At 67.2% G+C, this 101,574-nt stretch carries 77 protein-coding genes and 1 tRNA gene; 42 read left to right on the top strand and 36 right to left on the bottom strand.

The genetic code is table 11. The features are described 5' to 3' along the window. Nucleotides 1–109: 109 nt before the first annotated feature. The 9 genes from coaD to ASE78_RS01995 all read right to left on the bottom strand — a co-directional run bounded on the left by coaD (nucleotide 110) and on the right by ASE78_RS01995 (nucleotide 8,230). Nucleotides 110–613 carry a pantetheine-phosphate adenylyltransferase gene (gene coaD / locus ASE78_RS02035; protein ID WP_082466946.1) on the bottom strand — a complete coding sequence of 168 codons (504 nt, stop codon included), beginning with the start codon at nucleotides 611–613 and terminating at the stop codon, nucleotides 110–112. Continuing rightward, a complete protein-coding gene (locus ASE78_RS02030) occupies nucleotides 610–1,515 on the bottom strand; it encodes a polyprenyl synthetase family protein (protein WP_056492542.1) in 906 nt (301 codons plus the stop codon). Before ASE78_RS02030 ends, coaD begins: the two co-directional genes overlap by 4 nt. Beyond that, nucleotides 1,515–1,757: an exodeoxyribonuclease VII small subunit gene (locus tag ASE78_RS02025; protein ID WP_055756734.1), complete on the bottom strand. Its 243-nt coding sequence runs from the start codon at nucleotides 1,755–1,757 to the stop codon at nucleotides 1,515–1,517. The genes ASE78_RS02030 and ASE78_RS02025 overlap by 1 nt, the downstream gene beginning before the upstream one ends. 79 nt (nucleotides 1,758–1,836) lie before the next feature. Continuing rightward, nucleotides 1,837–2,055, bottom strand: coding sequence for a hypothetical protein (locus tag ASE78_RS02020; RefSeq protein WP_055756732.1), 219 nt, complete (start codon nucleotides 2,053–2,055; stop codon nucleotides 1,837–1,839). A gap of 22 nt (nucleotides 2,056–2,077) precedes the next feature. Beyond that, nucleotides 2,078–2,281, bottom strand: coding sequence for a hypothetical protein (locus ASE78_RS02015; RefSeq protein WP_230772144.1), 204 nt, complete (start codon nucleotides 2,279–2,281; stop codon nucleotides 2,078–2,080). Between the two features lie 221 nt (nucleotides 2,282–2,502). Beyond that, on the bottom strand, nucleotides 2,503–2,928 hold the full coding sequence (locus tag ASE78_RS02010; protein WP_055756728.1) for a hypothetical protein: 426 nt from the start codon (nucleotides 2,926–2,928) through the stop codon (nucleotides 2,503–2,505). 76 nt (nucleotides 2,929–3,004) lie between these two features. After that, nucleotides 3,005–3,523 (bottom strand): DNA-deoxyinosine glycosylase, encoded by a 519-nt coding sequence (locus tag ASE78_RS02005; RefSeq protein ID WP_056492539.1) that lies wholly within the window; start codon nucleotides 3,521–3,523, stop codon nucleotides 3,005–3,007. Next, nucleotides 3,481–4,650, bottom strand: a complete 1,170-nt coding sequence (locus ASE78_RS02000) for an NAD(P)/FAD-dependent oxidoreductase (RefSeq protein WP_056492536.1) — start codon at nucleotides 4,648–4,650, stop codon at nucleotides 3,481–3,483. The genes ASE78_RS02005 and ASE78_RS02000 overlap by 43 nt, the downstream gene beginning before the upstream one ends. A gap of 190 nt (nucleotides 4,651–4,840) precedes the next feature. After that, entirely contained in the window at nucleotides 4,841–8,230 is a 3,390-nt protein-coding gene (locus ASE78_RS01995; protein WP_056492533.1) for a TonB-dependent receptor, read from the bottom strand. Between the two features lie 219 nt (nucleotides 8,231–8,449). Between ASE78_RS01995 and ASE78_RS01990 the strand changes: the two genes are divergently transcribed. The 3 genes from ASE78_RS01990 to ASE78_RS01980 are packed head-to-tail and all read left to right on the top strand — an operon-like array spanning nucleotide 8,450 to nucleotide 12,911. Continuing rightward, a complete protein-coding gene (locus tag ASE78_RS01990; RefSeq protein ID WP_056492530.1) occupies nucleotides 8,450–9,940 on the top strand; it encodes a tryptophan halogenase family protein in 1,491 nt (496 codons plus the stop codon). After that, on the top strand, nucleotides 9,937–11,409 hold the full coding sequence (locus tag ASE78_RS01985; protein ID WP_056492527.1) for a tryptophan 7-halogenase: 1,473 nt from the start codon (nucleotides 9,937–9,939) through the stop codon (nucleotides 11,407–11,409). Before ASE78_RS01990 ends, ASE78_RS01985 begins: the two co-directional genes overlap by 4 nt. Then, nucleotides 11,406–12,911, top strand: coding sequence for a tryptophan halogenase family protein (locus ASE78_RS01980; RefSeq protein ID WP_056492524.1), 1,506 nt, complete (start codon nucleotides 11,406–11,408; stop codon nucleotides 12,909–12,911). Before ASE78_RS01985 ends, ASE78_RS01980 begins: the two co-directional genes overlap by 4 nt. An 87-nt stretch (nucleotides 12,912–12,998) precedes the next feature. On the opposite strand, the gene ASE78_RS01975 is transcribed toward ASE78_RS01980, so the two are convergent. After that, nucleotides 12,999–15,398, bottom strand: a complete 2,400-nt coding sequence (locus ASE78_RS01975) for a glycoside hydrolase family 3 N-terminal domain-containing protein (protein WP_056492521.1) — start codon at nucleotides 15,396–15,398, stop codon at nucleotides 12,999–13,001. A gap of 157 nt (nucleotides 15,399–15,555) precedes the next feature. Between ASE78_RS01975 and ASE78_RS01970 the strand changes: the two genes are divergently transcribed. From ASE78_RS01970 to ASE78_RS01945, 6 genes are all read left to right on the top strand, one after another. Beyond that, nucleotides 15,556–16,671 carry a LacI family DNA-binding transcriptional regulator gene (locus ASE78_RS01970; RefSeq protein WP_056492518.1) on the top strand — a complete coding sequence of 372 codons (1,116 nt, stop codon included), beginning with the start codon at nucleotides 15,556–15,558 and terminating at the stop codon, nucleotides 16,669–16,671. An 82-nt stretch (nucleotides 16,672–16,753) separates the two neighbouring features. Then, nucleotides 16,754–18,160, top strand: a complete 1,407-nt coding sequence (locus ASE78_RS01965) for a sugar porter family MFS transporter (protein ID WP_055757365.1) — start codon at nucleotides 16,754–16,756, stop codon at nucleotides 18,158–18,160. Nucleotides 18,161–18,233: 73 nt separating this feature from the next. Then, nucleotides 18,234–20,027, top strand: a complete 1,794-nt coding sequence (locus ASE78_RS01960) for an IlvD/Edd family dehydratase (RefSeq protein WP_414886713.1) — start codon at nucleotides 18,234–18,236, stop codon at nucleotides 20,025–20,027. Between the two features lie 12 nt (nucleotides 20,028–20,039). Beyond that, nucleotides 20,040–21,179, top strand: a complete 1,140-nt coding sequence (locus tag ASE78_RS01955; protein ID WP_056492512.1) for a fumarylacetoacetate hydrolase family protein — start codon at nucleotides 20,040–20,042, stop codon at nucleotides 21,177–21,179. 23 nt (nucleotides 21,180–21,202) lie between these two features. Next, nucleotides 21,203–21,997, top strand: a complete 795-nt coding sequence (locus ASE78_RS01950; protein WP_056492509.1) for an SDR family NAD(P)-dependent oxidoreductase — start codon at nucleotides 21,203–21,205, stop codon at nucleotides 21,995–21,997. A 1-nt stretch (nucleotide 21,998) separates the two neighbouring features. Beyond that, entirely contained in the window at nucleotides 21,999–22,889 is an 891-nt protein-coding gene (locus ASE78_RS01945) for an SMP-30/gluconolactonase/LRE family protein (protein ID WP_056492506.1), read from the top strand. Between the two features lie 21 nt (nucleotides 22,890–22,910). Here ASE78_RS01945 and ASE78_RS01940 read toward each other — a convergent pair whose 3' ends face one another. Next, nucleotides 22,911–23,279, bottom strand: a complete 369-nt coding sequence (locus ASE78_RS01940; protein ID WP_056492503.1) for a MerC domain-containing protein — start codon at nucleotides 23,277–23,279, stop codon at nucleotides 22,911–22,913. Between the two features lie 157 nt (nucleotides 23,280–23,436). Further along, nucleotides 23,437–24,459, bottom strand: coding sequence for a LacI family DNA-binding transcriptional regulator (locus ASE78_RS01935; RefSeq protein WP_056492500.1), 1,023 nt, complete (start codon nucleotides 24,457–24,459; stop codon nucleotides 23,437–23,439). 176 nt (nucleotides 24,460–24,635) lie between these two features. Here ASE78_RS01935 and ASE78_RS01930 point away from each other — a divergent pair, with 176 nt between their 5' ends. The 6 genes from ASE78_RS01930 to ASE78_RS01905 are packed head-to-tail and all read left to right on the top strand — an operon-like array spanning nucleotide 24,636 to nucleotide 35,932. Further along, nucleotides 24,636–27,383 (top strand): TonB-dependent receptor, encoded by a 2,748-nt coding sequence (locus ASE78_RS01930; protein WP_056492498.1) that lies wholly within the window; start codon nucleotides 24,636–24,638, stop codon nucleotides 27,381–27,383. Between the two features lie 56 nt (nucleotides 27,384–27,439). Next, nucleotides 27,440–28,957 (top strand): tryptophan halogenase family protein, encoded by a 1,518-nt coding sequence (locus tag ASE78_RS01925; protein WP_056492496.1) that lies wholly within the window; start codon nucleotides 27,440–27,442, stop codon nucleotides 28,955–28,957. Next, a complete protein-coding gene (locus ASE78_RS01920) occupies nucleotides 28,954–30,741 on the top strand; it encodes an alpha-amylase family glycosyl hydrolase (RefSeq protein ID WP_056492493.1) in 1,788 nt (595 codons plus the stop codon). The genes ASE78_RS01925 and ASE78_RS01920 overlap by 4 nt, the downstream gene beginning before the upstream one ends. Continuing rightward, on the top strand, nucleotides 30,738–32,360 hold the full coding sequence (locus ASE78_RS01915; RefSeq protein WP_056492490.1) for an alpha-amylase family glycosyl hydrolase: 1,623 nt from the start codon (nucleotides 30,738–30,740) through the stop codon (nucleotides 32,358–32,360). Before ASE78_RS01920 ends, ASE78_RS01915 begins: the two co-directional genes overlap by 4 nt. A 25-nt stretch (nucleotides 32,361–32,385) precedes the next feature. Further along, nucleotides 32,386–34,431 (top strand): glycoside hydrolase family 97 protein, encoded by a 2,046-nt coding sequence (locus tag ASE78_RS01910; protein ID WP_082466957.1) that lies wholly within the window; start codon nucleotides 32,386–32,388, stop codon nucleotides 34,429–34,431. A gap of 4 nt (nucleotides 34,432–34,435) precedes the next feature. Beyond that, a complete protein-coding gene (locus tag ASE78_RS01905) occupies nucleotides 34,436–35,932 on the top strand; it encodes an MFS transporter (protein WP_056492484.1) in 1,497 nt (498 codons plus the stop codon). Nucleotides 35,933–36,092: 160 nt separating this feature from the next. Here ASE78_RS01905 and glgX read toward each other — a convergent pair whose 3' ends face one another. The 12 genes from glgX to ASE78_RS01845 form a co-directional block, all read right to left on the bottom strand. Further along, a complete protein-coding gene (glgX, locus tag ASE78_RS01900) occupies nucleotides 36,093–37,841 on the bottom strand; it encodes a glycogen debranching protein GlgX (protein WP_056492480.1) in 1,749 nt (582 codons plus the stop codon). 17 nt (nucleotides 37,842–37,858) lie between these two features. Next, complete coding sequence (gene glgA, locus ASE78_RS01895) at nucleotides 37,859–39,271, bottom strand: glycogen synthase GlgA (protein ID WP_056492477.1); 1,413 nt, start codon at nucleotides 39,269–39,271, stop codon at nucleotides 37,859–37,861. 8 nt (nucleotides 39,272–39,279) lie between these two features. Next, entirely contained in the window at nucleotides 39,280–40,533 is a 1,254-nt protein-coding gene (gene glgC, locus ASE78_RS01890) for a glucose-1-phosphate adenylyltransferase (protein ID WP_082448372.1), read from the bottom strand. Nucleotides 40,534–40,546: 13 nt separating this feature from the next. Further along, on the bottom strand, nucleotides 40,547–42,697 hold the full coding sequence (gene glgB / locus ASE78_RS01885; RefSeq protein ID WP_056492473.1) for a 1,4-alpha-glucan branching protein GlgB: 2,151 nt from the start codon (nucleotides 42,695–42,697) through the stop codon (nucleotides 40,547–40,549). After that, on the bottom strand, nucleotides 42,694–45,123 hold the full coding sequence (locus ASE78_RS01880) for a glycogen/starch/alpha-glucan phosphorylase (RefSeq protein WP_082466945.1): 2,430 nt from the start codon (nucleotides 45,121–45,123) through the stop codon (nucleotides 42,694–42,696). Before ASE78_RS01880 ends, glgB begins: the two co-directional genes overlap by 4 nt. A gap of 182 nt (nucleotides 45,124–45,305) precedes the next feature. After that, complete coding sequence (locus tag ASE78_RS01875) at nucleotides 45,306–45,917, bottom strand: LutC/YkgG family protein (protein WP_056492470.1); 612 nt, start codon at nucleotides 45,915–45,917, stop codon at nucleotides 45,306–45,308. Then, complete coding sequence (locus tag ASE78_RS01870) at nucleotides 45,914–47,308, bottom strand: lactate utilization protein B (RefSeq protein WP_056492467.1); 1,395 nt, start codon at nucleotides 47,306–47,308, stop codon at nucleotides 45,914–45,916. The genes ASE78_RS01875 and ASE78_RS01870 overlap by 4 nt, the downstream gene beginning before the upstream one ends. Further along, nucleotides 47,305–48,060 carry a (Fe-S)-binding protein gene (locus tag ASE78_RS01865; protein ID WP_056492464.1) on the bottom strand — a complete coding sequence of 252 codons (756 nt, stop codon included), beginning with the start codon at nucleotides 48,058–48,060 and terminating at the stop codon, nucleotides 47,305–47,307. Before ASE78_RS01865 ends, ASE78_RS01870 begins: the two co-directional genes overlap by 4 nt. Beyond that, nucleotides 48,057–49,007 carry an alpha/beta hydrolase gene (locus ASE78_RS01860; protein ID WP_056492461.1) on the bottom strand — a complete coding sequence of 317 codons (951 nt, stop codon included), beginning with the start codon at nucleotides 49,005–49,007 and terminating at the stop codon, nucleotides 48,057–48,059. Before ASE78_RS01860 ends, ASE78_RS01865 begins: the two co-directional genes overlap by 4 nt. Beyond that, the gene (locus tag ASE78_RS01855) at nucleotides 48,998–49,777 is read right to left on the bottom strand and encodes a rhamnogalacturonan acetylesterase (protein WP_056492459.1); all 780 of its coding nucleotides are present in this window, start codon (nucleotides 49,775–49,777) and stop codon (nucleotides 48,998–49,000) included. The genes ASE78_RS01860 and ASE78_RS01855 overlap by 10 nt, the downstream gene beginning before the upstream one ends. After that, on the bottom strand, nucleotides 49,774–50,538 hold the full coding sequence (locus ASE78_RS01850) for an SDR family NAD(P)-dependent oxidoreductase (RefSeq protein ID WP_056492852.1): 765 nt from the start codon (nucleotides 50,536–50,538) through the stop codon (nucleotides 49,774–49,776). Before ASE78_RS01850 ends, ASE78_RS01855 begins: the two co-directional genes overlap by 4 nt. Nucleotides 50,539–50,551: 13 nt before the next feature. Then, the gene (locus ASE78_RS01845; protein ID WP_056492456.1) at nucleotides 50,552–51,406 is read right to left on the bottom strand and encodes an IclR family transcriptional regulator; all 855 of its coding nucleotides are present in this window, start codon (nucleotides 51,404–51,406) and stop codon (nucleotides 50,552–50,554) included. Between the two features lie 194 nt (nucleotides 51,407–51,600). Here ASE78_RS01845 and rhmD point away from each other — a divergent pair, with 194 nt between their 5' ends. The 6 genes from rhmD (at nucleotide 51,601) to ASE78_RS01815 (ending at nucleotide 57,411) form a co-directional block, all read left to right on the top strand. After that, nucleotides 51,601–52,791, top strand: coding sequence for an L-rhamnonate dehydratase (gene rhmD / locus ASE78_RS01840; protein WP_056492453.1), 1,191 nt, complete (start codon nucleotides 51,601–51,603; stop codon nucleotides 52,789–52,791). Between the two features lie 10 nt (nucleotides 52,792–52,801). Continuing rightward, entirely contained in the window at nucleotides 52,802–53,656 is an 855-nt protein-coding gene (locus ASE78_RS01835; RefSeq protein WP_056492450.1) for a fumarylacetoacetate hydrolase family protein, read from the top strand. Beyond that, on the top strand, nucleotides 53,653–54,405 hold the full coding sequence (locus ASE78_RS01830; RefSeq protein WP_055756662.1) for an SDR family NAD(P)-dependent oxidoreductase: 753 nt from the start codon (nucleotides 53,653–53,655) through the stop codon (nucleotides 54,403–54,405). Before ASE78_RS01835 ends, ASE78_RS01830 begins: the two co-directional genes overlap by 4 nt. A gap of 118 nt (nucleotides 54,406–54,523) precedes the next feature. After that, complete coding sequence (locus ASE78_RS01825; protein ID WP_056492448.1) at nucleotides 54,524–55,423, top strand: amidohydrolase family protein; 900 nt, start codon at nucleotides 54,524–54,526, stop codon at nucleotides 55,421–55,423. Then, on the top strand, nucleotides 55,420–56,478 hold the full coding sequence (gene rhaT, locus ASE78_RS01820; protein WP_055756658.1) for an L-rhamnose/proton symporter RhaT: 1,059 nt from the start codon (nucleotides 55,420–55,422) through the stop codon (nucleotides 56,476–56,478). Before ASE78_RS01825 ends, rhaT begins: the two co-directional genes overlap by 4 nt. Before the next feature lie 6 nt (nucleotides 56,479–56,484). Further along, nucleotides 56,485–57,411, top strand: a complete 927-nt coding sequence (locus ASE78_RS01815; RefSeq protein WP_082466956.1) for a putative molybdenum carrier protein — start codon at nucleotides 56,485–56,487, stop codon at nucleotides 57,409–57,411. A gap of 2 nt (nucleotides 57,412–57,413) precedes the next feature. Here the strand turns inward: ASE78_RS01815 and ASE78_RS01810 are convergent, their stop codons facing one another. Together ASE78_RS01810 and ASE78_RS01805 are read right to left on the bottom strand one after the other, a co-directional pair. Next, the gene (locus tag ASE78_RS01810) at nucleotides 57,414–58,367 is read right to left on the bottom strand and encodes a family 43 glycosylhydrolase (protein WP_056492443.1); all 954 of its coding nucleotides are present in this window, start codon (nucleotides 58,365–58,367) and stop codon (nucleotides 57,414–57,416) included. Further along, nucleotides 58,364–59,938: an MFS transporter gene (locus tag ASE78_RS01805; RefSeq protein WP_082466944.1), complete on the bottom strand. Its 1,575-nt coding sequence runs from the start codon at nucleotides 59,936–59,938 to the stop codon at nucleotides 58,364–58,366. The genes ASE78_RS01810 and ASE78_RS01805 overlap by 4 nt, the downstream gene beginning before the upstream one ends. A gap of 118 nt (nucleotides 59,939–60,056) precedes the next feature. Here ASE78_RS01805 and ASE78_RS01800 point away from each other — a divergent pair, with 118 nt between their 5' ends. Beyond that, complete coding sequence (locus tag ASE78_RS01800; RefSeq protein ID WP_056492850.1) at nucleotides 60,057–61,382, top strand: oligogalacturonate lyase family protein; 1,326 nt, start codon at nucleotides 60,057–60,059, stop codon at nucleotides 61,380–61,382. A 54-nt stretch (nucleotides 61,383–61,436) separates the two neighbouring features. On the opposite strand, the gene ASE78_RS01795 is transcribed toward ASE78_RS01800, so the two are convergent. The 7 genes from ASE78_RS01795 to ASE78_RS01765 all read right to left on the bottom strand — a co-directional run bounded on the left by ASE78_RS01795 (nucleotide 61,437) and on the right by ASE78_RS01765 (nucleotide 73,045). After that, nucleotides 61,437–63,797, bottom strand: a complete 2,361-nt coding sequence (locus ASE78_RS01795; RefSeq protein WP_056492440.1) for a glycosyl hydrolase 115 family protein — start codon at nucleotides 63,795–63,797, stop codon at nucleotides 61,437–61,439. Then, on the bottom strand, nucleotides 63,797–64,909 hold the full coding sequence (locus ASE78_RS01790; RefSeq protein ID WP_056492437.1) for a glycoside hydrolase family 105 protein: 1,113 nt from the start codon (nucleotides 64,907–64,909) through the stop codon (nucleotides 63,797–63,799). The genes ASE78_RS01795 and ASE78_RS01790 overlap by 1 nt, the downstream gene beginning before the upstream one ends. Before the next feature lie 192 nt (nucleotides 64,910–65,101). Further along, nucleotides 65,102–68,098 carry a beta-galactosidase gene (locus ASE78_RS01785; protein WP_321163071.1) on the bottom strand — a complete coding sequence of 999 codons (2,997 nt, stop codon included), beginning with the start codon at nucleotides 68,096–68,098 and terminating at the stop codon, nucleotides 65,102–65,104. Between the two features lie 5 nt (nucleotides 68,099–68,103). Then, complete coding sequence (locus ASE78_RS01780) at nucleotides 68,104–68,442, bottom strand: L-rhamnose mutarotase (protein ID WP_414886712.1); 339 nt, start codon at nucleotides 68,440–68,442, stop codon at nucleotides 68,104–68,106. Nucleotides 68,443–68,487: 45 nt separating this feature from the next. Continuing rightward, a complete protein-coding gene (locus tag ASE78_RS01775; RefSeq protein WP_056492433.1) occupies nucleotides 68,488–69,960 on the bottom strand; it encodes a glycoside hydrolase family 28 protein in 1,473 nt (490 codons plus the stop codon). A 14-nt stretch (nucleotides 69,961–69,974) separates the two neighbouring features. After that, the gene (locus ASE78_RS01770) at nucleotides 69,975–71,174 is read right to left on the bottom strand and encodes a rhamnogalacturonan acetylesterase (RefSeq protein ID WP_056492430.1); all 1,200 of its coding nucleotides are present in this window, start codon (nucleotides 71,172–71,174) and stop codon (nucleotides 69,975–69,977) included. After that, nucleotides 71,171–73,045, bottom strand: coding sequence for a rhamnogalacturonan lyase (locus ASE78_RS01765; protein WP_162236448.1), 1,875 nt, complete (start codon nucleotides 73,043–73,045; stop codon nucleotides 71,171–71,173). Before ASE78_RS01765 ends, ASE78_RS01770 begins: the two co-directional genes overlap by 4 nt. Nucleotides 73,046–73,218: 173 nt before the next feature. Between ASE78_RS01765 and ASE78_RS01760 the strand changes: the two genes are divergently transcribed. From ASE78_RS01760 to trxB, 8 genes are all read left to right on the top strand, one after another. Then, nucleotides 73,219–76,449, top strand: coding sequence for a TonB-dependent receptor (locus ASE78_RS01760; RefSeq protein WP_056492427.1), 3,231 nt, complete (start codon nucleotides 73,219–73,221; stop codon nucleotides 76,447–76,449). Nucleotides 76,450–76,547: 98 nt separating this feature from the next. Then, nucleotides 76,548–77,171 carry a DUF6250 domain-containing protein gene (locus ASE78_RS01755; protein WP_056492424.1) on the top strand — a complete coding sequence of 208 codons (624 nt, stop codon included), beginning with the start codon at nucleotides 76,548–76,550 and terminating at the stop codon, nucleotides 77,169–77,171. Nucleotides 77,172–77,188: 17 nt separating this feature from the next. Beyond that, nucleotides 77,189–79,888, top strand: a complete 2,700-nt coding sequence (locus ASE78_RS01750; protein WP_056492421.1) for a hypothetical protein — start codon at nucleotides 77,189–77,191, stop codon at nucleotides 79,886–79,888. A 234-nt stretch (nucleotides 79,889–80,122) separates the two neighbouring features. Continuing rightward, nucleotides 80,123–81,967, top strand: coding sequence for a potassium transporter Kup (locus tag ASE78_RS01745; RefSeq protein ID WP_230772179.1), 1,845 nt, complete (start codon nucleotides 80,123–80,125; stop codon nucleotides 81,965–81,967). Further along, a complete protein-coding gene (locus ASE78_RS01740) occupies nucleotides 81,964–82,476 on the top strand; it encodes a 2'-5' RNA ligase family protein (protein ID WP_056492417.1) in 513 nt (170 codons plus the stop codon). Before ASE78_RS01745 ends, ASE78_RS01740 begins: the two co-directional genes overlap by 4 nt. 52 nt (nucleotides 82,477–82,528) lie before the next feature. Beyond that, nucleotides 82,529–82,605 (top strand) — tRNA-Met (locus ASE78_RS01735). Between the two features lie 154 nt (nucleotides 82,606–82,759). Continuing rightward, nucleotides 82,760–82,894: a hypothetical protein gene (locus ASE78_RS19750; RefSeq protein ID WP_268795683.1), complete on the top strand. Its 135-nt coding sequence runs from the start codon at nucleotides 82,760–82,762 to the stop codon at nucleotides 82,892–82,894. 103 nt (nucleotides 82,895–82,997) lie between these two features. Next, nucleotides 82,998–83,969, top strand: a complete 972-nt coding sequence (gene trxB / locus ASE78_RS01730; RefSeq protein WP_235514843.1) for a thioredoxin-disulfide reductase — start codon at nucleotides 82,998–83,000, stop codon at nucleotides 83,967–83,969. A 49-nt stretch (nucleotides 83,970–84,018) separates the two neighbouring features. On the opposite strand, the gene ASE78_RS01725 is transcribed toward trxB, so the two are convergent. The 3 genes from ASE78_RS01725 to ASE78_RS01715 are packed head-to-tail and all read right to left on the bottom strand — an operon-like array spanning nucleotide 84,019 to nucleotide 85,720. Continuing rightward, on the bottom strand, nucleotides 84,019–84,795 hold the full coding sequence (locus ASE78_RS01725) for a hydrolase 1, exosortase A system-associated (RefSeq protein WP_056492414.1): 777 nt from the start codon (nucleotides 84,793–84,795) through the stop codon (nucleotides 84,019–84,021). Next, nucleotides 84,780–85,451: a hypothetical protein gene (locus ASE78_RS01720; protein ID WP_056492410.1), complete on the bottom strand. Its 672-nt coding sequence runs from the start codon at nucleotides 85,449–85,451 to the stop codon at nucleotides 84,780–84,782. The genes ASE78_RS01725 and ASE78_RS01720 overlap by 16 nt, the downstream gene beginning before the upstream one ends. Further along, nucleotides 85,448–85,720 (bottom strand): acyl carrier protein, encoded by a 273-nt coding sequence (locus ASE78_RS01715; protein ID WP_055756552.1) that lies wholly within the window; start codon nucleotides 85,718–85,720, stop codon nucleotides 85,448–85,450. Before ASE78_RS01715 ends, ASE78_RS01720 begins: the two co-directional genes overlap by 4 nt. A 116-nt stretch (nucleotides 85,721–85,836) precedes the next feature. Between ASE78_RS01715 and ASE78_RS01710 the strand changes: the two genes are divergently transcribed. The 12 genes from ASE78_RS01710 to ASE78_RS01655 all read left to right on the top strand — a co-directional run bounded on the left by ASE78_RS01710 (nucleotide 85,837) and on the right by ASE78_RS01655 (nucleotide 101,330). Continuing rightward, nucleotides 85,837–87,345, top strand: coding sequence for an AMP-binding protein (locus ASE78_RS01710; RefSeq protein WP_056492407.1), 1,509 nt, complete (start codon nucleotides 85,837–85,839; stop codon nucleotides 87,343–87,345). Continuing rightward, nucleotides 87,342–88,562, top strand: coding sequence for a pyridoxal-dependent decarboxylase, exosortase A system-associated (locus ASE78_RS01705; RefSeq protein ID WP_056492401.1), 1,221 nt, complete (start codon nucleotides 87,342–87,344; stop codon nucleotides 88,560–88,562). Before ASE78_RS01710 ends, ASE78_RS01705 begins: the two co-directional genes overlap by 4 nt. Nucleotides 88,563–88,705: 143 nt before the next feature. Then, a complete protein-coding gene (locus tag ASE78_RS01700) occupies nucleotides 88,706–89,338 on the top strand; it encodes an XrtA/PEP-CTERM system exopolysaccharide export protein (protein WP_230769810.1) in 633 nt (210 codons plus the stop codon). 1 nt (nucleotide 89,339) lies between these two features. Continuing rightward, the gene (locus tag ASE78_RS01695; RefSeq protein WP_056492394.1) at nucleotides 89,340–90,863 is read left to right on the top strand and encodes an XrtA system polysaccharide chain length determinant; all 1,524 of its coding nucleotides are present in this window, start codon (nucleotides 89,340–89,342) and stop codon (nucleotides 90,861–90,863) included. A 14-nt stretch (nucleotides 90,864–90,877) separates the two neighbouring features. Next, a complete protein-coding gene (locus tag ASE78_RS01690) occupies nucleotides 90,878–91,780 on the top strand; it encodes an AAA family ATPase (protein ID WP_056492391.1) in 903 nt (300 codons plus the stop codon). Further along, nucleotides 91,777–93,384, top strand: a complete 1,608-nt coding sequence (locus ASE78_RS01685) for a hypothetical protein (protein ID WP_056492388.1) — start codon at nucleotides 91,777–91,779, stop codon at nucleotides 93,382–93,384. Before ASE78_RS01690 ends, ASE78_RS01685 begins: the two co-directional genes overlap by 4 nt. A gap of 38 nt (nucleotides 93,385–93,422) precedes the next feature. After that, nucleotides 93,423–94,823, top strand: a complete 1,401-nt coding sequence (locus ASE78_RS01680) for an ExeA family protein (RefSeq protein WP_056492385.1) — start codon at nucleotides 93,423–93,425, stop codon at nucleotides 94,821–94,823. A 5-nt stretch (nucleotides 94,824–94,828) separates the two neighbouring features. After that, on the top strand, nucleotides 94,829–95,668 hold the full coding sequence (locus tag ASE78_RS01675; protein WP_056492382.1) for an XrtA system polysaccharide deacetylase: 840 nt from the start codon (nucleotides 94,829–94,831) through the stop codon (nucleotides 95,666–95,668). After that, nucleotides 95,665–96,738, top strand: a complete 1,074-nt coding sequence (locus tag ASE78_RS01670) for a FemAB family XrtA/PEP-CTERM system-associated protein (protein ID WP_162236447.1) — start codon at nucleotides 95,665–95,667, stop codon at nucleotides 96,736–96,738. The genes ASE78_RS01675 and ASE78_RS01670 overlap by 4 nt, the downstream gene beginning before the upstream one ends. Further along, a complete protein-coding gene (locus ASE78_RS01665) occupies nucleotides 96,735–97,919 on the top strand; it encodes a TIGR03087 family PEP-CTERM/XrtA system glycosyltransferase (RefSeq protein WP_056492380.1) in 1,185 nt (394 codons plus the stop codon). Before ASE78_RS01670 ends, ASE78_RS01665 begins: the two co-directional genes overlap by 4 nt. After that, entirely contained in the window at nucleotides 97,916–99,442 is a 1,527-nt protein-coding gene (gene xrtA, locus ASE78_RS01660; protein ID WP_056492377.1) for an exosortase A, read from the top strand. The genes ASE78_RS01665 and xrtA overlap by 4 nt, the downstream gene beginning before the upstream one ends. Nucleotide 99,443: 1 nt before the next feature. Then, a complete protein-coding gene (locus ASE78_RS01655; RefSeq protein WP_056492374.1) occupies nucleotides 99,444–101,330 on the top strand; it encodes an XrtA/PEP-CTERM system amidotransferase in 1,887 nt (628 codons plus the stop codon). Nucleotides 101,331–101,574 lie beyond the last annotated feature (244 nt).

Below are 101,574 nucleotides of genomic sequence, written 5' to 3'. Positions count from 1 at the left end.
ACAAGGGAGGGGTCGGGGGTGGGTCGGCCGGTTGTGGCGCGCTTACCCTCCCTCGCAGGCCTACCCACCCCCAACCCCTCCCTTGTCAGGGAGGGAAGGCGCCCAGCCTTCAGGCGTCGCCCTTGCGGCCCAATTTCTCGACGCGCGCCGCCACTTCATCGCGGACGGTCGGCGACACGAAACGGTCGATCGCCCCGCCGTACATCGCGATTTCCTTCACCAGCCGCGACGCGATCGGTTGTAGCGAGACGTCGGCCATCAGGAAGACCGTTTCGATCCGGTCGTTCAACTGCTGGTTCATGCCCGCCATCTGATATTCATACTCGAAATCGGCGACGGCGCGCAGGCCCCGCACGATCACGCTCGCCCCCTGCCGTTCGGCGAAGGTCATCAACAGCGCGTCGAACGCCACGACCGCGATGTCGCCGCCGACATCCGCTACCTCGCGCTCGACCATCGTCAGGCGTTCGGGCAGGGTGAACATCGGCGATTTGGAAGGATTGGTCGTCACGCCGATCACCAGTCGGTCGACAAGCTTCGCCCCGCGCCGGATGATGTCCATATGCCCGCGGGTGATCGGATCGAAGGTGCCGGGATAGACGCCGATCCTCACCGGTCGCGCTCCAGCACGTAGCGGGCGATGGCGCGCAGCAGATCGGCCTCATGGCCATAGTCGCGCAGATGTTCGATCGATTGTTCGACCAGCCGCCGCGCCTGTTCGCGCGCGCGGGGCAGGCCGAGCAGCGAGAGGAAGGTTTCCTTGCCCGCCTCGCCATCCTTGCGCAGCGCCTTGCCGACCGAATGTTCGTCCCCTTCGACGTCGAGGATATCGTCGGCGATCTGGAAGGCGAGGCCGATGTCGCGGGCATAGCCGCGCAGGCCGGTACGCTGGTCGGCGGGCAGGCGGCCGAGGATCGCACCTGCCTCGACGGAACAGGCGATCAGCGCGCCGGTCTTCATCGCCTGCAACCGGGTAACGGTGTTCAGGTCGAAATTGGTGTCCTCCGCCTTCAGGTCCATCGCCTGACCGCCCGCCATCCCCGACGGGCCGGAGGCGCAGGCGAGGTCGGCGATCAGCTCGACGCGGACGCGCGGATCGGGATGGGTCGCTTCCTCCGCCAGAATCTCGAACGCCAGCGCATGGAGGCAGTCGCCGGCGAGGATCGCGGTCGCCTCGTCGAATGCCTTATGGACCGTCGGCTTGCCGCGCCGCATGTCGTCGTCGTCCATCGCCGGCAGGTCGTCGTGGACGAGGCTGTAGACATGGATGCACTCGATCGCGAGCGCGGCGCGGGCGGCACGCGCTCGTTCGACGCCGAACAGCCGGGCGGTGGCGAACACAAGCAGCGGGCGCAGCCGCTTGCCGCCGCCGATCGCGGCGTGGCGCATCGCGCGGTACAGATCGGCGCGCGGGTCCTGCGGCACGGGGAGCAGCGCGTCGAACTGGCGGTCCATCTCCGCCGACACTTCGCGGAGCGCGGCGGCGAGCGACACCGGTGGGGCGATCGTCGCCATTATTGCGCGTCGAACGGCTGGGTGGTGGCGCGTCCTTCGGCGTCGACGCGGATCGCCTCGATCCGGGCCTGCGCCGCATCGAGCCGCGCGGCGCATTGCGCGCGCAGCAGGTCGCCGCGCGCATAGAGGTCGATCGCGGTCTGGAGGTCTTCCTGACCCGTCTCCAGCCGGCTGACGATCCCTTCGAGTTCGCGCAGCGCATCTTCAAAGGACAGGGCGGAGACTTCGGCTTCTTCGGACATGCGCGATGCTATGGGCTAAGCGGCGGGGCGATTGCAACCGGGGAGGTTGGGCAAATCCGCAGCCGGCGCCGACCGACCCTTACGACCCGGTCGGACCACCGTCGCGCCGCGTCCGCTCGGCGGCGGCCTGATGCAGTTGATCGACGATCGCGCGGTTCGTCGCCGCGCCCGCCAGATCCTGCGCCAGCGTGCCATATCCCTCGCGGCGCAGCGCCTGACGGATATGGTTCACCGAGATGAAATCACCCGACGCGGCGAGTTCGAGCGCGCGCGTCAGCGCCGGGGTGTCGCGGGTCATGGCTGTCGCTCGCGGTCGCGGTTCAGCCGTTTCGGACCCAAGGGGTGCGGACGACCTTGCCGGTCAGCAGCTTCTTGCCGAACGCCTTGCGCATCGTGTCCGCGCCCTCGCCGTTCAGCATCACGACATGGGTTCCACCGGTATGCAGCGTTTCGATCGCGCTGATCGCGGCACCATGTTTGCCGCACAGCGCAACCACATCGGCCTGCGCGATGCTGACGTTCATCGCCCGCGACGCCGATGTTCCGGCGGCGGAACCATATCGCCAATTGTCCTGCATGTATTTCCTGACGCATCGTTCGAGGTTGGCGGACCATTCCGGGCCACGCGAAAGGAAAAGACCGGCCGGTGCCGGCAGTAGCACCGCCCTTTGGCAAGGGCGGGATGTAGATCGTATATAGGTACGCCGCCGTTACAAACCAGACTGACGCGAAATTATTGGATGCGTCAGCGGAGGTGGCCGATGATCCGTAGTCCTTCCGGTGTTCGCACAATCGGCAATTGCCTGCCCAATGTCGTCAGCGCGGTGTCGACGGCATCAATATCCTGGGACTGACGGGCAGCAGCGACGCCGTCGACACGCGGGAAAATCGCAACAGCCGGGACCTCGATCCATTCGATCGTGATCAGCGGAAACGGACCGAACTCGAAACTGTCGACGGAGCCATGCGGCGCGTGAAGCCACGGCAGGCCCATCGATCGAATATCGTCGCTGTCGGTAAATTTAATCCGGATTTGTTGTAACGCGGGACGAGCCTCATCAAGCACCGTCAAGACTGCGCGCCATCTGCTGTTCGACATCAACGATGCCGCATAATCGCGCCGCGCCAGCAGGCGATCTCGGCGCAGATCGTCGGACAGGTCCGGTGCCATAGGCGGTTGTGCGATGTAGGCAGATCGATTGCAATCGAGGATGGAACGTCAACGGTCTATACGGGGCAGTCGCAAATCAAAGATGGGCAGCAACAGCATCCCACGCCACCTGCTTCGCCGCCACGCCCACGGTATGCAGCGGGCTGCTCGACGGCAGTTGCAGTGTCGCGATGTTACCCACCAGCGCGCGACCATGTTTCCATGCCGTTCCGCCATTGAACGCGACTAGCCGCAGGTCGGGCAGCGTCGCGATCAGCGCCGCGACGTCGTTCGCCGCCGCGTCGCGGATCGCGGCATCGCTACTGCCGGGGCGGGTGGCGCTGGCGACCACGTCCCACAGGCCGATGCCCCTGCCAAGCAGGGCCGCCAGCCGTGCGTCATAAGGCAAGGTGGTCAGGTCGACGCCGGCCACCGGCGACAGCAGCCGCCAGAACTGGTTCTGCGGGTGGGCGTAATAGCGTGCAGCCTTGAGTGACGCATCGCCGGGCAGGCTGCCGAGGATCAGCACGCGCGTGGTCGGTGCGACCACCGGCGGGAACGATGCCTTGCGGCTCACACCGCCTGTCCCGCCGCCCAGCCGCTCGACCATGCCCATTGGAAATTATAGCCGCCAAGCCAGCCGGTCACGTCGACCGCTTCGCCGATCGCATACAGGCCGGGCAGGTGCTTCGCCGCCATCGTCTTCTGGTTCAGCGCGTCGGTGGCGATGCCGCCGACCGTGACTTCGGCCTTGGCGAACCCTTCGGTGCCGTTGGGGAGGAACTGCCACCCCGACAGGCGGCGCTCGATCTCGCTGAGCGTCGCATCGCGCAGGTTGGCCATTTCGGACGGCGCGTCGATCCGCGCCGCCAGCGCTTCGGCCAGCCGGTCGGGGAGCGCCGCGCCCAGCACCGAGCGCAGCCCCGCGCGGGGCCGCGCGCGCTTGGCGGCGAGCAGCCAGCCCGGCGACTGATCGGGCACGAAGTCGATCGTCACCGGCTGGCGATGCCGCCAGTAGGACGAGGCTTGCAGGATCGCCGGGCCGGACAGGCCGCGATGGGTGAACAGCGCCGCCTCGCGAAAGCCGGGACCGTCGCCACGCGCCACGACCGTTGCCGCTACCCCCGACAGTTCGCGGAACAGCGCTTCCTCGCCAGGCAGGGTCAGCGGCACCAGCGCCGGGCGCGGCTCGACGATCTTCAGGCCGAAGCGGCGGCCGACGTCATAGGCGAAGCCGGTCGCGCCGAGCTTGGGGATCGATGGCCCGCCGGTCGCGATCACCAGTGACGGCGCGGTGGCGTGGCGATCGCCGAACGCGACGGTGAACTGCCCGTCGGCATGGGTCACGTCGCGGATCGCGCTGCCCAGCGCGATCTCGGCACCCGCCGCTTCGTGCAGCAGCATCGCCACGATCTGTCGCGCCGATCCGTCGCAGAACAACTGGCCGAGCGTCTTTTCATGCCACGCGATGCCATGGGTATCGACCAGTGCGATAAAGTCCTGCGCGGTGTAGCGACCGAGCGCCGACCGCGCGAAACGCGGATTGGCCGAGACATAGCGGTCCCAGCTCGTGTCGACATTGGTGAAGTTGCAGCGCCCGCCGCCCGAAATGACGATCTTGCGCCCGGGTTCGGGAGCATGGTCGATCACCAGCACGCGCCGTCCGCGCCGCGCCGCGATACCGGCGCAGAACAGCCCCGCGCCACCTGCGCCGAGGATGATGACATCATGGGTTTGCGCCATCGCGCGCCCATCGCACGATCCGCGCCGAAAAGCGAACGCCGCCGGGAGGGGGTCCCGGCGGCGTCGCAGAATGTTCTCTTAATCAGAAGCGTCGCCCCAGCGAAGGCTGGGGCCTCCAGCGGCTCCTGCTGTACGCTACCAAAGGGAGATCCCAGCCTTCGCTGGGATGACGCCTGGTTCAAACAGACGCTTAGAAGTTCATGCGCGCGACGATCGAATAGCGACGGTCGTTGACGTACCACTGGCGCGGCACGCGGCGGATCGCCTGGTTCTGGTCGACCACTGCCGCTTCGGTGACGGTCATCGAGTTGGTGAGGTTCACCCCCTGGACACCGATGCGGAACTGCGGCGTCACCTGGACGAAGGCCGATGCGTCCATCTGGCCATAGGCGCGCTGGAAGATCGGATCGAACGGGGTGATGACGTCGCGCAGCGTCAGCAGATAATCCGAGCGCCAGTTGTACGACGCACGCAGCGACAGCGGACCCACGTCGATGAACGGCGTGACGTTGAACTGGTGCTTCGAGAGCCCCTGTAGCGGGAAATTGTTGCCGGTGATCGTCGGCTGCTGCCCCGCCGCGACGGCGGGGTCGGTCGCCGAGAGCGTCGCCTGCGGCACGCCCGAGCTGCTGATGAACGTATAGTTCGCCTGAAGCCCCAGACCCTTCAGGAAGCCCGGCAGGAAGTCATAGGTCTGCTGATAGCCGACCTCGACCCCGCGAATATGACCGACGTCGTCCGAATTGACCGGGGTGGTCACGATCGCCTCGAACGTCTGGCCGTTGTTCGTGAACGACGTGCGCTGGGTATCGTTGGTCAGCACGTTGGTCAGCCGCTTGTAGAAGCCCGACACGGTGATCGATCCGACGCGCGAGAAATACCATTCGCCGGTCAGGTCGAAGCTGTCGGCCTCGGTCGGGAGCAGATACGGGTTGCCGGCGTTGAACTGGCCGAGCACCTGCACCTGATTGGCCGGGATCGACCCGTCGGCGTTGACGACGATCGGGATCTGTTGCCCCGCGCCGTTGACCCGCGCCTGGGTGGTGAGCGCCACGACATAATAGTTGCGCACCAGACCCGGCGAGGGCGGGGCGACCCCCTTGGTATAGGCGCCGCGGAACTGGATGCCGTTACCCACTTCCAGCTTCACGTTCAGGCTGGGCAGCCAATAGTCATAGGTGATGTCGACGTTGTTGGCGACGGTCGCGCCGTTCAGGAAGCTGCGATAGCTCGTCTGTTGCGCGCCGGTGAGCGCGCAGAACGGCGACAGCGATGCCCCGGCCACGCCGGTCACGACCTGCTGGACCTGCGTCGCGCACTGGGCGGTCGTCGGCAGCGAGGTCACGGTCGGGAACGACTGGAACCCCTGGCTGATGCGCTGGGTGTTGGTGTAGCGGACGCCGACGTTGCCGTTCAGCTTCCACCCGTTGCCGAATTCGGTGTCGAAGCGCGCCATGACATAGCCGGCCCGGTTGCGTTCGGTCTGCGGGTTGATTTCGCCGGGCAGATAGGTCGATCCCGGGATCACGTCGCAGCGTTCGGACAGCGGGTTCCAGCCGCCGTTGACGGTGCGGCCGTTGCCGTTGGCGCAGGTGATCCGTGCCTGCCATTCCTGGTTGATGCGCGACGCATAGGCGCGATACTCGGCCACATTGGCGGCGGTCATGCCCGAATAGAACAGCCGGCCCGGCCCGAACGGGCTGGCGGTGCGGCCCTGCAGGAAATTGTCGAACAACACGGGCTGATAGCCCTGCGGCGGGGTGCCGCCGTTGGTCGTCGGGCTGCCGTCGACATTGTCGCTCAGCCATACCGGACCGCCGTTGCCCCATTGTTCGGACAACACGCCCCAGTTGTAGGCCGAGAAGCGCGCCTCGGTTTCGCGCTGCGCGAAGCGGCCGCCGGCGCGGATCGCGCGCAGGAACCCGGTTTCGGGGAAGCTGTATTCAAGGTCGAGGCGGACCGCATCCGAATTGCCGGTCGATTCCTCGCGGTGGTCCATCGCCGAGCGATAGAAGCTGTTGTACGGATCGAGATAGCTCTGCCGGCCGGGACCGAAATAGCCCGAATAGGTGCTGGCAGCGCCCGGCGTACCGGTGCAGATGCCGTTGCAGTTCTGCGGCGACAGGAACTGCACGTCGGGGATCTTGCTCCCGTTCATGCGGATCTGCGCGTCCTGATAGGTCGAGGTCCACAGGCCGTTGTCATCGATCTTGCTCGATGAATCGACGTGCTGATAATCGAGGTTCAGGCCCAGCCGGCTGGTGACGTCCCACTTGAAGTTGAACGAATAGTCGCTGGTGACGATCTTCGAGACCTGCTGGCGCGAGATGTTGTTCGACTGGAGGCCATATTCGGGGGTGCGGCGGTCGCCCGCCGTGTTCTGGTCGGCGCGCCAGCCGGTCGGGCCGGTGATGATGCCGTTTTCAAACAGGCCGCTGTCGTCGAAGTTCAGCGTGGTGCCGGTGCGTGCGCGCGAATCGCCGTTGGCGGTGACGTTGTCGGTCGCGATCTCGACGGTGCGCTCATCCCATGTCTGGCGCGCGTCGGAGCGCAGGAACTGCGCGGTCGCCTCCATCGATCCGTCGTTCGAGCGCCACTGGGCGGCCGCCGAATAGCCATAGCGTTCGCGGTTGAAGTCCTGGCTGCCGGCGACGGCGCCGCGCGGGAACAGGCCGCTGCCCTGCCGCGTCGCGCCGGTGAAGGGCACCACATCGGTGCGCGTGCCGTTGCTGTAGAGCGGACGCACGCGGAACGACGAGATGCCGAGACGGTCGGCGCGGGTGTAGAGCTGCGAATAGCTGATCGAGCCGAGCAGGCCGAATTCGCCGATCCCGGTTTCCCAGCGGTTGCTGACCAGCGCCGAGAGCGACGGCGCGCCCTTCTTGGCGAACTCGCCATAGTTCATCTCGGCATTGGCCGAGAGGAGCAGACCCTTCTGGTCGAACGGTTTGCGCGTGCGCAGGTTGACCACGCCAGCGATGCCGCCTTCGATACGGTCGGCCGAGGGCGACTTGAACACGTCGACGCCGCCCAGCAGTTCCGAGGGCACGTCGGAGAAGCTGAGGCCACCCGAATTGCCCGCCGAAAAGGCGTCGCGGCCGTTAAATTCGGAGCGGACATAGGTGAGGCCGCGCACGACCACGCCCGATCCCTCGACCGAGAAGTGGTCGGGATCGACGCCGGCGGCGAAACGGTTGATCGACACGCCGGGAATACGCTGGAGCGTTTCGGTGACCGAGCGGTCGGGCAGCGCGCCGATGTCCTCGGCGGTGACCGAATCGACGATCACGTCCGAATTGCGCTTGATCCCCTGCGCGCTCGACAGCGACTGGCGAAAGCCGGTGACGACGATGTCGGGACCGGCCGCCGGGTCGGTTTCTTCCTGGACATTGTCGGTGTTGCTGGGGCCGGGCTTGGTACCGGGCGTGTTTGTCGATTGTTCGACGTCCCCGGCGGCGGTCTGCGCCAGCGCGGGAAGCGCGGTGCCGGCAAGGCACAAGGCGGCGAGCGATGCGCCCGCCTTCAACGAAATGGCAATCGACCGGCCGAACGCGGCCGACGTGGAATTGCGGTAGAGCATCCCCCGAAACCTCCCCTGTTGTTAGCGCTATCATGTCGACGCGCCATCTGGTTGACCGGGATGTACTGTCGATTGCCCCATGAAATCAATGGCGGAATTCGGGGGCTTTGCGACTCAGGCGACTGCCATAGACCAAAGTATGATAGGCCGTGCTTCCGATGAACGGGCAAGATAGGGCCGAAAATGTTGCGAGCGCTAACATCGCACGGTGGAGAGGATATGCAGGCCCCGCTCATTCGGCGGATCGTGATCGTCGGCGGTGGCACCGCCGGCTGGATGACCGCTGCCGCGCTGTCGGCGAAACTGGGAAGCGGTGTCGCGATCACCCTGATCGAATCCGAGGCGATCGGAACGGTCGGGGTGGGCGAGGCGACGGTGCCGCACATCCGCCATTTCAACGCGGCACTCGGCATCGACGAAGCCGATTTTCTCAGCCGGACTAACGCGACCTTCAAACTCGGCATCGAGTTTCGCGACTGGGGCCGGATCGGCGACAGCTATATCCATCCCTTCGGCGCCTATGGCGCGCCGATCGATGGTGTGGATTTCCACCAGCACTGGGTGCGGTTGCACAAGGCGGGGCGGGCAGCCCCGTTCGAGGCGTTCTCGCTGCCGATCCGTGCGGCGCGTGCCGATCGCTTCGCCCATCCCGACCCCGATCCGCACTCGCTGCTGTCGACCTATTCCTATGCCTATCAGTTCGATGCCGGGCTGTACGGCCGCTATCTGCGCGCGTTCGCCGAGGCGCGCGGCGTGATGCGTCAGGAAGGGCGGGTGGTCGATGTCGCGTTGCGGGACGACGGTTTCGTCGAATCGGTCCGGCTGGATGACGGCCGGACGGTCGGCGGCGACTTGTTCGTCGACTGTTCGGGATTTCGCGGGCTGCTGATCGAACAGGCGCTGCACGCCGGCTATGACGAATGGACCCGGTGGCTGCCGTGCGACCGGGCGATCGCCATGCCCTGCGCCACGACCGGGCCGATCTCCCCCTATACCCGCGCCACCGCGCTGTCGGCCGGCTGGGCGTGGCGCATTCCACTCCAGCACCGCGTCGGCAACGGCCATGTCTATTCGAGCGGGTTCATCGATGATGATGCCGCGCTGACGGCGTTGCTGGCGGGGCTGGACGGACCGCCGATCGCCGAGCCCAACCGGTTGCGCTTCACCACCGGGCGCAGGCGGCGGCAATGGATCGGCAATACCGTCGCGATCGGGCTGTCCGCCGGCTTCCTCGAACCGCTCGAATCGACCTCGATCCATCTGATCCAGTTGGCGATCGGCCGGCTGCTCGACCTGTTGCCGCAAGGGGACTGGGACCCGCGCGACGCCGCCGAGTTCGACCGGCTGATGGCGCGCGAATATGACCGGGTGCGCGACTTCCTGATCCTGCATTACCACGCGACCGAGCGCGACGATTCGCCCTTCTGGAATCATTGCAGGACGATGGACGTGCCCGACAGTCTGGCGACGCAACTGGCACTTTTCCGGGAACGTGGCGTCGTTGCCCCCTATGCCGACGGCATGTTTCTCGAACCGAGCTGGCTGGCGGTCTATCTCGGGCAGCGGGTGGTGCCGCATCGCGTCGATCCGCGCGTGCTGACGACCGGGGAGGGGGAGGCCGCCGCGCTGCTGGCCGCGATGGCGTCGCGCTATGGCGCAGCGGCCGACGGGTTGCCGGGTCATGCGGCGGCACTGGGGCTGGCGGCATGAGCGGTCCGCGATCGATCGTGATCGTCGGCAATGGTCTGGGCGCGGCGCTCGCGGCGGCGATGCTCGCGCTGCGGACGAAAGACAGCGCGCGCATCATGGTCTTGCCCGGCGGGGCCGACGCCCATGGGCTGGGGCCGGTCGGAGCGACGATCGCGACGCGGCCGGCGTTCCGCGCGGTGCTGGCCGAACTGGGGCTGGCGGAGGACGCGGTGCTGGCCGCGACCGGCGGCGCCTTCTCGCTGGGGCAGGCGTTCAGCGGGTGGCGCGGTGCCGCCCATGGCTGGATGTTGCCGCACGGCGATATTGGCGCGTCGATCGGATCAGTGGCGTTCCATCATCTGCTGCATCGCTGGCGGAGCGAGGGACACCGCGCCACCCCGGCCGACTTCGCCATCGCCGCCGTTGCCGCCCAGTCCGACCGCTTCGCCCGGTCCGACGACGATCCCGCATCGCCGCTGTCGGCGCTCGACCATGGGCTGACGTTCGACAGCGACCGGCTGGCGACGCTGTTCCGGCGACAGGCGCTGGCGCTGGGCGTGCGGTTCGATACCGTCCCGGTTGCCGAGGTCGAACGACAGGAGCGAACCCGCCTGCGGCTGAACGACGGGCGGATCGTGACCGGCGACCTGTTCGTCGACCTGACCGGCGCACAGGCGCTGCTCGCCGCCGGCCATGGCTGGCACGACTGGCGGCGCTGGTTCCCCTGTGACCGGGCGCTGGTCGGCGTCGCGCGCGATCCGCAACCGCCGATGCCGTTTACCCATGGCGGGGCCACCGCCACCGGCTGGCGATCGAGCGTCGCGATCGATGGCGCGCGGGGCGACGTGCTGTTCGTGGCGAGCGCTTTCGGTTCACGCGATGCCGCCGCGCGCGACCTTGCGCTGCCGGTGCTTGACGAGATGCCGGTGCGCGCCGGGCGGTGCGAGCGTTTCTGGGACGGCGACGTCGTTGCGATGGGTGCGGCGGCGGCGGGGATCGATCCGCTCCACCCGGTCGCGCTCGACCTGCTGGCGGCCGGTGTCGAACGGCTGCTGGCGCTGTTTCCCGAACGGGCGCACGAACCGCTGCTCGCCGCCGAATATGACCGCCGGATGGGAGCGATGGTCGAGCGGACCCGCGATTTCGCGCTGATGCACTATGCGCTGGCCGATCGCCCCGAACCGATGTGGCGGGCGGTAGCGGATGCGCCGTTGCCCGACGGCGCGGCATGGAAGCTCGACCAGTATCGCAGTCGCGGGCGGATCAGCCGGCTGGACGACGAACGCTTCGGCGATGGCGAATGGGCGATGTTGTTCGACGCGAACGGCGTGGTCGCCGAGCGGCGCGACGCGCTGACCGATCATCTGCCGCCCGAGCGGCTGGAGCGACATTTCGCGCGACTGCGCGAGGCGATCGTGCATAGCGTCCGTGCCATGCCGACGCATGGCACGGCACTGCGCGCGATCCATGACCGGAGACAGGCTTCGTGAACGACCAGGCGATCCGCAGCATCGTCATCGTCGGCGGCGGCACCGCCGGCTGGATGGCGGCTTCCACCTTCGCGCGGCTGCTGGGGCCGGACTATTGCGAGATCCACCTCGTCGAATCCGATGCGATCGGCACGGTCGGGGTGGGGGAGGCGACCATCCCGCAGATGGCGACGTTCAACCGGATGCTGGGCATCGACGAGAACGAGTTCCTGCGCGAGACGAAAGGCACCTTCAAGCTCGGCATCGAATTCGTCGACTGGACGCGGATCGGCCACCGCTATTTCCATCCGTTCGGCAGCTACGGCGTCAACATGAACGGCATCTCGTTCCACGCCTATTGGCTGCGGCTCCACGCATTGGGCGAGGTGCCGGCGATCGAGCCATGGTCGTTGCAGGCCATGGCGAGCGCCGACGCCAAATTCATGCGCGCGATCGATGCGGGCAATTCGCCGCTCAGCGACATTCCCTATGCCTTCCATTTCGATGCCGGCCTCTATGCGCGCTACCTGCGTCGCTATGCCGAGGCGCGCGGCGTGGTGCGCCACGAAGGGAAGATCGAGCGGGTCGAACTGCGCCCCGAGAACGGCTTCATCGACGCGGTCGTGCTGGACGACGATCGCCGGATCGAGGGCGACCTGTTCATCGACTGCTCGGGGTTTCGCGGGCTGTTGATCGACCAGACGCTGGGGGCGGGGTTCGTCGACTGGTCGCACTGGCTGCCGTGCGACCGGGCGGTCGCGGTGCCGTGCGCGGGGGGCGAGAGGCTCGATCCGTTCACCCGGTCGACCGCGCGGGCAGCGGGGTGGCAATGGCGCATCCCGCTGCAACACCGCATCGGCAACGGCCATGTGTTCAGCAGCGCGCATATGAGCGACGACGAGGCGACGGCGATCCTGCTCGCCAACCTCGACGGCGAACCGCTGGCCGATCCGCGCTTCGTGCCGTTCCGCACCGGCCACCGCGATCGGGTGTGGATCAAAAACTGCGTCGCGATCGGGCTGTCGTCGGGGTTCCTCGAACCGCTCGAATCGACCAGCATCTGGCTGATCCAGTCGGGGCTGTCGCGGCTGATGGCGATGTTCCCCGACCGCCGCTGCGATCCGGCGGAGGTGGCGCGCTACAACCGCATCCTCGCCACCGAATATGCCGAGATCCGCGACTTCCTGATCCTGCATTATCACGCGACCGAACGGGATGATTCGGCGTTCTGGAACCATTGCCGGACGATGGACATCCCCGAACGGCTGGCCGAAAAGATGCGCGTGTTCCAGAGCCGGGGCCGCACGTTCCGCGAGAATGAGGAACTGTTCAACGACACAAGCTGGTTCGCGGTGATGCAGGGCCAGGGGCTGCGGACGAACGGCCACGATCCGATCGCCGACACGCTGACGCTCGACGAGACGCGCGAACGGCTGCGCCATATCCGCGAGGCGATCGCGGCATCGGCGGCGTATATGCCGACGCACCGGGAGTTCATTCGCGCGAACTGCCAAGCGGGATAGCTGCTCCCNCCGGCCTGCGAGGGAACGGATCGCCCTCCACCAACCGACCCACCCCCGACCCCTCCCTTTCAGGGAGGGGAGGAAGGTTTACCGCACCGTCAGCGTCGTGGCCTTCAGGCTGGTCGAGCTGTTGCCCGCGCTGATGGTGAAGGTGCCGGGTTCGACCACACGCTGCATCGTGACGTTCCACAGCGACAGGTCGGCTGGCTTGATGTCGAACGTCACCGTCCGACGTTCGCCGGGTTTCAGCGTCACCCGCTGGAAATGCTTCAACTCCAGCACCGGCCGCGTCACGCTCGCCTCGTCGTCGTGGATATAGAGCTGGACCACCTCGTCGCCCGCGCGCGCGCCGGTGTTGGCGACGTCGACCGCCACCTGCACGCTCTCGCCCGACCCGATCACCGGCTTGGCGAGACGCGGTGCGCCGACGTCGAAGCGGGTGTAGGACAGGCCGTAACCGAACGGATAGAGCGGGGCGGTGCTGTCGAACAGGTATCCGCGCCGCGACGTCGGCTTGTGGTTGTAGAAGATCGGCAACTGCCCCTCGCTGCGCGGGACCGATACCGGCAGCTTGCCGCCGGGATTGGCGCGGCCGAGCACGATGTCTGCCACGGCGTTGCCGGTCTCCTGCCCCAGATACCAGCCTTCGAGAATCGCCGGTGCGGTCGCGTCGATGTAGGTCGCCGCCAGCGGTCCGCCGTTCAGCAGCACGACCACCACCGGCTTGCCGGTGGCGAACAGCCGCCGCGCCAGTTCGTTCTGCGATCCGATCAGGTCGAGCTTCTGCCGGTCGCCGAGATGCGCGTCGGCCCATGCCTCGCGGCTCAACTGTTCGTTCTGGCCCAGCACCAGCAGGATCGTGTCGGCCGCTGCCGCCTTGGCCACCGCTTCCTCGATCAGCGGCGCGTTCTCGGCTTCGGGGACGAGGTCGACCTTGTCGGCGGCCCATTGCCGGCTGCGGGTCAGGCGGACGCCTTCGGCATAGTCGACCGCAAAGCGGCCGGCGGCGGCCTTCTGCATGCCCTCCAGCACGCTGACGACATGGCGCGGCACGTCCGAATAGCCGCCGATCGGGGTGTCGCGGGCATGGGTGCCGACGACCAGCATCTTGCCCACCTTCGCCGGATCGAGCGGCAACAGGTTGTTCCGGTTCTTCAGCAGTACCATCGAGCGTACCGCCGCCTCGCGCGCCAGTGCGATCGAGTCCGGCGTCGCGGTCTTCGCATCGGCGGTGCGCGCGTCGACATAGGGATTTTCGAACAACCCCATCTGGAACTTCATCGTCAGGATACGGCGGACGGCGGTGTCGACCTGCGCCTGCGGCACCTGCCCCGACTTCACCATCGCCGCCAGCGTCGACCAGCCATCGGCATCGGGCAGTTCCATGTCGACCCCGGCGTCGAGCGCGCGGCGGCCGGCGGCGGCCATGTCGGTGCCGTACAGCTTGTGCCGGGTGTTCAGTTCCTTGATCGCGAAATAGTCGCTGACCACCGATCCCCTATAGCCCCATTCGCCGCGCAGCACGTCGCCCAGCAGCCATTTGTTCGCATGGCTGGGGATGCCGTCGATCTCGTTGTACGACGCCATCACCGCCTGCACCGGCAGTTCCCTGACCGCGCGTTCGAACGGCGGGAAGAAATTCTCGCGCAGCGTGCGTTCGGAGATATTGGCTGGGCCGACGTTGGTGCCGTTCTCGGGCTGGCCGTGGCCGGTCATGTGTTTGAGCGTCACCATGACCTTGGTGGGGCCAAGCGGCAGCGTGGTCCCTTGGAACCCCTTGATCGCCGCCAGCCCCATTTCGGACACGAGATGCGGGTCCTCGCCGTACGTTTCCTCGATCCGGCCCCAGCGCGGATCGCGCGCGACGTCGACGACGGGGGCGAGCGCGAGGTTGGCACCGCGCGCGCGCATCTCGCGCGCGGCCACGCCGAACACCCGTTCGACCAGCGCCGGGTCCCACGACGAGGCGAGCGCGATCGATTGCGGAAAGCTGGTCGCGTCACGCGCGACATAGCCGTGCAGCGCCTCTTCGTGCAGGATGAGCGGGATGCCGAGCCGGGTCCGCTCGACCGCCCAGCGCTGCGCGGCGTTGGTGTAGTCGGCGGTTTCGCGTGCCGTCCGGTTCACCTGATTGGCGGCGACCCCGGCGGCGTTGTTGCCGGCGGTGACGCCGCGCTTGTCGGAGGGGCGGGTGATCTGGCCGACGCCGTCGGGGAAAACCCGGCTGGCCTTGGCGGGATCGAAATCGCCCGCCGCGTTCTGGATGTCGCCCTTCTTTTCCCAGATGCCGATCATCTGCGCGACCTTTTCCTCCAGCGTCATCCGCGCCAGCAGGTCCTCGACCCGCACGTCGACCGGTTGTGAGGCGTCCTTGTAGCGTGGGCGTTCGCTCTGCGCTGCGCGCGGCTGGGCGATCAGGGGAACAGCGGCGGTGGTGGTAAGCAGGCAGGCGAGCGCCAGAGCGACAGGCGCGGTGCGAAGGGGCATCAACTCTCTCCCGGATCATTTCGGCGCGCGGCGTTGGTGCCGCGTCTATTGGTAGCGCTATCAACTATCTGCGCCACAACAGGGCGTCAACCGATGCCGCGATTGCAATCGGCGGCGGCAAGTCATACGCCTGACTGGGAAGGAGCCACAGCCGACCATGGACAAGCCGAGCCGCCGCAGTCGTGGGAGCGTTACCGTACAGGATGTGGCACGGGCGGCGGGCGTGTCGGCGATGACCGTGTCGCGCGTGGTCAACGGCGGCGTGAACGTCCGCGAATCGACCCGCGAGGCGGTCAACGAAGCGATCGAGCGGCTGAACTATTGGCCGAACAGCGCGGCGCGCAGTCTGGCGGCGGGCGATGCGACGCAGATCGGGCTGCTCTATGCCAACCCGTCGCTCGCCTATCTGTCGAACTTCCTGATCGGCGCGCTGGAAGGCGCGCGCAAGGTCGGCTGTCACCTCGTCCTCGAACCCTGCGAGGGCGAGAGTGCCGAGGCGCAGGCGGAGGCGACGCGGCGTTTCGCCTCGACGGCGGTGCAGGGGGTCATCCTGCCGCCGCCGCTGTCCGATTCGGCGCCAGTGCAGGCCGAACTCGACGCGGCGGGCATCCCGTCGGTCGCGGTGGCGATCGGCGTGGCGCAGCCGGGGCGGCTGGCGGTACGGATCGACGATTTCGCGGCGGCCAAGGCGATGACGCGGCACCTGCTCGATCAAGGGCATCGCCGGATCGGCTTCATTCGCGGCAATCCCAACAACGGCGCCAGCGGCGAACGCTGGCGCGGCTTCGTCGCGGCGATCGAGGCGGCGGGGCTCGATCTTGCCGACATGCCGGTCGAGCAGGGCTATTTCACCTTCCGTTCGGGAATGGTCGCGGGCGAGCGGCTGATCGACCGGCCGGATCGTCCGCAGGCGATCTTCGCCAGCAACGACGACATGGCGGCGGCGGTCATCAGCGTCGCGCACCGGCGCGGGCTGCACGTTCCCGACGATCTCAGCATCGTCGGGTTCGACGACACCTCGCTCGCGACCACGACCTGGCCAGAGATCACGACGGTGCGCCAGCCGATCGCGGCGATGGCCGAGGCGGCGGTCGAACTGCTGCTCGCCCGCATCCGCGACCAGCGCGCCGGCCAGTCGCGCGTCGCCGAGGAACGCATCCTCGACCATGAACTGATCGTGCGCGAGTCCGCCGGCCCCGCGCCGGTCCCACAGGCCGACGTCGTGCCGCCCAAACGGCGGGTCGTCGCAAAGCGGATCGCCGCTGCGCGCTGACGCTTGCATTTGTCGGAATAATTCGCCACCGTTACCGCTAACACGCTGTCTTGAGCAGCGGTGATGCAGGGAGTGGATGGGGATGGTGCAGGCGAGCGGGGAGCGCGTGAATATCGCGCTCGTCATCGCGATCGTCGCGGTGGCGACGATCGGGGGGCTGTTGTTCGGCTATGACAGCGGTGCGGTCAACGGGACGCAGGAAGGGCTGAAATCGGCGTTCAACCTGACCGAGAACGGCCTTGGCCTGACCGTCGGGTCGCTGCTGGTCGGGTGTTTCGTGGGTGCGTTCCTTGCGGGCAAGCTGGCCGACACGATGGGCCGCCGCAAGGTGATGATGCTCTCGGCGATCCTGTTCCTGATCGGCGCGATCATCCAGGGGTTCAGCCACGTCCAGATGGTGTTCATCGTCGCGCGCTTCATGGGCGGCATGGCGGTCGGCGCGGCATCGGTCCTCTCGCCCGCCTATATCTCCGAAGTCGCCCCCGCCAACATCCGCGGGCGGATGACGACGATCCAGCAGATCATGATTATCACCGGCCTGACCGCCGCGTTCGTCGTGAACTATTATCTGGCGCAGGCCGCCGGATCGTCGACCGGCATCTGGTGGGGCGGCTATGAGGCGTGGCGCTGGATGTACTGGATGCAGGCGATCCCGGCGGCCGTGTTCCTCGTCGCGCTGACCTTCATTCCCGAAAGCCCGCGTTTTCTGGTGCAGAAGGGCCGGCTGGACGAGGCGCGGATCGTGCTGACCCGTCTGTTCGGCCCGGCATCGGCGCAGCACAAGCTGGGCGAGATCGCGGCGAGCTTCGACAAGGATCACCGTCCGCGTCTGTCGGACATCAAGGACGCGAAGGGCGGCATCCGCCCGATCGTGTGGGCCGGGCTGTTGCTGGCGGTGTTCCAGCAGTTGGTCGGCATCAACGTGATCTTCTATTACGGCGCGACGCTGTGGCAGCTCGCCGGCTTCACCGAGGACCAGTCGCTCCAGATCAACATCGTGTCGGGCCTCGTCTCGATCGCGGCGTGCTTCGTCACGGTCGGGCTGGTCGACAGGATCGGGCGCAAGCCGCTGCTGCTGATCGGGTCGGCGGGCATGGCGGTGACGCTGTTCGCGCTCGTCTATTGCTTCCACAACGGCACGCTGGACGCGGCGGGCAAGCTGCAATTGTCGGCGGGCCTCGGCACCACCGCGCTGATCGCCGCCAACCTGTATGTCGTGTTCTTCAACGTGAGCTGGGGCCCGATCATGTGGGTGATGCTCGGCGAGATGTTCCCGAACCAGATCCGCGGATCGGCGCTGGCGGTGTGCGGTTTCGCGCAGTGGTTCGCGAACTTCGTCATCACCTGGACCTTCCCGGTCATGGCGGCGGGGCTGGGCCTCACCATCACCTACGGCTTCTACGCCACCTTCGCCGCGATCAGCTTCTTCCTCGTCCTGCGCTTCATTCAGGAGACGAACGGCAAGGAACTGGAGGAAATGCGCGGCTGACGGCTCGGACCCGACCCCGTCGCTAGTGTAAACTTTGTAAACTTTGGCCCCGCTGCGGCGGGGCCACCTTCTGATGCGAGTAGCCCACATGACCCGCACTCCCGCCCGTCCGTTCCGATCGCGCGAATGGTTCGCCGCACCCGGTCGGCTCGACATGGCCGCGCTCTATCTCGAACGGTTCATGAACTATGGCATCACGCCCAAGGAACTGACGAGCGGGCGGCCGATCATCGGCATCGCCCAGTCGGGATCGGACCTGACGCCGTGCAACCGCATCCACCTGGAGACGGTCAAGCGGGTGAAGGCGGGGATCGAGGCGGCGGGCGGCATTCCGATGGAATTCCCGACGCACCCGATCTTCGAGAACTGCCGCCGGCCGACCGCCGCGATCGATCGCAACCTCGCCTATCTGGGGCTGGTTGAAATCCTCAACGGCTATCCGATCGACGCGGTCGTGCTGACCACCGGGTGCGACAAAACCACGCCGTCGGCGATCATGGCCGCCTCGACGGTCGATATTCCGGCGATCGTGCTGTCGGGCGGGCCGATGCTCGATGGGTGGCACGACGGCGAACTGGTCGGATCGGGCACGGTCATCTGGCGGTCGCGGCGCAAGATGGCGGCGGGCGAGATGACCGAGGAGGAATTCCTCGAAGCCGCCACCGCGTCGGCACCGTCGGCGGGGCATTGCAACACCATGGGCACCGCATCGACGATGAACGCCATCGCCGAGGGGCTGGGCATGTCGTTGCCGGGGTGCGCCGCCATCCCTGCGCCGTACCGCGAACGCGGGCAGATCGCCTATGAAACCGGCCGCCGCATCGTCGAGATGGCGTATGACGACCTGCGCCCGTCGAAAATCCTGACGCGCCAGTCGTTCCTGAACGCCATCGCGCTCATCACCGCGATCGGTGGATCGTCGAATGCCCACCCGCACCTGCACGCGATGGCGCGCCATGCCGACATTGAGCTGAACCCGTCCGACTGGATGGACTATGGCTATGATCTGCCGCTGCTGGTCGACGTGCAGCCTGCCGGGCGCTTCCTCGGCGAACGGTTCCACCGTGCCGGCGGCGTGCCGGCGGTGCTGTCCGAACTGATCGCGGCGGGGAAGGTCGACGGCAGCGTCGCGACCGTGACCGGCCGGACGCTGGGAGAGAACGTCGCGCACCGACCCGTCACCGACCGCGAAGTCATCCGCCCCTATGACCAGCCACTCAAGGAACAGGCAGGGTTCCTCGTCCTGTCGGGCAATCTGTTCGACGTGGCGATCATGAAGACGAGCGTGATCGGCCCCGATTTCCGCGAACGCTATCTGTCGCGTCCCGGCCACGAAGGCTGTTTCGAGGGCCGCGCGATCGTGTTCGACGGGTCGGACGATTATCACCACCGGATCGACGATCCGGCGCTCGACATCGACGAGAACTGCATCCTCGTTATTCGCGGCGCGGGCGTGATCGGCTGGCCCGGCTCTGCCGAAGTCACCAACATGCAGCCGCCCGCAGCCCTCCTGCAACGCGGAATCCAGAGCCTGCCGACGATCGGCGACGGGCGGCAATCGGGCACGTCGGACAGTCCGTCGATCCTCAACGCCTCGCCCGAAAGCGCGGTCGGCGGGGGCCTCGCGTGGCTGCGCACCGGGGATACGATCCGCATCGATTTGAACCACGGCCGCTGCGACATGCTGGTCGAGGCGGACGAGATCGAACGCCGCAAGGCCGACGGTATTCCGCCGGTTCCGCCGAGCCAGACGCCGTGGGAGGAAATCTACCGCGAGAAGGTCGGCCAACTGGGCGAAGGCGGCGTGTTCGACCTCGCGCTCAACTATCGCCGGACGTCGGAAACGACACCGCGCCACAACCACTGAGGAAGCACGACCATGAAGACCGAACATGCCGCGCGGATGCTGCCGGCCGATCATGACCAGGCGCTGCTCGTCGGGCGGATGCAACTGGCCGACGGACCGACCCCGGTCGTCGTGAAGCAGGGTAAGGTGATCGACGTGTCGGCGCACGCCGCGACCGTCGCCGACCTGCTCGAGCGCAGCGACGTCGCGTCGCTCGACGGTCCGGTGGTGTGCGACACGGCGGCGCTGGCCGACCCGGCCGGCGAGCATCCGCCGATCCTGTCGCCGATCGACCTGCAGTGCGTGAAGGCGGCGGGCGTCACCTTCGCCGTCTCCGCGCTGGAGCGGGTGATCGAGGAACGCGCGCGCGGCGATGCTGATGCCGCGCAGGGCATCCGTGGCGAGCTGGAAGCGCGCATCGGCGGCGGCATCCGCTCGGTAAAGCCGGGATCGGCCGAGGCGGCCGAACTGAAGGCCGCGCTGATCGAGGCGGGCATGTGGTCGCAATATCTGGAGGTCGCGATCGGCCCCGATGCGGAGGTGTTCACCAAGGCACCGGTGCTCTCGACGATCGGCTGGGGCGGGGACGTCGGCATCCGGTCGGATTCGTCGTGGAACAACCCCGAGCCGGAAATCGTGATCGTCGCCACCAGCGACGGCAGGTCGGTCGGCGCGACGCTGGGCAACGACGTCAACCTGCGCGATTTCGAGGGGCGTTCGGCGCTGCTGCTCGGCAAGGCGAAGGACAACAACGCCTCGACCGGCATCGGCCCGTTCATCCGCCTGTTCGACGGCGACTTCACGATGGACACGGTGCGCGACGCGGTGGTCGACCTGCGTATCGACGGTCCCGAGGGCTATGTCCTGACCGGTGCCAGCACGATGCGCGAGATCAGCCGCGATCCCGAGGATCTGGTGCGCCAGGCGCTGTCCGAGCATCAATATCCCGACGGTTTCGTCCTGTTCCTCGGCACGTTGTTCGCGCCGGTGCAGGACCGCGACGAGCCGGGTCGCGGCTTCACCCACAAGCCAGGCGACGTGGTGCGGATTTCCACGCCGTCGCTCGGCGAACTGGTCAATACCGTCACCACGTCGAAGGCGGCCGCGCCGTGGGGCTTCGGCATCCGCGACCTGATGCGCAATCTCGCGCGCCGTGGCCTGATCGCCGCCTGACCCCCTCTTTGCTGGAAACTTCCATGTCGCCTGACGATTTCGCCTACCCGATCGCGCCCGAAGCCCGCGCGTCCTTTCCCTCGCTTGGCGGCAAGCGCGTGCTCATCACCGGCGGCGGATCGGGGATCGGGGCAGGCGTGGTCGAAGGCTTCGTGCGGCAGGGCGCGCATGTCACCTTCTTCGACATCGCCGAGGAGGATTCGCGCGCGCTGATCGCCGACCTCGCCGGGGCCGGGCCGACTCCGGCGTTCAAGCGCGTCGACCTGACCGATCTTGCCGCGCTCAAGACCGCGATCGCCGAGGCGATTGCCGAGGGCGGCGAATTCGACGTGCTGGTCAACAACGCCGCCAGCGACGATCGCCACACGATCGAACAGGTCGACGAGGCCTATTGGGACAACCGGATGGGCGTGAACCTGCGCCACCTGTTCTTCGCGGCGCAGGCGGTGATCCCCGGCATGAAGGCCAAGGGTGCGGGCGTGATCGTCAACATGGGGTCGATCAGTTGGCACCTCGCGCTGGAGGAACTGACGCTGTACCAGACCGCGAAGGCGGCGATCGAGGGGCTGACCCGGTCGTTCGCGCGCGAGCTGGGCGGCGACGGCATCCGTTCGGTCTGCGTCATTCCCGGCAACGTCCGCACCCCGCGCCAGCTCAAATGGTACACGCCCGAGGGTGAGGCGGAGATCGTCAAGGCGCAATGCCTGAACGGCCGGCTGGTCGCCGGGGACATTGCGGCGATGATCCTGTTCCTTGCGTCGGACGATGCCCGGCTGATAACCGGGCACAGTTTCTTCGTGGATGCAGGATGGCGATAGGATGAGCAAGGTACAGCGCAGCGAACCGGTCAGCGTCTGGGATCTGCATGCCCCGCTGCTCGAAGGGCCGATCTGGGTCGATCGTGACGCGGCGCTGTGGTTCGGCTGCATCAAGACGCCGCGCGTCCACCGGTTCGATCCGGCAAGCGGCGAACGGCGGAGCTGGGCCGCGCCGGCGCAGTGCGGTTTCGTCCTGCCGTCGGTCGACGGCAAGTTCATCGCCGGATTGCAGACCGGGCTGCACCGCTTCGATCCGGTAACGGGCGGGTTCGAGCTGCTGGTCGATCCCGAACCCTCGCTGCCGACCAACCGGCTGAACGACGCGACGGTCGACCGGTTCGGCCGGCTGTGGTTCGGCACGATGGACGATGGCGAGAGCGCCGCGACCGGGGCGATCTATCGCCTCGGCGCCGATGGCAAGGCGGTCGCATCCACGCCGAAGGTCTCGATCACCAACGGTCCGGCGGTGTGCCCCGATGGCCGGACGCTATATCACGTCGATACGCTGGGCGGCATCGTCTATGCCTGCACCATCGCCGACGACGGGTCGCTGACCGATCGCCGGGTGTTCGTGACGATCCCGAACGAGGAAGGCTATCCCGACGGTCCGTGCGTCGATGCGGAGGGCTGCGTCTGGATCGGCCTCTACGCCGGGTGGGGCATCCGTCGCTATTCGCCCAAGGGCGAGTTGCTCGAGACGATCGCCATGCCGGTCGACGCGATCACCAAGGTCGCGTTCGGCGGGCCGGATCGCAAGACCGTGTTCGCGACGACCGCCAACAAGCATCACAACGCCGATCAGGCGGCGGCGCAACCGTTGGCGGGCAATCTGTTCAGCTTCACGGTCGATGTGCCGGGCGTGGCCGGGACCGAGATTTCGGTCGGTATCTGAGGCGACACGCTGCGGACCCGATCAGGCGGTCCGCAGCCCGCGCCAGTTGCCGACATGCGCCATCGCCAGCGCGAGGCTGCCGGCGACGGTGCAGGCGGTTTCGATCGCCGGCGTGCTGGCGAGCGCCACGCCACCGGCCAGCGCCGCCAGCCCGACCGTGCCGAGTGCTACGGGCACGATCCGGCCATGCGCACGGTAGCCGCCGACCAGCGCGACGCCGCTGACGGGCAGGGCGGTGAGCAGCAGCACGACATGCACCCCCTCGCCGACCGGCAGGACGCTGGCGAGTGCGGGCAGCAGCGCGATCAGGATCGGCAGGCCGATGCAGTGGAGGAGGCACAGCAACGAGGTGCCGACCGCGACACGGTCGAGAAACGGGCGATGGTTCATGTCGGCGTAAATGATACTTTGTATCATTGTGCGCAAGGGGCCTGAGCGGGATCGACGTTCACGCTCCCATCGTCACCTTGGAACAAGTCCGGGGTGACGATGCGGATGGCCTTTTCGGTCAAGAACAAAACCGGGAATAGCTGACGATCGATCGGCTCTAGCTCGATTTGCGGACGACCAGATCAGGGCGCAGCAGCACCGGTTCGGTTTCGCGCCGGGCGACGCGGCGGATGAGCATGTCGACCAGCAGTTCGCCCGCCCGCGCATAATCCTGGCGGATGGTGGTCAGCGGCGGCTGGGCAAGGCTGGCGGCGGGAATGTCGTCGAAGCCGACGATCGCGACGTCGCCCGGCACGGTGCGCCCCGCTTCGCCCAGCGCGCGGACCGCGCCCAGCGCGATCATGTCCGACGCGGCGAAGATCGCATCGAAGGCGATGTCGCGTGCGATCAGCCGTCGGGCCCCGTCATAGCCCGATGCCTCGCTCGACAGCGCATCCACCTGAAGCCCGGGATCGACCGCCAGTCCCGCCTCGCGCAGCGCCGAGGCCAGCCCCCGGTAGCGATCGCGCGATTCGGGATACTGGCTCGACGCATCGCCGAGGAAGGCGATCCGCCGGCGGCCCCGCGCCAGCAGATGCGCGCCGGCATCGCGCCCGCCGGCGATATTGTCGCAGCCGACCACGCTGCCCGGATGCGCCGGATCGGGCGATCCCCAGCGGACGAAATGCGTCCCCTGCGCCACCAACTGGTCGAGCCGTCGCGAATAATCGTCGAAGTCGCCATATCCGAGCAGGATCAGCCCGTCGGCCTTGCGGCTGTCCTCGTAATCGACATGCCAGTCGGCCGACAATTGCTGGAACGAGGTCAGCAGATCATAGCCGCGCGCGCCGCAGGTATGCAGGATCGACCCCAGCATCGACAGGAAGAACGGGTTGATCCGCGATCCGTCCGGTGCCGGATCGTCGAAGAACAGCAGCGCCAGCGTCGAGGTGCTGCCACGTCGGAGCGCCGAGGCGTTCTTGTCGACCTTGTAGTTCAACTGGCGCGCGATCGCCTCGATCCGCAGGCGGGTGGCGGCGCTGACCGACCGGTCGCCGCGCAGCGCCCGGCTGACCGTCGGTTGCGACACCCCGGCCAGCGCGGCGATATCGAACGAGGTCGGCTTGTCGCCCACCGCCATGAAGCATCCTCTCCCGTATCCCGGCCCCGTCTACCCCCGGTTCGCCCCGAGCGGAAGCGTGGATTGAATACGTATGTCATCCGCTTCCCTTTGATGGCCTGAGGTTTCAAAGGACGGGTACGGACGAACCGGACGAAAGAGCCGGGGAATCAGGCGATCATGGAGGGGAAGTAAAGATGCGGTATTCGTCGCAAGCGCCGGCGTACGCCAGGCTGGCACGCAACGTCAGCCGGGGCGCGTTGATCGCCGGTGCATGGTTCGGCGCGACGGCTGCCTTCGCGCAGACCGCGACGACCACCCCCAACCCCGATACGACGCAGACCGACGCGACCGACGAAGGCGCCGACATCGTCGTCACCGGCTTCCGCGCCAGCCTCGAGAATGCCGTCGCCGAAAAGAAGAACCGCGACATCGTCGTCGAATCGATCTCGGCGGAGGACATCGGCAAGCTGCCCGATGCATCGATCGCCGAATCGATCGCCCGCCTGCCGGGTTTGACCTCGCAGCGCGTCTCGGGCCGTTCGAATGCGATCTCGATCCGCGGTTTCGCGCCCGACTTTTCGACCACGCTGCTCAACGGCCGCGAACAGACCTCGACCGGGGACAATCGCGCGGTCGAATACGACCAGTATCCCGCCGAAATCATGAGCCAGGTGCTGGTCTACAAGACCGGTCAGGCGAACCTCGTCGGGCAGGGGCTGTCGGGCACGGTCGACCTGCGCACCGTCCGGCCGCTGGAATATGGCCGCCGCGCGATCTCGATCGGCGGGCGCGGCACCTATGCCGATATGGGCGCGCTGAACGAAGGATCGCGCGACAAGGGCTACCGCGTCTCGGGCACCTATATCGACCAGTTCGCCGACGAGACGATCGGCATCGCGCTGTCGGGCAATTATCTCGACGAGCCGTACCAGATCCAGGAGTTCAACGCCTGGGGCTATGCCGGTTTCAACGGGCAGGGCGTGATCGGCGGATCGAAGTCCTATGTCACCTCGACCCGGCTCAAGCGCCTCGGCCTGTCGGGTACGCTGCAGTACAAGCCGGTGCCGAACCTGACCGTGACGCTCGACGGCTTCTTTTCGGACTTCAACGACGACCAGTTGAAGCGCGGCATCGAACTGCCGCTGGGCTATGGTCAGGACTTCAACCAGGCCGACAAGCCCAACGGCGTGAAGCTGACCAACACGACCGCCAACAGCGACGGGTTCGTCACCGCCGGCACGTTCGGCAATGTCGAGGGCGTGGTGCGCAACGATGCGTTCGAGCGCAAGGCCAAGCTCTATTCGTTCGGCTACAACATGGCATGGCGCGGCGACGACGGCTGGAACGCGACGCTCGACGCCAGCTATTCCAAGACCGACCGCGAGGAGATCATCCTCGAAAGCTATGCCGGCACCGGCTATGGCCAGAATGTCGGCGCGAAGGACACGATCCGCTTCACCAGCGGCGAAACCGGCACCCGGTTCCAGCCGACGCTGAACTATTCCGATCCCAACCTGATCCTGCTCACCGATCCGCTCGGCTGGGGCGGCAGCAATCTGCAGGCGGGCTATTTCAACGACCGCGTGGTCAAGGATCGCATCGCCCAGTACCGTTTCGAGGTCGAAAAGGAACTCGACGGCTTCTTCGGCGCGGTGAAGGCCGGCCTCAACTACACCGATCGCGACAAGTCGCTGAGCCCGAACGAATCCCTGCTGGTGTTGGCTGGCGGGCAGCGCCAGTTGGGCCTGCCCGACCAGTATCGCAAGGAATCAACCAGCCTCGATTATCTGGGGCTGGGGCCGATGCTCAGCTATGATCCGCGCGACCTGCTCGGTGGCGGCATCTATTCGCTCAGCCGCAACATCAGCCCCGACGTCGCCGCCAAGGCGTTTCGCATCGCCGAGGACCTGATGACGATGTACGCCCAGGCGGACATCGATCAGGAGATCGGCGCGTCGCAACTGACCGGCAATCTCGGCGTGCAGGCGGTGGCGACCGAACAGAAGTCCTCGGGCCTCGTCGCGGCCAACGGCGCGCTGCTGCCGACCATTCGCGGGACGGATTACTGGGACGTGTTGCCGAGCATCAACCTGTCGCTGCGGACGCCGGGCGACTGGGTATTCCGCGCCGGTGCTGCGCGGCAGGTGCAGCGCCCCCGGCTCGATGACATGCGCGTGTCGCAGGGCTATGGCTATAACGTGGCCGAACGGATCATCACCGGCGGTGGCGGCAACCCCTATCTCCGCCCGATCCGGTCGAACTCGTTCGACTTGACGGTCGAGAAATATTTCGGCCGCGCGGGCTACATCGCGGTGCAGGGCTTTTACAAGGACCTGAAATCATTCGTCTATAACCAGACGATCCCGTTCGACTTCGGCGGGTTCCCGACGCCGACCGGTACGCCCGCCGGAACGCCCACGCTCGGCCGGTCCGACGTGCCGATCAACGGTGAGGGTGGCAGCATCTATGGCGTCGAACTGGCGACCACCCTGCCGCTCGGCACGATCATCGGCGCGCTCGACGGCTTTGGCGTGACCGGTGGCGGATCGTGGACCAAGACCCAGATCCGGCCGACCCCGACCAGCGCGGCGGAGGACATCCCCGGCTATTCGAAGTGGGTCATCAACGGCACCGCCTATTTCGAGAAATGGGGGTTCAGCGCGCGCGGATCGGCGCGGTATCGCTCGACCTTCGTCGGCGAACTGTCGGGCTTCGGCGGCAATCGCCAGCGTCGCCGGGCACTCGATGAGACGATCCTCGACGCGCAGATCGGCTATGACTTCCAGAAGGGCACCGCGCTCGAAGGATTGTCGGTGTTCGTGCAGGGCCAGAACCTGACCAACGAACGCTTCGCCACCGCCGATCCGTCCTACGATCTCGCGATCATCGACTATCAGACCTATGGCCGGCGTTTCCTTGCCGGGGCATCCTTCCGGTTCTGATCGATCGCCCCGCGCGTCCGGACAAGCGGGCGGGGCAATCACCAAGGGAGGCGGCGATGACGATCGGGCAACAGGCGATAGCAACGGTCGCGATCGTCGGCGGCGGATCGGCCGGCTGGATGACGGCGGCGGCGCTCGCCCGCTTCCTGCCCCCGGGGGTCGAGGTGACGCTGATCGAGTCCGACGCGATCGGCACGGTCGGGGTGGGTGAGGCGACGATCCCGCAACTGCGGCTCTTCAACCAGAATATCGGCATCGACGAGGATGATTTCGTCGCCCGGACCGGCGGCAGCTTCAAGCTCGGCATCGAATTCGCCGGATGGAACGGGGAGGGCAGCCGCTATCTCCATGCGTTCGGTACGATCGGGCGTGCGCTCGGGCTGGTGCCGTTCCATCATTACTGGCTGGCCGCCGGCGGCGCGGGCGATCCGGCATCGCTGTGGCGGCACAGCGCCTGCGCCGCCGCTGCGCAGGCCGGTCGCTTCGGGCGTGATCCCGGCAGCGCGCAGGCACCGAGCGGGTTGGCCTGGGCCTATCATTTCGATGCGGCGCGCTATGCCACCTATCTGCGCGATCTGGCCGAACGCGGCGGCGTCACCCGGGTCGAGGGGCGGGTGGTCGATGTCGCGCTGTCGGGCGGCGATACGATCGCCGCCGTCACGCTGGCCGATGGACGGCGGATCGCCGCCGATTTCTTTATCGATTGTTCGGGGTTCGCCGCGCTGCTGATCGGGCGGATGCCGGGCAGCGCGTGGGACGACTGGTCGTCGCTGTTGCCGTGCGACCGCGCGCTGGCGGTGCCGTGCGCCGCGACCGCGCCGATCACCCCCTATACCCGCGCCACCGCGCGTGCGGCGGGATGGCAATGGCGCATTCCGCTCCAAGGCAGGACCGGCAACGGGCTGGTCTATGCCAGTGACTATCTGTCCGACGACGCGGCGCTGGCGACGTTGCTCGGCAGTCTCGACGGCACGGCGTCGGGCGATCCCCGGCCGTTGCGCTTCACGACGGGGCGCAGGCGGTTGCCGTGGATCGGCAATTGCGTCGCGCTGGGGCTGGCGGCGGGGTTTCTCGAACCGCTCGAGTCGACCTCGATCCATCTCGTCCAGTCGGGCATCGCCCGGTTGCTGGCGCTGTGGCCGTCCGCGCCGCCACGCGCTGCCGATATTGCTGCATTCAATCGCCAGTCGGAGCGCGAATGGATCGCGGTGCGCGATTTCCTGATCGCCCATTATGTGCTGAACGGCCGCGACGAGCCGTTCTGGCGCGACCGGCGGGCGACGCCGCTGCCCGACAGCCTTGCCGAGCGGATCGAGCTGTTCCGCGGATCAGGCCGCATCCTGCGCGACGAGCATGAACTGTTCGCCGAGGTGGCGTGGCTGCAGTTGCTGATCGGGCAGGGGGTGGTGCCGGAAGGCCATCATCCGCTTGTCCGTTCGCTGCCGGCGGCAAGACTGCCCGAATTCCTGTCGCTGTCCGCCGCGCATGTCGAGGCGATCGTTGCCCGCATGGCGACCCATGACGAGTTCCTCCGCGCCCATTGTCCGGCGGCGCAAACGAAGGTTGCCGCATGATCCGAACCCTGTTCCTGTCCCTGCTGGCCGGTGTGGCCGCGCTTCCCGCCACCGCGCAGGACGTGCGCCAGCGACTTCCCGAAGACGAGGTGATCTATTTCGTTCTGCCCGACCGGTTCGAGAACGGCGACCGCGCGAACGATCGCGGCGGGCTGACCGGCGACCGGCTGGTCACGGGCTATGACCCGACGGCGAAGGGTTTCTATCACGGCGGCGACCTGAAAGGGCTGACCGCGCGCCTGCCCTATATCAAGGGACTGGGCGCGACCGCGATCTGGGTCGGCCCCATTTTCAGGAACAAACCGGTGCAGGGCGGCCCCGGTCAGGAGTCGGCGGGCTATCACGGATACTGGGTGACGGACTTCACCCGCGTCGACCCGCATCTCGGCACCGATGCCGATTTCAAGACGCTGGTCGATACCGCGCATGCGATGGGCATGAAGGTCTATATGGACATCATCGCCAACCACACCGCCGACGTGATCCAGTATCGCGAATGCGTGGGCAAGACCGAATGCGTCTATCGCAGCCGGGCCGATTATCCCTATGCCGCCAGGGGCAAAAATCGTGGCTTTGCCGGGGACGGCGTCCAGACGGTGGAGAATTTCGCTAAGCTGACCGATCCGTCTTTTGCCTATACCCCGTTCGTCCCGGCGGGCGAACGGTCGGTCAAGGTGCCGGCGTGGCTGAACGACGTGATGCTGTATCATAATCGCGGCGACACGACCTATCGCAACGAAAGCTCGACCATGGGCGATTTCGTCGGGCTGGACGATCTGATGACCGAACATCCGCGCGTGGTGGCGGGGATGATCGACATCTTCGGCGGATGGATCGACCGGTTCGGCATCGACGGTTTCCGCATCGATACCGCGCGGCACGTCAACCCCGAATTCTGGCAGGCGTTCGTGCCCGCGATCCAGGCCCGCGCGGCGGCGCGCGACATTCCGAACTTCCACATCTTTGGCGAAGTATCGCGCCATTCGGTCGATTCGGGGTCGCTGGCACAGCATACGGTGGTCGACCGGTTCCCGGCGGTCCTCGACTTCGCGTTCCGGGAAGCGGTGGTGCAGACCGTTGCGGGCACCATGGGCACCGATGCGTTCGAGACGCTGTTCGCCGGTGATCCGCTTTATGCCAAGGGATTCGACACCGCGCGCCAGTTGCCAACCTTCACTGGCAACCATGACGACGGCCGGTTCGCCATGGTGGTTCGCAAGGCGTTTCCGCAGGCGGGTGACGCCGAAATCCTGTCGCGCGTGATGCTGTCCAACGCGATGCTGCTGAGCTTGCGTGGCGTGCCGACCATCTATTCGGGCGACGAACAGGGTTTCGTCGGCGACGGCAACGATCAGGACGCGCGCGAGGACATGTTCGCGTCGCAGGTCGCGTCGTACAATGACAACAAGCTGGTCGGGACCAGCGCGACCACCGCCACGACGAACTTCACGCCCGGTCATCCGCTGTATCGCCAGATCGCCGCACTCGCGAAGCTGCGGACGTCGACCCCGGCGCTGACTCGCGGACGGCAGTTGTTGCGTGCGCGCGAGGAAAAGGCGGGGCTGCTCGCGATCTCGCGGTTCGATCCGACGAGCGGCGGCGAAGTGCTGCTGGTGTTCAACACGTCGGACGCGCCGATCACCCGCAACGTACAGATCGATACCGCTTCCACCCGGTTTCGGGCATTAGCGGGCGAATGCGGCAACGTGACCGCGCCCGGCGCGATCCGCCTGACCCTTCCCGCCCTTGGCTATGCGGTATGTGCCGCGGAGACTGACAAATGACCGACGCCGCCCGATCGATCCTGCCCGAACCGGCCGCCGCCCGCCCATGGTGGCATGGCGCAACCATCTACCAGGTATATCCACGCAGTTTCGCCGACAGCAATGGCGACGGGATCGGCGATCTCGCCGGGATCACTGCGCATCTTGACCACGTGGCGTCGCTCGGCGTCGATGCGATCTGGCTGTCGCCGTTCTTCACCTCGCCGATGAAGGACTTCGGCTATGACGTTGCGAATTATTGCGATGTCGATCCGATCTTCGGCACGCTGGCCGATTTCGACGCGCTGATCGCACGTGCCCATACGCTCGGCCTGCGGATCATCATCGATCAGGTGTGGTCGCACACCAGCGACGAACATCCGTGGTTCGTCGAGAGCCGGTCGAGCCGGACCAATTCCAAGGCCGACTGGTATGTCTGGGCCGATGCCAAGCCCGACGGTTCGCCGCCGAGCAACTGGCAGTCGGTGTTCGGTGGCCCGGCATGGACATGGGATGCGCGGCGCGGCCAATATTATCTTCACAATTTCCTGAAGGAACAGCCGCAACTTCATGGTCATAATGGAGATTTGCAGGAAGCGCTGCTCGACATCGCGCGCTTCTGGCTGGATCGCGGGGTCGATGGCTTCCGGCTCGATGCGATCAACTTCGCGATGCACGACCCGGAATTGCGCGACAATCCGCCGATGCCCAGCAACGGCAAGACCCGCACCCGCCCGTTTGATTTCCAGCGCAAGCTCTACAACCAGAGCCATCCCGACATCCCGGCGTTCCTGCAACGGGTGCGCGCCGTGCTCGACGGCTATGACGGCGACCGTTTCACCGTGGCCGAGATCGGCGGCGACGATGCCGAGCGCGAGATGAAGCTGTTCTGCGGCGGCGGCGACAAGCTCAACACCGCCTATGGCTTCGACTTCCTCTATGCGCCGGGCTTTACCCCGCGCGTGATGCGCGACGCGCTCGATAGCTGGGGCGAAGGCGATCCGTGGCCGAGCTGGGCATTCGAGAACCACGACGCGCCGCGCGCCGTCTCGCGCTGGATGCCGCAGGGCGCCGATCCGGCGGCGTTCGGGCGGTTGAAGATGCTGCTGCTCGCCTGCCTGCGCGGCAATATCTTCCTTTATAACGGTGAGGAACTGGGGCTGCCGCAGGTCGACATCGCGTTCGAGGATCTGCAGGATCCCGAGGCGATCGCCAACTGGCCGCTCACCCTGTCGCGCGACGGCGCGCGCACGCCGATGCCTTGGGCCGCCGATGCCGAGAATTTGGGCTTCGGCACGGGCAAGCCATGGCTGCCGACCGGCGAGGCGCATCGTCCGCTGGCGGTCGACGCGCAGGAGGGCGATCCGCAGTCGCTGCTCCACTTCACCCGCCGGGTGATCGCGCTGCGCAACGCCCATCCGGCACTGCGATCGGGGGCGATGACGATCACCGAAGCGTCGGATGCGATCCTCACCTTCGAGCGCGCGCTCGACGGCGAACGGGTCCGGTGCAGCTTCAACCTTACCAATGCGGTGCAGCCGTTCGCCCCCGAACCGGCGGCGCGCATCCTCGAAACGCTGGGCGAGGTCGGCGACGACGCGCTCGGCCCCTATGCGGCGCGTGTCGCGCTGCTGTCCTGACATACGGAGCGATTTGGTCATGCGGATGATGAAACTGGCGCTGGGACTGGTGGGCATGACCGCCTTCGCCTCGCCCGCCTTTGCCGAAGTGGTGGCGCGCGCCGCCTCGCCCGACGGGTCGCTGACGGTAGCGATCAGCCTCGATAATGAAGGGCGGCCGAGCTATTCGGTCGCCAAGGGCGGCAAGCCGGTGCTGAACGATAGCCGGCTGGGTTTCCTATTCACCGACGCGCCGAAGATCGAGCGCGGGCTGGTGCTGGCGAATACCAGGCGCGACCGGTCGGATGCGACGTGGACCCAGCCGTTCGGCGAGTGGAAGACCATCCGCGACAACCACACCGAACTGACGGTGACGTTCCGTGAGGCGAAGAACCTCAAGCGTGAGATGGCGGTGACGTTCCGCCTGTTCGACGACGGCGTCGGCTTTCGCTATACCCTGCCCAAACAGGCGAACCTCACCACCGCCAACATCGCCGACGAACTGACGCAGTTCGCCTTCGCCGAACCGGGCACCGCATGGTGGAAGCCGGCGTTCGAGTGGAATCGCGAGGAATATCTCTACAACAAGACCCCGCTCGACGCGGTCGGCACCGCGCAGACGGTGATGACGGTCAAGCTGGCGAGCGGTCGCCATGTCGCGATCCACGAAGCCGCGCTCACTGACTATTCGGCGATGAACCTCGCCCGCGCCGAGGGGACGACGTTCCGCGCGGCGCTGACCCCCGGATCGAATGGTCCGAAGGTCACGCGCGCCGCCGGCTTCTCGACGCCGTGGCGCACCATCGCCATCGCCGACGATGCCGCCGGCCTGTACGCGGCCAGCCGGATCGGGCTGAACCTGAACGAGCCGAACAAGCTTGGCGATACCGCGTCGTGGATTCAGCCGGGCAAGTTCGTCGGCGTGTGGTGGAACATGATAAAGGGCGACTGGAGCTGGGCGCGGGGGCCGAAGCACGGTGCGACCACCGCCAACGTCCGCCGCTATATCGACTTCGCCGCTGCCAACGGCATTGCCGGCGTGCTGGTCGAAGGGTGGAATATCGGCTGGGACGGCGACTGGCTGGGCAACGGCAACGACATGAACTTCAGCCAGCCGACCGAAGATTTCGACGCGGCGGGCCTTGCCGCCTATGCCCGGTCGAAGGGTGTACGGCTGATCGGTCATCACGAAACCGGCGGATCGGTCAGCCATTACGACGCACAGCTCGACAGCGCGTTCAAATGGGCGGCCGATCATGGCGAACGGGTGGTCAAGACCGGCTATGTCACCGACGCCGGCCAGATCGAGCGGGTCGATGCCGATGGATCGAAGCATCGCGAATGGCACGAGGGCCAGTGGATGGTGAATCACCATCAGCGCGTGCTGGATGCCGCCGCGCGCTACCGCGTGTCGATCGACAGCCACGAGCCGGTCAAGGACACCGGGCTGCGTCGTACCTATCCCAACTGGATGAGCCGCGAGGGCGGGCGCGGCATGGAATATAACGCATGGGAAGGCGGCAAGAACTCGCCCGAGCATGAGGCGAACATGGTGTTCACCCAGTTTCTGGGCGGGCCGATGGACTTCACGCCGGGCGTGCTGAGCCTGACCGGCAGCAACGGCAGCGCGATCAAATCCACGATCGCCAAGCAACTGGCGCTGTATGTCGTACTCTATTCGCCGGTAGTAATGGCCGCCGACACGCCGGAGAATTACGCGCGCTACCCGGCCGCGTTCAAGTTCATCCGCGACGTGCCGACCGACTGGTCCGACACCCGCGTGCTGAACGGCGAGGTCGGCGATTATGCGACGATCGCGCGCAAGGCGGCGGGCAGCAACGACTGGTATCTGGGCGCGGTCGGCGACGAGGAAGCGCGCAGTTCGACGGTGACGCTCGACTTCCTCGACGCGGGCAAGACCTATACCGCCGAAATCTATCGCGACGGACCCGGCGCCGATTACCGTACCGACGCCCGCCATTCGATCACGATCGAACAGCGGCAGGTCCGCAAGGGCGACACGCTGACGATCGCGCTGGCCCCCGGCGGCGGCGAGGCGATCCGCTTCGTGGCGCCGGGCAAGCGCAGGTAAGGCAATGCACACCCGCCCCACGCTCGGCTTCGCCAAGCTCTGGAACATCTCGTTCGGCTTCTTCGGCATCCAGATCGGCTTCGCGTTGCAGAATGCGAACGCCAGCCGCATCTTCCAGTCGCTCGGCACGCCGCTCGACCAGTTGGGGCTGATGTGGATCGCAGCACCCTTGACCGGGTTGCTGGTCCAGCCGCTGATCGGTCATTATTCGGACCGGACGTGGGGGCCGCTGGGGCGCAGGCGGCCCTATTTCCTCGTCGGCGCGATCCTGTGTACCTGCGCGCTGTTCTTCATGCCCAATTCGCCGTCGATCCTTGCGGCGGCGATCACGCTGTGGATTCTCGACGCCTCGCTCAACGTGTCGATGGAGCCGTTCCGCGCCTTCGTCGGCGACATGCTGCCCTCGAAGCAGCGGCCGGCGGGCTATGCGTTCCAGACATGGTTCATCGGTGCCGGCGCGGTCGTCGCCAGTATCGCGCCGTTCGTGCTGGAAAACGTCTTCGGCGTCAGCAACAGCGCGCCGGCAGGACAGGTGCCCGATGCGGTCCGCTATGGCTTCTACTTCGGCGGAACCATGTTGCTGCTGGCGGTGCTGTGGACCGTCGTGACGGTCCGCGAATACAGCCCGGCGGAACTGGCGGCGTTCGGCGAGGCGTCGAGCGCGGTCGAGGCGAACGAACCGCCGGCGATGCCGCGTCATGGCCTGTGGTGGATCGTCGGCGGTGGCGTCGTCGCGCTGCTGATCGCATGGGCCGAGCGTGGCGGTGCGCTCGACAGCGGGCGTGAAGCCTATTTCGTCGCGGGCGGCGTGGCGCTCTATGGCGTGGCGCAACTGGTGTCCGCCGCTCTGATCCGGGGCGGGCGCGGCGATAATGTGCTCAGCCATATCGTCGGCGACCTCATCACCATGCCCGATACGATGCGGCGGCTGGCATGGGTGCAGTTCTTTACGTGGGGCGCGCTGATCCTGCTGTGGGTCTACACCACGCCGGTCGTCGCGCAGCAGGTGTGGGGAACGATCGATCCGGCGGCGGACGGCTATAATCAGGCGGGAAGCTGGGTCGGCGTGCTGTTCGCGATCTATTCGGGCGTCGCGGCGCTGGCGGCGTTCGCGCTGCCGGTGCTGGCCAAGGCGATCGGCGCGGCGCGAACCCATCTGCTGTGTCTCGCGATCGGGGCGGCGGCGTTCGTCGGCATTTTCGCGACGCACGATCGGCTGGGGATGATCGTGCCGATGATCGGCATCGGAATCGCGTGGGCATCGGTGCTGACCATGCCCTATGTCCTGCTCGCCGATGCGCTGCCGCAGCGCAAGCTGGGCGTCTATATGGGCATCTTCAACTTCTTCATTGTGCTGCCGCAGTTGATCGTCGCCACGGTGATGGGCGGTGTCATCAAGACATGGTTCCCGGGGCAGCCGGCCTATACGATGCTCATCGCGGCGGCGGTGATGGCGTTGGCGGCGGTGGCGATGCTGCGGGTTCGGGTGCAGGCGAAGTAGAAGGTTGGTTCGCGCGGAGGCGCGGAGGCGCAGAGGGGTTGCGGCTCACGATCGTGTCGCGCCGAATGGCGCTGTCTCTCGACGCCGCGTAGCAGGAAGAGACGCTGCCGCGTCCGAACCTTCTCCGCGCCTCCGCGCCTCCGCGTGAACCAGCCTTCTTCTACTCGAGCATGACCCGCCGCGCCGAACGATCGACCCGAACCACCGCCCCGTCCAGATGCAGCTCGAAACCGGGACAGTCATAAGCTTCCCAAGCTTCTGCCGTCATCGCCCGCCCATCGAGCGTCCGCCATTCCGCGACATCGGGCACCGTGCGGTCGACCACCGCCGGCCGTGCCCGTCGCCATGCCGCGCAGTCCGCCACGAACGCCTCCAGCGCCGTGTCGCGTCCGGCCCAGTCGACCCAGGAAATCGCATTGTCCTGCGCATAGCCGTTGTTGTTGCCGCGCTGCGTCCGGCCGAACTCGTCGCCGGCGGTCAACTGGATATGCCCGCGCGTCGCGAACAACGTCGCCAGCAGCGCGCGCAGATCGGCGTCGCGTGCCGCCCGCACCGAAGGTTCGTCGCTCGGGCCCTCGACGCCGTGGTTCCACGACAGGTTCTCGCCATGCCCGTCGCGATTGTTCTCGCCATTGGCATGGTTGTGCCGATCGACATGCGACACGAGGTCGGCGAGCGTGAACCCGTCATGCGCCGCAAGGAAATTGACGCTGCGGGTCGGCGATCCGAAGATGTCGCTCGACCCCATCAGCCGCGTCGCCAATGCCCCCGCGCCGCCATCGCCGCGCCAGAAGCGGCGCACGTCGTCGCGGTAGCGATCGTTCCATTCCAGCCAGTCGGACGGGAAATTGCCGAGCTGATAGCCGCCCGGCCCGATGTCCCATGGCTCGGCGATCATCTGCCGCACGGCCAGCAGCGGATCGGCGGCGATCGCGGCAAAGATCGGCGCCTGCGCGTTGAATCCGGGCGAGCGGGCGATGATCGGGGCCAGATCGAACCGGAACCCGTCGACGCCGGCACACGCGAAGTGCCGCAGCGACGCGACGATCAGGTCGCGCACCCCCGCATCGCCGGCGTCGAGCGTATTGCCGGTGCCGGTATCGTTGATGAGCCTGCCATCCGGCGCATGGGCATAGCTGCGATTGTCCAGCCCGCGCAGCGACAGGACCGGTCCTTCTGCGTCGCTCTCGCCGGTGTGATTGAACACGAGGTCGAGGATCACCGCGATCCCCGCATCGTGCAGCGCGGTGATGGTGTCACGCAGTTCGGCGATGCCGCCGGGGGCCAGCCCCGGATCGATCGCCATCGGCACGACCGAGTTGTAGCCCCACGCATTGGTCAGCCCGAGCGGGGCCAGATGCCGCTCGTCGATCCACGCGACGATCGGCATCAGCTCGATCGCGGTGACGCCGATCCGCCGCAGATGCGCGACGATCGCCGGATGGGCGAGCGCGGCGATCGTCCCGCGCTGCGGTTCGGGAATGTCGGGGTGCAGCATCGTGAAGCCGCGCACGTTGACTTCGTAGATCAGCCCCGCCGGATCGATCGCCACCGGATCGGGAATCGCGGCGGGCAGGGGGGACGGCACGATCGCACGCGGCACCAGATGCCCCGTCCCCGCACCAAAACCGGCAAGCGCCGCATCCCACCGGAACCGGCGATCGAGTTCGACCGCATAGGGATCGACCAGCAGCTTGGCCGGATCATGCCACAGTCCGCGATCGGGTGCCCATTCGCCTTCGACGCGATAGCCATAGCGCTGCCCCGGCCCGACGCCCGGCACCTCGACCACGAACCAGTCGCCCTCGCGCCGCATCGCGACGCGGCGTTCGTCGTCGCCGTCGAACAAGCACAGCCACACCGCATCGGCCCGCCGCGCGCGCACCGCGAAGGCGGTGCCGCCGGGCATCGGACTTGCGCCGGGGATCACGCCGCGATCAGGCTGCGATAGAGTGCGGCATAGCGCGCGCCGCTGCGAGTCCAACTGAAGTCGGCGCGCATGCCCTGCCGCTGCATCGCGCTCCACAGTGACGGCTGGCGATACAGGTCGATCGTCCGGCGCAGCGCGTGGACCATGCCATCGACACTGACGTCGGCGAACTGCACGCCGGTGGCGACGCCCGCCGCGATCGCCGCTTCGTTGGCGTCGATCACCGTATCGGCGAGGCCACCGGTTCGCGCCACCACCGGCACGCAGCCATAGGCGAGGCCGTAGAGTTGCGTCAGTCCGCACGGCTCGAACCGCGACGGGATCAGGATCGCGTCGCCGCCACCCTGCAAGAGATGCGACAGCGCCTCGTCATAGCCGATCCGCACCCCGATCGCGCCGGGATGCCGCCGGGCGGCGTCGAGAAACGCGGCTTCGAGCGCGGCGTCGCCCGATCCGAGCAGCGCCAGCCGTCCGCCAAGGCCGACCAGCGTGTCGAGCGTGTCGGCAAGTACGTCCATGCCCTTCTGCCACGTCAGCCGGCTGACCACGACGAAGATCGGGCCATCGCCCCGCGCCAGATCGAACGTCGCCTCAAGCGCACGCTTGTTGGCGCGACGGCGGGCAAGGGTACGGGCGGAATAGGGTGCAGGCAGCGCCGTGTCGGCGTGTGGCGACCACACCGCCGGATCGATGCCGTTGACGATGCCGCTCACCCGGTCGCGCCGGACCTCGATCAGTCCTTCCAGCCCCATGCCGAACGCGGGCCTGCGGATTTCCTCGGCATAGCTCGGCGACACGGTGGTGATCGCCGAGGCGGAAGCCAGCCCGGCTTTCAGCAACCCGACCCCGCCATAATATTCGACGCCGTCGAGCGCGAACGCCGCGTCGGGCAAGCCGAGGTCGGCGAAGACCGTCGCGTCATAACGCCCCTGAAACGCGATATTGTGGATGGTGACGACGCTCGGCACCGCGCTGTCGTCATAGCGCAGATAGGCCGGGGTCAGCGCCGCCTGCCAGTCATGCGCGTGTACCAGATCGAAGTCGCCGGCGATGTCCGCCGCCGCGCGCGATAAAGCCGCGAACCGCCGCCAATTGTCCGTCCAGTCGCGTCCGGTCGCATCGGCGTAGGGGCCGCCATCGCGTGCGAACAGCGTCGGCGCGTCGAGCACCAGCAAGGGATGCCCGTCGATCGTGCCACCCAGCAGCCGAGCCGGCTCACCCAGCAGATCGTCCCATGTCCGCACGACCTTAGCGGTCGCCGCCTTCATGACCGCCGGATAGCCGGGCAGCAACGTCACCGTCTCGATCCCGTGCGGGGCAAGCGCGGCGGGCAGGGCGCCGACGACATCGGCAAGGCCGCCGGTCTTGACCAGCGGATAGGCTTCGGACGCAACCGACAGAACGCGCATCGACCGCCCTACAGCCGGTCGATCATCGGCTGGGTGATAAGGCACACCCCGCGTTCGGTCCGGCGGAAACGATGGGCGTCCATCACCGGATCCTCGCCGATCACCAGTCCGTCGGGGATCGTCACCCCGGCGTCGACCACGCATTTGGTGAGCCGCGCGCCACGCCCGATCCGCGTCATCGGCAGCACCACCGATTCGTCGATACTGGCGAAGCTGTGCGCGCGTACCCCGGTGCTGAGCAGGCTGCGATGCACGCTGGCACCCGACACGATGCAGTCGCCCGCGATCAGACTCGACACCGCGCTGCCGCGCCGCCCGTCGAGGTCATGGACGAACTTGGCGGGCGGGGTGATTTCCGAATAGGTCCATAGCGGCCAGCTCCGGTCGTACAGGTCGAGCTGCGGCACCACGTCGGTCAGATCGATGTTGGCTTCCCAATAGGCATCGACCGTGCCCACGTCGCGCCAGTAGGACCCCGGCTCGTCGGCCGAGCGGACGCAGGAGGCGGAGAAGCGATGCGCCTGCGCATGGCCATGGCGGACCAGCCACGGGATCAGGTCCTTGCCGAAATCGCGCGACGATCCTTCCTCATCGGCGTCGCGGCGCAACTGTTCGAACAGCAATTCGGTGCGGAACACATAGATGCCGAGGCTGGCGAGCGCCATGTCGGGATTGTCGGGCATCGCCGGCGGATCGGCGGGTTTCTCGACGAAATCGATGATCCGGTCGGTGCCGTCGACGTGCATCACGCCGAAGCCGGACGCCTCCATCCGCGGCACTTCCATACAGGCGACCGTGACGTCGGCCCCCGTATCGCAGTGCTGCTGGAGCATCAGCTCGTAATCCATCTTGTAGATGTGATCGCCCGCCAGGATCACCATATATTCGGGGCGATAGCTCTGGATGATGTCGATGTTCTGATAGACGGCGTCGGCGGTGCCCTCATACCACTGGAACTCGCTGATCCGCTGGCTGGCGGGCAGGATGTCGAAGCTTTCGTTGCGTTCGGGGCGCAGGAAGTTCCAGCCGCGTTGCAGGTGGCGGATCAGGCTGTGCGCCTTGTACTGTGTCGCCACGCCGATGCGGCGGATGCCCGAATTGATCGCGTTCGAGAGCGCGAAATCGATGATCCGGCTCTTGCCGCCGAAATAGACCGCCGGCTTCGCGCGCGTATCGGTCATCTCGAACAAGCGGCTGCCACGTCCGCCGGCCAGCACATAGGCCATGGCATCGCGTGCCAATGGTTGCCCCCTACGCTCCATACATCCTCCCCGTTTATCGTTCTAGTTGAAACCACATCGTCGCGAGCGGCGGCAGCGTCAGCACGACGCCCCCGTCCGCAGCCTCGACAACGCCCAGATTGCCCAGTCCGCTCCCGCCATAGGCGGACGCATCGCTGTTCAGGATTTCGCGCCAGCGCCCGTTCGCCGACACCGGTACGCGGTAGCCGTGACGTGGCACCGGCGTCATGTTGGCGACGACCAGCACCGGCGGCTCGCCGGGCGCACGGCGCTCCCATGCGAACACCGATTGCGCGGCATCGTCGACCACCGCCCAGTGGAACCCGTCGCCCTCGCAATCGCGCGCATGCAGCGCGAGCGTATCGCGGTAGCGATGGTTGAGATCGCGCACCAGCAACGACACGCCGGCATGGGCCGGCGCTTCGAGCAACTCCCAGTCGAGCGCGCGTTCCTCCGACCATTCGCGCGCCTGCGCGAACTCCTGTCCCATGAACAGCAGCTTCTTGCCGGGATAGCCCCACATCAACGCATAATAGGCGCGCAGATTGGCGAATTTCTGCCATTCGTCGCCCGCCATCTTGGTCAGCAGCGACCCCTTGCCATGGACGACCTCGTCATGGCTGAGCGGCAGGACGAAATTCTCGGCAAAGGCATAGGTCAGGCCGAAGGTGATGTCGTTGTGATGGTGCTGCCGGTGGACCGGTTCGCGCGCCATGTACGACAGCGTGTCGTGCATGAAGCCCATGTTCCATTTGAACCCGAAGCCCAGGCCCCCTTCATGCGCCGGACGGCTGACGCCGGGCCACGACGTCGATTCCTCGGCGACGGTGAACACGCCGGGATGCTCGCGGTAGATCGCGCGGTTGGTGGCGCGCAGAAAGTCGACCGCTTCCCAATTCTCGCGCCCGCCATCGGGGTTGGGGATCCATTCGCCCGGCTCGCGCGAATAGTCGCGGTAGAGCATCGAGGCGACCGCATCGACGCGCAGGCCATCGACATGATAATGTTCGGCCCAGAACAGCGCGTTGTTGACGAGGAACTGCGACACTTCGCGCCGCCCGAAATTATAGATCGCGGTCTGCCAGTCGGGGTGGAAGCCCAGCCGCGGGTCTTCATGTTCGTAGAGCGCGGTCCCGTCGAACTGGGCGAGGCCATGCGCGTCGACCGGGAAATGCGCCGGCACCCAGTCGAGCAGCACGCCGATCCCCGCCTTGTGCGCGCCGTCGACGAAACGCGCGAACCCCGCCGGATCGCCGAAGCGGGCGGAGGGGGCATAAAGGCCGGTCGTCTGATAGCCCCATGACGGATCATAGGGATGCTCGCTGATCGGCAGAAATTCGATATGGGTGAAGCCCATCGCGACGACATAGGGGATCAGCCGGTCGGCCATCCGGTCCCAATGCAGGAAGCCGCCATCGTCCTCGCGCTGCCAGCTTCCGGCATGGACCTCGTAGATCGAGATCGGCACCCGGCGCGGATCGATCGACGCCCAATGCGCGCGGTGCGCCGCATCGTGCCAGTCGTGATCGATCGGCGCGGCGGTGCGCGACGCGGTGGCGGGGCGCAATTCGCTGGCGAAGGCGAACGGATCGGCTTTCAGCGGCAGCAACTGCCCGTCCGGCCCCCGGATAGCGAATTTATACGCCTGTCCCGGTCCGACGTCGGGCAGGAAGATTTCCCACACCCCCACGTCGCCGCGCCGGCGCATCGGGTGGCGCTTCGCGTCCCACCCGTTCCAGTCGCCGACGACGCTCACCACCTGCGCATTGGGGGCCCAGACGGCGAAGTGCATGCCATCGGCGCCTTCGTGGCGGATCGGATGCGCGCCGAGCTTGTCGTGAAGGCGCAGGTGCGTCCCCTCGGCGATCAGGAAATCGTCGGTCGGCCCCAGTACGGGTCCGAAGCTGTACGGGTCCTTCACCCACCATTCGCCGCCGCCGCCGCGCGCGTAATACCACAAGGGCCGGGGCGGGCCGGCAACGATCCCCTCGACGATGCCGTCGCCGACCGGCTTCAACTCGCCGAGCACAGTGCCCGACAGGTCGTGCGCGAGGACCTTCTGTGCGCCGGGCAGCCATGCGCGCACGAAGGTGCCGGCCGGGCCGGCATGCGGCCCCAACAGGGCGAACGGATCGGCTTGCCTGCCTTCAAGGAGCGCGGCGATCGCGTCCGCCGGAGGCGTCACATCACGCCCCAGATGTCGCGGGCATATTCGCCGATCGTGCGGTCGGATGAGAACCAGCCGACGCCGGCCACATTGCGGATCGCGCTGGCATTCCACCCGGCACGGTCCTGCCAGCGCCGGTCGACGTCGCGCTGCGCGGCGGCATAGCTGTCGAAGTCGGCGGCGCACAGGAACCAGTCGCTGTTCTCGATCCCCTCGATCAGCCCGACATAGCGGGTCGGATCGTCATGGCTGAATACCCCGCCCTTGATCGCCGCCAGCGCCTGCGCCAGTTCGGGCGAGGCGGCGATCGCCTCGCGCGGGTCGTATCCGGCGGCGCGCTTCGCCGCGACCTCGTCGGCGGTCATGCCGAAGATGATGATGTCCTCTGCGCCGACATGGTCGCGGATTTCGACGTTCGCCCCGTCCAGGGTGCCGATGGTCAGCGCGCCGTTCAGCGCCAGCTTCATGTTGCCGGTGCCCGATGCCTCCATCCCCGCCGTGCTGATCTGTTCGGACAGGTCGGCCGCCGGCATGATCTTCTCCGCCAGCGACACATTGTAGTTGGGGATGAACGCGACGCGCAGCAGGTTGCCGACCGCCGGATCGGCGTTCACCCGCCGCGCGACGTCGCCCGCCAGTTTGATGATCTGCTTGGCGTTGTGATAGCTCGGCGCCGCCTTGCCGGCGAACAGCTTCACGCGCGGGGTCCAGTCGCGTTCGGGATGGCTGCGGATCTGGTCGTACAGCGCCACCGTCTCGAGGATGTTCAGCAACTGGCGCTTGTATTCGTGGATGCGCTTCACCTGCACGTCGAACATCGCCTGCGGATCGAGCCGGACGCCCATCGTCTCGCGCAGGTGCTGCGCCAGCCGCGCCTTGTTCGCGCGCTTCACGCTCTCGAACTTCTCACGGAACGCGGTGTCGTCGGCGAAGGGGCGCAGGTCGGCCAGTTTCGCCGCATCGTCGAGGAAGCCGTCGCCGATCGCCTCGCGGATCAATGCGGTGAGCGCGGGGTTGCTCTCGAACAGCCAGCGCCGGGGCGTGATGCCGTTGGTCTTGTTGTTGATCCGCGTGGGATACAGCCGGTGAAGATCGGCGAAGACCGTCTGCTTCATCAGGTCGGTATGCAACGCCGCCACGCCATTGACGCTGTGGCTGCCGACGAACGCGAGGTTGGCCATCCGCACCCGCCGCTCGCCGCCCTCGTCGATCAGGCTGATCGACGAGATCGCGCCATCGTCGATCCCCTGCGCGCGGGCTTCGCGCAGCACCTTCGCGTTGATCGCGTAGACGATCTGCATGTGCCGGGGCAGCAGCCGCTCGAAGAGGGGGAGGGGCCAGCTTTCCAGCGCCTCGGGCAGCAGCGTGTGGTTGGTATAGCCGAACGTCGCCTTGGTGATCGTCCATGCCTCGTCCAGATCGAGCGCGTGTTCGTCGATCAGCAGCCGCATCAGTTCGGCGACCGACACCGCCGGATGCGTGTCGTTCAACTGGATCGCCGCCTTGTCCGCCAGCGTGCGGATGTCGCCGGAATATTGGACGTGGCGGCGCACGATGTCCTGGATCGAGGCGGAGGAGAAGAAATACTCCTGCCGCAGCCGCAGCTCCTGTCCGGCCGGGGTCGCATCGGCGGGATAGAGGACGCGGACCAGCGTTTCGGCACGCACCTGTCCGGCCAGCGCGCCTTCATGGTCGCCGGCGTTGAACCGGTCGAGCCGGATCGGGTCGTAGGCGCGCGCGGTCCACAGCCGCAGCGTGTTCACCCGCGCCCCGCGCCAGCCGATCACCGGTGTGTCGACTGCCATCGCCTCGACCATCTCGGCCGGGTGCCAGTGGACCGCGCCATTCTCGTCGCCCGTCACTTCGCCGCCGAAGCCGACCGGATAGGCGCTCTCGCGCCGCTCGAACTCCCACGGATTGCCGTGGCGCAGCCACGTTTCGGGCAGTTCGACCTGCCAGCCATTGTCGATCCGCTGGCGGAACATGCCGTTCACATAGCGGATGCCATAGCCATAGGCGGGCAGGTCGAGCGTCGCGAGGCTTTCCATGAAGCACGCCGCCAGCCGGCCCAGACCACCGTTGCCGAGCGCGGCATCGGGTTCCTCGTCCTCCAGCGTCGACAGGTCGACGCCGAGCGACGCCAGCGCCACGCGCACCTCGTCGCTGCGCGACAGGTTGGCGATCGCATCGCGCAGCAGCCGCCCGATCAGGAATTCGAGGCTGAGATAATAGACCCGCTTCGCGCCATCGGCATGCGCCTGTTTGCTCGACGTCATCCAGCGTTCGATCACGTCGTTGCGGACGGTCAGGATCGTGGCGGCCAGCCAGTCATGCGGCAGCGCGGCCTGCGCGTCCTTGCCGATCCGGTGGATCAGCGTGTCGAGAATGGCGTCGGCGAGCGGTGGCGTGGGCGAAGCGACGGCGGCAAGGGCAGGCTGGGTCACGCGGGCTCCTGAATCGGACAAGACGACAGTATCGATTGCGAAACGCTTGTCACGCGCAATACGTATGCGTGATGACGCTCGTTCCGACCGCAGAACAAAATATGCGGCGGTGCAACGATATTGGCGGTTTTCAGCCGATCGTAATGCTATCCGGCGTCGTCGGGCCGCACCCCTGCCGTCGACTATCCGACCAGCACGACATGCAGGAACCGTGGCCCATGCGCGCCGCGGACATATTGCCCTTCAATATCGGTCGTCCCCGACACGCCCGTCACCCAGTAATGCGCGCGGTGCCCGGCCAGATCGGCGGGAATATCCTCCAGCCGGTCGACCAGCGTGTCGGCCGCCAGCACGACGATGTGGTGCAGCGTCAGGAAGTTGGGCAGCATCGGTGCATCGGGCGCGGTTTCGAACACCAGCGACCCGCTTTCGGCAGCGCCCGCCTTCGCCACCGCCAGCGCCGCCGGCTGATCGGGCAGCGCGGCATCGGTGATCGCGAAGCCCGACCAGTCGAGCCCGAGCACCGCCGGATCGGGCGGCAGGTAGAGCGCCGGCGCGAGGCCGGCCTCGCCCAGATAGCGCCCGACCGCCGCCGGCAGCGCGTCCAACGCCTCGATCCGCTCGATCGTCGCCGACACGCTCGGTGCCGCCAGCCGGCCGGCGAATCGTTCGGCGAGCGTGCCCGCCGGTTCGGGTGGCCGCTCATTGCCTCGCACCAGCGCCGCCGCCTGTTCGGCGAGGTCCGCCGGCACCGCGCGGTGCAGCTTGCCGAGGATCGCGTCGCGCGCGCTCATCGCCGCTTGCCCTTGGCATATTGCGCCATGAACGTGCCGCCCTCCGGTGCCGGCATGTCGCGGTGCGCGGTCCACGCCCCGGCCAGCGGCAGTCTGGCGATCCAGCCGCGCTTCGCCAGCAACCGCATCGACCGCACCGCCGCCGCGCTCGCCAGCCGGTAGAGCCTGGGCCGCAGCACCAGCCGCCGCCACCAGCCCAGCCCCTGCCGCATCGTCACCGGCTCCAGCCCCTCGCGCCAGCTCTTCTCGCGCCAGCCGCGCAACAGGGTGGGGAGGGGGATGTTGACCGGGCACACTTCCTGACACCGTCCGTTCATCGTGCAGGCATGCGCCAGATCGCGGTTGGCCGACAGCCCGTCGAGCGCCGGGGTCAGCACCGCGCCCATCGGCCCGGGATAGGTGCCGCCATAGGCATGGCCGCCGACCTGCCGGAACACGACGCAGTGGTTCATGCACGCCCCGCAACGGATGCAGCGCAGCATGTCTTTCAGCGCCGCATCGTCGCGCATCGCGCTGCGGCCATTGTCGACCAGCACGATGTGCATTTCCGCCGGCCCGTCGCGGTCGCCGGCGCGCTTTGGCCCGGTATAGAAGGTCGTATATTGGGTCAGCGCCGCACCGGTCGCCGATCGCGCCAGCATCCTGAGCATATGGATCGCATGCGGCATCGATGGCACCAGCTTTTCGATCCCCGCCGTCACGATATGGACGCGCGGCGGCACGATCGACAGTTCGGCATTGCCTTCGTTGGTGACGGTGCAGATGCTGCCGCTATCGGCGATCAGGAAGTTCGCGCCCGAGATACCGACATCGGCCCCCAGCATGCCCACGCGCAGATGTCGCCTCGCGCTCTCCGCCATCGCGGCGATGCTTTCCTCGATATGCGGATCGGCATGTTTCGCGCGGAACAGCTCGGACACCTGCTCGCGGGTCTTGTGCATCGCCGGCCAGACGATGTGCGATGGCCGCTCGCCCGCCAACTGAATGATATGTTCGGCCAGATCGGTTTCGATCCGCTCGATTCCCGCCTCCGCCAGCGCGTGGGGCAGGCCGATCTCCTCGCCCAACATCGATTTCGACCGCGCGACCGATTTCGCCCCCGCCTTGCGGCACAGATCGATGACGATCTTGGCGGCCTCGTCGGCGGTCTGCGCCCAATGGACCTGCGCGCCCGCCGCAATCGCATTCGCCTCGAACTGTTCCAGATAATGGCCGAGGTTGGCGATCGTGTGATCCTTGATCGCCGCCGCCCGCGCCCGCGCATCCTCGAACGCCGGAAACGCTGCCACCGCCGCCGCGCGCTTGGCCTCGGCGGTGCCGGCGGTGCGTTCGACCGCGATCTTCAGGATCGGATCGGCCAGCGCCAGCTCGACCCGTTGTCCAAAGCTCATCGCGTTTCCCCGATCGCCGGGCCATCGCCCATGCCCGCCAGCACCTCGACGGTGTGGAACGCGCGCACCCCGCTGCCGCGCCGGTGCAGCTTGCCCGCCATGTTCATCAGGCAGCCGAGATCGCCCGCCAGCAGCAGCGCCGCGCCGCTGTCCTCGATCGCCTGTGCTTTTTCCTCGACCACCGCGTTCGAGATGGCGGGATATTTCACGCAGAAAGTGCCGCCGAACCCGCAGCAGGTTTCCGCGCCTTTCAGCGTCACCTGCTCCAGCCCGGCGACCGCGCCGAGCAGGGCGCGCGGCTGACGCTTGACGCCCAGTTCGCGCAAGCCGGAACAACTGTCGTGATAGGCCGCGCTCGTCGCAAGCGCGACGCCGGCGGGCCGCCAGCCCTGTGCGTCGAGGAACGACAGGATTTCATGCGTTTTGGCCGACACTGCTTCCGCCCGCGCCAACCATGCCGGATCGTCGGCGAACAATTCGGGATAATGGGCCTTGATCGTGCCGCCGCATGATCCGCTCGGCACGACGATCGTGTCGTACGGTTCGAGCGTGGCGATCGTCGCCCTGGCGATTTCGACCGCGCCTGCCCGGTCGCCCGAATTGAACGCCGGCTGCCCGCAACAGGTCTGCCCCTGTGGTACGACGACGTCGAACCCGGCTTCTTCCAGCACCTTGATGCTGGCGAAGCCGATCGATGGCCGCATCGCATCGACCAGACAGGTGACGAACAGGGCGACGGTCGGTCGGGTCACAGGCCGTGCCGCTTCGCCCAGGCGAAGAACAACCGCGTCCAAGGTGCCGGTTGTCCGTCGATCGTGACGCCAAAGCCATGGCCGCCGATTTCGGGCAGATAGGCTTCGGCCGGCACCTTCGCCCGGCGCAGCGCGGCGAGCAGCGCGAGACCGTTGTCGACCGACACGACCCGGTCATCGATCGCATGGGCGATGAACGTCGGCGGGCTCGCCGCCGTGATCCGCGCGTCGGTGCGGTAACGCAGCGCGACATCGGGCGCGGGGGTCTCGCCCAGCAACTGGTCCTGCGATCCCCGGTGGGTGCCCGGCACCCCCATCAGCGCGACCGGATAGAGCAGCCCCGCCGCGCGCACGCCCAGCGGCTGGGCATCGGCGGCATCGACCGCGCGGTACGTCTCGTCACCGCGATACGCCAGCATCGCCGCCAGATGCCCGCCGGCGGAAAAGCCCATCACCCCGATCCGGTCGATCGCGACGCCATTGGCCTTCGCCTCGGCCTTGACGAGCCGCAGCGCGCGCTGCGCGTCCTGCAACGGTGCATCGGGTCCCGCCGCCCACGGATCGCCCGGCAGGCGATATTTGAGCAGATAGGCGTGATAGCCCTGATCGGCGAAGAATTGCAGCAGCGCCCGGCCGCCATTGCCGATCGCGACGCGCAGATAGCCGCCGCCGGGGATCAACAGGATCGCCGCGCCATTGGGTTTGGCCGGGGCGACATGCGCCATCGTCGGCGTGGTGACGTGGAGGAAGGCGGTGTCGTCCTTCGGACCGGTCGGTGAACGCGGGATTTCCTGCTCGACCTCGGTCACTTTCTCGCCGCCGGGTGCCTTGCCCGGCCAGATCGGACGATAGGTCAGGGGGGCAGGAGCCTGCGCCGGCAGCGCGGCGGCAAGCCCCAGCGCCACCGTACCGCCCAGCAGCGTCCGCCGTGCGAGGATCACCGACATGCCGTGCTTCCCAGCGGCGTCGTCCGCGTCAGGTTGGGGCGATCCTTCGCCACCTTCGCCGCCACCGGCAGCCCGGTACGCGCCAGATCGGCGGCGATCAGCTCGGCGATGCCGCGTGCGCCCAGTTCGCTGAAATGCGTGTCGTCGGCGATGCCGTCCTTGAACCCCGGCCAGCGTCCCGCCGGATAATGGAGGAACAACGCCTTCGACGGCTCGATCCCCTTGCCGTCGACCCAGCCGCGCGACGACGCTTCGAGGTCGATCAACTGCGTGCCCGTCGTCGCGGCGATGTCGCGCACCACCGCAGACCATGGGGCGAAGTCCGCCTTGGTCCTGCCGTCCGGCCCGAACGAGCGCCGCGTCACTGGCGTGATGAGGATCGGCGTCGCCCCGCGCCCCTTCGTCTCCCACACCATCCGCAGCAGGTTGTCGCGATACAGCGTCGCCGCCGGAGCATAGCGTTCGGGCTTGTTCTGGCTGGCGTCGTTGTGGCCGAACTGGATCAGCACCACGTCGCCCGCTTTCATATCGGCCATGATTTTGTCCCATCGCCCCTCGGCGATGAAGCTCTTGGTCGAACGGCCACCCATCGCCCGGTTCTCGACGCGGACGTCGCCGGTGAGGCCGCACGGCAGCATCTGCCCCCAGCCGGTCTGCGGATAGCGATCCTGCTTGTAGGTCTGCGCGGTCGAATCCCCGGCGATGAAGATCGTCTCGGCGGTGGCCGGCGCGGCGGCCAGCAGCGCGAGGGCGAGTGCGAGCGGCCTCACTGGAGGTTCACGAACATGCCGCCGTCGACCAGCAGCGCAGCACCGGTGACATAGGCCGCCATGTCGGAGGCGAGGAACACGATCGGCCCGACCATGTCCTCCGGTTGCCCCAGCCGCCCGAGCGGCACGCGGCTTTCCATATATTTGCGCTTGCCCTCGTCGGCGAGGTCGTCCTTGTTGATCTCGGTAAGGATCGTGCCGGGCAGCACCGAATTGCAGCGGATGCCGTGCCGCCCGAGCGCAATGGCGGTCGACTGCATCAGCGAATGGACCCCCGCCTTGGTCGGGGTATAATGCGTCTGATATTCGCCGCCGACCAGCGCCGAGATCGACGAGACGGCGACGATCGCGCCGCCTTCGCCCTGCTCGACCATCGCCCGCGCTGCCGCCTGGCACATGTAATAGGCGCCGTGCAGGTTGACGCGCAGCGTCCGCTCCAGCGTTTCCGCGGGCATTTCGAGGAAGCTGTGGAACGGGCAGATGCCCGCGTTCGATACCATCACGTCGACCCGACCGAACTCGGCCACCGCCTTCGCGACGAAATCGGTCGCGGTCGCGGCCTCGGCCACGTCGCCCTTGATCGCGAGGCCGCGCTGTCCGGTCGCCTCGATCGCGGCGATACAGGCATCGGCGTCGGCATCGCGACTATGATAGTTGATGACGACGTTCGCGCCAGCTTGCGCCGCGCCGATCGCCGCCGCGCGACCGATGCCGGTCGACGCCCCCGTCACCAATACCGTCTTGCCTTCCAACAGCTTCATCATGCTCTCCACATCATTTCCGGCGTCGCTTCTGCAACGCCTGGGTTTCGGGGGACCAGCCGAGATCGCGACTGATCCGCTCGGCGGTGCCGCGCACCTCGACGCTCAGCGTCGCCATGCGGGCATCGTCCATATATTGCGCGGCGCTCGACACGCTGATCGCGCCCGCGATCCGCCCCGACGCATCGCGCACGGGGGCGGCGACGCAGCGGATCAGATCCTCGTTCTCTTCAAGGTCATACGCATGGCCGCTGGCGACATAGCCGCGCATCCGCTCCAACCACACCGCGAAGTCGGGGCGGCGCATGCCCGGCGGATGTTCCGCCTCGAACACCCGGGTCCAGTGCGCCTCGTCGTCGTCGAGCAGCAGAGCCTTGCCCAGACCGGTCGAGGTCAGCGGCTGGCGATCGCCGATCCGGCTGGAGATGTCGACCCGCCGCCGCCCCGGTATCTTGTCGAGATACAGCGCCAGATTATCGTCCAGCCGCCCGAAATGGACGGTATCCTCGCTCTGCGCCGCCAGTTCCTCGATCCGCGGCCGGGCGATCTGCACGATGTCGGCCTGTCCCTGCGCCAGAAAGCCGAGCTGCAACAGCTTCGGCCCCAACAGATAGCCCTCACGCGGCAGGAAGGTCAGGAAACCCCGGTCGATCAACGCATTGGCAAGGCGATGCGTCGTCGAGCGCGTCAGCCCCATGCGCTGCGACAGTTCGGCCAGCTTCACCGGCCCGTCGATCACCTGATCGAGCAGGTCGAGCCCACGCACCAGCGTCTGGCTGCCTTGCGTCTTGTTCTCCGGCCTAGCCCCCGTTTCCAGCGGAACGGCGGCGTCGGACGGCGATTCTTCGTTTGACGGGTTCTGTCTCATCTAGTAGCATCCTATCCCATAAAGTGAGAAAGTAAACCAGCCGGAGCGGATGTTTCGCGGCACTCGCCGCAAAAAGGGTTCCAACTATTCGACCATATGCCGACATCGTACCACATGATGGTACGGCTTGGCGTGTGGTTTTCCAGTTCAGTCGGCGGCGGGCAAGTGCGCGCGCCCAAGGATAAGGTGTGGCAATGAAGGCGGCGCTTCCCAGGATCAAACACGTCCGCGCGTTCACCGTGCGTGGCGGCGGTGCGGATTATCACGACCAGCAGGGCTATCACTGGATCGACGATCACATCGCGACGCCGATGAGCCGCTATCCCGAATATCGCCAGTCGCGGCAGAGCTTCGGCATCAACGTGCTCGGCACGCTGATCGTCGAGATCGAGGCGGAGGACGGCACGATCGGCTTCGCGGTCACGACCGGCGGCGAACCCGCCTGCTTCATCGTGGAAAAGCATCTCGCCCGCTTCCTCGAAGGCCGCAGCCCGACCGAGTATGAGAAGATCTGGGACCAGATGTACTTCTCGACCCAATATTACGGGCGCAAGGGACTGGTGGTGAACGCCATTTCCGGCGTCGATCTCGCGCTGTGGGACCTGCTCGGCAAGCTGCGCGACGAGCCGGTGTACCAAATGCTGGGCGGCGCGGTGCGCGACGAGCTGCAATTCTACGCCACCGGCGCGCGGCCCGATTTGGCCAAGGAAATGGGCTTCATCGGCGGCAAGATGCCGCTGCACCACGGCCCCGCCGAGGGCGTCGAGGGGCTCAAGAAGAATATCGCCGAACTGGCCGAGATGCGCGCGCGCGTCGGCCCGGACTTCTGGCTGATGTGGGATTGCTGGATGGCGCTCGACGTCGACTATGCCACCCGCCTCGCCCATGCCGCGCACGAACACGGCCTGAAGTGGATCGAGGAGGCGATCAGCCCCGACGATTACTGGGGCTATGCCGAGTTGAAGCGCAATGCGCCCAAGGGAATGCTGGTGACGACCGGCGAGCATGAGGCGACCCGCTGGGGCTTCCGCATGCTGCTGGAGATGGACTGTTGCGACATCATCCAGCCCGATGTGGGCTGGTGCGGCGGCGTGACCGAACTGCTCAAGATCAGCGCGCTGGCCGATGCGCGCGGCAAGCTGGTCGTGCCGCATGGATCGTCGGTCTACAGCTATCATTTCGTCGTCACGCGGCATAATTCGCCGTTCGCCGAATATCTGATGATGGCGCCGGAAGCCGACCATGTGCAGCCGATGTTCCACCCGCAGTTGATCGGCGAACCCATCCCCGAAAACGGCCGGATGCGGACCAGCAATCTCGACGCGCCCGGCTTCGGGGTCGAACTGAACCGCGACCTGCCGATGCACCGCCCCTTCGAGCACTGAGAGACAGCCCATGAAATTCTGCCGCTACGGAACCCAGGGTAACGAGAAGCCTGGCGTCGTCGATAACGACGGCAACATCCGCGACCTGTCGGGCGTGGTGTCCGACATCACCGTCGATGCCATCGCCGGGCTGGACGTCGACATCGACAGCCTGCCCGTCGTCGACGGAACGCCGCGCTACGGCGTGCCGGTGAAGGGCATCGGCAAGATCGTCGCGATCGGGCTGAACTATGCCGATCATGCCGCCGAATCGAACCTGCCGGTGCCGGCCGAACCGATGATGTTCATGAAGGCGCTGTCGTCACTGACCGGCCCGAACGACGAAGTGATGATCCCACGCGATTCGACCCACACCGACTGGGAGGTCGAGCTGGCGGTCGTGATCGGCAAGACCGCGCGCTATGTGTCGAAGGAAGACGCGCTGGGCCACGTCGCCGGCTTCGCCATCGCCAACGACGTGTCGGAACGCTTCAACCAGAAGCAGCGCGGCAGCCAGTGGTCGAAGGGCAAGGGCCACGACAGCTTCTGTCCCGTCGGCCCGTGGCTGGTGACGCCGGACGAGGTCGGCGACCACCAGGACCTCGCCATGTTCCTCGACGTGAACGGTGAGCGGATGCAGACCGGCAACACCAAGACGATGATCTTCGACGTCGCCGAACTGATTGCCTACGTCAGCGAATATATCACGCTGTATCCAGGCGACCTGATGATTACCGGCACGCCGCCGGGCGTGGGCGAGGGCAAGAAGCCGAACGCCATCTATCTGAAGGCGGGCGACACGATGAAGCTCGGCATCGCAGGGCTTGGCGAACAGAACCAGCAGGTCGTCGAATGGCGCAACCTTGGCGACGCGGTGCTCGGATGACCATCTACGAAGGGCGCTTCGCCGGCCGCACCGCCGTCGTCACCGGCGGAGCCTCCGGCCTCGGCCGGGCGACCGCCAGGCGCATCGTCGCGGAGGGCGGACAGGTCGCGCTATGGGACCTGAACGAAGCCGCGCTGGCGCAGGCGAAAGAGGATGTCGGCGCGACCCACGTCGTGGCACTCGACATTTCGGACGCCGCTGCGGTGGCGCGGGCCGCGACCGACAGCCATGCCGCGCTCGGCGGCCGGATCGACGTGCTCGTCTGTTCGGCCGGGATCACCGGGGCGACCGTCCCGTTGCACGAATTTCCGATCGATAGCTGGCTGCACGTCGTCAACGTCAATCTGAACGGGCTGTTCTACTGCAACCGCGCGGTCGTGCCGCTGATGCTGGCGGGCGGCTATGGCCGGATCGTCAACGTCGCTTCGGTGGCGGGCAAGGAAGGCAATCCCAATGCCAGCGCCTATTCGGCGACCAAGGCGGGGGTGATCGGCCTCACCAAGTCGCTTGGCAAGGAACTGGCGGGCAAGGGCGTCATCGCCAACGCGCTGACCCCGGCGACGTTCGAAAGCCCGATCCTCGCGCAATTGCCGCAGAGCCAAGTCGATTACATGCGCTCGAAAATCCCGATGGGGCGGCTGGGCGAAGTCGACGAAAGCGCGGCGATGGTCTGTTTCATGGCCAGCGAGGAATGCAGCTTCACCACCGCCTCGACCTTCGACACCTCGGGCGGACGGACGACGTTCTGACGACCGACCGTACCTCCGCGCAGGCGGGGGTCCAGCGCCAAGCCGAACAACGGCTGGCGATCGTTACCCTGGACCCCCGCCTGCGCGGGGGTACGGGATGCAAAGGAGAGCGAACGCCATGGCCGGGCTGCCCTTCATCGATGCCCATGTCCATCTGTGGGACCTCGATCATCTCCGCTATCCGTGGCTGACGCCGCCGTTCGCCGACGATGGCCCCAACGGCTCGGTCGAACCGATCGCGCGCACCTATCTCCTCGACGATTACCGTGCAGATGCGGGTGCATGGGACGTGCGCGGCATCGTCCATGTCGATGCCGGTGCTGAGGCGAGCGCAGCGCTCGACGAGACTCGCTGGTTGCAGGGAATGGCAGATACGGCGGGAATGCCGAATGCGATCGTCGCCTTCGCCGACCTTTCGCACCCCGACGTCGACAGGTTGCTGGCCGCCCACGCCGCGCATGCCAACGTCCGCGGCATCCGCCACATCGTCAACTGGCACGCCGACCCGCGCCGCACCTACACGCCGCGCGACGTGACGCGCGACGACGCATGGGCGGCGGGCTATGCCCGGCTGGCGGAGCACGGGTTGAGCTTCGACCTGCAAGCCTATCCCGGCCAGTTCGCCGGTCTGGCGCGGCTGATCGAGCGCCATCCCGAAACGCCGGTGATGATAAATCACATGGGCATGTGCGTGCCCGGCGAGGAAGCCGAATGGCGCGCCGGTCTGACCGCGCTCGCCGCCCTGCCGCATGTTGCGATCAAGCTGTCGGGCATCGGCTTCACCTACCGGTCATGGACGCTTGAGCAGGCGAGGGGCCTCGTCCTCACCGCGATCGACCGGTTCGGCACCGACCGGGCGATGGTCGCCAGCGACTTCCCGACCGACAAGCTCTTCGGCAGCTTCGCCGCCACGCTTGGCGCGTACGACACGATCACCGCCGATTTCGGCGACGCCGAACGCCGCGCGCTGTTCGCCGGCAATGCCAACCGCCTCTATCGACTGGGCCTGACGCTATGACCCCCAACCCGTTGACCGGCGTGCTCTATCACTGGCTGGGCGGTTTCGCCTCGGCCAGCTTCTACGTGCCCTATCGCGGCGTGAAGCGCTGGTCGTGGGAGATCTACTGGCTGACCGGCGGCATTTTTTCGTGGGTGCTGGCGCCGTGGTTCTTCGCATCGATCCAGACCAACGACCTGCTCGGCGTGTTCGCTGCGACGCCGACCAGCACATTGTTGTGGCCGGTGTTCTTCGGCATCCTGTGGGGGTTCGGCGGGCTCGGCTATGGTCTGGTGATGCGTTACCTCGGCCTGTCGCTCGGCATGGCGGTGGTGCTGGGGCTATGCACCGTGTTCGGCACGCTGATCCCGCCGCTATTCACCGGCGAGTTCGCCGCCAAGCTGCTCGACACGCCCTCGGGCAACATCATCCTGCTGGGGCTCGGGCTGACGATCGCCGGCATCGTCGTGGTCGCGCTGGCGGGGGCGAAGAAGGATCAGGCGCTGTCGCCCGAACAAAAGGCCGCCGCCGTTGCCGAATTCGATTTCCGCAAAGGCATCGTCGTCGCGATCTTCGCCGGGATCATGTCCGCCTGCTTCGCCTTCGGTCTTGCCGCGGGCGAGCCGATCAAGGCGCTGTCGGCGGCAGCGGGCACCGGACCGTTGTGGACCGGGCTGCCGGTGCTGTGCCTCGTCATGTTCGGCGGCCTGTTGACCAACGCGGTGTGGTGTACGATCCTGATCGCGCGCAACCGCAGTGCCGGGCAATGGCTGGGGCGCGGCGAGGCGAAGGGCGCGCCGATGGCGCTCAACTTCGCACTGTGCGCGCTGGCCGGCACCGCCTGGTATTTCCAGTTCTTCTTCTACACCATGGGCGAAAGCCAGATGGGGCGGTACGGCTTTTCGAGCTGGACGCTGCACATGGCGTCGATCATCATCTTCGGCACGCTCTGGGGCTTCGCGCTGCGCGAGTGGAAGGACGCCGCCCCCAGGACCCGCGCGCTGGTGTGGGCCGGGGTCGGCCTGCTGATCCTCGCTACGATCGTGATCGGGTATGGGAATATGATCGGGGGGTAGGTGCCGATGAAGATCATTTCCGGGGGGCAGACGGGAGTCGATCGCGCCGCATTCGACTTCGCGCTGGCCAAGGGCATTCCGCACGGGGGCTTCGTGCCACGGAACCGGCGGGCAGCGGATGGTGTCCTCGATCCGCGCTACACCGTCGTTGAGATCGCATCCGATGACGTCAAGGATCGGACCCATCTGAACGTTGAACTCGCCGACCTGACCCTCATCTTCACATCCGGTAAGCCGACGGGCGGAACCGAAGCGACCTTGAGCCATGCAAGGAATATTCTGCAACCGCCGGAGAGGGTATTGCACATCGACTTTGCCGCTGCCGGCTTGTCGGAAGATGCCAGTGTCGATGCCGCCATCCATGATTGGCTCAAGGCACAAACCCCATGGGCCACGTTGAACATCGCCGGACCGCGCGCGGAAGAACAGCCGGCGATCTATCTCAAGACCCTGTCGACGCTTCTTCGGCTGTCGGCAAAGGGTATACTGCCGGACTTCACAGCCCGCGAAACCGCGGATCGATCGTTCGATCAGTTCATGAACAATTTCCGGCATTGGGACGTCATTCGATGGACCGTTTCGATGGGATTGTTCGCATTCATCGCTACGGCCGTCGCCGCTGTGGTGGCGGCCAATCTTGATGCTACGGTGCGGCTGACGGTCTGGGCATGGACCGCCTTTGCGTTGAGCGGCATCTGTCTATTGTGGACCTATCTGCTGATCCGGCTCTGGCGTTACCATAATATCGCATGGGAGCGGACGATGAGGCTGGTCAACGGCGCCTACGATCCGCGCACCGCCATGCGCCTGTGCGAAACGCTGCCGTTCAAACTTAACTGGTCTACCGCGAGTGCGCTTTTTATCCTGATCTTCGCCGTGCTCGCGATCGCCGGGTTCGACGTCGGCATTTGGTGCCTTGCCCGGCAGACGTAATCTTACCGCAACGGCCGCACCACCGCCCTCTCGCGATCCACCGACAACACCCCGCCATCCTCGCGCAACTCGGCGATCTGGAGCACGCTGCGCCGGTGCCAGCGCGGGTCGCGCGCCGTCTCCGCCTCGCCCGATTGGTGGACGAAATAGACGATGAACGCCCGGTCGCCGACCACGACGATGTCGGGATGCTGCCCTTTTGCCCGGTCGGTCGGCCGCATGCCTGCCCCGGCCAGAAGATAGCCCGGCTGCCGGGTCCAGCGCGTCGCATCGCGTGAGGATTGTACCAGAAGCCCCCGCCACGCATCGCTCACCAGCCACCATTTTCCACGCCAGCGCACCACCTTCGGCCCTTCGCCCGGCGTGTCGGTCACGGTGCCCTTCACCACCCAGCGTTTCAGGTCACGGCTGTCGGCGTATTTGATCGCCTTGCCCGCGCGCTCGTCGTTGAACCACAGCCGGTAGCGCCCGCGCCCCAGCACCGCGACGCTGGCGTCGATCACCCGGTCCGATCCCAGATCGAGCCGCTCGCCACAGTCCCAGCGTTTGAGGTCGCGGCTGGTCAGATGGACGATGAAGCGGGCTGCGTTCCAGTCGCGGAACACGCCTGGCACCACCGTCAGCCACATATGCCACCGCCCGCCGATCCGCTGCACCTCGGGCGCCCATAAGGTGGCGCCGGTGCAGGCCTTCGGGATCGCCGCCGTGCCGCCGTAGCGCCAGCGCACTCCGTCCTTCGACCGGGCGATGCCGATCGCGGTGCCATGCACCCACGACACGTCCTTCTCGTCCGCGAGCGGCAGATCGGCGCGACGGTTGGTGTAGAACATCACCCATTCGCCGGTCCGCGTATCGCGCACCGTGGAGGCATCCGCCGCGCCGTCATGCACCGGATCGCGCCACAGCGGCACCGGCGCGGTCGTCGCCGCCTGCGCCAGCACCGCTGCCCAGATCATCGCGGCGGCTTCGTCACGTCGACGTCGTCCCACACGTCGACGTCAGGGTCGAACGGTTCGACATAGTCAGGGTTGGCGACCCGATTTTTGCCCCATAGCTGATGGTGTCGCCAGCCCGACAGATCCTCGACCACTGCCTTGTGCAGCGGATCTGGCGGGGTCGGATCGCCCGAGCGCAGCCGTTCGATCTCTTCCATCAAGATACCGTGCGTCGCCGGCGTCAGCCTGAAGCGTAGCGAGACGATAATGCCCAGCACCAGCACGCCGAGCGTTCCCACACCCAGCAGGACGGCAATGGTGTGAATTGCCTGCGGGGTCTGCACCTGCGCGCCCGACACGAAGCCGCCGGCCTGGATGATGAGGCCGACGCCCGCCACCGCCACCGCCTGCGTGAATTTGCGTACGAAGGTCATGACCCCGGCGAAGCTGCCCTCGCGGCGCTGTCCGGTCACGATCTCGTCCACGTCGGCCATGTAGTTGTACGTCGCCCACGGGATATAGTTGAGCGCGCCGCGCCCCAATCCCGCCAGTCCGATCGCCAGATAGATCAGCGGGCTGGTCGCGGTGGTGCCGCCCGCCCACAGCGACAGCAGCACGATCACGCCGAGCCCGAACGTCACCGCCGCCAGCCGATAGGCGAAGGCGGGCGAGGCGCGCAGCGCGAGGTTGATCGCGATCACCACCGCGACGAACTGCACGATATACATGGTGCCGAGCAGCCCCGACGCCATCGCCGTGGTCCCGGCCAGCGCGAAGATCACGAAGAAGGTGAAGGCCGCGTTGAAGATGTCCTGGCTGATATAGCCGCCGAGATACATGCCGAGGTGCAGCCGGAACGCGCGGATGCGCATCGTCGAGAACAGGTTGCGGTACAGCGCCTTGAACGCCGATCCGATGCCGCCCTCCCGGCGCGCGCCGGGCAGCGCGTCGAGGGGCAACGGCCGCTCCCAACTGAAGCGATACAGGAACGCCGCCGTCGCCATGAACAGCACGGCGAAAATGATGCCCATGTAGAAGAAGGTCGAGGCGCTGTCGCGGCCGAGATAGTTGATGAGCCACAGCGGCAGGAAGCCGGCAAGGATCGCCGCCGTCTGCCCGAACAGGATGCGGAAGCCGGCGAACTTCGCCTTGGTCTTGTAATCGGTCGACATTTCCGCCGCGAGCGTCTCGTACGGGATGATGACCATCGCATAGACGAGCTCGAAGCCGACATAGCTGACGAGGTAATACCAGAAGCTCATCCCCGGCAGCCACATCAGCGCAAAGCTGGGCAGCAGCGGGATCGCGGCGAGGATGAAGAACCGCCGCCGCCCGAACCGGCGGCCGAGCGCGGTGGTGCCGAAATGGTCGGAGACATAGCCGATCACCGGCGACGCGATCGCATCGAGGATGCGCGCGACCGCGAAGATCAGCGCCGCCTGTCCGGCGGTCAGGCCGCAGAACTGGGTGTAGAAGATCAGCACCCAGCCCGAGATGACCGCCATCGATCCCGCGCCAAGCACGTCGTTCGATCCATAGGCGAGATAGTTTATCAGCCGGACGGGGCGTTTGGCCGGGGGGGCGGAAATCACGCGCGCACTCTCCTATGCACATCCCGGACTTGCGCATCCGGCGTCATCATGCTCATAATGTGAAGCGCTATCATACTATGTGGAACATCTACAAGCGCGAATGGAGAGTGACATGGCGGTGCGATCCTTGTTCGCCGGCGCGGCGATGCTGGCGATGGCGTGGCTGCCGATGGCGCCGGCGGTGGCGAAGCCGGCGGCCGAATGGGTCGATGCGACGACCGGCCACCGCGTGATCCGCATCAGCCGCGTGCCCGACAGCACCAGCCTGTATTTTCATCAGAACAGCTATACGCCGCAGGGTGACCGCATGGTCGTGAGCGTCCCCGGCGGGATCGCGACGATCGACCTTGCGACATGGGAGATGAAGCCGCTCGTCTCAGGCCCCGGCATCACCCTGTTGTTCACCGGGCGGCGCACCCGCACCGCCTATTACGCCACGCAGCTTCGCAACGACGCCAGCGGCCCCTCGACCATCCATGCAGTCGATATCGACACGGGCAGGACCCGCAAGGTCGCCGACGTGCCTGGCGGCTCGATCGGCTCGATCAATGCCGACGAGACGCTGTTGCTGGGGCAGGTCGCGCTGGGGGAGGGAGGCCTGCGCCCTGACGGCACCCGGCAGGACCGCCGCCACACCCCCGGCCGCGTCGTGGGGCCGGGCGAGGCCGATTATCAGGCGATGCGCGCCGACGGCACGCCCTACAGCTTCGCCGAGGCCAAGGAGCGCCGGCTGAACGAACGGCTGGAGGCGCGCATCCCGATGGAAATCTTCACGATCGACCTGCGCACCGGGCAGCGCCGCGTCGTCACCGCCTCGACCGACTGGCTGAACCATATCCAGTTCTCGCCGACCGATCCGCAGCAGATCATGTATTGCCACGAAGGACCGTGGCACAAGGTCGACCGCATCTGGACGATCCGCGCCGACGGTTCGGGCAAGACGCTCGTTCATCACCGCACGATGAACATGGAAATCGCCGGCCACGAATTCTTTTCCACCGACGGCAAGAGCATCTGGTACGATCTGCAAACCCCGCGCGGCGAGGTGTTCTGGCTGGCGGGCTATGACCTGACCTCGGGCAAGCGGCACTGGTACAAGGTCGACCGCAACCAGTGGTCGGTCCATTACAACCAGATGCCCGGCGGCCGGCGCTTCTCGGGCGACGGTGGGGACGCCGAAATGGTCGCGCACGCGCCCGACGGCAAATATCTCTACCTCTTCACGCCTAGGGCAATCCCCGACGTCGCCGACATCCACGCCGCCGATGCCGACCGCCTGATCGTGCCCGGCACGCTGGAGGTCGAGAAACTGGTCGACATGCGCAGGCACGACTATCGGCTCGAACCCAACATGACCTTCACCCCCGACGCGAAGTGGGTCGTCTTCCGTGGCAATTTTGAAGGCGCCACTCACATCTACGCGGTGGAAGTGGCGAAGAAATAGTGGTTCGGGGTGGGCAGTTGCACCCACAACGCTCCCCGGAAAAGCGCCGACGCGCTACCTCCGCCGGGCAACCACCCGATCGACCAGCACGCCGCCCCCTGTCGCCGCCAACGTCAACGAATGTCGTCCACCGCCGACGCTGCCCGGCACCGCCACCACGATCCGGTTGTCGAGCACCGCCTGCGCCCACGCCGCATCCCCGGTCGCCCGCTCGACGACAAGCCGCTCGTCGCGCCCATCGATCCGAACCTCGACCTCCAGCGGCGCACCATCGGCATCGGGGTAGGTCGGCAGCAACTCCACTGACAACATCCACTCGCCCGCCGGCAGGTCGACCGGAACCGTTCCCGTCACCCGTTTGCCCGGCGTCGAGGCGAACACCGTCCCGCCGCGACCCAGCCCGGCGACCCGCCGCCACGCACCACGCATCTCGGACAGGTCGATAACCACATCCCCCGACGCCGCCACAGCAGGCGCGGGCACCAGCGGCCCGCCCAGCGCCGGCACCACCGGCGGCATGGTGCGATAGGATCGCCACTGGCCGTCCGCCGGCTCGACCGCCATGAACCCGCGCCACTTGCCGCTGTTATAGCGATCGGTCAGCGCCGCGATTCGCCGGTCGGCCGCCTGCGCCCGCGTCGCCTCAGCCAGCGCGGCGGGCAGGTCGCGGTCGCGCAGCCGGTCGTGCGCTTCGCCGGCGAACACCCGTTCGTTTGCCATCGCCGCCGCTTCGACCGGATAGCGCACCAGTTGGAAGAACGCATCGCGCCGTTCCGCCGGCACCTGCGGCTCGATCGCGTCGACCCGCGCCACCAGCGCGGCGAACGCCGCCCGCCTTGCCGCAACCTCGTCCTGCGGCATCGCGCTCGCGCGCGCCTTCTGCTCCGGCAGCCACCATTGCAGATGCTCGGGCCGCCGCGCGAAGTTCAACCGGTGATGCTCGTCCATCACCGCCGCGATGTCGCCGGCCAGCCCGGCCGCGACATTCTCCGCCGCCCAGTCGCGTACGAAGCCGGCCCGCGCCCGCACGCCGATGTCCCAGCCGAGCGACAGGAAATAGTCGGTCGCTAGCTCGGCGGGTTTCAGGTCGCCGACATTGGCGATCCACATCTCGCGCGCGCCCAAGTCCCAGGCCCGCCCCATCTCCTCGCCGATCAGCGCGGGCGGGGTGGTCGACAGCCACAGATAGCTGAGCGGCGCGCCCAGATACGACAAGTGATAATAGATGCCATGCCCACCTTGCCGCGCGCGTTCGGCCGGCTGGGGCAGGCGGCGGATATAGCCGAAATTGTCGTCGGGCCACATCAGCGTCACATCGCCCGGCACCTTCAACCCGGCGCGGTAGATGTCGAGCACCTCCTTGTACGGCGTGAACACCTGCGGCCCCTTCACCCCGTTCAGCATCGCGCGCTGGTCGGTCAGGATGCGCGTCACCAGCGCCTGTTTCTCCGCCATCGTCGCCGCACCGACGATCCCGCTGTCATGGATGCCGCGCATCCCCAGCGTCCACGCACTCTCATAGCCGCCGTTGGTCGCCACCCGTTCGCGCCAATAGGCGGCGACCCCGGCCGGGTTGCGCGCATAGTCGAAGTCCGCCGCCGGCGCGGTCCATTCGCCGACGTTGTTGCGCAGCATTGGCTCGGCATGGCTCGACCCCATGACGATCGCATAGCGATCGGCCAGCGCGGCATTGGCCGGGTTCGCGTTGAACGCCGGCGTCACCTTGTGCATCGCCGGCCACAGCATGTTCGCCTTCAGCCGCAGCAGCAGCCCGAACAGCTTGCCATAGGTTTTGGGGCCGATCCCCTTCGCCTCGGGCTCGAAGTTGGTCGCAGCCCATGGGTGCAGCCCCCAATCCTCGTCGTTGAGGAAGATGCCGCGATATTTGACCGACGGCCCGGCGAAGCGATGCGTGCCCTTCGCGACATACAGCGCCGCGCGCCGCTGTGGCGTGACGTCCGCCCACCAGTTCCACGGGCTGACCCCGATCGCGCGCGACAGGTGATAGGCGCCGAACGCCGTGCCCCGCCGGTCGCTGCCGACGATCACCAGCGCCTGCGCGACTCCCGGTGCCGGCCGGTCGACCGTGGCGATGCGGAACTGCTCCCACGCGCCGGTCAACCCGCGCGTATCGATCCGGCGCTTGGCCGCCAGCCGGTCGATCGCGGCATTGTGTCCCAGCGTCCCGATCCAGATCTGCCGCTTGCCCGCCGCCGGCTGCGTGCCCAGCACGCTGACGAGGTCGCCGCGAAGATCGGCGGCGGCGATGCCCACCACCGCCGCGTCACCCGGATCGGTCACGACCTGCGCCCCGGCCAGCGCGAAGCCGCCCGGCGTCTCGCCCACCAGATCGCGGGCAGGGGCGGCGACCGGCAGCAGCACGCCGGCCACCACCATGATCGCCGCCCGGCGCATCAGATGTACGTCCGCAGGAATTCGGCCAGCGCGCAGACGGCAAGGCTCTGGCCGTACGGCATCGAAGTCAGCGCGATGTCCTTGTAGAATTGCTGGGTATCGCCCATCGCTGTGCCGAAGCTGACCTGGCGCAACTCGCCCTTGTCGTCGATATTGGCCAGCACGCCGCGCACCGCCTTGATGCCGATCGCCTCGTAATGGCGCGGCAGATAGCCCTTCCGCACCGCCTTCAGGATGCCATAGGCGAAACCGGCGGCGGCCGATGCTTCCAGATAGCTCGTCGGATCGACGATCAGCGTATGCCACAACCCGCTTTCGTCCTGCGTTTCCGCCAGCGTCTTGACCTGCGCCGCCAGCGTATCGATCAGGAAGGTGCGGAACGCATCGCCGACCGGCAGATCGAGGATCTCGATGATCTCGGGGATCGCGATCGTGACCCAGCAATTGCCGCGCGCCCACAGCGCCTCGGCGAAATTGTGCCGCCCGTTGAAGTCCCAGCCGTGGAACCACAGCCCGGTCTTCTTGTCGAACAGATATTTGATATGGACGAGGAACTGGCGTTTCGCCTCCTCGACATACTGCGGGCGGTTCAGCAGCAAGCCGATCTTGGCCAGCGGCAACACCGACATCATCAGCGTGTCGTCCCACATCTCGCCCGGGTTTTCGTCGTTGTAGACGATGTGCTGGAACCCGCCCTCCTCGGTCTTGGGCAGGCCGTCGGGGGCCATCAGCCATTCGGCCCAGGTGTCGAGATAGGGGATGTAGCGCGGATCGGGCTCGTGCTCATAGAGATACGCAAGCGTGATGAACGGCGCGACGGTGTTGATGTTCTTGGTCGGCGTGCCCTCGGCGAAGCGATCCTCGAACCACTGCTTGATAATGGCCAGCGCGGCCTTGTCGCCGGTCTGCTCATAATAGCGCCACATGCCGAACAGGCCGACGCCGTGGGTCCATTCCCACCCGGCCCAGCCCTTCGTGTCGATGATCCGGCCATCCTCCAGATGGAGCAGGAATTCGCCCGTCTCGTCCTTGATGTTGACGAGGTTGTCCATCAGCAGGGCGATGGCATCGTTCACCTGTTGGCGGGGAATGTCGTGGGTCAGCGCGGCCATGATTGCTCCGGTAGAATAGGGTTGGTTCGTGGATTTTTGGTGCGGAGCAGATACCCCGCAGGATTCGTCACCCCGGACTTGTTCCGGGGTCCACCGCGCGGCGGGCGGTGCCGCCCGAGACGGGAACGCCAGCGCAAGCGGTGAAGTGGGCCCCGGAACAAGTCCGGGGTGACGGGGAGGGCGAAGGCATCATCACTTCGCCAATACCGCAGGCGCCTCAACCATCCGCACCGGCAATCCGCCGCGCACGTTGCGCATCGTCACTAGCTTGACCGTTTCAAGGGCATTGCCCGGCTGCCCATCGCTGGTGACGGCGAGCGACAGCACGTTGCGCCCGCGATGGTTCAGGATGCCCTCGGGGATCACGAAGGTCCGCTGCGGCCCGACATGGGCGATGAACTGGCCCATATGCCATCCGTTGACGAAGATCAGCACGCGGTAGTCGACCGGCGAACGCGGGACCGACGCATCGCCGAACGACACGCCGATCGTCGCATCCTGTCCCTTGGGTACGTTCAGGTCGAAGCTCGTGCGATACCAGCTCGTCCCCGCCGGGGCGGCACTCGCCGGTACCGTCGCCTTTGCCCAGCGTGTATCGTCGAAGCCCGGCAGGTGCCAGCCCATCCGCTCGCCATATTGGCCGCCGTTGTTGGGCACGCCGCGTACGGGATCGACGATGTCCTCGCCACCCTGCCGCCCCTGGATTTTCCATGCGATCGGGATCGCGAACGATGCGCCCGCCTGTTTTTCGACCGATGCCGACACCAGCCCGCGGGCTTCCTTGTGGAAATCGTCGGCGTCGAGGTCCCAGTTATGGCCGTTGTTACGCACCATGATCGACAGGACATGCTCGCCGGGCGTCCGCGCCTGCGCCGGCAGCGCGATCGTCGCCGCACCGGTCGTGACCGGTCGCGGCAGCCCGCCGGGCAATTCGTCCTGCCCGATCAGCTTGCCGTCGAGAAACACCTGCGCTAGCCCCGAACCACCCGCGCCATAATAGATGCGCAGCCGCTCGGCATCGGCGGTGCCGGTGAAGCGCCCGCGATACCATACGTCGCCCTCGTGAAAGCCGTATGCGTCCATCAGCATGTTGGGCTGCCCGTCGGGCCGCGCGGTGATGCTGGCATAAGCGCGGTTGTCGATCGCCTGCCAGGTGCCGTCGTCGAAACCGGGTTCGGCCTCGGGTGTGCCCGGCGCCATCCGCCAGTCGGCCAGCACCGGCAACGTCACCGCCGCCGGACCTGCCAGGGGGGCACGCGCCACGATGCTCCCGGCGCTGCCGGCTGCGGTCGCGACCCGCGCACCGTTCCACGTCAGCCCGCGAGCGCGCCGGGGTCCCCAGACCTCCAGCGGCGTTGCCTCGCGCGTGTCGCCGATCAGCGCGATCGTGCCGCCGGTCGCCCGAACCGATCGCACCAGCGCCGGCCCGCGCACCAGCACGTCGCCATGCTCCCAGAATTTCGCCGCCTCGCCCTCGTCGCCGATCAGCAGCGTCAGCGGCGGCCGTCCGCCGCCCGACACCGCGACCCGCGCCAGCGTGCCATGGATATAGTCGAGCCGCAGATCGCCCTTCGCCGCATCGAACGACGACCGCACGTCACCGTCGATCACCCGCACGGTCGGCGCGCTGGTATAGCGCAGCACGGTCGTCCCGGTTTCCTGCGCCCGCCCGTACAGCAGCGCCACGTCGCCGCCATCGATCGCCACATGGCTCTGCAATTCCGACGTGGCATACACCAGCCGCTGCCCGCCGAGATTGACCCCGGCGACCAGCCACTTCGCATCGAACCCGTTTAGCCGCATCTCGGGAAACGCATAGCGCCCGTCGGGCAGGTCGGCGGTGATCGTGAACCGGTCGTCGCTCGCCTTGTTGGACGGATTATGCGTCACCAGCAGGAAACGCGCATCGGTTTCGGGCGACTTGTTATGATAGACCTGGATATTGGGCGACGAGATCGTCACCGGCCCCGCCGGGACCATGCCCGCCAGATCGGGCACCGACCGGATCAGCCCGGCCAGCGCCTTCAGCTCCTCGGCCTTCTCGCGCACTTCGCGCGTCTCGCTGAACGCAGCGCCATAATCATAGCTGGTGAAGACTACGGGGGCGGGTAGCCAGCCCCAGCTCGTGCCGCCGAAGCCCATGTAGAAGCTCTGGATCGCGATGCCGTTCGCCAGGTTGGTGCCATAGAACACGCGCTGGAACCGCTTGCCACGCTGGATCGCGTTGCACTCGTATCCGCCGTTCGATCCCCAGTAATCGAACCAGCCGCCGCCGAACTCGGCAGCGAAGCCGGGCGTGTTCGGACTGGCCGACGCGCCACCACGCGCGCCGCCCGGGCCATAAAAGCCCCAGTCGGGCGCGGCCGATCCGCGTGTCGTCTTGCCGCCCACGGTGCAGGTGCCGCCGGGATAGCCGTCGAACGCATACAGGTCGGGCGATCCCTCGACCGTCTTGGCTACGTTCGATCCGCGCGGCGCCCAATATCCGTTGCGCCCCTGATCGTTGTGGAACAGCGGCACCGTGATGCCGTCGGCGCGCGCCTTGGCGTACAGATGGTCCATATACCGCCCCTGCGCCGGGGTGGTCAGCGCCAGTTCGTTCTCGATCTGGTGCAGGATGACAGTGCCGCCCTTTTCACCCTTGGGGCCGCCGTTGATCTGGTGGCGGGCGATGATCGGGTTTATCTGCGACAGCCATTCGTCGGCGGCGGCGAGATAGTCGGGATCGTCGGTCCGCGCGCGGGCGCGCTGGTTCTGCAACCATCCCGGAAAGCCGCCGCGCGTCAGTTCGGCATTCACATACGGCCCGGCGCGAGTGATGACGTACAGCCCTTCCTCGGCGGCGATGGTGAGTAGCCGGTCGATGTCGCGAATGCCGTTGAAGTCGTACTGCCCACGCTTCGGGCTGTGGAAGCCCCAGTCGAAATAGAAGGCGACGGTGTTGAACCCGCTGGCCTTCATCTTCTGCAACACGTCGCGCCACAGATCGGGGGAGGGCAGGCGGAACGCATGGACCTCGGCCGACCAGATCGTCAGCCGCTTGCCGTCGATCATTAGCGAGCGTGCGTCATAGGATACGCGATCGAACTGCTTGGCCGGCGCGCCGAAATTGGCGGTCGGCTTCGCGGTCTGCGCGGCGGCGGGTATCGCGGCCAGCGCGGACGCGGCGAGCAGGAAATGGCGCAACATCGACGTCATGCCATGTGGAACATGGGGGTCAGCGCCCATTCGAGCGGCCGATGATCGGCCTGCGTCTCCATCAGCGGCGCCATCGATTCCCACCAGCGCTGCATGATCGAGCTGGCGGGCAGACGGTCGCGCTGGTTGTCGTCGGCGAGCTCCAGCGTCGCGAACAACGCACCGGTCGCTTCGTCGAGGAAGATCCAATAGTCGGAAATGCCCGCCTCGCGCAATAAATCGACCAATTCCGGCCAGATAGCGTCGTGGCGCGCACGATATTCCGCCGCCATGCCGGCCTTGAGCTGCATCCGAAACGCCTGACGCGCCATCGATCCCTCCCGATAATCGTCCACTATATGGACTCTATATCCAAATGATAGAATTGCGATCGGCAAACGTCAAACATTCTGTGTAAGCTTCGTCACCTTCGCCCCCGGACAATCGCTGAGCCGGACCGCCGCCCGCCGGTCCCCCGCCGTGGACAGATGCAGCCCCTCGACCCGCAACCCGCGGACATGCCGGCACCACAGCCCCCATGCCGGCGTCGGCCCGAACATGCTGGGTTCGGGATAGGCATCGGCGAGTTCCTCCGGCTCCACCACCGCCTCGCCACCGCCCAGATAGCGCAGCCGCAGGTCGCGAAGCGTCACATCCTCGATGCTATGCCCCGGCAACCCCGCCAGTGTCGCGGCAAAGCGATGGTCGATCCCCCGCGCATCCAGCCCCTCGATCACCACCCCCCGGATCGCGCCGACCCCGGTTCCCGCCGGCCCGCGCCGCCGGTCGCCGATTCGCAGGAACAGCGGCGCAGTCGTCACCTCGGTCATCGCAATATCGCGCACCGTCACATCCTCCAGCACGCCGCCGTCCACCGTCTCCAGCGCCACCCCGCGCGACCGGGTGAAGCGGCACCGCTCGATCCGGATCCGCCGAAACCCGCCATTGCTCTCGGTGCCGAGCTTGATCCGTCCCGTCACCCGGTCACGATCGGGCGCCAGCGCCTGCGTGCGCCGCCGCGTCCCGTCGATCAGCGTACCGCCGTCGAAGCCGGACACCTCGCAATCGCGGATCGTCACATCCTCGCACGGGAGGACACGACCGAGGGCGAAACTGCTCTTCAGGACGATGGCATCGTCGTTGGGCGTGTTCACCCGGCACCGCTCGACCAGCACGTCGGACACGCCGTCGAGGTCGATCCCGTCACGGTTGCTGTCGATCGTCAGGTCGCGCAGCACCATGCCCCGGCACCCGGTCGCGAGGATCGCGAAATGCCCGCCCCGCGCGATCGTCAGCCCCTCGACCCGCACGTCGCGCGCCGCGACCAGCGCGATCGCCTTGTTGCCCAGCCCCTCCATCGCTCGCGCATCGGGTTCCAGCTCGGCGATCTGCGCCGCGCTCATCCCCTGCATCGACAGTGGCCGTTCGCCGGCCTGCTTGCGCCAGCGTGCGCCGGGACCGTCGCGGGTCAGCCCCGCGCCATCGATGCCGCCGGGACCAAGGATCGCCACCCGCGCCACGCCGTCACCGACGATCAGGCTGTTGTGCCAATGGCTGTGCCCGAAGTCCTGATAGAGCTGCTCGCCCCGATCCTCGGGCAGCGCATAGCGCCCGCCGTCGCGCACCGGATCGGCGGCGATGATCGTCGCCCCCCGCTCCAGCACGATCGTCATGTCGCTCTTCAGGAACAGCGTGAAGCAGCGATAGCGCCCGCGCGGCACGATCACCGTGCCGCCGCCCGCCGCCGCATCGATCGCGCGCTGCACCGCCGCCGTGTCGATCGCCCGCCCGTCGCCCACCGCGCCGAACGTCCGCACGTCGTGCGTCTGCGCGCCATGCGCCGGAAAGGGCAGGGCGAGCACCGCTGCCAGCATGGTTCGCCGGGCGATCAATTGCCGTCCGGCCGTTCGTCGCTGCGCGCGCTGCTCGGCACGATCGCGACCTCAGCCGGCAGCGGCGGTCTGGCAGGGTCGAAGCGCGGCGCGGTCACATGCCCGGCCAGATCGGGCAGCGCCCGGATACCCTCCGCCACCCCGCGCGCCAGCAGCCATGCGCCATAGTTGTTGTGATGCGTCCGGTCCTTGCCACCGTCGTTGAACGCCAGTGGGCTGCGCTCCGGCCCCAGCGCCTCGTAAATCGCGACGCTCATCTGGTTGAGGTCGATCACCGGCACCCCCGCCTCGTGCGCCACCGCGCGCACCGCCGCCGGATAGTCGCCCAGACTCGGCTTGATCCGGCCGTTACCATCAAAATTGCGTCGCTCGGGACTGGTGACGAGCACCGGCTTCGCGCCGCGCCGCTTCGCCTCGGCGATATAGGCGTTCAGATAGGCGCGATAGGTCGTGCTCGCCTCGACATAGGTCTGCGGCCACTGTGCTTTCTGGTCGTTATGGCCGAACTGGATGAACAGCCAGTCACCGGGCCTGATCGTCGACAGCACCTTGTCGAGCCGCAACTCGGTCACGAACGATTTCAGCGTCTCGCCGGACTCGGCATGGTTCGCCACCGCGACCTTGTCGTCGAGGAAGGCGGGCAGCATCTGGCCCCAGCTCGCCGCCGGCTCGGCCCGCTGGTCGGTCACGGTGGAGTCGCCGACCAGATATAGGGTCGGGACGCTCGCCGGCGCGATCCGGAGCGTCGACACCGCGCCGTCGCCGAGCAGTTCCAGCGTCAGCCGGTCATCCCAGGTCGGGCTGGCCATCTCGCGCGGTTTCAACCGGACGATCGTGCCGCCCGGTGCATTCTCGGGCGGCGGAGCAAGCCGCGCGGTGCGCGTGTTGACCACGAAACTGCGGGTGACGCGCTTGCCGGCGCCGGTCGCCACCCGGTCGAGCATCAGCCGCCGCGCCTCGGCCTTCACCGTCGTCGTCGCGGCGCGCCGGTCGCCCAGCGTCACCGTCACCTGCCAGTTGCCTTCGGGCAGCGCGACCGAGAAGCGCCGCCCGCCACCCGGTTCATAGCCATAGCCGTCGCGGTAGCCGCGATCACGCTCGACCCGCGTCTCGCCCGGCTGCGCCCGGCCATCGTCCAGCCGATAGGTGACGGGAGTCGCCGGCCCGGCGAGCAGCATTGCCAGCGCGACGATCATTTCGGCACGTCCAGCGCATGCGGTGGCTGGTTATAGGCGGTGTTCTGCCACGCGACGCCCAGACGATAGACCGGATCGTGCATCAGCGTCACCCGCCGGATCATGGTGGGGAAGGGGGTGGCATAGATGCGCAGTTCATTGCTGTCCTCGCTGCGCAGGATCACTTCCTCGCGCCAGTCGCCGAGGATGTCGGCGCTGAGCGCCGGCGTAGATTTGGTGCCGTTGTTCGACGTCGCGCCCTGTGCGTCCAGCAACAGCGTCTCGGTCCCGGTCTTCCAGTCCCATTTGGTGATGCGGTTCTTGTCGAGCAGTTCGCGCAGGGCATCGCCGTCCCAATAGATTGCGAAATTGGCGACGCGCGGCTTGGCGCCGGGGATCACCTGTCCCTTGGCGGTGTAGAGATACGGCGTGCTGGAATTCCAGTTCTCCTCGCCCGGATAGCGCGGGTCGATGTCGGCCGACAGGCCGCGCCCGGTGTCCTTGGTCGCCGGCGTCGTCCACAGGATTTCCCCGGTCCGCGCGTCGAGCATCGCCGACCCGAAGCCGCCATTGCCCGGCACCTCCTCATGCACCCCAAATTTCTCGAGGCCCGGCCGACCCGGGTCGAGATCGCCGAGATGCATCGTGTCGCCGTGGCCGAGCCCTGCGCTCCACAACCCCTTGCCATCGTCGTCGATCGCCATCGATCCATAGACGATCTCGTCGCGGCCATCGCCGTCGACGTCGGCCACCGACAGATTGTGGTTGCCCTGTCCGCCGAACCTCGCATTGCCCGGTGCGGCGCTGTCGAACAGCCAGCGCTGCGTCAGCTTGCCGTTCCGCCAGTCCCACGCCGCGACCGTCGAGCGGGCATAATAGCCGCGCCCGAACACGCCGCTGGGCCGCTGACCGTCGAGATAGGCGACCCCGGCGAGGAACCGGTCGGAGCGATTGCCATAGCCGTCGCCCCAGATCGCGGCGCGCGCCTCCGGCGTGTCGCCGCCGCGCGGCGGCGAATAGGGTGCACTCGCCAGCGCCGCACCGGTACGGCCGTCGAACACGGTGATATACTCGGGGCCGGACAGGATGCGCCCCTGCGTCCGCGCGATCCGGCGGCCGTCGGGCAGGATGGTCGATCCGGTGCGGTCGGCCTGCGGCAGTTCGCCGCCCGTCTCGCGCCAGTCGGCCTTTGCGTCGCCCAGCACCTTGCCGGTGCCGTCGATGGTCCCGTCGGCGGTCTTGACCATGATCTCCGCCCGCCCGTCGCCGTCGAAGTCATAGACCATGAACTGGGTATAGTGCGCGCCCGAGCGGATGTTGCGACCAAGGTCGATCCGCCACAGCCGCTTGCCCTCCAGCGTATAGGCGTCGAGGATCGTCTCGCCGCTGTAACCGCCAAAGGCGTTGTCCTTGGAAATGGTCGGATCCCACTTCAGTACGATCTCGTAGCGCCCGTCGCCGTCCAAGTCGCCGACGCTCGCGTCGTTGGCGGTATAGCCATAGCGCTCGCCGGCGGGCGTCGTCCGGTCGGCCGGCTTGTCGAGCGGGATCGGCAGATAACCCCTGGCCCATACGCCGACGCTGACTGCGCGTTCGCGCCCGCCGATCGTCTCCAGCGTGTAGCGTGCGCCGGGCGTGCCTTGCCGGTCGTGAAAGCTCGATGCGCTGGTCAGGCGCGCGGCGATCGCCCGTCCGTCGCGCAGCAGCCGGAATTCGACACCCGGCCGGTCGGTGGCGAGCAGCCGCCAGCTCACGTGATTGCCGCCATCCGGTGCCGGAACCGCCACCAGCGCCCTGTCGAGTCGTTCGTATTGGCGGCTGGGCTTCACCGGGGCCGCACCCAGCGGCAACGCCACGGTGGCGGCCAGCAGTGCCAGCAATTTGCTACGCATCCTCATCTCTCCCGGTCCTGATGATTTTCCATCATGTGGACATACATATCATATTGCGAAGATTTAGCTTTGCAACGCAAGGATTCGACGTTACCCCTAATGAAGAAATTTGTGTTCGTTCGGCGGTGACGGGGAATACCCACGCACCGGATGGGAATTAAGGAGGGGATTGCATGGCATCGTTCGTCAATATTCGCAGGGCCGGTATTTGCAGCGCAGCTTCCGGCCTCGCGCTGATCGTCGCGCTCGGCAGCGCACCCGCGTGGGCGCAAACGACGTCGCAGGTCGATAATGCGGTAGCGTCGGACGATGTCCGCCAGTCGCCGACCGACGAATTGTCGCAGGAAGCGAGCGAGGCCGAGATCATCGTCACCGGCACCCGCGCCTCGCTGCAATCGGCCAACGCCCGCAAGAAGAACGCCGACACCGTCGTCGACTCGATCGTGGCGGAGGACATCGCCAGCTTCCCCGACAAGAACGTCGGCGAGGCACTCGCCCGGGTAACGGGTGTCCAGTTGCAGCGCGACTTCGGCGAAGGCTCGCAGATTTCGATCCGCGGCGTCGAGCCCGACCTCAACCGTATCGAGATCAACGGCGTCAGCCAGCAATCGCCCGGCGGCGGGCGCAGCGGCGACTTCCGCGAACTGGCGGTCGAACTGGTCAAGTCGATCGATGTGTACAAGGGCTATACCGTCGACCTGACCGAAGGTGGCATCGGCGGCACCGTGCGCGTCGAGACGCGCCGTCCGCTCGAACTCACCAAGCCGCTGTTCAGCGTGAAGGGCGAGGCGCAGCGCCTCAACCTCACCCAGAAATGGCGTCCGCGCTTCAACCTGACGGCGGGTCGCTCGGACCTGCTCGACGGGCGGCTGGGCGTGCTGTTCAACGTGACGCACAGCGTCGTCGACACGCGCGGCGATTCGGTCGCCAACACCAACTGGCAGCGGTATCTCGATTTCGACCGGTCGACCGAAAAGACCGTCGCCGATCCGGCCTATGCCAATTTCGGCAGCTATGAGAGCTGCGCCGGTACGACCGGCACGACGGCGGCGCTGGCGACCGCCAACCGGCTCGCCTGCGAAACCCAGTTCTTCGACTGGTCGCCGGGGTCGGTCCGCTATCGCAACAACGAACGCACCGATGCGCGCACCACGCTCGACTTCCAGGCGCAGGTGCAGTTGGCCGACAATTTCTCGGCATGGGGTCAGGTCACGCTCAACTATCGTAACCAGAACCTGCGCGACACCAACTATGCCGTGAACATGGGCGGTGGTCTGAGCAACGCCGGAGTGCAGAGCAGCACGCCCGACATTACCCGCTATAATCTCGACGCGGCACTGGCCAACAATGCCGCCGGTGGTGTCTCGCGCGCACGTCCCACCCAGTCGTTCGTGACGACCGAGGGGCATGTGCTGACGAGCTGGACGACTGCGCTGAACGCCGGCACGCCCACGGGTAGCGGCGTCGTCCTCAATTCGGGTGGAGCCAGCAACATCGTCGGCGTGCAGCGCCGCGACTTCAGCTACGACGAGAATACGCGCTATTACCAGACCGGGTTCAAATGGGACCTCGACCGGATGAAGATGGTGTTCCTCGCCTCGCGCGCCGAGGGCAACCGGGTGAACGAAACCAATCTCGTGTCGATCACAACCGGCGTTTCGGGGATTTCGGTCGACCGTCGCAATGCCGAGGGTCTGCCGATCCTGTCGTTCCCCACCGGGTTCGATCCGGCGAATATCGCGTCCTATGCCGACGCCACGCGGCGCGGTGCCAACGGGCAGTTGCTCGTCCAGTCGGGGCCGAACGTCCAGTATCGCCCTAGCCAGAACGACTCGTCCGAAGACCAGTTGAAGCTCGACGTCGACTATGATCTCGACTGGGGTTTCCTGAAGAGCATCAAGTTCGGCGGCCAGTATCGCAGCCAGGACCTCGTCGCCTACAATGCCGGCGGCGCGCGTCTGCTCTCGCCGGCGGTCATCGCCGTTCCGGCGGCGGGCATCGTCGCGCGGCCTGCGGTGTTCCAGTATAACAACAACGTGTCGCTCACCACGGTGATCGGTTCGCCGCCGGCGACCGGTCCCGCGGCCGGCGTCACCTACTTCACCCCGGCGCAGTATCAGGAGTTCCTGGCGGTCAACGGCGGCGTTACTGGCGGTGCCCCGCTGTTCGGCGGGATCAAGGCAGTCGACGGCGCACCGACCCGGCTGGCGCAGCCATTGTTCGATTTCGCTAACCTCTCTCGATATTACGACTTGTCCGGCTTCAACCAGAGCCGGGTGCGCGAGGCGGATGGGCTGCCGCAGATTCCGGGCTACATCATCAATGAAAAGATCGTGGCCGGGTATCTACGTGCAAATTTCGGGACGCAGGTGTTCGGCATGAACCTGACCGGCAACGCCGGCATGCGCTACACCTACACCCGCGACGATTCGACCAGCAGCAATACCCGACGCGAGAGCCGGGTACGGCCGGGTACTGGGGTGCCGGGCATCCCGGCGGTGATCGAGGTCGCCACGGTCGCGGTGCAGGAGGTGACCCTGTCGAACGATTATCACGACTGGTTGCCCGCCGCGAACCTGTCGCTTGAAGTGCAGCCCAACCTGTTCGTGCGCGCCACCTATGCCAAGAACCTCGCGCGTCCTCGGCCGAGCGACCTGTCGCCAACGGTAAATTGCGTGATTGACGTTGCCGACACCCTTGCTGGCGAAGACACTTGTTCGGCAGGCAACCCGAACCTCAAGCCCTATCGCGCCGATCAGTACGACCTGAACGCCGCATGGTATCCGAACGCCGACACTGTCGTCAGCATCGGCTATTACTACAAGGACATCAAAAGCTTCGTCTTGCCAGCGCAGACGATTGCCGGCGTCGATCTGTTCGGTGACGGCGTGCTGTATACCGTTCGCCAGCCGACCAACGGCTTTGGTGCGAAGCTGGACGGGTTCGAGGTCAGCGCCTCGACCGCTTTCACCTTCCTGCCGGCACCGTTCGACGGGTTCGGGATCAACGGCAACTTCACCTATAGCCGCGCCCTGAACAGTTCGCTGACCAACGTCGCGACCGGCGAACCGCTCGACGCTTTCCCGGGCCTGTCGAAGTATACGTACAATGGCAGCGTTTTCTACGACAAGGACTGGCTGAACGCGCGTGTCAGCTACAACAAGCGCAGCGACTATCTCCAGACCGCTGCCGAAGGTTCCGTCAGCAACAACCCGGTCTTCCGTCGCGGCGAAACCTATGTCGATGCCAAGGTACAGTTCCGCATTACGCCACAGTACAGCATCTTCTTCGAAGCGCTGAACCTGACCAATGAACTTGCCCGCTCGTACATCGATGACGCCCGCGCCATCGAATACAGCGATTTCGGCCGCCGCATCTTCGTCGGCGCGCAGTTCAAGCTGTGATGCGGCGGACCGGTCGCCCCGTGCTGCGGCGCGACCGGTCCCCATCGCGATCTACTCCCCCCTGTGCCCGGCTGCCGCGATGGTGGTCGGGCATCATTTTGTTCGCGCTCGGCGGCTGTATCCATACACCGGTCGCAAGCGACTGGACGGTCGAGGCGCACGATCCCGCCGCCCCCGTCGGCTTTGCGTCCGGCACGATCGACATCGATACCGCCAAGGGGCTGACGCTGTGGTACGACCGGCGGCTGGACGCGCCGGTGCGGATCACGTTCGAGGCGATGGCGGTGTCGGCCGGCGGACCGAACGATCAGGTGAGCGACCTCAATGCCTTCTGGATGGCGAGCGACCCGGCGGTGCCCGATGAATCGGTGTTCGCCGCGAAGCGCAGCGGCAGGTTCGAGGACTATGACACGCTCGCGACCTATTATGTCGGGATCGGCGGCAACCGCAACACGACGACGCGGATGCGCCGCTATACCGCGCGCGCCGGCGATCGGCCGCTGTTGCCCGAGCATGACCGCGCCGATCCCGCCGCGCTGCTCGCCGCCAACCGCTGGACGCGCATTGCCCTGATCGCGCGCGACGGACAGGTCGCGGTCGAACGCGACGGCAAGCGGCTGTTCGCCATGACCGATGCCGAACCTTACCGATCGGGCTGGTTCGGCATCCGCACCACCCAGAGCCATTTGCGCATCCGCCGGTTGCGCATCACCCGATTCTGACCATCAGGAGAACCGCGATGCGGATGACCCGCCGTAGCCTGCTCGGGGCCACGATCCTTGCCGCCGCCACCGCCCGCAGCCTGCCGGCATTCGCCGCGCCACGCGCTGTTTCCCGTCCGGTCGGCGCGCATTGGGTGGAGGGCACCGCACCCGCCACCCATGCCGGCCAGACGTTCGGGCTGGCCTGGCCCCAAGGGACGCTGAACCGTCGGCGGTCGCTGGCGGTGCGCGATGCCGGTGGTCGGGCGGTTCCGGCGCAAAGCTGGGTGACGGCGACGTGGCCCGATGGCTCGGTCAAATGGACCGCGCACGCGCTGCCCGCCGACGTCATGCCGGGTGCGACGCTGACCGTGGCCCCCGGCACCGCGCCGGCGCCGGCCGCCCCGGTCCGCGTCGAGGAACGCGCCGACGCGGTCGTCATCACCAGCGGCGATCTTCGTTGGCACATTCCGCGCAGCGGTGACGCCGTCGTACGGCAGGCCGCCTATGGCGAGCGTGTCGTCCTGCGCGACGTGTCGCTGGTGGGTGAGGTGCGGCAGGGTTCGCCCGAAGGCCCACGGGTCCCGCTGAACGGCCGGATCGAGCGCGTCACCGTCGAGCAGCAAGGGCCGGTTCGCGCGGTGGTGAAGGTTGAGGGACGACATGTTGCGGGCGACCGGACGATGCTGCCGTTCGTCGTGCGCCTGTACGCCTATGCCGGGTCGCCCGGCCTGCGGATCGTCCACAGCTTCATCCATGACGTCGATCCGGCGCAATGGTTCGTCTCGGGGTTGGGGGTTCGTGGCAGCGTGCCGATGGCCGCGCCGCTCCACGACCGCCACGTCCGTCTCGCCCTGGCCGACGATGCGATGTTCGTCGAGGCGGTTCGCCCGCTGACCGGCCTGCGCCGCGATCCGGGCGAGGCGACCCGTAGCGCGCAGATCGCGGGCAAGGCTACGCCGCCGCTGGCCGACATGGCCAAACCGGTCGGCGAGTTGATCGAGCGCATTCCGGCGTGGGGTGACCTATCGCTAGCGCAACTGTCCGCTGGCGGCTTCACGGTGCGCAAGCGGACCGCGCCCGGCCATGCGTGGATCGATGCCGCCGAGGGCAAGCGCGCGCCGGGCTTCGGCTATGTCGGCAGTCCGGCGGGCGGGGCGGCGATCGCCTCGCGCTGGTTCTGGGAACGGCATCCGAGCGAGATCGCGATCGGCGGCGCGGCCGGCGACGCCGCCGACCTGACATTGTGGCTCTGGTCGCCGCAGGCTCCGGCGATGGACCTGCGCCCCTATCGCGGGGTGATGGGCATGGAGGCGTTCGCCGCCCAGAACGAGGGGCTGGCCGTCACCTATGAGGATTACGAACCCGGTTGGGACAGCGCGACCGGCATCGCCCGCACCAGCGAGCTGATGCTCTGGGCCTTTCCCGAAACGCCCGCGACCGATCGGTTGCAGGCGCTCGCCAATCTCGCTGCCAGCCCGCCGCAACTCGTCGCCGATGCGGATGACCTTCACGACGCCCAAGTGTTCGGCCGCTGGAGCCTGCCCGATCGCTCGACGCCCAACCGTGTCGCGATCGAGGACCAGCTCACCAACCTCGTCGACTTCTATGCCGGCGAGGTCGAGCGGCGCCATTGGTACGGCTTCTGGAACCACGGCGACGTGATGCACAGCTACGACACCGACCGGCATCAGTGGCGCTACGACATCGGCGGTTTCGCATGGGCCAACAGCGAATTGTCGCCCGACTTGTGGCTGTGGATGCAGGCGCTGCGTACCGGCGGCGGGCAGGCGTACCGGCTGGCCGAAGCGATGACGCGCCACACTGGCGAGGTCGACGTCTATCACACCGGCCGCTTCAAGGGCATGGGCACGCGCCACGGCGTCCAGCATTGGAGCGACAGTTCCAAACAGCCGCGCGTCAGCAACGCCGCCTATCGCCGCATCTATTATTATCTGACCGCCGACGAGCGCGTCGGCGACCTGATGCGCGACCTGCTCGAATCGGACCGGACGCTCACCAAGGTCGAGATCGGCCGCAAGGTGCCGGGCGGTGTGAAACAGGTCCTGCCCGCCGGTACGATCGAGATGTCGTTCGGCACCGTCTGGTGCTCGCTTGCCGCCGCCTGGCTGACCGAATGGGAGCGCACCGCCGAGCGCCGCTGGCGCGATCGCTTGATCGCGGGCATGGACAGCATCGGCCGGCTGAAGAATGGCTGGATCGCCGGCCGCGCCCCCTACGACCTCGCCAGCGGCCGCTTCGTGGGGCCGGGGGACAAAGTGTCACTGTCGCACCTCAATTCGGTGTTCGGCGCGGTCGAGATCAATGCCGAACTGCTGCAACTGCTAGACGTGCCGCGGTATCGCGGGGCGTGGCTGGACTATTGCCGCTATTACAATGCGCCGCGTGCGGAGTTCGAGGCGCGCTATGGCCCGCGCCGAGGTTCAGAGAATCTGGGCGAGGCGCATTCGCGGCTGACCGCGTTCGTCGCGCACGAAACCGGCGATGCGGGTCTGGCGAGTCGTGCCGCGAGCGAATTCTACGGCGGCCGCGCCGGCCTCGGCGTCGCGCCCGGCGATCCCCGGCGGACGCTACCCGGCGGAGTCGTCGAATGGCCCGGAGTCAGCACCAACGCCGCGTCGCAATGGGGGTTGGCCGCGATCGAGAACCTCGCGCTGATCCCCGCGGCGATCGACGCCGGGCGGCTGCGCGGCAGGCGGAGCGGGGCGGCGGAATAGCCGAAGCGCTCCGTTCATCCTGCGTCCATCGATGTCGCACCATTCAGGCCCGTTGCAGCGGCGTTGTGCGCATGCTAACGGCCCGCCCCTGAACCATTGGGACGCGGTCGCCATGACCAATATCGTTGCCACTCCGGCGCGGTCCCCGCGCTCGTGAACTCTACCGCAGAGGCTTCGCCGCAAGCCGTCGATCTCACCGCCGAACCGGTCGGCCACCATGGCCCGCGCCAGTCGATCACGAAGCTTGCCTTCGGGGCGATCGGTGTCGTCTATGGCGACATCGGCACCTCGCCGCTGTACGCGATGAAGGAGACGTTCGTCGGCCACCACCGGTTGCCGGTCGATCAGATCAACATCTTCGGCGTCGTCAGCCTTGTCTTCTGGTCGTTGATGCTGATCGTGACGTTGAAATACGTCTTCGTCATCATGCGCGCCGACAACAACGGCGAGGGCGGCAGTCTCGCGCTGCTCGCGCTGATCCAGCGCAAGAGCGGCGGCGGGCGCTGGACCGCCAGCCTGATCGTGCTGGGCGTGCTGGCGACCGCGCTGTTCTTCGGCGACTGCATGATTACGCCCGCCATGTCGGTGCTGTCGGCGGTCGAGGGGCTGGCGACCGTCGATCAGCGCTTCGATGCGTTCGTCATTCCGATCGCGGTGGTCATCATGATCGGGCTGTTCTGGTTGCAGTCGGTCGGCACCGCCAGCGTCGGTCGGCTGTTCGGGCCGATCATGGTCGTCTATTTCGCGACGCTGACCGGGCTTGGCATCCTCAACATCCTCGAACGGCCCGAAGTGTTCCAGGCGCTGAACCCGATCTGGGCGATCCGCTTCTTCCAGCAGGACGGCGTCCTCGCCTTTCTGGCGCTGGGCTCGGTCGTGCTGGCGGTGACCGGGGCGGAGGCGCTCTATGCCGACATGGGCCATTTCGGTCGGCGGCCGATCCAGGTCGCGTGGTTCTACCTCGTGTTCCCCGCACTGATGATTAACTATCTGGGGCAGGGGGCGCTGCTGCTCAACAACCCGAGTGCCGCCGAAAATCCGTTCTTCTTCATGGCGTCTGAGGATTTCCGCCTGCCGCTCGTCATCCTCGCCACGCTGGCGACGGTCATCGCCAGCCAGGCGGTGATTACCGGCGCATTCTCGGTGGTGCAGCAGGCGGTGCAACTCGGGCTGATGCCGCGCCTGCGCATCGAACATACCAGCGCCGATGCGGCGGGGCAGATCTACATCCCGTCGGTCAACTGGGCGCTGCTCGTCATGGTGCTGCTGCTGATCTTCGGCTTTCAGGAATCGTCGAACCTTGCCGCTGCGTATGGCATCGCCGTCACCGGCACGATGTTCATCAGCACCTGCATGATCGGCGTCCTGTTCCGCCGTGTGTGGAACTGGCCGGCGGTGGCGGCGGGGGCGTTCGTGTTCCTGTTCCTGTGCATCGACGGTGCCTATTTCGCGTCGAACCTGACCAAGGTGCCCGATGGCGGCTGGTTCCCGCTGCTGGTCGGCATCATCGTGTTCGTGCTGCTGACGACCTGGGCCAAGGGCCGCAAGCTGATGATCGAGCGGATGCGCGAGGCGGCGATGCCGATCAAGGTGTTCATCCAGTCGGCCGCCAACTCCGCCACCCGCGTTCCCGGCACGGCGGTATTCATGACGTCGACGCCCGAAGGGGTGCCGCACGCGCTGCTCCACAATCTGAAGCACAATAAGGTGCTGCACGACCGGGTCGTCCTGCTGACCGTCAAGATCGCCGACACCCCCTATGTCGACCCGGTCGTGCGGACCAAGAACGAGGATCTGGGGCAGGGCTTCCACCGCATGATTCTGAAGTTCGGCTTCATGCAGGACCCCGACGTGCCGGGCGCGCTGAAGGAAGTCGGCTGTTGCGGCGGCGATTTCCGGATGATGGACACCAGCTTCTTCCTCGCACGGCAGACGTTGCTGCCCTCGTCGCGGCCGGGGATGATGATCTGGCGCGAGAAGCTGTTCGCGTGGATGCTCCAGAATTCGGAAAGCGCGATGGAGTTCTTCCGCCTGCCGACCAACCGCGTCGTCGAACTCGGCAGTCAGGTGGAGATTTGACCGGCGGTCCGGCCCCGATCATCGTCACCGCGCTGTTCGCGCCCGAGGATCAGGCATGGTTCGACACGCAGCGCCGTGCGTATTTTCCCCCCGAGCGCAACGTGCTCGCCGCGCACTGCACGATGTTTCATCACCTCGCCCCCGAACTGGGAGCGGAGTTGAAACAGCGGCTCAATGCGGCGACACGGGGGCAGGGGGCACCGCAGGCACGGGTCGGCGGACTCCTGAACCTTGGTCGTGGCGTCGCCTATCGCATCGAAGCACCCGAACTGGAGGCGATCCGTGCGGACATCGCCGATGCGTTCGCGACGATGCTGGTGCCGCAGGACAAGGCCGGCTGGCGGCCGCATGTCACCATCCAGAACAAGGTCGAACCCGCCGATGCCAAGGCGCTCCTTGCCCGTCTGAACGCCGGTTTCGCGCCCCGTCCGGTTCGGATCGCCGGTCTGGCGAGCTGGTGGTATCGTGGCGGACCATGGGAAGCGCTTTCCCGGCATATGTTCGCTTGACGGCCACGATTCGCGTTCGTATAGGGCCGCCTCCCCGAACGGGGATGCGTGGGGCGAAGTAGCTCAGTTGGTTAGAGCACGGGAATCATAATCCTGGGGTCGGGGGTTCAAATCCCTCCTTCGCTACCACCCGCGACAGTCCGATAGCCGACGTCGCCATGCGCCAAGCGCCATCCACATCCTTCGCTGATTAATGTGACATTCACCGATTTTTTGGTAGAACATAATCCTCTGTCGTTCGTTGGCTTCAAAACAGAATAATATAACGAGAGGATGGACTGTCATGGCCAAAGTCGCTGGCGCCTCCGCCCGTCATCGCCTGTCGGGTATCGATCGGGTTCCCAATCCCACAGGCCTGTTGCTTTGCATGGCGGTCGCGGTGCCGATCTGGGTGGGAATCCTCGCGCTGATCTTCTGATGCGTCGGGCACGACGCCTTGCTGCGACGGCTCGATCCCCCATGTTGCGTTCGACAGCGCGTTCGTCCTAGACGGCGCGATCAATCGAACGGAACAGAACGTCATGGCCGCTACCCACACCACCCGCATGCTCGTCCTCGGATCGGGACCGGCAGGGCTTTCCGCCGCCATCTATGGCGCGCGCGCGGGAATGGAGCCGATCGTGGTGCAGGGCATCCAGCCTGGCGGCCAGTTGATGACGACCACCGACGTCGAGAACTACCCCGGCTTTCGCGAGGTGGTGCAGGGGCCGTGGCTGATGGGCGAGATGCAGGCACAGGCCGAGCATGTCGGCACCCGGATGATGTGGGACACGATCGTCGATGTCGACGTGACCAACCGTCCGTTTCGCCTGACCGGCGACAGCGGCGATGTGTATGAGGGCGAGGTCCTGGTGATCGCCACCGGCGCACAGGCGCGCTGGCTGGGCCTCGACAGCGAGGAGTTGTTGAAGGGCAAGGGCGTGTCGGCCTGCGCGACCTGCGACGGCTTCTTCTATCGCGGCAAGAAGGTCGCGGTGATCGGCGGCGGCAATACGGCGGTCGAGGAAGCGCTCTATCTCACCAACCACAGCGACGACGTGACGATCATCCATCGTCGCGACAGTTTCCGCGCCGAACGCATCCTGCAACAGCGTCTGTTCGCCAGCGACAAGATCAGCGTGCTGTGGAACAAGCAGGTCGAGCGGTTCGTCGGCGGCGGCACCCCGCACGGCCTCGTCGCGATCGAGTTGAAGGACACCGTGACCGGTGAGCTATCGACGCTGGAGGTCGACGGCGGCTTCGTCGCGATCGGCCACCATCCGGCGACCGAGCTGTTCCGGGGTCATATCGCGCTCGACGACGACGGCTATATCGCGGTCGAAACCGGATCGACCCGCACCAGCGTGCCCGGCGTCTTCGCCTGCGGCGACGTGATGGACAAGGTCTATCGTCAGGCGGTGACGGCAGCCGGGACCGGCTGCATGGCCGCGCTCGACGCCGAACGCTTCCTGCAGGCCGCCGAATTCGCCGATCTGGCCGAAGCTGCCGAATAACTGGCGCCCGTTCCGCCCTTGCGTCGTTAGGGACGCAAGGGCGGCGGGCTCAGCGTAGCGCCGCCAGCATTTGCTCGCGCAGCCATGCCCCGTCACCGTCGCGTCCGAAGCTGTGGCTGGCGGTCGGCCGCGATACGACCGGTACTTGCCGCGACAGGCGTTCGCCGCGCCATTCGCTGGCAAAGGCGATGGCGGTATTGTCGCCCTCGGCCAGCAGGATGCGCGTCGGCGTCCCCTGCTTTAGTCCGGCGACGAACGCGGCCATCAGCGGCGACCGCTCGTGCTTCGTGGCGATGATCTTGCGAACCCCGCCGATGACTCCGCGCAGGTCGACCCCGCCGCGGACCAGCCGTAACCATTCGGCGGGCGACCGCAGCCGCTCGCCATAGCGTGCCCGGATCACGGCGGCGGGCGGCAGCTCGTCGATCGGCTCGATGATCCACGGGTTCGCGAGCAGCAACGCATCGATCCCCGCGGCCTCATGGAACAGCGCCAGCGCGGTCGCCGCATCGCAATTACCGAAGGCGACGACCCGCCCGACCCCCGCCTGCGTACGAAAGGCAGCGGCGGCAGCGGCAATATCGGGTCCGCTCGACCGGAAGCCGAGGTTGATCCCGCCTGACTCCCCGATCCCGCGCCGGTCGAAGCGAAACACCGGAAAGCCTTGCGCAGCGATCGCGGCGGCGGCGAGCGCCATGCCGCGATGCGCGCCGATGCGCAGCTCGTTGCCGCCCGAGACGATCAACAGCCCGGTGTCGCCCGCCGCCTCGTCCAGCGTCGCGCCCAGCGTCTCGCCCATGCAGGGGAACGTCAGATGCCGGCGCATGCACGGCTCCATGCGGCGAGGTCTTCGGCAAGTTCCTCGGCCAGCACCCGGTCGTCGCCGGGTTCGGCCCGCCGCCACAACGGCGCGGCGTCGATCCGCAGGTCGGCGGGCGCCGGATCGGTGCCCAGCCTGACTACCCGTACCGGATGCGTCACGGCCGGCACGGCGGCGCCCAGTGCGTCGAGCAGGGGCCGGGCGATGCGGTTGCCGCTCAGCATCGCCACCGCCTCGCCGCTGTCGGCCTCGCCCGCCGCCTTCGCTACGCGGTGCAATTCGCGGACCAGCCGCGCGCCGGGCTGTGGGCTCAACTGCCACCGCCCGGCGACGTCGGCCTCGCCATCGATCAGCGCGCCGCCCCGGATCGATGCGGCGATCACCGGTCGCCCGGACGTCGCGCAGGCGGCGGCGAAGGCGGCGCGCCAGTCCGACAGGCTCGCCGCCTCGGTCGGGATCAGGCTATCGCCCTGTCCGGGCAGATCGGGCAGCATCGATCCGACGCCACGCTCGGCCAGCGCGCGCAGCAGACCGACCGCGAAGGTCCGCGTCCGGTTCGCTTCCTCGAACGGGGGCAGCGCCAGCGCCACGACCGGGCCGTCCGCCGGGCCGAAGCGCCACAGCGCTTCCTGCCCCCCGGCCCAGTCGTAGCGGTCGATCAAACGAGCGCCTTGCCGCTGGCGAAATGGACCAGCGAGCCGAAGCTTTCCATCGTGTCACCGTCGATGTCGTCGTCTTCGATCAGGATGCCGAGCCGGTCTTCCAGTTCGGTGAGCACACCCGCCACCGCCATCGAATCCAGTTCGGGCAGCGCGCCGAACAACGGCGTATCGTCGCGGAACGCGGCGACCCGATCGTCCGACAGGCCCAGCACGTCGCGCAATACCGCCCGCACGGTGGTCTCGATCTCGGTCTTGCCCTCTGGAACCACGCATACCCCCTGTCGCCGGCCTGTCCGCCGGACCGTTTCGGCGGATGTACGCGCAAGCCCGTGCGCTGCCAAGCCACGCGCTGGTACAGCCCGTCCCGAACGGGTAAAGGCGGGCGATGCCGTCGCCCGATCCCGTTCCGCTGCCGATCGACATGCTCCCGTTGCGCGGGCAGCCGGACGCGGCCGCGATCCGCGACCGGGACGGGACGCTCGATTATGCCGGCTTGGAGGACCGCGTCGCCCGCATCGCCGGCGGGCTGCGGGTACGGGGCCTGCGTCCCGGCGACCGGGTCGCGACGTGGCTTCCCAAGACGCGGTTGGCCTGCGTCCTGCCGCTGGCGGTGGCACGGGCCGGACTGGTTCACGTACCCGTTAACCCCGCGCTCAAGCGGGCGCAGGTCGCGCATATCCTTGGCGACAGCGGCGCGGCGCTGCTGCTGACCCAGCCGGGGCGCGCGGCGACACTGGCCGATGGCGACGTGCCCGATGGTTGCGCGGTCATCGTCGAGCCTCCCGAGGGCGATGCGATTGATGCCGATCCGGCGCGCGACTGTCATGCGCTGGCCGCGATCCTCTATACCTCGGGCTCGACCGGGCGGCCCAAGGGGGTGATGCTCAGCCACGCGAATTTGTGGCTCGGCGCGATTTCGGTCGCGCACTATCTGCGCCTGACGCCGGACGACCGGGTGCTGGCGGTGCTGCCGCTCAGCTTCGACTATGGCCAGAACCAGTTGTTCTCGACATGGGCGGCGGGCGGCAGCGTCGTCCCGCTCGATTATCTGACCGCGCGGGATGTGGTGAAGGCGGTCGAGCGCTTCGACATCACCACGCTGGCCGGCGTGCCGCCGCTATGGACCCAGTTGATCGAGACGAGATGGGACGACGCGGTCGCCGGCCGGCTGCGGCTGCTGACCAATTCGGGGGGGGCGCTGACCGCTTCCCTTGTCCGGGCGTTGCGCGGCCGGTTCCCGGTGGCCGATCTCTACGCGATGTACGGCCTGACCGAAGCATTCCGCTCGACCTGGCTCGATCCGGCGCTGATCGATGCCAACCCCGACGCGATCGGCCGCGCGATCCCGTTCGCCGAGGTCGCCGTCGTTCGCCCCGACGGCAGCCGCGCCGCGACGGGGGAGGCGGGCGAGCTGGTCCATGCCGGGCCGCTGGTCGCGCAGGGATATTGGCGGGATGCGCCACGCACCGCGCAGCGCTTCCGCCCCGCGCCCGACTGGATGGAAAGCGGCGGCACCGCGGTCTGGTCGGGGGACAGCGTGGCGCAAGGGAGCGACGGCTTGCTGCGCTTCGTCGGGCGCGCCGACGAGATGATAAAGGTCGCCGGCAACCGCATCAGCCCGACCGAGATCGAGGAAGCGGTGCTGGCGGGCAGCGAAGTGGCGGAGGCGGTGGCGATCGGCGTGCCCGATCCCCGGCAGGGGCAGGCGATCACCGTCGTCGCCCGCGCGCTGGTCGCCGATGCCGAGGACCGTGTCCGCACCCGCCTGCGCCGCGACCTGCCGATGTTCCAGCAGCCGGCGCGTTATATCTGGATCGACACCATGCCGCGCAACGCCAATGGCAAGCTCGATCGCTCGGGCCTGCGCGCGCTTGTGCTGGAGCGCGACGCATGAAGCCTGTCGGACCGATCCCGCCGGTCTTTGCCGGACAGCGCCGGTTGCAGGTCGGCGGAGTCGACTTCGCCGAGCTGCTGGCGCGGGCCGGCGACACGCCCGCGTTCCTGTACGACGGTGCGGCGATCGCCGGTCGGGTCGCGGCCTTGCGCGCCGCGCTGCCGCCGTCGGTCGGCATTCATTATGCGATCAAGGCCAATCCGCATGCCGATGTGCTGGCGCTGATCGCACCGCTGGTCGACGGCCTCGATGTCGCCTCGGGCGGCGAACTGGCCAAGGCGATTGCGGTCAAGCCGGCGCGGGCGGTCAGCTTCGCAGGACCCGGCAAGCGCGACGACGAACTGGCCGCGACGTTGGAGGCCAGCGCCACGCTGCACGCGGAATCGGAGGGCGAGGTGGAGCGCACGCTTGCCATCGCCGATCGCCTGGGACTGACCCCGCGCATCGCGGTGCGGGTGAACCCCGATTTCGAACTGCGCGGATCAGGCATGCGGATGGGCGGGCGCGCGTCGCCGTTCGGCGTCGATGCCGCGCGCGTGCCGACCCTCGTCCGCCATATCGTCGCGGCCGGCGCGGACTGGCACGGCTTCCACATCTTTGCCGGATCGCAGACGCTCGACACCGCCGCGCTGATCGAGACGCAGGCGGCCACCGTCACGCTCGCCGCGCGCCTGTCGGACGCGGCCGGCTATGCCCCGGCGTTCGTCAATCTGGGCGGCGGTTTCGGCATCCCCTATTTCCCTGGCGATACGCCGATCGACGTCACCGCGATCGGTGTCGCGTTGGGCGATACGCTCGCCGCTCGCGACCCGATCCTCTCTGAAACCGGCTTCGCGATCGAACTCGGCCGGTATCTGGTGGGCGAGGCGGGGGTCTACTGCACCCGTGTCGTCGACGTGAAGCGCAGCGGCGACGAATGGTTCGTCGTCGTCGATGGCGGATTGCATCACCAACTGGCCGCCAGCGGAAATTTCGGCACGGTGGTACGCCGAAACTATCCGGTCGCGCTGGCCGACCGGATGAATGCCGACCCGGCAATCACCGCGTCGGTCGTGGGCTGCCTCTGCACCCCGCTCGACCGCCTTGCCGACCGGATCGCCTTGCCTGCGGTATCGGTCGGCGACACCATCGCGATCTTTCAGGCGGGAGCCTATGGCGCGACCGCCAGCCCGCAGGCGTTTCTCGGCCACCCCCCGGCGCGCGAACTGCTGGTCTGAACGTACCCAACCGTCCCGATCCGGGGCAGGGCGGTTGCGGCGCTACGCAAGGCAACCCTATCTTTACCCCTTAACCTTCATGGTCGTTGGCAGTCCCGCGTCAGGTCGCTCCTGCGGTCGCGCTTGTTTGGATGAGGTATGGTATGCGCGGTAAGCGGCAATTGGGGTTTGGGGTCTGCATCGCGGCGCTGCTGGGTGGCTGCTCCGGCGGCGCGCGTCCCGAACTGCCCCCGGCACCGTTCGTTCAGGCGCGCGAGGCGCCGGGCGAGGATTATGTCATCGGTCCGCTCGACCAGCTCAACATCTTCGTGTGGCGCAATCCCGAATTGTCGGCGAAGGTCCAGGTCCGCCCCGACGGCCGCATCACCACGCCGCTCATCAACGACATGCCCGCCACCGGCAAGACACCGGCGATGCTGGCCGACGACCTGAAGCTGGCACTGGGCGAATATATCAAGGACCCGCTCGTCTCGGTCATCGTCGAGAATTTTTCGGGCACGTTCAGTCAGCAGGTGCGCGTGGTCGGCGCGACCGAAAAGCCCGCCTCGATCCCCTATCGCGCGAACATGACGCTGCTCGACGCGATGATCTCGGTCGGGGGGTTGAGCGAATTCGCCGCCGGCAATCGCGCGCGCCTCGTCCGCTACGATCGCGCTTCGGGCCAGCAGTCGGAATTTGGTCTCCGCATCTCCAGCCTGCTCAAGAACGGCGATTCGAGCGCGAACGTGCGGTTGCAGCCGGGCGACGTCATCATCATTCCCGAGAGCATGTTCTGAGATGGACGGGCTGTACGACGAACTGCGGCTGTCGCTGCACGCGATCTGGCAGCGACGCTGGATCGCGTTGGCCATCGCGTGGGTGGTGTGCCTCGGCGGCTGGCTGGCGGTCAGCCAGATTCCGAACAGCTATCAATCGACCGCGCGCGTGCTGGTGCAGATGCGCCAGGTGCTGCCCGGTGCCGAGGCGCAGGTCGCGCAGAACGAACAGGCCAAGGACATCGACCGCGTTCGCCAGACGCTGACCTCGGCGGTCAATCTCGAAAAGGTCGTACGCGGCACGTCGATGGCCGACAGCGTGTCGAGCGACGCCGATGTCGCCGATCGCGTCGCCTCGCTCCAGAACGCGATCAAGCTGACCGCGCAGCAGGACAATCTGTTCGAGATTTCGGCGACCTCGGGCAGCCCGAAGCTGGCGCGCGAGATCGTCCAGAAGATGATCGACATCTTCGTCGAGGATAACCTCAGCAGCGATCGCGACGCGACCAGCCAGTCGCTCCGCTTCCTCGATCAGCAGATCGCGCAGCGCCAGAAGCAGCTTGCCGATGCGGAAAGCCGGCGGCAGGCGTTCGAGCAGCAATATATGGCGCTGCTGCCCGGCACCGGATCGGTCGACGACCGCATGTCGAGCGCGCGCGAGCAACTGGCGCAGATCGAGGGCGATCTTGCCGCCGCGCAATCGAGCCTGAACGCCGCCAACGCGCAGATGGCGGGCACGGCGGCGACGCTGCCGGGCACGGCGGGTTCGGCCATCGCCGGGCCGGCGCGTGCGCGGCTGAGCGCGATCGAGGGGCAGATCGCCGAGGGGCGTAGCCGGGGCTGGACCGACTCGCACCCCGACATGGTCGCGCTCAACCGCCAGCTCGCCAGCGCGCGTGGCGCCGCGCGGAGCGAAGGCACCAGCGTCAGCGGCGGGACGGCGGCATCGCCCAACCCGCTCTACCTGCAATTGCGCGCCGCGCAGGCCGAACGGCAGGCGCGCGTCGCCGAACTCAACCAGCGCAAGAGCCTGATCGACGGACAGTTGAACGCGCTGCAATCGCGCATCGCCGCCGATCCGCAGGCAGCGGCGCAGCAGTCGCAGCTCGATCGCGACATCGCCTCGCTCAAGACGCAGTACGATACGCTGTTCCAGAACCGCGAACAGGTTCGCCTGCAAAGCAGCGTGCAGACCGATACCGATGCGGTGAAGTTCAGCGTGATCGATCCGCCGACGCAGCCGCGCGCGCCGACCGCGCCCAACCGGCCGCTGCTGCTGCTGGGCGTGCTGATCGTCGGGCTGGGGGCGGGGGTGGCGGCTGCCTTCGCGCTCAGCCGGCTCAGGACCAGCTTTGCGACGGCGGGTAAGCTGGAGAAAGTCAGCGGCATGCCGGTGCTCGGATCGATCGGCGAGGTCGTGACCGACGCGGTGAAGGCCGGTCGTGCCCGGCGGCTCAAGCTGTTCGCGGGCGGGGCCGGCGCGCTCGGGGTCGCGTTCGTGCTGTTGCTGGGGCTTGAATTCGCCCAGCGCGGACTGGTTGCGTGACGGAGAAGGATCCGATGAACTATTCTCCCCGACCGGTGCGGCCGTCGCTGCTGGAACGTGCCGCCGACCGCTGGACGTTCGCGCCGGCTGTGCCGGCGGAAGCGATCGCGCCCGAACCGGTGCCCGTACCGGCGCCCACAGCGCCATCGCGCAAGCCGGCGATGCCCTCGGCACGCCGTAGCCCCGTCGACATCGTGCCGATCGATCGTATCTTGCTGGCCGATCGCGGCATGCTGGTCCCCGGTGGACCGGTGACGGCGCTTGCCGAGGAATTCCGGCTGGTGAAGCGCCAGTTGCTCGCAACCGCCGACCGTGTCGCGAAGCGCGATGCCGATGCCGCGCGGATGATCCTCGTCTGTTCGGCGCAGCCGGGGGACGGCAAGACTTTTTGCGCGATCAATCTGGCGCTCTCGCTCGCGGCCGAACGCGATGTCGAAATCCTGCTGGTCGATGCGGACTTTGCCAAGCCCGACATTCTCGGGCGATTGGGGCTGCAGGGAGAACGCGGGTTACTCGACGCGCTGGCCGATCCGGCGGTGGATGCGGAGGCGTTGGTGATCGCGACCGACGTGCCGCAACTGTCGATCCTGCCTGCGGGAACCCGCAGCCATGCCGACACCGAACTGCTGCGCAGCGACCGGGCACGGCAGGTGGTGGCATCGTTGCTGGCCGCCGATCCGAACCGCATCGTCATCTTCGATTCGCCGCCGGCGCTGGCGGCGTCGCCCGCCGCCGTGCTGGCGACGCTGGTCGGGCAGACGATGCTGGTCGTCCGCGCCGACAAGAGCAGCGAGAGCGACCTGCGCGAAGCGGTCACGCTGCTCGACGGTTGCGAGGAAATCCAGTTGTTGCTGAACGCCACCACCTACCGCGCCGATGGCGCACGCTTTGGCTATTACGGACAGGAGCAGGCATGATGCGCTGGATCGCGCTTCCGATGACATTGGGCATGGGGGCGACCGCCGCCAATGCCCAGCGCGTCGATGTCTCGCCCTATCTGGAGGCCGGACAGGTTGTCGCTGCCGATCTGACCAACGGTGACGTCGTCACCTTTACCCAGTTGACGGCGGGCGTCGATGCGACCGTCACGACGCAGCGGGTGCAGGTGCAGGCCAATTACCAGTATCAGCGCTTCTTCGAATGGGAACGCGGGATCGGCGACAGCGACGTACATTCCGGCCTCGCGCGCGCCAATGTGAACCTGTTGCGCGGGTTGAGCCTTGAGGGCGGGGCGATCGCCACCCGCTCGCGCTCGGACATTCGCGGCGGGGGCTTCGGCCCGTTCGTCAACCGCAGCGACGTGAACAGTTCGCAGGTCTATGGCCTGTATGCCGGACCGACACTTGCGACACGGGCGGGGCCGTTCGCGGTCAACGCGACCTACCAATTCGGCTATACCAAGGCCGAGGTACCGGGCTTCGTCGATCTGCCCGCCGGCCAGCGTCGGCTGGATTATTATGACGAGGCGACCAGCCATTTGGTGTTCGGCAGCATCGGCACGCGCGCCGGCACGCTTCTGCCGATCGGTTTCACCGTGTCGGGCGCATGGACCCGCGAGGACGCCGGTCAGCTCGACCAGCAGTTCGAGGGCACCTATGGCCGGGTCGATGCGGTGCTGCCGGTCACGCCGACGCTCGCGGTCATCGGCGGTGTCGGCTATGAAAAGATCGAGGCGACGCAGCGCGATCCCCTGCTCGACGCGACCGGCGCCCCGGTGCTCGACGGGGCGGGGCGCTATGTCACCGATCCGGCGTCCGCGCCCCGCCTTGCCTATGATACCGACGGCATCATCTGGGATGCGGGCGTGCTGTGGCGGCCGTCACCGCGCACCACGCTGGAGGCGCGGATCGGGCGGCGCTACGGTACGATGAGCTACATCGGCTCCTTCTCATGGGCCAGCGGCCCGGGGGCGGGGGTGCAGGTCGGCGTCTATGACAGCGTCACCACCTTTGGTCGGCAGTTGACCGGATCACTGGCGCAACTGCCGACCAGCTTTTTCGGCGGCAACGATCCGTTCGGATCGCGCTATGGCGGCTGCACCTTCGGCGGCGGCAGCTCGCCCGATGGCGCGCCTGCCCCCGGCGGGTGCCTGACGCCGGTGTTCCAGTCGATCAGCAGCGCGACCTATCGTGCGCGCGGGGTTGATGCGGTCTATTCGGTCACGCACGGTGGCACCCGGCTGGGTGTCGGCGCGGGCTATGCCAACCGCCGCTATTATTTGCCGCCGGTGCCCGGCGCGGTCGTCTATCGCGCGAACGATCAGAGCTATTACGTTCAGGGCTTCGGGCAATGGGCGCTCGACAGCCGGTCGGGGCTGACCGCCGATCTCTATGGCAACTATTTCAGCAGCGGGATCGAGGGTGCGCCCGATGCCTGGGGCGGCGGGGCGCAGGGGTCCTATTACCGGACGTTCGGGCGCGCCTATGGCAGCCTGTCGGCCGGCGTCTACGGCTTCGACGTCGAGGGGGGCGACGCCGATGTGATCGCCCAGGCGTTGCTGGCGATGGGTATCCGGTTCTGAACCGTGTGAGCGGGGCGACACGCCCCACGGAGACGATGATGTACGACGATCATTATGGCCTGAGCGGACGCCCGTTCCAGTTGACGCCCGACCCGGCGTTCTGGTTCGACACCGCGACGCATCGCAAAGCAATGGCCTATCTTGGCTATGGGCTGAGCCAAGGCGAGGGGTTCATCGTCATCACCGGTGATCCGGGCACCGGCAAGACGACGCTGGTCGGCCATCTGATGGCGACGATCGATGCCGAGCGGCTGAACGTGATCCGCATCGTCACCACCCAGATCGAGGCCGACGACCTGTTGCGGCTGGTCGCGGCAGGGCTCGACGTCGACCATGGCGGGCTGACCAAGGCGCAGTTGCTCGCGGCGATCGAGCGTGGGCTGCACAATGTCGCGCGCTCAGGCCGGCGGACGCTGCTGGTGATCGACGAGGCGCAGTCGCTGCCGGTCGCGTCGATCGAAGAGCTGCGGATGCTGTCGAACTTTCAGGCGGGCGGCTATGCGCTGCTCCAGATCTTCCTGCTCGGCCAGCCCGAGTTTCGCCAGCGGCTCCACGGATCGGACCGGCTGGAGCAACTCCGCCAGCGCGTGATCGCGATGCACCACCTCGACCCGATGGGTGTCGAGGAAGTCGGGCCGTATCTCGAACATCGGCTGCGCATCGTCGGCTGGACCGGGCGGCCGAGTTTTGCGGAAGACGCGATCGCGGCGCTCCACCGCTGGTCGGGCGGTATCCCGCGCCGGCTGAACCAGCTGACCGGACGGGTGATGCTGTTCGGTGCAATCGAGGGGGTCGATGACTTCGTCGGCCGCCATGTCGAACAGGTGATCGACGATCTCGATGGCGACGGCCTTGGCAGCGTGACGCGCGATGCCGTGCCGCGTGTCGCGCCCGAACCCGAGATCGTCGTGCCACCGATCGCCGAACCCGTCGCCGAACTGCCGCCCGAACCGGTCGCCCCGCCAACGCCGGTGATCGAGCCTGCCACGATCGAACCGGAAGCGGTCGAACCGGAACCGCTGCCGATGACCCCGCCGCCGCCGCCGATGCCGCCGCGTCCGATCCACCTGTCGGTCGTGCCGGCGCAGGCATGGGACACGCCGCCGCTGCTCGATCGCGACGACGAGGATTTCGATGCGCTGCCCGACGCCCGCGACAGTTGGTACGACGGCGACGCCCCGGCGGCGGCGCGTGCCGAGTATCGCGCGCCGCCGGTCGAACCGGTGGTGACGATCGACATGCCGGTTGCGCCTCCGCCTGCTCCAGCGGCCGATGCACCGGGCGAGGACGCTGCGCCGCTGCACGAGCGCATCGCCATGCTTGAAACCCGGCTGGAGGAACAGGAAGCGGCGCTGCGCCGGGTGCTGACGCTGCTGGTCGACTGGGTCGAGAGCGATCAGCGCCGGCCCGACCTGTCCGGCCTGCGCGCGGCGAGCTGACCTCGATGCGCAACGCCATGTCGGTCGATGTCGAGGACTGGTTTCAGGTCGGGGCGTTCGAAACCGTGATCGACCGTCGCGACTGGAACGGCCTCGAACACCGGGTCGAGGCCAATACCGACGCGGTGCTCGACCTGTTCGCCGAGGCGGGCGTGCAGGCGACGTTCTTCACGCTCGGCTGGGTCGCCGATCGCTTTCCTGCGCTGATGCGGCGGATCGTCGCGGGCGGGCATGAAGTGGCGAGCCATGGCTATGACCATGCGCGGGTGTTCACTTTTACGCCCGACCAGTTCCGTGCCGATCTGGCGAAGGCGCGCACCGCGCTGGAGGATGCCTCGGGGCAGGCGGTGACGGGCTATCGCGCGCCGAGCTTCTCGATCGATACCCGGACGCCATGGGCGCATTCGGTTCTGGCGGAGGCGGGCTATGCCTATTCGTCGTCGGTCGCGCCGGTGCGGCATGACCATTATGGCTGGCAGGGCAGCCCGCGCGCGATCCATCGCCCATTGGCTGATGCCGGTCTGATCGAATGGCCGATCACGCTCGCGCGCGTTGCCGGGCGCGACGTGCCGGCGGGGGGCGGCTTCTTTCGCCTGTTGCCCAACCGGGTCGTCGAACGCGCGGTCGAGCGGAGCAATGGCGACGATCGCCACCCGGCGATGTTCTATTTCCATCCATGGGAAATCGATCCCGGCCAGCCGCGCGTGGCGTGCGCGCCGCTCCGGTCGCGCATCCGCCATTATTCGCGGCTGGGCGCGATGGCGGGAAAACTGCGGCGGCTGCTGGCGGAGCATGAATGGGATCGCAGCGACCGGATCGTCGCCGCGCATGCGGCCGGCCTGTGAACGCGCCAGTCACCATCGTACGGGCAGTCCGCGCCGCCGCGCTCAGCGACCCGGCCGAACGCGCGCGGATCGATGCGTTCGTGACGGCGCATCCCGAGGGTACGCCGTTCCATCTGCCCGAATGGGGCGAGGCGACGGCGGCAGGCTGCGGCCAGTCGTTCCGCATGCTGCTGGTCGAGGGTAGCAATGGCGCCTTGCTGGGGCTGCTGCCGCTGACGCATGTCCGCTCGCCGCTGTTCGGTGCGGCGCTGGTATCGACCGGGTTCGCGGTCGGCGGCGGCGTGCTCGCGATCGATCCGGCGGCGGCGCAGGCGCTGGCCGATGCGGCGGTATCGCTTGCGGCCGAGCTGACCGTGCCGACGATTGAGCTGCGCGGCGGGCCGGCACCAGCGGGAGCGGGATGGAGCTTCGACGATACGCGCTACCTCGGCTTCGTCCGCGATCTTGCCGCCGATGACGATGCCGAACTGCTCGCCGTCCCCCGCAAACAGCGTGCCGATGTGCGCAAGGCGCTGGCGATGCCGTTCGCGGTCGCGATCGGTCGCGATGCGACGGCGCGGTCCGAGCATTTCCATGTCTATGCCACCTCGGTCCGCAATCTCGGCACGCCGGTATTCCCCAAACGGCTGTTCGCCGAAGTGCTCGACCGGTTCGGCAAGCGCGCTGACGTCCTGACCATTTGCCACGAAGGTGTACCGGTCGCCAGCGTCCTGTCGCTTTACTGGCGCGGCATGGTCTATCCTTATTGGGGCGGCGGTACGGCGGCGGCGCGGGGATTGCGCGCGAACGAGCGGATGTATTTCGAATTGATGCGCCATGCCCGTGCCAAGGGGTGTAGCCGGTTCGACTTCGGCCGGTCGAAGGTCGGCACCGGGCCGGCGGCGTACAAGAAGAACTGGGGCTTCACCGGTGAGCCGCTCGGCTATCCGACATGGACGGCTTCGGGGGCGGCACCGCGCGATGCCAGCCCGCTCAATCCGCGCTACCGGGCGAAGATCGCGGCGTGGCAGAAACTGCCGCTGCCGATCGCCAACCGCATCGGCCCGTGGATCGCAAAGGGGCTGGGGTGAGCGACATCCTGTTCCTCGCCCATCGCACGCCCTATCCCCCCGATCGCGGCGACAAGGTACGCAGCCACCATGTCCTGAAGCACCTCTCGACCCTCGGCCGGGTGCATCTGGCGACCTTTGCCGACGACCACCGCGATCTGGGCCATGACGCGGTGCTCGGAACGTGGTGTGCGAGTGCGCAGGTGATCCGCCGGACCAAAGGCAATCCGCGTGCCGCGCTCGAGGCGCTGGCGACTGGTCGCCCGGTGTCGCTGACCGCGTTCGATGCGCCGACGATGCGGCGTGCGGTCGCCGGGCTGCTGGCCGCCCGCCGCTATGACGGCATCTATGTCTATTCGGGGCAGATGGCGCAGTATCTGCCGGGCGACGCGCGCTTCGTCATGGATTTCGTCGATGTCGATTCGGCCAAGTTCGCCGGCTATGCCGCTACCGCCCGGCCGCCCATGCGTTGGATGCTCGCGCGCGAGGCGCGGTTGCTGGGACGGTTCGAGCAGGCGGTCGCCGAGCGGGCGATTGCGACGCTGCTGGTCAGCCGGGCCGAGGCCGAACTGTTCGGCGCGGGGGAGCATGTCGTCGCGATCGAGAACGGGATCGATACCGGCTTCTTCGATCCGGCAATCGTCCGGCCGGTTGCGAGCGACACGCCGCTGATCGTCTTTACCGGGCAGATGGATTATCGCCCGAACGTCGATGCTGTCCGTTGGTTTGCGCAGGACGTGCTGCCGATCATCCGCCGGACGCATCCGACGGTCCGCTTCGCCATTGTTGGTCGCAAGCCGACGGCGGCGGTGCAGGCGCTGGCCGGCGACGCGGTGATCGTGACCGGTGAGGTCGCCGATGTGCGCGGCTGGATCGCTGCCGCCCGTGTCGTCGTCGCGCCGCTGCTGCTGGCGCGGGGCATCCAGAACAAGGTGCTGGAAGCGATGGCGATGGCGCGCCCGGTCGTCGCGTCGCAGGCGGCGGCCGAAGGGATCGACCATGGCGGCACGCTGCGCGTCGCGGCCGATGCCGCCGCTCATGCCGGCGAGGTCGTACATCTCCTTGACGATCGGAGCGCGGCCGATGCGCTCGGTGCCGCCGCGCGGGCGCGGGTGATCGCGCGCTATGGCTGGGATGCGTGTCTTGCGCCGCTTGGCGGCTTGATGGGGCTGCCGCCGGCTGGCAACCGGATCGCGGCATGACGATCGCGCTTTCCTCTGGCTCGGCCGAACCGCGCACCGCCGATGCGGCGTGGCGGACGAGCCTGCTGGCGCTCGCCGGACTGTGGGTGGCGTTGTTGCTGCTGTTCCGCCGCGATGTGGCGGACATCGTCGGCATCTGGTGGAATTCGACGACCTATGGCCATTGCCTGTTCGTACCGCCGATCCTCGGCTGGCTGGTGTGGCAACGCCGCGCCGATCTTGCGCAGGTGCGGCCCGCCGCATGGGCACCGGGACTGTTCTGGGTCGCGGGCGGCGGGGTCGTCTGGCTGATCGGCGAGGCGGCGGCGGTCGCGCTGTTCCGGCATGCCGGGCTGGTGCTGCTGCTGCAGGGCGCGGCGATCACCATGCTCGGGCGGCGGGTCGCGCAGGGGCTGGCGTTTCCGCTGGCCTATATGGCGTTCCTCGTGCCGTTCGGTGACTTCCTCGAACCGCGGTTGCAGGCGGCGACGGTCGATATGACGATGCCGCTACTGCATTTGCTGGGTGTGCCGGCGCGGGTCGACGGGGTGCTCATCACCATTCCGGGCGGCTATTTCGAAGTCGCGGAGGCGTGTTCCGGGGCCAAGTTCCTGATCGCGATGGTGGCCTATGGCGCGCTGGTCGCCAACGTCTGCTATGTCGATTGGCGGCGGCGGGCGGGTTTCATGGCGATGGCGATCGTCGTGCCGATCCTCGCCAACGGCCTGCGCGCGGCGGGGACGATCTATGCCGCGCATCTGACCTCGGTCGAGGCGGCGACCGGGTTCGACCACATCGTCTATGGCTGGGTGTTCTTTGCGCTGACGATGGCGGCGGTGCTGGCGCTTGGCTGGCGCTGGTTCGATCGCGATCCCGACGCGCCGTGGTTCGATGCCGCGCGGCTGGCCGGCCTGCCGATGCGCCCGACCGACCGGTCGTTGGCGGCCGGCGCGGTGCTGGGAATCGCGGTGGCCTTTGCCGCATGGGGGCATGTGATCGACACGCGGGCGCAGCCGCTGCCGCAGCGGATCGAGTTGCCCGCCGTACCGGGCTGGCAGCGGGTGGCGATCATCGGCGAGCCATGGGTGCCCAACTATCCCGGTGCCGATCATTTCCTGATCGGGCGCTATGGCGATGGGCAGGGGCGGCAGGTCGACATGGCGATCGCGGTCTATGGATCGCAGGGCGAGGGGCATGAACTGGTGGGTTTCGGACAAGGGGCGATCCGCGAGAATGACCGCTGGGTCCGTGTCGCCGATACTGCGCCGATCGCGGGCGGTGCGGCGCTCAGGATGGCCGCGCCGGGGCCGGTCGAGCGTGAGACGGCAACTTGGTATCGCGTGGGTGACATCGTCACCGGCGATCCCGATCGGGTGAAGCTGGAGACGTTGAAGGCGCGGTTGCTCGGCGGGCCACAGCGCGGCGTCGCGATATTGCTGTCGGCGCAGAAAGGTGCGCAGGAGCCACGTGCTGCGATTTCCGCGTTTCTGAAAGCGGCGGGGCCGGTCGAGGCGATTGCCGATCAAGCGGCGGGGATGCGCTGAGATGTGCGGTATCGCCGGGCTGTTCTATCCCGTCACCCCCAAACCGGTCGATCCCGCCCGGATCGCCGCCATGTGCGAGGTGCAGGCGCATCGTGGTCCCGACGGGTCGGGCGTATGGACCGATGCCGGCGTCGGGCTCGGCCATCGGCGACTGTCGATCATCGATGTCGCGGGCAGCCCGCAGCCGATGGCGTTGCCCGACCGGTCGGCGGTCGTCACCTTCAACGGCGAAATCTACAATTTCGCCGAGGTCCGCGCCGAACTGCGGGCGAAGGGGGCGGCGTTCGTCACGCAGGGTGATACCGAGGTGCTGCTCCACGCCTGGGCGGCGTGGGGGCCGGACATGCTGGCGCGGTTGAACGGCATGTTCGCCTTCGCGCTCTATGATGCGCGGACGCGGTCGCTGTTCCTCGCCCGCGACCGGATGGGGGTGAAGCCGCTCCACTATGTCGAACTGAGCGACGGGGCGGTGGCGTTCGCTTCCGAGCTGAAAGGGCTGCTCGCGCATCCGCTGGTGCGGCGGACGCCGCATGTCGCGGCGATCGAGGATTACATGGCGTTCGGCTATGTCCCCGACGACACCAGCATCGTCGCCGGAGTGCGCAAGCTGCCGGCCGGGCATTTCCTGTTGCTCGAACGGGGGAAGCCGGTGCCGGCGCCCGTGCGCTGGTGGGACATCGATTTCTCGAACCGGGCGAAGGGCAGCGTGCGCGAGCTCTCGGCCGAACTGACCGAGCGGATGCGACAGGCGGTACGGTCGCGGATGGTGGCCGACGTGCCGCTCGGCGCGTTCCTGTCGGGCGGGGTCGACAGTTCGGCGGTAGTCGCGCTGATGGCCGAGGCGAGCCGGCAACCGGTCAAGACCTGCACCATCGGCTTCGACGAGGCGGGGCATGACGAGCGCGGGCCGGCCGAGCTGGTCGCGCGGCGCTTCGCGACCGAGCACCGCGTCCGCACCGTCGCGTCGGACGACTTCGCGCTGATCGACCCGCTGGTCGCGGCGTTCGACGAGCCGTTCGCCGATGCCTCGGCACTCGCGACCTACCGCGTGTGTGCGCTGGCGCGGGAGAATGTGACCGTCGCGCTGTCGGGCGACGGGGCGGACGAGGCGCTGGCGGGGTATCGGCGGTATCGATTCCATGCCGTCGAGGAGCGCGTCCGCGCGCTGTTGCCCGAAGGCGTGCGCGGATCGGTGTTCGGTACGCTCGGCCGGATGTGGCCCAAGGCGGACTGGGCACCGCGCCCGCTGCGCGCCAGGACGACGCTGCTGGCGCTGGCCGAGGGGGGCGAGGCAGCCTATGCCCGGGCGGTCGGGGTGACGACGCCGGCGGTGCGCCAGCGGCTGTACAACGCCGCCACCGCGCAGGCGATCGGCGGGTATCGCGCCGAGGAACGCTATGTCGCGGCGATGCGCGAGGCACCGGCGCGCGACGGGCTGGACCGGGCGCAATATGCCGATTTCCGCCACTGGCTGCCCGGCGACATTCTGACCAAGGTCGACCGCACGAGCATGGCGGTGGGGCTGGAAGCACGCGAGCCGCTGCTCGACCACCGGCTGGTTGAGTTTTGCGCCACGCTGCCTTCCGCGATGCGGTTGCGTGGTGGCGAGGGCAAGTGGCTGATGAAGAAGGCGCTGGAGCCATGGTTGCCGCGCGAGATCCTGTATCGACCGAAGATGGGGTTCGTGACGCCGATCAGCGCGTGGTTCCGGGGGCCACTGGCCGACGAGGCGGCGGGGTTGGCGCGCTCGCCGGTGCTGGCGGCGTGGTTCGATCCGCATATGATCGAACGGCTGGCGGCCGACCATCGCAGCGGGCGGGCCGAACATGGCCGGACGCTGTGGCAGTTGGTGATGCTGGAGCGGAGCGCGAGGCGGCTTTTCGGGTGAATTGAAGCTGTTGGCCAGAGAACGTCTGATATGTTGTCAGCTTCAATTTCTTCCAAAGTTTACCCTACATGTTTGATCCCGGTATTTGATGGTGCATCATCGGCGCAAGCCTGGAAGGATGCACTATGGGACAGGTTCTACACGGGAGCACCCGCACGACAGAGGCAGTCCGTCGAGCGATACTGAAGCGTCCCGGGTTTCCTGGAGGCATTTAGGTTTGGGTCATGCGGCCATATCGAGTTCC

Source organism: Sphingomonas sp. Leaf25, from assembly GCF_001421635.1.
Lineage (GTDB): Bacteria > Pseudomonadota > Alphaproteobacteria > Sphingomonadales > Sphingomonadaceae > Sphingomonas.
This window is presented reverse-complemented; position numbering and strand designations above follow the sequence as displayed.

Excerpts from the sequence above, each read along its gene's own strand:
- ASE78_RS02030 (WP_056492542.1), bottom strand. The coding sequence starts at position 1,515 with ATGGCGACGATCGCCCCACCGGTGTCGCTCGCCGCCGCGCTCCGCGAA.
- ASE78_RS02025 (WP_055756734.1), bottom strand. The coding sequence starts at position 1,757 with ATGTCCGAAGAAGCCGAAGTCTCCGCCCTGTCCTTTGAAGATGCGCTG.
- ASE78_RS02020 (WP_055756732.1), bottom strand. The coding sequence starts at position 2,055 with ATGACCCGCGACACCCCGGCGCTGACGCGCGCGCTCGAACTCGCCGCG.
- ASE78_RS02015 (WP_230772144.1), bottom strand. The coding sequence starts at position 2,281 with ATGAACGTCAGCATCGCGCAGGCCGATGTGGTTGCGCTGTGCGGCAAA.
- ASE78_RS02010 (WP_055756728.1), bottom strand. The coding sequence starts at position 2,928 with ATGGCACCGGACCTGTCCGACGATCTGCGCCGAGATCGCCTGCTGGCG.
- ASE78_RS02005 (WP_056492539.1), bottom strand. The coding sequence starts at position 3,523 with ATGGGCATGGTCGAGCGGCTGGGCGGCGGGACAGGCGGTGTGAGCCGC.
- ASE78_RS02000 (WP_056492536.1), bottom strand. The coding sequence starts at position 4,650 with ATGGCGCAAACCCATGATGTCATCATCCTCGGCGCAGGTGGCGCGGGG.
- ASE78_RS01995 (WP_056492533.1), bottom strand. The coding sequence starts at position 8,230 with ATGCTCTACCGCAATTCCACGTCGGCCGCGTTCGGCCGGTCGATTGCC.
- ASE78_RS01990 (WP_056492530.1), top strand. The coding sequence starts at position 8,450 with ATGCAGGCCCCGCTCATTCGGCGGATCGTGATCGTCGGCGGTGGCACC.
- ASE78_RS01985 (WP_056492527.1), top strand. The coding sequence starts at position 9,937 with ATGAGCGGTCCGCGATCGATCGTGATCGTCGGCAATGGTCTGGGCGCG.
- ASE78_RS01975 (WP_056492521.1), bottom strand. The coding sequence starts at position 15,398 with ATGCCCCTTCGCACCGCGCCTGTCGCTCTGGCGCTCGCCTGCCTGCTT.
- ASE78_RS01970 (WP_056492518.1), top strand. The coding sequence starts at position 15,556 with ATGGACAAGCCGAGCCGCCGCAGTCGTGGGAGCGTTACCGTACAGGAT.
- ASE78_RS01965 (WP_055757365.1), top strand. The coding sequence starts at position 16,754 with ATGGTGCAGGCGAGCGGGGAGCGCGTGAATATCGCGCTCGTCATCGCG.
- ASE78_RS01960 (WP_414886713.1), top strand. The coding sequence starts at position 18,234 with ATGCGAGTAGCCCACATGACCCGCACTCCCGCCCGTCCGTTCCGATCG.
- ASE78_RS01955 (WP_056492512.1), top strand. The coding sequence starts at position 20,040 with ATGAAGACCGAACATGCCGCGCGGATGCTGCCGGCCGATCATGACCAG.
- ASE78_RS01950 (WP_056492509.1), top strand. The coding sequence starts at position 21,203 with ATGTCGCCTGACGATTTCGCCTACCCGATCGCGCCCGAAGCCCGCGCG.
- ASE78_RS01945 (WP_056492506.1), top strand. The coding sequence starts at position 21,999 with ATGAGCAAGGTACAGCGCAGCGAACCGGTCAGCGTCTGGGATCTGCAT.
- ASE78_RS01940 (WP_056492503.1), bottom strand. The coding sequence starts at position 23,279 with ATGAACCATCGCCCGTTTCTCGACCGTGTCGCGGTCGGCACCTCGTTG.
- ASE78_RS01935 (WP_056492500.1), bottom strand. The coding sequence starts at position 24,459 with ATGGCGGTGGGCGACAAGCCGACCTCGTTCGATATCGCCGCGCTGGCC.
- ASE78_RS01930 (WP_056492498.1), top strand. The coding sequence starts at position 24,636 with ATGCGGTATTCGTCGCAAGCGCCGGCGTACGCCAGGCTGGCACGCAAC.
- ASE78_RS01925 (WP_056492496.1), top strand. The coding sequence starts at position 27,440 with ATGACGATCGGGCAACAGGCGATAGCAACGGTCGCGATCGTCGGCGGC.
- ASE78_RS01920 (WP_056492493.1), top strand. The coding sequence starts at position 28,954 with ATGATCCGAACCCTGTTCCTGTCCCTGCTGGCCGGTGTGGCCGCGCTT.
- ASE78_RS01915 (WP_056492490.1), top strand. The coding sequence starts at position 30,738 with ATGACCGACGCCGCCCGATCGATCCTGCCCGAACCGGCCGCCGCCCGC.
- ASE78_RS01910 (WP_082466957.1), top strand. The coding sequence starts at position 32,386 with ATGATGAAACTGGCGCTGGGACTGGTGGGCATGACCGCCTTCGCCTCG.
- ASE78_RS01905 (WP_056492484.1), top strand. The coding sequence starts at position 34,436 with ATGCACACCCGCCCCACGCTCGGCTTCGCCAAGCTCTGGAACATCTCG.
- glgX (WP_056492480.1), bottom strand. The coding sequence starts at position 37,841 with ATGCCCGGCGGCACCGCCTTCGCGGTGCGCGCGCGGCGGGCCGATGCG.
- glgA (WP_056492477.1), bottom strand. The coding sequence starts at position 39,271 with ATGCGCGTTCTGTCGGTTGCGTCCGAAGCCTATCCGCTGGTCAAGACC.
- glgC (WP_082448372.1), bottom strand. The coding sequence starts at position 40,533 with ATGGAGCGTAGGGGGCAACCATTGGCACGCGATGCCATGGCCTATGTG.
- ASE78_RS01875 (WP_056492470.1), bottom strand. The coding sequence starts at position 45,917 with ATGAGCGCGCGCGACGCGATCCTCGGCAAGCTGCACCGCGCGGTGCCG.
- ASE78_RS01870 (WP_056492467.1), bottom strand. The coding sequence starts at position 47,308 with ATGAGCTTTGGACAACGGGTCGAGCTGGCGCTGGCCGATCCGATCCTG.
- ASE78_RS01860 (WP_056492461.1), bottom strand. The coding sequence starts at position 49,007 with ATGTCGGTGATCCTCGCACGGCGGACGCTGCTGGGCGGTACGGTGGCG.
- ASE78_RS01850 (WP_056492852.1), bottom strand. The coding sequence starts at position 50,538 with ATGAAGCTGTTGGAAGGCAAGACGGTATTGGTGACGGGGGCGTCGACC.
- ASE78_RS01845 (WP_056492456.1), bottom strand. The coding sequence starts at position 51,406 with ATGAGACAGAACCCGTCAAACGAAGAATCGCCGTCCGACGCCGCCGTT.
- rhmD (WP_056492453.1), top strand. The coding sequence starts at position 51,601 with ATGAAGGCGGCGCTTCCCAGGATCAAACACGTCCGCGCGTTCACCGTG.
- ASE78_RS01835 (WP_056492450.1), top strand. The coding sequence starts at position 52,802 with ATGAAATTCTGCCGCTACGGAACCCAGGGTAACGAGAAGCCTGGCGTC.
- ASE78_RS01830 (WP_055756662.1), top strand. The coding sequence starts at position 53,653 with ATGACCATCTACGAAGGGCGCTTCGCCGGCCGCACCGCCGTCGTCACC.
- ASE78_RS01825 (WP_056492448.1), top strand. The coding sequence starts at position 54,524 with ATGGCCGGGCTGCCCTTCATCGATGCCCATGTCCATCTGTGGGACCTC.
- rhaT (WP_055756658.1), top strand. The coding sequence starts at position 55,420 with ATGACCCCCAACCCGTTGACCGGCGTGCTCTATCACTGGCTGGGCGGT.
- ASE78_RS01815 (WP_082466956.1), top strand. The coding sequence starts at position 56,485 with ATGAAGATCATTTCCGGGGGGCAGACGGGAGTCGATCGCGCCGCATTC.
- ASE78_RS01810 (WP_056492443.1), bottom strand. The coding sequence starts at position 58,367 with ATGATCTGGGCAGCGGTGCTGGCGCAGGCGGCGACGACCGCGCCGGTG.
- ASE78_RS01795 (WP_056492440.1), bottom strand. The coding sequence starts at position 63,797 with ATGCGCCGGGCGGCGATCATGGTGGTGGCCGGCGTGCTGCTGCCGGTC.
- ASE78_RS01790 (WP_056492437.1), bottom strand. The coding sequence starts at position 64,909 with ATGGCCGCGCTGACCCACGACATTCCCCGCCAACAGGTGAACGATGCC.
- ASE78_RS01785 (WP_321163071.1), bottom strand. The coding sequence starts at position 68,098 with ATGTTGCGCCATTTCCTGCTCGCCGCGTCCGCGCTGGCCGCGATACCC.
- ASE78_RS01775 (WP_056492433.1), bottom strand. The coding sequence starts at position 69,960 with ATGCTGGCAGCGGTGCTCGCCCTGCCCTTTCCGGCGCATGGCGCGCAG.
- ASE78_RS01770 (WP_056492430.1), bottom strand. The coding sequence starts at position 71,174 with ATGATCGTCGCGCTGGCAATGCTGCTCGCCGGGCCGGCGACTCCCGTC.
- ASE78_RS01765 (WP_162236448.1), bottom strand. The coding sequence starts at position 73,045 with ATGCGTAGCAAATTGCTGGCACTGCTGGCCGCCACCGTGGCGTTGCCG.
- ASE78_RS01760 (WP_056492427.1), top strand. The coding sequence starts at position 73,219 with ATGGCATCGTTCGTCAATATTCGCAGGGCCGGTATTTGCAGCGCAGCT.
- ASE78_RS01750 (WP_056492421.1), top strand. The coding sequence starts at position 77,189 with ATGCGGATGACCCGCCGTAGCCTGCTCGGGGCCACGATCCTTGCCGCC.
- ASE78_RS19750 (WP_268795683.1), top strand. The coding sequence starts at position 82,760 with ATGGCCAAAGTCGCTGGCGCCTCCGCCCGTCATCGCCTGTCGGGTATC.
- trxB (WP_235514843.1), top strand. The coding sequence starts at position 82,998 with ATGGCCGCTACCCACACCACCCGCATGCTCGTCCTCGGATCGGGACCG.
- ASE78_RS01725 (WP_056492414.1), bottom strand. The coding sequence starts at position 84,795 with ATGCGCCGGCATCTGACGTTCCCCTGCATGGGCGAGACGCTGGGCGCG.
- ASE78_RS01710 (WP_056492407.1), top strand. The coding sequence starts at position 85,837 with ATGCCGTCGCCCGATCCCGTTCCGCTGCCGATCGACATGCTCCCGTTG.
- ASE78_RS01705 (WP_056492401.1), top strand. The coding sequence starts at position 87,342 with ATGAAGCCTGTCGGACCGATCCCGCCGGTCTTTGCCGGACAGCGCCGG.
- ASE78_RS01700 (WP_230769810.1), top strand. The coding sequence starts at position 88,706 with ATGCGCGGTAAGCGGCAATTGGGGTTTGGGGTCTGCATCGCGGCGCTG.
- ASE78_RS01695 (WP_056492394.1), top strand. The coding sequence starts at position 89,340 with ATGGACGGGCTGTACGACGAACTGCGGCTGTCGCTGCACGCGATCTGG.
- ASE78_RS01690 (WP_056492391.1), top strand. The coding sequence starts at position 90,878 with ATGAACTATTCTCCCCGACCGGTGCGGCCGTCGCTGCTGGAACGTGCC.
- ASE78_RS01685 (WP_056492388.1), top strand. The coding sequence starts at position 91,777 with ATGATGCGCTGGATCGCGCTTCCGATGACATTGGGCATGGGGGCGACC.
- ASE78_RS01680 (WP_056492385.1), top strand. The coding sequence starts at position 93,423 with ATGTACGACGATCATTATGGCCTGAGCGGACGCCCGTTCCAGTTGACG.
- ASE78_RS01675 (WP_056492382.1), top strand. The coding sequence starts at position 94,829 with ATGCGCAACGCCATGTCGGTCGATGTCGAGGACTGGTTTCAGGTCGGG.
- xrtA (WP_056492377.1), top strand. The coding sequence starts at position 97,916 with ATGACGATCGCGCTTTCCTCTGGCTCGGCCGAACCGCGCACCGCCGAT.
- ASE78_RS01655 (WP_056492374.1), top strand. The coding sequence starts at position 99,444 with ATGTGCGGTATCGCCGGGCTGTTCTATCCCGTCACCCCCAAACCGGTC.